105 protein-coding genes, 7 tRNA genes and 2 pseudogenes (2 of these 114 cut by a window edge) are annotated in these 115,343 nt (G+C 40.8%); 33 read left to right on the top strand and 81 right to left on the bottom strand.

The features are described 5' to 3' along the window. On the bottom strand, window positions 1-393 hold the 5' portion of the coding sequence (locus J7338_RS08695; RefSeq protein ID WP_210796708.1) for an acyl-CoA dehydrogenase. 1,884 nt of this gene lie to the left of the window's left edge; only the first 393 of its 2,277 coding nucleotides appear in the window; it begins with the start codon at window positions 391-393; its stop codon lies off the left edge, out of view. A 181-nt stretch (window positions 394-574) separates the two neighbouring features. Between J7338_RS08695 and J7338_RS08690 the strand changes: the two genes are divergently transcribed. Further along, window positions 575-2,419, top strand: coding sequence for a M2 family metallopeptidase (locus J7338_RS08690; RefSeq protein ID WP_210796707.1), 1,845 nt, complete (start codon window positions 575-577; stop codon window positions 2,417-2,419). Between the two features lie 85 nt (window positions 2,420-2,504). Here J7338_RS08690 and J7338_RS08685 read toward each other — a convergent pair whose 3' ends face one another. The 11 genes from J7338_RS08685 to J7338_RS08635 form a co-directional block, all read right to left on the bottom strand. Further along, window positions 2,505-3,299, bottom strand: coding sequence for a putative porin (locus J7338_RS08685; protein WP_210796706.1), 795 nt, complete (start codon window positions 3,297-3,299; stop codon window positions 2,505-2,507). Window positions 3,300-3,513: 214 nt separating this feature from the next. Continuing rightward, entirely contained in the window at window positions 3,514-3,888 is a 375-nt protein-coding gene (locus J7338_RS08680; RefSeq protein WP_210796705.1) for a PH domain-containing protein, read from the bottom strand. Then, window positions 3,888-4,802 (bottom strand): ABC transporter ATP-binding protein, encoded by a 915-nt coding sequence (locus J7338_RS08675; RefSeq protein ID WP_210796703.1) that lies wholly within the window; start codon window positions 4,800-4,802, stop codon window positions 3,888-3,890. The genes J7338_RS08680 and J7338_RS08675 overlap by 1 nt, the downstream gene beginning before the upstream one ends. Then, window positions 4,799-5,617: an ABC transporter permease subunit gene (locus J7338_RS08670; protein ID WP_210796701.1), complete on the bottom strand. Its 819-nt coding sequence runs from the start codon at window positions 5,615-5,617 to the stop codon at window positions 4,799-4,801. The genes J7338_RS08675 and J7338_RS08670 overlap by 4 nt, the downstream gene beginning before the upstream one ends. Before the next feature lie 123 nt (window positions 5,618-5,740). Then, window positions 5,741-6,922: a cystathionine beta-lyase gene (locus J7338_RS08665; protein ID WP_210796721.1), complete on the bottom strand. Its 1,182-nt coding sequence runs from the start codon at window positions 6,920-6,922 to the stop codon at window positions 5,741-5,743. A 45-nt stretch (window positions 6,923-6,967) separates the two neighbouring features. Then, a complete protein-coding gene (nudC, locus tag J7338_RS08660; RefSeq protein WP_210796699.1) occupies window positions 6,968-7,891 on the bottom strand; it encodes an NAD(+) diphosphatase in 924 nt (307 codons plus the stop codon). Window positions 7,892-8,023: 132 nt separating this feature from the next. Continuing rightward, on the bottom strand, window positions 8,024-8,818 hold the full coding sequence (gene nagB, locus J7338_RS08655; RefSeq protein WP_210796697.1) for a glucosamine-6-phosphate deaminase: 795 nt from the start codon (window positions 8,816-8,818) through the stop codon (window positions 8,024-8,026). Window positions 8,819-9,034: 216 nt separating this feature from the next. Beyond that, window positions 9,035-10,177, bottom strand: a complete 1,143-nt coding sequence (gene nagX, locus J7338_RS08650) for a transmembrane glucosamine N-acetyltransferase NagX (protein WP_210796695.1) — start codon at window positions 10,175-10,177, stop codon at window positions 9,035-9,037. Between the two features lie 64 nt (window positions 10,178-10,241). After that, a complete protein-coding gene (nagA, locus tag J7338_RS08645) occupies window positions 10,242-11,360 on the bottom strand; it encodes an N-acetylglucosamine-6-phosphate deacetylase (RefSeq protein ID WP_210796693.1) in 1,119 nt (372 codons plus the stop codon). Continuing rightward, the gene (gene nagK / locus J7338_RS08640) at window positions 11,360-12,274 is read right to left on the bottom strand and encodes an N-acetylglucosamine kinase (protein ID WP_210796691.1); all 915 of its coding nucleotides are present in this window, start codon (window positions 12,272-12,274) and stop codon (window positions 11,360-11,362) included. The genes nagA and nagK overlap by 1 nt, the downstream gene beginning before the upstream one ends. Window positions 12,275-12,811: 537 nt before the next feature. Then, entirely contained in the window at window positions 12,812-13,318 is a 507-nt protein-coding gene (locus tag J7338_RS08635) for a LabA-like NYN domain-containing protein (RefSeq protein ID WP_210796689.1), read from the bottom strand. 154 nt (window positions 13,319-13,472) lie between these two features. Here J7338_RS08635 and J7338_RS08630 point away from each other — a divergent pair, with 154 nt between their 5' ends. Both J7338_RS08630 and J7338_RS08625 read left to right on the top strand, forming a co-directional pair. Then, window positions 13,473-14,102 (top strand): hypothetical protein, encoded by a 630-nt coding sequence (locus tag J7338_RS08630; protein WP_210796688.1) that lies wholly within the window; start codon window positions 13,473-13,475, stop codon window positions 14,100-14,102. Next, window positions 14,099-14,845 carry a DUF3307 domain-containing protein gene (locus tag J7338_RS08625; protein WP_210796686.1) on the top strand — a complete coding sequence of 249 codons (747 nt, stop codon included), beginning with the start codon at window positions 14,099-14,101 and terminating at the stop codon, window positions 14,843-14,845. The genes J7338_RS08630 and J7338_RS08625 overlap by 4 nt, the downstream gene beginning before the upstream one ends. A gap of 56 nt (window positions 14,846-14,901) precedes the next feature. Here J7338_RS08625 and J7338_RS08620 read toward each other — a convergent pair whose 3' ends face one another. From J7338_RS08620 to J7338_RS08585, 8 genes are all read right to left on the bottom strand, one after another. After that, window positions 14,902-16,305 carry a DEAD/DEAH box helicase gene (locus J7338_RS08620; RefSeq protein ID WP_210796685.1) on the bottom strand — a complete coding sequence of 468 codons (1,404 nt, stop codon included), beginning with the start codon at window positions 16,303-16,305 and terminating at the stop codon, window positions 14,902-14,904. Between the two features lie 260 nt (window positions 16,306-16,565). Continuing rightward, window positions 16,566-19,748: an amidohydrolase family protein gene (locus tag J7338_RS08615; RefSeq protein WP_210796683.1), complete on the bottom strand. Its 3,183-nt coding sequence runs from the start codon at window positions 19,746-19,748 to the stop codon at window positions 16,566-16,568. 107 nt (window positions 19,749-19,855) lie between these two features. After that, a complete protein-coding gene (locus tag J7338_RS08610) occupies window positions 19,856-20,680 on the bottom strand; it encodes a M90 family metallopeptidase (RefSeq protein WP_210796681.1) in 825 nt (274 codons plus the stop codon). A gap of 141 nt (window positions 20,681-20,821) precedes the next feature. Next, window positions 20,822-22,069, bottom strand: coding sequence for a M23 family metallopeptidase (locus J7338_RS08605; protein ID WP_210796679.1), 1,248 nt, complete (start codon window positions 22,067-22,069; stop codon window positions 20,822-20,824). Window positions 22,070-22,272: 203 nt separating this feature from the next. Continuing rightward, complete coding sequence (locus J7338_RS08600; protein WP_210796678.1) at window positions 22,273-25,197, bottom strand: ligand-binding sensor domain-containing diguanylate cyclase; 2,925 nt, start codon at window positions 25,195-25,197, stop codon at window positions 22,273-22,275. A gap of 175 nt (window positions 25,198-25,372) precedes the next feature. Next, the gene (locus J7338_RS08595) at window positions 25,373-26,008 is read right to left on the bottom strand and encodes a CatA-like O-acetyltransferase (RefSeq protein ID WP_210796676.1); all 636 of its coding nucleotides are present in this window, start codon (window positions 26,006-26,008) and stop codon (window positions 25,373-25,375) included. A gap of 93 nt (window positions 26,009-26,101) precedes the next feature. After that, the gene (locus J7338_RS08590) at window positions 26,102-27,142 is read right to left on the bottom strand and encodes a Leu/Phe/Val dehydrogenase (protein ID WP_210796675.1); all 1,041 of its coding nucleotides are present in this window, start codon (window positions 27,140-27,142) and stop codon (window positions 26,102-26,104) included. Window positions 27,143-27,544: 402 nt separating this feature from the next. After that, on the bottom strand, window positions 27,545-29,071 hold the full coding sequence (locus J7338_RS08585; RefSeq protein ID WP_210796673.1) for a fumarate hydratase: 1,527 nt from the start codon (window positions 29,069-29,071) through the stop codon (window positions 27,545-27,547). Window positions 29,072-29,245: 174 nt separating this feature from the next. Between J7338_RS08585 and pabB the strand changes: the two genes are divergently transcribed. From pabB to J7338_RS08570, 3 genes are all read left to right on the top strand, one after another. Continuing rightward, the gene (gene pabB / locus J7338_RS08580; RefSeq protein ID WP_210796671.1) at window positions 29,246-30,592 is read left to right on the top strand and encodes an aminodeoxychorismate synthase component I; all 1,347 of its coding nucleotides are present in this window, start codon (window positions 29,246-29,248) and stop codon (window positions 30,590-30,592) included. 4 nt (window positions 30,593-30,596) lie between these two features. Next, window positions 30,597-31,181 (top strand): CoA pyrophosphatase, encoded by a 585-nt coding sequence (locus tag J7338_RS08575; RefSeq protein ID WP_210796669.1) that lies wholly within the window; start codon window positions 30,597-30,599, stop codon window positions 31,179-31,181. A 99-nt stretch (window positions 31,182-31,280) separates the two neighbouring features. Next, window positions 31,281-32,657 carry an L-serine ammonia-lyase gene (locus J7338_RS08570; protein WP_210796668.1) on the top strand — a complete coding sequence of 459 codons (1,377 nt, stop codon included), beginning with the start codon at window positions 31,281-31,283 and terminating at the stop codon, window positions 32,655-32,657. 247 nt (window positions 32,658-32,904) lie between these two features. On the opposite strand, the gene J7338_RS08565 is transcribed toward J7338_RS08570, so the two are convergent. Beyond that, window positions 32,905-33,744, bottom strand: coding sequence for an isopenicillin N synthase family dioxygenase (locus J7338_RS08565; protein WP_210796666.1), 840 nt, complete (start codon window positions 33,742-33,744; stop codon window positions 32,905-32,907). Window positions 33,745-33,911: 167 nt separating this feature from the next. On the opposite strand from J7338_RS08565, the pseudogene J7338_RS08560 reads away from it, so the two are divergent. After that, window positions 33,912-34,265 (top strand): annotated as a pseudogene (locus J7338_RS08560) (OsmC family protein); the annotation flags it as partial. A gap of 211 nt (window positions 34,266-34,476) precedes the next feature. Here the strand turns inward: J7338_RS08560 and J7338_RS08555 are convergent. Continuing rightward, on the bottom strand, window positions 34,477-35,202 hold the full coding sequence (locus tag J7338_RS08555) for an alpha/beta hydrolase (protein WP_210796664.1): 726 nt from the start codon (window positions 35,200-35,202) through the stop codon (window positions 34,477-34,479). Window positions 35,203-35,378: 176 nt separating this feature from the next. Between J7338_RS08555 and J7338_RS08550 the strand changes: the two genes are divergently transcribed. Beyond that, a complete protein-coding gene (locus tag J7338_RS08550; protein ID WP_182717963.1) occupies window positions 35,379-35,702 on the top strand; it encodes a hypothetical protein in 324 nt (107 codons plus the stop codon). Between the two features lie 30 nt (window positions 35,703-35,732). On the opposite strand, the gene J7338_RS08545 is transcribed toward J7338_RS08550, so the two are convergent. The 3 genes from J7338_RS08545 to aspS all read right to left on the bottom strand — a co-directional run bounded on the left by J7338_RS08545 (window position 35,733) and on the right by aspS (window position 38,435). Next, entirely contained in the window at window positions 35,733-36,323 is a 591-nt protein-coding gene (locus J7338_RS08545; RefSeq protein WP_210796662.1) for a pentapeptide repeat-containing protein, read from the bottom strand. Then, window positions 36,316-36,543, bottom strand: a complete 228-nt coding sequence (locus tag J7338_RS08540) for a hypothetical protein (RefSeq protein ID WP_149982948.1) — start codon at window positions 36,541-36,543, stop codon at window positions 36,316-36,318. Before J7338_RS08540 ends, J7338_RS08545 begins: the two co-directional genes overlap by 8 nt. A gap of 113 nt (window positions 36,544-36,656) precedes the next feature. After that, window positions 36,657-38,435, bottom strand: coding sequence for an aspartate--tRNA ligase (aspS, locus tag J7338_RS08535; RefSeq protein WP_210796661.1), 1,779 nt, complete (start codon window positions 38,433-38,435; stop codon window positions 36,657-36,659). 203 nt (window positions 38,436-38,638) lie between these two features. On the opposite strand from aspS, the gene J7338_RS08530 reads away from it, so the two are divergent. Then, a complete protein-coding gene (locus J7338_RS08530; protein WP_210796659.1) occupies window positions 38,639-39,487 on the top strand; it encodes a DUF72 domain-containing protein in 849 nt (282 codons plus the stop codon). Window positions 39,488-39,525: 38 nt separating this feature from the next. Next, on the top strand, window positions 39,526-40,023 hold the full coding sequence (locus J7338_RS08525; RefSeq protein WP_149982946.1) for a M48 metallopeptidase family protein: 498 nt from the start codon (window positions 39,526-39,528) through the stop codon (window positions 40,021-40,023). A gap of 48 nt (window positions 40,024-40,071) precedes the next feature. Here J7338_RS08525 and J7338_RS08520 read toward each other — a convergent pair whose 3' ends face one another. Next, entirely contained in the window at window positions 40,072-40,965 is an 894-nt protein-coding gene (locus J7338_RS08520; protein WP_145242350.1) for a LysR family transcriptional regulator, read from the bottom strand. A 122-nt stretch (window positions 40,966-41,087) separates the two neighbouring features. On the opposite strand from J7338_RS08520, the gene J7338_RS08515 reads away from it, so the two are divergent. After that, on the top strand, window positions 41,088-42,344 hold the full coding sequence (locus J7338_RS08515) for an adenylosuccinate synthase (RefSeq protein ID WP_210796657.1): 1,257 nt from the start codon (window positions 41,088-41,090) through the stop codon (window positions 42,342-42,344). 103 nt (window positions 42,345-42,447) lie between these two features. Here the strand turns inward: J7338_RS08515 and J7338_RS08510 are convergent, their stop codons facing one another. Beyond that, a complete protein-coding gene (locus tag J7338_RS08510) occupies window positions 42,448-43,131 on the bottom strand; it encodes a DUF3334 family protein (RefSeq protein WP_210796655.1) in 684 nt (227 codons plus the stop codon). Window positions 43,132-43,246: 115 nt separating this feature from the next. Between J7338_RS08510 and cmoA the strand changes: the two genes are divergently transcribed. From cmoA to J7338_RS08485, 5 genes are all read left to right on the top strand, one after another. Beyond that, complete coding sequence (cmoA, locus tag J7338_RS08505; protein WP_210796653.1) at window positions 43,247-43,972, top strand: carboxy-S-adenosyl-L-methionine synthase CmoA; 726 nt, start codon at window positions 43,247-43,249, stop codon at window positions 43,970-43,972. A gap of 20 nt (window positions 43,973-43,992) precedes the next feature. Continuing rightward, complete coding sequence (gene cmoB / locus J7338_RS08500; RefSeq protein WP_210796651.1) at window positions 43,993-44,961, top strand: tRNA 5-methoxyuridine(34)/uridine 5-oxyacetic acid(34) synthase CmoB; 969 nt, start codon at window positions 43,993-43,995, stop codon at window positions 44,959-44,961. Window positions 44,962-45,160: 199 nt separating this feature from the next. Beyond that, the gene (gene purM / locus J7338_RS08495) at window positions 45,161-46,213 is read left to right on the top strand and encodes a phosphoribosylformylglycinamidine cyclo-ligase (RefSeq protein ID WP_210796650.1); all 1,053 of its coding nucleotides are present in this window, start codon (window positions 45,161-45,163) and stop codon (window positions 46,211-46,213) included. Then, complete coding sequence (gene purN, locus J7338_RS08490; RefSeq protein WP_210796648.1) at window positions 46,213-46,860, top strand: phosphoribosylglycinamide formyltransferase; 648 nt, start codon at window positions 46,213-46,215, stop codon at window positions 46,858-46,860. Before purM ends, purN begins: the two co-directional genes overlap by 1 nt. Continuing rightward, the gene (locus J7338_RS08485; RefSeq protein ID WP_415837774.1) at window positions 46,814-47,611 is read left to right on the top strand and encodes a DUF3108 domain-containing protein; all 798 of its coding nucleotides are present in this window, start codon (window positions 46,814-46,816) and stop codon (window positions 47,609-47,611) included. The genes purN and J7338_RS08485 overlap by 47 nt, the downstream gene beginning before the upstream one ends. Window positions 47,612-47,735: 124 nt before the next feature. On the opposite strand, the gene J7338_RS08480 is transcribed toward J7338_RS08485, so the two are convergent. From J7338_RS08480 to J7338_RS20790, 4 genes and pseudogenes are all read right to left on the bottom strand, one after another. Continuing rightward, a complete protein-coding gene (locus J7338_RS08480; RefSeq protein ID WP_210796645.1) occupies window positions 47,736-48,500 on the bottom strand; it encodes a class II glutamine amidotransferase in 765 nt (254 codons plus the stop codon). Window positions 48,501-49,171: 671 nt separating this feature from the next. Beyond that, on the bottom strand, window positions 49,172-49,753 hold the full coding sequence (locus J7338_RS08475) for a hypothetical protein (protein ID WP_210796643.1): 582 nt from the start codon (window positions 49,751-49,753) through the stop codon (window positions 49,172-49,174). A gap of 133 nt (window positions 49,754-49,886) precedes the next feature. Further along, window positions 49,887-50,102: pseudogene (locus J7338_RS20795) on the bottom strand (AHH domain-containing protein); the annotation flags it as partial. Between the two features lie 93 nt (window positions 50,103-50,195). Further along, entirely contained in the window at window positions 50,196-50,363 is a 168-nt protein-coding gene (locus tag J7338_RS20790) for a hypothetical protein (protein WP_228732948.1), read from the bottom strand. A gap of 256 nt (window positions 50,364-50,619) precedes the next feature. On the opposite strand from J7338_RS20790, the gene fadE reads away from it, so the two are divergent. After that, window positions 50,620-53,076, top strand: a complete 2,457-nt coding sequence (gene fadE / locus J7338_RS08465; RefSeq protein ID WP_210796641.1) for an acyl-CoA dehydrogenase FadE — start codon at window positions 50,620-50,622, stop codon at window positions 53,074-53,076. Window positions 53,077-53,080: 4 nt separating this feature from the next. Here fadE and J7338_RS08460 read toward each other — a convergent pair whose 3' ends face one another. Then, window positions 53,081-54,196, bottom strand: a complete 1,116-nt coding sequence (locus J7338_RS08460; RefSeq protein WP_210796639.1) for a DUF6136 family protein — start codon at window positions 54,194-54,196, stop codon at window positions 53,081-53,083. Next, window positions 54,193-54,783, bottom strand: a complete 591-nt coding sequence (locus J7338_RS08455) for an ABC transporter ATP-binding protein (RefSeq protein WP_210796637.1) — start codon at window positions 54,781-54,783, stop codon at window positions 54,193-54,195. Before J7338_RS08455 ends, J7338_RS08460 begins: the two co-directional genes overlap by 4 nt. A gap of 190 nt (window positions 54,784-54,973) precedes the next feature. On the opposite strand from J7338_RS08455, the gene J7338_RS08450 reads away from it, so the two are divergent. Continuing rightward, a complete protein-coding gene (locus J7338_RS08450) occupies window positions 54,974-56,920 on the top strand; it encodes a S9 family peptidase (RefSeq protein ID WP_210796636.1) in 1,947 nt (648 codons plus the stop codon). A gap of 53 nt (window positions 56,921-56,973) precedes the next feature. Here J7338_RS08450 and J7338_RS08445 read toward each other — a convergent pair whose 3' ends face one another. The 10 genes from J7338_RS08445 to dnaQ all read right to left on the bottom strand — a co-directional run bounded on the left by J7338_RS08445 (window position 56,974) and on the right by dnaQ (window position 60,878). Continuing rightward, entirely contained in the window at window positions 56,974-57,690 is a 717-nt protein-coding gene (locus tag J7338_RS08445) for a helix-turn-helix domain-containing protein (RefSeq protein WP_210796634.1), read from the bottom strand. A 235-nt stretch (window positions 57,691-57,925) separates the two neighbouring features. Continuing rightward, window positions 57,926-58,002: transfer RNA gene (locus tag J7338_RS08440), tRNA-Asp, on the bottom strand. Between the two features lie 54 nt (window positions 58,003-58,056). Further along, window positions 58,057-58,133: transfer RNA gene (locus J7338_RS08435), tRNA-Asp, on the bottom strand. Between the two features lie 37 nt (window positions 58,134-58,170). Next, window positions 58,171-58,247: transfer RNA gene (locus J7338_RS08430), tRNA-Asp, on the bottom strand. Window positions 58,248-58,284: 37 nt separating this feature from the next. Then, a tRNA-Asp gene (locus J7338_RS08425) sits at window positions 58,285-58,361 on the bottom strand. 29 nt (window positions 58,362-58,390) lie between these two features. Continuing rightward, window positions 58,391-58,467 (bottom strand) — tRNA-Asp (locus J7338_RS08420). Between the two features lie 41 nt (window positions 58,468-58,508). Further along, window positions 58,509-58,585: transfer RNA gene (locus tag J7338_RS08415), tRNA-Asp, on the bottom strand. Window positions 58,586-58,612: 27 nt separating this feature from the next. Further along, a tRNA-Asp gene (locus J7338_RS08410) sits at window positions 58,613-58,689 on the bottom strand. A 99-nt stretch (window positions 58,690-58,788) separates the two neighbouring features. Further along, a complete protein-coding gene (locus J7338_RS08405) occupies window positions 58,789-60,165 on the bottom strand; it encodes a TIGR03503 family protein (protein ID WP_210796633.1) in 1,377 nt (458 codons plus the stop codon). Between the two features lie 8 nt (window positions 60,166-60,173). Next, a complete protein-coding gene (gene dnaQ / locus J7338_RS08400; RefSeq protein ID WP_210796631.1) occupies window positions 60,174-60,878 on the bottom strand; it encodes a DNA polymerase III subunit epsilon in 705 nt (234 codons plus the stop codon). 68 nt (window positions 60,879-60,946) lie between these two features. On the opposite strand from dnaQ, the gene rnhA reads away from it, so the two are divergent. Beyond that, window positions 60,947-61,414 (top strand): ribonuclease HI, encoded by a 468-nt coding sequence (gene rnhA / locus J7338_RS08395; RefSeq protein ID WP_210796629.1) that lies wholly within the window; start codon window positions 60,947-60,949, stop codon window positions 61,412-61,414. A gap of 85 nt (window positions 61,415-61,499) precedes the next feature. Further along, on the top strand, window positions 61,500-62,363 hold the full coding sequence (locus J7338_RS08390; protein ID WP_210796628.1) for an MBL fold metallo-hydrolase: 864 nt from the start codon (window positions 61,500-61,502) through the stop codon (window positions 62,361-62,363). Here the strand turns inward: J7338_RS08390 and J7338_RS08385 are convergent. Continuing rightward, on the bottom strand, window positions 62,334-63,092 hold the full coding sequence (locus J7338_RS08385) for a class I SAM-dependent methyltransferase (protein ID WP_210796626.1): 759 nt from the start codon (window positions 63,090-63,092) through the stop codon (window positions 62,334-62,336). The genes J7338_RS08390 and J7338_RS08385 overlap by 30 nt on opposite strands. A 52-nt stretch (window positions 63,093-63,144) precedes the next feature. Here J7338_RS08385 and gloB point away from each other — a divergent pair, with 52 nt between their 5' ends. Further along, window positions 63,145-63,930, top strand: coding sequence for a hydroxyacylglutathione hydrolase (gloB, locus tag J7338_RS08380; protein ID WP_210796624.1), 786 nt, complete (start codon window positions 63,145-63,147; stop codon window positions 63,928-63,930). 134 nt (window positions 63,931-64,064) lie between these two features. Further along, window positions 64,065-65,651, top strand: coding sequence for a lytic transglycosylase (locus tag J7338_RS08375; protein WP_210796622.1), 1,587 nt, complete (start codon window positions 64,065-64,067; stop codon window positions 65,649-65,651). Between the two features lie 46 nt (window positions 65,652-65,697). On the opposite strand, the gene J7338_RS08370 is transcribed toward J7338_RS08375, so the two are convergent. Together J7338_RS08370 and truC are read right to left on the bottom strand one after the other, a co-directional pair. Next, window positions 65,698-66,147: a flavodoxin gene (locus J7338_RS08370; protein ID WP_210796620.1), complete on the bottom strand. Its 450-nt coding sequence runs from the start codon at window positions 66,145-66,147 to the stop codon at window positions 65,698-65,700. Then, window positions 66,147-67,229, bottom strand: coding sequence for a tRNA pseudouridine(65) synthase TruC (truC, locus tag J7338_RS08365; protein ID WP_210796618.1), 1,083 nt, complete (start codon window positions 67,227-67,229; stop codon window positions 66,147-66,149). Before truC ends, J7338_RS08370 begins: the two co-directional genes overlap by 1 nt. A 104-nt stretch (window positions 67,230-67,333) precedes the next feature. Here truC and J7338_RS08360 point away from each other — a divergent pair, with 104 nt between their 5' ends. Both J7338_RS08360 and J7338_RS08355 read left to right on the top strand, forming a co-directional pair. Beyond that, a complete protein-coding gene (locus J7338_RS08360) occupies window positions 67,334-68,362 on the top strand; it encodes a DUF3549 family protein (protein ID WP_210796720.1) in 1,029 nt (342 codons plus the stop codon). Continuing rightward, on the top strand, window positions 68,363-68,662 hold the full coding sequence (locus J7338_RS08355) for a DUF3301 domain-containing protein (RefSeq protein WP_210796616.1): 300 nt from the start codon (window positions 68,363-68,365) through the stop codon (window positions 68,660-68,662). Window positions 68,663-69,329: 667 nt separating this feature from the next. Here J7338_RS08355 and J7338_RS08350 read toward each other — a convergent pair. Continuing rightward, complete coding sequence (locus J7338_RS08350; protein ID WP_210796614.1) at window positions 69,330-69,971, bottom strand: N-acetyltransferase; 642 nt, start codon at window positions 69,969-69,971, stop codon at window positions 69,330-69,332. Between the two features lie 145 nt (window positions 69,972-70,116). On the opposite strand from J7338_RS08350, the gene J7338_RS08345 reads away from it, so the two are divergent. The 3 genes from J7338_RS08345 (at window position 70,117) to J7338_RS08335 (ending at window position 71,494) form a co-directional block, all read left to right on the top strand. Continuing rightward, window positions 70,117-70,350 carry a DUF2789 domain-containing protein gene (locus J7338_RS08345; RefSeq protein WP_145241632.1) on the top strand — a complete coding sequence of 78 codons (234 nt, stop codon included), beginning with the start codon at window positions 70,117-70,119 and terminating at the stop codon, window positions 70,348-70,350. Window positions 70,351-70,439: 89 nt separating this feature from the next. After that, complete coding sequence (locus J7338_RS08340; RefSeq protein ID WP_149982925.1) at window positions 70,440-70,703, top strand: hypothetical protein; 264 nt, start codon at window positions 70,440-70,442, stop codon at window positions 70,701-70,703. A 17-nt stretch (window positions 70,704-70,720) separates the two neighbouring features. Next, entirely contained in the window at window positions 70,721-71,494 is a 774-nt protein-coding gene (locus tag J7338_RS08335) for a Zn-ribbon-containing protein (RefSeq protein ID WP_149982924.1), read from the top strand. Between the two features lie 40 nt (window positions 71,495-71,534). On the opposite strand, the gene syd is transcribed toward J7338_RS08335, so the two are convergent. Beyond that, window positions 71,535-72,074, bottom strand: coding sequence for a SecY-interacting protein (gene syd / locus J7338_RS08330; RefSeq protein WP_182731911.1), 540 nt, complete (start codon window positions 72,072-72,074; stop codon window positions 71,535-71,537). A gap of 59 nt (window positions 72,075-72,133) precedes the next feature. On the opposite strand from syd, the gene queF reads away from it, so the two are divergent. Continuing rightward, the gene (gene queF, locus J7338_RS08325; protein ID WP_210796613.1) at window positions 72,134-72,979 is read left to right on the top strand and encodes an NADPH-dependent 7-cyano-7-deazaguanine reductase QueF; all 846 of its coding nucleotides are present in this window, start codon (window positions 72,134-72,136) and stop codon (window positions 72,977-72,979) included. Between the two features lie 56 nt (window positions 72,980-73,035). Here queF and J7338_RS08320 read toward each other — a convergent pair whose 3' ends face one another. From J7338_RS08320 to J7338_RS08310, 3 genes are all read right to left on the bottom strand, one after another. Continuing rightward, on the bottom strand, window positions 73,036-73,917 hold the full coding sequence (locus tag J7338_RS08320) for a peptidylprolyl isomerase (RefSeq protein ID WP_210796611.1): 882 nt from the start codon (window positions 73,915-73,917) through the stop codon (window positions 73,036-73,038). A 308-nt stretch (window positions 73,918-74,225) separates the two neighbouring features. After that, on the bottom strand, window positions 74,226-77,912 hold the full coding sequence (tamB, locus tag J7338_RS08315; protein WP_210796610.1) for an autotransporter assembly complex protein TamB: 3,687 nt from the start codon (window positions 77,910-77,912) through the stop codon (window positions 74,226-74,228). Next, a complete protein-coding gene (locus J7338_RS08310) occupies window positions 77,912-79,597 on the bottom strand; it encodes an autotransporter assembly complex protein TamA (RefSeq protein WP_415837775.1) in 1,686 nt (561 codons plus the stop codon). The genes tamB and J7338_RS08310 overlap by 1 nt, the downstream gene beginning before the upstream one ends. A 204-nt stretch (window positions 79,598-79,801) precedes the next feature. On the opposite strand from J7338_RS08310, the gene J7338_RS08305 reads away from it, so the two are divergent. Then, window positions 79,802-80,137 (top strand): ribonuclease E inhibitor RraB, encoded by a 336-nt coding sequence (locus J7338_RS08305; RefSeq protein WP_210796608.1) that lies wholly within the window; start codon window positions 79,802-79,804, stop codon window positions 80,135-80,137. A 21-nt stretch (window positions 80,138-80,158) separates the two neighbouring features. Here the strand turns inward: J7338_RS08305 and radD are convergent, their stop codons facing one another. From radD to J7338_RS08255, 10 genes are all read right to left on the bottom strand, one after another. Continuing rightward, window positions 80,159-81,916, bottom strand: a complete 1,758-nt coding sequence (radD, locus tag J7338_RS08300) for a DNA repair helicase RadD (RefSeq protein WP_210796607.1) — start codon at window positions 81,914-81,916, stop codon at window positions 80,159-80,161. Window positions 81,917-81,997: 81 nt separating this feature from the next. Further along, on the bottom strand, window positions 81,998-82,300 hold the full coding sequence (locus J7338_RS08295; RefSeq protein WP_210796606.1) for an H-NS family nucleoid-associated regulatory protein: 303 nt from the start codon (window positions 82,298-82,300) through the stop codon (window positions 81,998-82,000). A 307-nt stretch (window positions 82,301-82,607) separates the two neighbouring features. Further along, the gene (locus J7338_RS08290; RefSeq protein ID WP_210796605.1) at window positions 82,608-83,378 is read right to left on the bottom strand and encodes a hypothetical protein; all 771 of its coding nucleotides are present in this window, start codon (window positions 83,376-83,378) and stop codon (window positions 82,608-82,610) included. 157 nt (window positions 83,379-83,535) lie between these two features. Further along, a complete protein-coding gene (locus J7338_RS08285; RefSeq protein ID WP_149982914.1) occupies window positions 83,536-84,090 on the bottom strand; it encodes a YceB family lipoprotein in 555 nt (184 codons plus the stop codon). Window positions 84,091-84,185: 95 nt separating this feature from the next. Next, window positions 84,186-86,870 (bottom strand): DUF349 domain-containing protein, encoded by a 2,685-nt coding sequence (locus tag J7338_RS08280; protein WP_210796604.1) that lies wholly within the window; start codon window positions 86,868-86,870, stop codon window positions 84,186-84,188. After that, complete coding sequence (locus J7338_RS08275; protein WP_210796603.1) at window positions 86,860-87,141, bottom strand: YeaC family protein; 282 nt, start codon at window positions 87,139-87,141, stop codon at window positions 86,860-86,862. Before J7338_RS08275 ends, J7338_RS08280 begins: the two co-directional genes overlap by 11 nt. Before the next feature lies 1 nt (window position 87,142). Continuing rightward, window positions 87,143-87,469 carry a hypothetical protein gene (locus J7338_RS08270; protein WP_210796602.1) on the bottom strand — a complete coding sequence of 109 codons (327 nt, stop codon included), beginning with the start codon at window positions 87,467-87,469 and terminating at the stop codon, window positions 87,143-87,145. Window positions 87,470-87,650: 181 nt separating this feature from the next. Then, on the bottom strand, window positions 87,651-89,156 hold the full coding sequence (locus J7338_RS08265; protein ID WP_210796601.1) for an alanine/glycine:cation symporter family protein: 1,506 nt from the start codon (window positions 89,154-89,156) through the stop codon (window positions 87,651-87,653). A gap of 359 nt (window positions 89,157-89,515) precedes the next feature. Then, window positions 89,516-90,646, bottom strand: coding sequence for a M14 family metallopeptidase (locus tag J7338_RS08260; RefSeq protein WP_210796600.1), 1,131 nt, complete (start codon window positions 90,644-90,646; stop codon window positions 89,516-89,518). 193 nt (window positions 90,647-90,839) lie between these two features. Further along, on the bottom strand, window positions 90,840-92,282 hold the full coding sequence (locus tag J7338_RS08255; RefSeq protein WP_210796599.1) for a glyceraldehyde-3-phosphate dehydrogenase: 1,443 nt from the start codon (window positions 92,280-92,282) through the stop codon (window positions 90,840-90,842). 176 nt (window positions 92,283-92,458) lie between these two features. Between J7338_RS08255 and J7338_RS08250 the strand changes: the two genes are divergently transcribed. Beyond that, window positions 92,459-93,259 carry a DUF2989 domain-containing protein gene (locus J7338_RS08250; protein WP_210796598.1) on the top strand — a complete coding sequence of 267 codons (801 nt, stop codon included), beginning with the start codon at window positions 92,459-92,461 and terminating at the stop codon, window positions 93,257-93,259. 60 nt (window positions 93,260-93,319) lie between these two features. Here the strand turns inward: J7338_RS08250 and ihfA are convergent, their stop codons facing one another. From ihfA to J7338_RS08225, 5 genes are all read right to left on the bottom strand, one after another. After that, on the bottom strand, window positions 93,320-93,613 hold the full coding sequence (ihfA, locus tag J7338_RS08245) for an integration host factor subunit alpha (protein ID WP_016707763.1): 294 nt from the start codon (window positions 93,611-93,613) through the stop codon (window positions 93,320-93,322). A 2-nt stretch (window positions 93,614-93,615) separates the two neighbouring features. After that, window positions 93,616-96,003 (bottom strand): phenylalanine--tRNA ligase subunit beta, encoded by a 2,388-nt coding sequence (gene pheT, locus J7338_RS08240; RefSeq protein ID WP_210796597.1) that lies wholly within the window; start codon window positions 96,001-96,003, stop codon window positions 93,616-93,618. Window positions 96,004-96,018: 15 nt separating this feature from the next. Beyond that, a complete protein-coding gene (gene pheS, locus J7338_RS08235; RefSeq protein WP_210796596.1) occupies window positions 96,019-96,999 on the bottom strand; it encodes a phenylalanine--tRNA ligase subunit alpha in 981 nt (326 codons plus the stop codon). 464 nt (window positions 97,000-97,463) lie between these two features. After that, window positions 97,464-98,174, bottom strand: coding sequence for a DnaA regulatory inactivator Hda (gene hda / locus J7338_RS08230; RefSeq protein WP_210796718.1), 711 nt, complete (start codon window positions 98,172-98,174; stop codon window positions 97,464-97,466). Then, on the bottom strand, window positions 98,174-99,229 hold the full coding sequence (locus tag J7338_RS08225; RefSeq protein WP_210796595.1) for a DUF2066 domain-containing protein: 1,056 nt from the start codon (window positions 99,227-99,229) through the stop codon (window positions 98,174-98,176). Before J7338_RS08225 ends, hda begins: the two co-directional genes overlap by 1 nt. Window positions 99,230-99,453: 224 nt before the next feature. Here J7338_RS08225 and J7338_RS08220 point away from each other — a divergent pair, with 224 nt between their 5' ends. Then, window positions 99,454-100,071, top strand: a complete 618-nt coding sequence (locus J7338_RS08220) for a LysE family translocator (protein WP_210796594.1) — start codon at window positions 99,454-99,456, stop codon at window positions 100,069-100,071. 92 nt (window positions 100,072-100,163) lie between these two features. On the opposite strand, the gene J7338_RS08215 is transcribed toward J7338_RS08220, so the two are convergent. The 9 genes from J7338_RS08215 to J7338_RS08180 all read right to left on the bottom strand — a co-directional run bounded on the left by J7338_RS08215 (window position 100,164) and on the right by J7338_RS08180 (window position 108,660). Then, window positions 100,164-102,065, bottom strand: a complete 1,902-nt coding sequence (locus J7338_RS08215) for an MFS transporter (protein WP_210796593.1) — start codon at window positions 102,063-102,065, stop codon at window positions 100,164-100,166. Window positions 102,066-102,234: 169 nt separating this feature from the next. Then, entirely contained in the window at window positions 102,235-102,843 is a 609-nt protein-coding gene (gene recR, locus J7338_RS08210; protein WP_149982904.1) for a recombination mediator RecR, read from the bottom strand. A gap of 8 nt (window positions 102,844-102,851) precedes the next feature. Further along, a complete protein-coding gene (locus J7338_RS08205; protein WP_149982903.1) occupies window positions 102,852-103,178 on the bottom strand; it encodes a YbaB/EbfC family nucleoid-associated protein in 327 nt (108 codons plus the stop codon). Window positions 103,179-103,233: 55 nt separating this feature from the next. After that, on the bottom strand, window positions 103,234-105,594 hold the full coding sequence (gene dnaX / locus J7338_RS08200) for a DNA polymerase III subunit gamma/tau (RefSeq protein WP_210796592.1): 2,361 nt from the start codon (window positions 105,592-105,594) through the stop codon (window positions 103,234-103,236). A 3-nt stretch (window positions 105,595-105,597) separates the two neighbouring features. Further along, window positions 105,598-106,143 carry an adenine phosphoribosyltransferase gene (apt, locus tag J7338_RS08195; protein WP_210796591.1) on the bottom strand — a complete coding sequence of 182 codons (546 nt, stop codon included), beginning with the start codon at window positions 106,141-106,143 and terminating at the stop codon, window positions 105,598-105,600. Window positions 106,144-106,270: 127 nt separating this feature from the next. After that, a complete protein-coding gene (locus J7338_RS20930) occupies window positions 106,271-106,393 on the bottom strand; it encodes a hypothetical protein (RefSeq protein WP_267459582.1) in 123 nt (40 codons plus the stop codon). Between the two features lie 73 nt (window positions 106,394-106,466). Continuing rightward, entirely contained in the window at window positions 106,467-107,216 is a 750-nt protein-coding gene (locus J7338_RS08190) for an HvfC family RiPP maturation protein (protein WP_210796590.1), read from the bottom strand. Window position 107,217: 1 nt separating this feature from the next. Next, window positions 107,218-108,072, bottom strand: coding sequence for an HvfB family MNIO-type RiPP peptide maturase (locus tag J7338_RS08185; protein ID WP_462938477.1), 855 nt, complete (start codon window positions 108,070-108,072; stop codon window positions 107,218-107,220). Between the two features lie 87 nt (window positions 108,073-108,159). Beyond that, window positions 108,160-108,660: an HvfA family oxazolone/thioamide-modified RiPP metallophore gene (locus tag J7338_RS08180; protein WP_210796589.1), complete on the bottom strand. Its 501-nt coding sequence runs from the start codon at window positions 108,658-108,660 to the stop codon at window positions 108,160-108,162. Window positions 108,661-108,874: 214 nt separating this feature from the next. On the opposite strand from J7338_RS08180, the gene J7338_RS08175 reads away from it, so the two are divergent. Both J7338_RS08175 and J7338_RS08170 read left to right on the top strand, forming a co-directional pair. Continuing rightward, window positions 108,875-109,831 (top strand): tRNA-dihydrouridine synthase, encoded by a 957-nt coding sequence (locus J7338_RS08175; RefSeq protein ID WP_210796588.1) that lies wholly within the window; start codon window positions 108,875-108,877, stop codon window positions 109,829-109,831. A 71-nt stretch (window positions 109,832-109,902) separates the two neighbouring features. After that, a complete protein-coding gene (locus J7338_RS08170; protein WP_210796587.1) occupies window positions 109,903-110,247 on the top strand; it encodes a TraR/DksA family transcriptional regulator in 345 nt (114 codons plus the stop codon). 16 nt (window positions 110,248-110,263) lie between these two features. On the opposite strand, the gene J7338_RS08165 is transcribed toward J7338_RS08170, so the two are convergent. The 6 genes from J7338_RS08165 to J7338_RS08140 all read right to left on the bottom strand — a co-directional run. Then, window positions 110,264-111,316, bottom strand: coding sequence for a hypothetical protein (locus J7338_RS08165; protein WP_210796586.1), 1,053 nt, complete (start codon window positions 111,314-111,316; stop codon window positions 110,264-110,266). 63 nt (window positions 111,317-111,379) lie between these two features. Continuing rightward, window positions 111,380-112,639: a tetratricopeptide repeat protein gene (locus J7338_RS08160; protein WP_210796585.1), complete on the bottom strand. Its 1,260-nt coding sequence runs from the start codon at window positions 112,637-112,639 to the stop codon at window positions 111,380-111,382. Window positions 112,640-112,650: 11 nt separating this feature from the next. Then, window positions 112,651-113,268 (bottom strand): energy transducer TonB, encoded by a 618-nt coding sequence (locus J7338_RS08155; protein ID WP_145241566.1) that lies wholly within the window; start codon window positions 113,266-113,268, stop codon window positions 112,651-112,653. After that, complete coding sequence (locus tag J7338_RS08150; protein ID WP_210796584.1) at window positions 113,268-113,672, bottom strand: ExbD/TolR family protein; 405 nt, start codon at window positions 113,670-113,672, stop codon at window positions 113,268-113,270. Before J7338_RS08150 ends, J7338_RS08155 begins: the two co-directional genes overlap by 1 nt. Window positions 113,673-113,686: 14 nt before the next feature. After that, a complete protein-coding gene (locus J7338_RS08145; RefSeq protein ID WP_210796583.1) occupies window positions 113,687-114,211 on the bottom strand; it encodes a MotA/TolQ/ExbB proton channel family protein in 525 nt (174 codons plus the stop codon). Continuing rightward, window positions 114,211-115,343, bottom strand: the 3' portion of a protein-coding gene (locus J7338_RS08140) for a MotA/TolQ/ExbB proton channel family protein (protein ID WP_210796582.1). The gene runs 232 nt beyond the window's last position; 1,133 of the gene's 1,365 nt are visible here — the last part of the coding sequence; the start codon falls outside the window, past its right edge — the gene reads right to left on this strand; it ends in the stop codon at window positions 114,211-114,213. Before J7338_RS08140 ends, J7338_RS08145 begins: the two co-directional genes overlap by 1 nt.

The raw sequence follows: 115,343 nt of genomic DNA, 5'->3' as shown, positions 1-115,343 counted from the left end.
GCCAAATTTCTCAGGAATGATCAGCGCAAAGAAACCTTGGCTCTTTAGGTAATCCCATACTTCGGTAGGCAAGTCTTTATCTTTTTGCACAATTTGATAATCATCAAGCATCGCCAACAGTGTTTCCACTTCATTATCTAAAAATATTCGTTCTTTTTCGCTCAATTCTGGCTTTGGGTAGCTATGAAGTACTTGCCAATCAGGATTGCCACTAAATAGTTCTCCATCCCACCACACGTCGCCCGCTTCCATCGCTTCACGCTCAGTTTGCGATAGCGGCGGTAATACCTTTTTAAACATTTTAAATGTCGGCCGGCTGACTAGGTTTAAGCGGATATCTTTTACCGCAAAAATAACTATCACCAACACTAGTAACAAGATAAATACTGACATGACAACTATCCTTATTAATTAATGAAATGCATTGGCTTAATTATGACCGATCCTTTAATAAATACAATGCCACCGTAAACTAGCATTGCCCTACACAGAGCCTCCAGCTATTGATAAACTTTCCCTAACACAGTGACGCTGCTATCATCTGACACGATAAATAACAAATAGAAGGATCAACATGACTACTCCACATTTTAAGCTCAGTTTGAGCGCAATAATGGTTGCCAGCACATTAGCATTAACTGGCTGTAACCAAGAAGCTAATAACACCACAGCGCAAACTGCCAGCCCAGCACCGACAACCGCAAAAGATGCACAAGCTTTTTTAGATGCCACAGAGCAAGAGCTCAGTGCGCTATACTTAGAATCAAGTCGTGCTGAATGGATTTACGCAAATTTTATTATTCACGATACATCGGCACTATCAGCAGAAGTAAACCGTAAGATGACTGCCGCAGTGGTTCGCCTTGCTAACGAAGCTGCACAGTTTGACTCACTCAAACTTGATTACGACGCACGCCGTAAACTCGATAAATTAAAATTGGCACTGACTTTACCTGCTCCACAAGATGCAGAAAAAACAGCAAAACTATCACAGCTTGTGGCAGAACTTGGCGGTATATACGGCAAAGGTAAATATTGTAAAGACGATGGCAGCTGTTTAAGCCTAGGTGATATGACTGCAACAATGGCCACCAGCCGTGATTACAACGAACTGCTTGATTTATGGCAGGGCTGGCGCCAGGTTTCAAAGCCAATGCGACCACTGTATGAGCAGCAAGTTGTATTAACCAATGAAGGTGCAAAAGAACTTGGTTATGCAGACTCTGGCGCAATGTGGCGTAGTAAATACGATATGCCAGCAGATGACTTTGCAACAGAGCTTGATCGTATTTGGGGGCAAGTAAAACCATTATATGATTCGCTGCATTGTCATGTTCGTGCCAAGTTAGGTGAAAAATACGGTGAAGACAAAGTACCACAAGACCAACCTATCCCAGCGCATTTATTAGGTAATATGTGGGCGCAATCGTGGGGTAACATTTACGATGTAGTCGCACCTGAAAATGCCGATCCTGGTTATGATGTAACCGCGTTACTCGCCGAGCATAACTACGATGAACTAAAAATGGTTAAAGGCGCTGAAAAATTCTTCACTTCAATGGGCTTTGCGCCTTTACCTGACACCTTTTATGAACGTTCGTTATTCACAAAACCTGCGGATCGCGATGTCCAGTGCCATGCCTCAGCGTGGAATATAGATAGTAAAGACGATTTACGCATTAAAATGTGTATTCAACGTACTGGCGAAGAGTTTTCGGTTATTCACCATGAGTTAGGTCACAACTTCTATCAACGTGCTTACAATACCCAACCGCTTTATTATCAAGAAAGTGCTAACGACGGTTTTCACGAAGCTATTGGCGATACCATTGCGCTTTCGGTAACACCTGGTTACTTAAAAGAAATTGGTTTATTAGAGCAAGTTCCTGATGAATCAAAAGACATTGGCTTACTAATGAAAATGGCGCTGGATAAAGTAGCGTTTATTCCATTTGGTTTACTTGTGGATCAATGGCGTTGGCAAGTATTTTCAGGTGCAGTAACGCCTGAAAACTACAATAAGGCATGGTGGGAATTACGTGAAAAATACCAAGGTGTAAAAGCACCTATAGCACGAAGCGAAGCTGACTTTGATCCAGGTGCAAAATATCATGTGCCAGGTAACACACCGTATACCCGTTACTTCTTAGCGCATATTTTACAGTTTGATTTCCACCGTAGTTTATGTGAAATTGCTGGTAACAAAGAAGCCATTCATCGCTGCTCAGTATATAACTCTAAAGAAGCCGGTGAAAAACTCAATGCGATGCTAGAAATGGGTTCAAGCCGCCCTTGGCAAGAAGCATTAGCCAGCATAACAGGTAAACCTGAAATGGATGCAGCAGCCCTACTTGATTACTTTGCACCACTGCAAAAATACCTTGATGAGCAAAATAAAGGCCGTCAATGTGGTTGGTAAGTAAACTAGTTAAATAGCAAAAATGCAAAAGCCCGCTCAATTGAGCGGGCTTTTTTAGTATTGCAGTACTAAATTTACAGTTTGATTAGAACTGTAAGCTTACATTTGCAAAGTAAGCGTCATAACCAGAATCATCCCAGTTATTACCGTAACCTGCTTTTAAACCAACATTTTTGTTGAAGAAATGTTGAGCACCAAACGTGTAATCATCGTTTTTGTTAAATGTAACAAACGCTGATGTTGCTTTAGTGAAGTAGTAGTTTGAACCAAGTTTCCAAGAGCTGCTACCATTATCAGTATCTGAAACAGTACCTTCAACAGTTAGGTAGTTACCTTGCTTAAGATCCATGAAGTATTTAGCGTTCACGGCGCGGTAATCAAACTCGTCATCAGATGTTACAGTGAAACCGATGTAATCTGTGCTGTTTAACTGGTGGTTGTATGCTAAATCAAATACAACACGATTTTCGCCATCTTCAACATCTTCAAATGTTGCTTTTAAAAGAAGATTAGGATTAAAGAAGTAACCTGCAGACAGTTTAATTACATCAGTGCTTGAACCAGCGTCAATGTCATTATTGCTGTACTCAGCACCCACAACGAAGTTCTCAACGAAATACTCACCACCAATAGTTGCTACATCACTAGAGTCATTATCAACGTATGAACCATATACGTTGGTTTGCTTATTGATGTACTCAAATTGATCGTAAGGACCTAAAGTCGCTTTTGGAGAGAAGTAATATTTTGAATCAACGCTCACTGTGTCGTTGCCATCGGTGTCCTTATATCCTAAATGGCTAATTGACTGATAGTTATCCGCAGCAGTCGCGGCACTAGAAAGAAGAATACTCGAAATAATAACTGCTAATTTTTTCATAAAAAGATTTCCCTATTTTACATTGTTTTATTGCTACAAGGTTTAATGTTTAACCGGTTGGTTAAGACGGGCACATCCTAACGCGAGTAAACTGAACAGAAACTTAACTAAGTACTTGTATTTAATTATAAAAATGTAATAAAAGGAAACAAAATGTAAAATAAGGTAGCGAGCAAGGATGTTAATCGCTACCGTTTTAAGCGCTCAATTATAATTAAAGCGCGAACTGGCTGATTATCCGGTACACATCATTGATATTATCACCCGATTTAAAGTCTTTACTGATCGGTGTTGGATCAGAGCCAACCCAAATTTTTAATTCAGCATCTAAATCAAAATGACCGGCACTTTCTTTACTAAACTTGGTAATTTTTGAATAAGCGATACTGATCATCTCTATTTTTGAGCCCGTGACCCCCTGCTTATCCAACAAAATTAAACGTTTGTTAGTAAAAATAAACATGTCACGTACCACTTTATAGGCTTTTTCGACTTGTTCACCTTCAATCAAGGTATTTGCCAATACTTTTTCTAAATCAGCGTCATCAACTTCACTGGCATTCCCCATTAAACCACTTAATAAACCCATTATATTTGCTCCTGTTTAAATATTTGATTTTCTAATGTATGCCCGTTTACCAATTGGCGATAACGCCAACCTTGCTGATAACAATGTTGCAGTATGGTGATATCAAATGGTGTCGCCGTTTTTTGGTACTCAATAACATATTCTTTAGCTTGACTCATATATACTTTAGACACTTCTGCTAAAGCTTGTATTTTTGCTTCAACATCCGGGTAATGCTCGCTCAGTAACAATGTAATAAATCCAGACTCTAGTTCATTATGATCACTGTGTGTTGGATGCTCTGTGAGCTTACCTTTATCAAGATGCAGTACATGTGAACATAAGCGTTCTAGTTCAGTTAAATCATGCGAGCTTAAAATGAAGGTAGCCTCACTGCTAAGATTCGCAACCACTTCGCGTACTTCGCGAGCATGAATAGGATCAAGCCCAGCGGTTGCTTCATCCAACATGACTATTTGTGGTTTCCCGATCAACGCTTGACCTATGGTGACACGTTTACGCATTCCATGTGATAAATCATCAGAACGCTGTTTAGCAACGTCAGCTAGTCCGACTAACTCAAGTACGCGGATCGCTTCTGCGTGACTTTGCTTATTTGACAGCCCTTGCAGCTGACCATAAAACGCCAGTTGATGAGCGATACTAAAGCGCGGATCAAGTTGAGCATCTTGTGGTAACGCACTGAGTTTGCCAAATAATTCACTACTGCCAGGGTTATTCCCAATAATATTGAGCGTGCCTTTAGTTGGTAAAATATAACCGCATAACAAACTAAACAAGGTAGTTTTTCCTGCGCCATTTGGCCCAACCAGTGCTACTGGCGCGCCTTGTTGTATTTCAAAACTTACCTGATCGAGGGCTAATTTATTACCATACTGCTTAGTTAAACCTGTTGCGTGAATTAATGTGCTCATAGAGAACTCCTTGCAAAGATACGCTGAGCAATCGCTAGCATCACGGTAGTTTGTATTAACGCAATGCCAATGCTATTAAATATTCCTGCGTTTTGCCCTGCCATTTGGTCAAGTTGTACACCAGGGAAAACATTATTAAGCATTGCAAACATGGGGATTTGCCAGCTTAAAATACTGACCACAATATTACCACCAGCAAAAAATAATACAGCAAGCACCACAGCTAAACGTGCTGAACGTGCAAAAGTATTTAACAACGTCATGAGTGCTATAAAAGGCAAAACAGCAATTAATAAATAAAAGAACAAAATAAAGCTACGAGTTATGCCACTGACTAATAATGCTGGATCTCTAAATACCATAACTGCAACTGAAGCTACCAAGGTAACAAGTAGTAATGCTGCTAAAATAAATACCTGCCCTAAAAAGCGGCCAAATAACATTTCATTACGGGTAGCTCTTAGAGATAAAAAGCGTAGTGTTCCTCGTTGTTTATCACCAACAAGTTGGTCACTACATAAAAACAAGCAAAAACTAGGAAAGCTATACAATGCAATTAACCAATACATAGCTAATTCAGCTTCAGGCCAATCGAGTAATTTACTCAGCCCAATAGCACCAAACACTTGTTGTGCTAAATCGGCTATTTGGGGCGAACTAATTAAGCTGACAGCTTGACCTATCGGATAACGTAAAATCAATAACCAGCAAATCGAAAATGCGGCAACAGCAAGTAAGCCGCGCTTAGTTAAAAATAATCGCACGAGTTCAAACTGGGCAATCTTTAATAATCGCAGAGGGTGGATTTGTGTCACAAATATTCCTTATTAATTTATCTACTACTTACACTAAGGGCAAACGTGTTGAATTACTAGCACAAAAAAGCCCGTATTAATACGAGCTTTGTAACAAATAATGTAGTCTTATTGATCCTCAGGCTACAAATTTTGTTGATATATATCGAGTGCTTGGCTTAAATCAGCAATCAAATCGTCCACGTCTTCAAGGCCTATATGTAAACGGATCACAGGCCCTTGCGTCCAACCCGTTACTGAGCGTAATCCCTTCATAGTTAAATTAGCCGTTACTAAACTTTCAAAGCCGCCCCACGAAAAACCCATTTTAAAATGATTTAAGCCATCCAAAAATGCATCAATCGCGCTTTGGTTCCCTTGTTTCATAACCAATGAGAACAAACCATTACTGCCATCAAAATCACGCTTAAAAAACTCATGACCCGGACAGGTTGCAAATGCTGGATGGCGAATATGGTCAACAAGCGGATGCTGCTCTAACCACTTCGCGACTTCAATCGCGGCTGTTTCATGCTGATTTAGCCTCACTGCCATGGTACGTAAACCACGTAGTGCTAAGTATGCATCATCCGCCGAGGTACACTGACCAAGTAAATAGGACTGTTCGCGTAATGTAGGCCAGTACTTTTTATTGGCAACGGCTACGCCCATCATTACGTCAGAATGACCCACAATGTATTTAGTCGCCGCCTGAATACTAATATCCACCCCGTGCTCTAATGGGCGATAATGCAAACCATTACCATAGGTGTTATCCAGTATGGTCATTACGCCTAGCTCATTGGCAACCGCAACCATTGCCGGTACATCTTGAATTTCCATAGTGATAGAACCTGGCGACTCTAAAAACAGCACTTTGGTATTTTCTTTGATCAGCGCTTTAATATCAGCTCCGATTGTTGGTGGGTAATAGGTAGTCTCAACGCCAAAGCCAGCTAAAATTTTATCGCAAAAATCACGAGTAGGTTCATAAGTAGTATCTACCATTAAGATATGATCGCCCGCTTTCAAAAAAGCCAATAACGTGCTACTAATTGCCGCTGCACCACATGGATAAAGTGCACACCCTTCACCCCCTTCAAGCTCAGTGATCGCTTCTTGTAATGCAAAATGTGTAGTAGTACCACGACGACCATAAAAAAGTGTTTTATCGCCACGTTTTTTTGCCGCTTCTTTAAGTTCTGCCACTGAATCAAAAACAACTGTCGATGCACGTTGCACTACAGGGTTAACCACCCCATGTGTATATGCTTTTTTACGTCCGGTACTTACTAACAGCGTATTTTTATCACTTTTTGTCGTCATCATTAATCCTTAAATTATTTCGTTAGAACATACTCTTCACTATGCTTAATCTTGCAAATTACACCAATAGTCGATTAAATAGCGCGAGATAGAATCGCTTCTAGGTAGCTTTAATTGCTTCCCCTCTTCGTGCCAATTGCCAAATTGAGCGAGCTCTTCACGACTAAACCACTGCGCATCATCTAGTTCGTCTTTATCAACCTGGATATCTTCCGTAACGGCTTCAGCAATAAAGCCCAACATAATTGATGATGGAAATGGCCACGGTTGCGAGGCAATATATCTAACATTTTCAACCACAATGCCCGCTTCTTCCATTACTTCACGCGCCACCGCTTGCTCAAGGCTTTCACCCGGATCAACAAAACCAGCTAATGATGAATACATGCCTGTTGTCCACACAGCCTGACGACCAAGTAAACAGCGTTCAACACCATCTGCAAATGTCCGCGTTACCACCATGATCACGGCCGGATCAGTTCGTGGGAATGTTTGGTGTTTACACCCATCATTACTACATAAACGTGAATGACCCGCTTCAATAAGATCGTTTTTGCTGCCACAACGCCCACAAAAACGATGAGTTGCATGCCAGTAACACAAACCTCGCGCTAGTGCAGCCATTGAGCCTTGTGCGATTTCCACTTGCACCCCAAAGCGACGAATATCGACAAACTCAGCATTACCAACCAGTTGCGCCAATAGTGTTTCATCTAATTGGCTTACATCAAGTGCAAAGTGGCTGGTTTTAAGCTCGTCCAAACCTAAGAATATCGCCTCAGTTAAATCTAAATCACGCACTGTTGTGAAGCTCAAAAACGTCACAGAACAACTATTACTATCAAATAAAGTCTGATTATTATTCACTAATAGCCAACGACTTAGTTCATTAATCTGAGTGGCTAGCCAAGTAGGGTCTTTACGTAGGTTAGAGGCACGATCGAGTAGCATTTGACTGTAATTAAGCATGCGTGTCCTTTTTATTATTTAGATGGCTAAAACTAACATAACACAACTGTAAAGCCTACTTATTACTCTCTGATAGATAGGCAAAAAAAAGCCCTTACGGGCTTTTTGAACACACAATAAATTCTTTATTTATTACAAACTTGATAAGCGCGTTTGTAATTTCTGATTCTCAGCTTCGATATGCTGATAAAATTCTAAATCTTCCAGTTTGCTTGCAGCCGCTTTATCAATAACGATCACTGCGTCTTTATGTAACTGAAGCGCAGATGCTGGACATTTAGCCATTAACGGGCCTTCAATCATAGCATGCACTGCATGAGCCTTATTTTCACCGGTAGCAAGTAAAACAACCTTTTTCGCTTCTAAAATAGTACCAATACCCATGGTAATTGATAGATGTGGCTGATATTCACCCTCAGCAAAAAAGCGTGCATTGTCGTCAACGGTTGCTTTAGTCAGGGTTTTTACGCGAGTACGTGAACATAGCCCTGATGAAGGCTCATTAAAGCCAATGTGCCCATTACGTCCGATACCTAATAACTGTACATCAACACCGCCTGCTGCAACTATTTTGTTTTCGTATTCTTTGCATGCTGTAATTGGGTTTAGAGCATCCCCCGACGGTACAAATGTATTATCTTTATTAATATCAATATGGCTAAACAGTTGCTCATTCATAAAGTAGCGGTAACTTTGTGGATGATCGCCCGTTAACCCTAAATATTCATCTAAATTAAACGTTGTGGCTTGTGAAAATGAAATCTCACCCGCTTTATTTTTAGTAATTAATTCTTGATATAACGCAACTGGCGTAGAGCCTGTTGCTAAACCGAGCACTGACGTTGGTTTTTTTTGTAATTGTGTTGAGAAAATATTTGCGCCATATGCTGCTACGGCTGCTGCATCATTTAAAATTACTATTTGCATATTAGTTTGCTCAGTTATTAAATTAGTTGATGAAAAAATGGCATCTAAGTCCCAATCCCATGTGCAATCGGATTGGGCCTTAGATCAAACCAAACAGGGATACACTATTTGGTCAATACCATTATGACAACGCTGTCATTATTACCATTCAATTTTATTTTGTAAAGTAAAAGTGAATAAAAATCTACTTTTTTTACTGCGCTGTACATTAGCCTGCTAAACACTGACAAATATTTTTCGCTTATACATCCAATGCAATAAAAGCATTTGTACCAGTAAAAGCGCAACCACACCTATAAGTGGTTGCCAGTCTGTATCTGCAGCTGCAATAAAGCCACCAAACACGCTATGGCTTATAAACTCCCAATTAACTAAGCTTGATGCCAAATAAATAATAATTGAGTTAGCGCCAATAATTACAAACGGATAAGCCAGTTTTTGGCCATTAAGAATATCAACCAATGCATAAAATACAGCTAATAACATAGCGCTCCAGCCGACTGTGACTAAAACAAATGAACTGGTCCATAATTCTTTATTAACTGGAAACTGTAGATCCCAAAGCCAACCTAAGCAAACACTCACAACACCTGCAACAAATAATATGCCTGCTGTTTGCCATTCGCCAATCTTACTTGCTCTGGCGATTAGTTGCCCTGCAAATACCCCGAACATAGCATTCACGATAGCTGGGAGACTCGATAACACGCCCTCGGGATCGACAGCTCTATTTTGATAACTAATACCTGGTAAAAAATGCGAATCAAACCATGCATTCCAACTCCCCTGTGCACTAAAATCACCAGCGCTTCCGCCTGGTACAGGAATAAAACACATCAAGAGCCAATACCCCAGCAAGAGAGCGATTGCTGTAAATACTTGTGCGCGAATACTGGTATGCCACACTAACATTGCGCAGAAAAACCATGCAATCGCTATTCGACCAAGTACACTCGCATAACGTATTTCATCAAATGCAAGCGGGATCCCTGTACCCCAACCATGGTTATACATCACCCCCAACCCGCACAATAGCAATAACCTCTTTAACGCTTTAGCATAAAAAATTTTTCGCTCATGCCATGGCAGATGATCGATGCGTTTTGGTGCTAAGCCCATCGCCACACCTGATAAAAAGATAAATAACGGAAAAATCAAATCGTAAAAAGTAAAGCCATGCCAAGCACTGTGTACGGTATGTGCTGCAAAGACTTTCCAGCCAGTCCAACCAGTTAAGACAAATAAAGCGGCAAAGATAGATTGCCCCCCTAAAATCCAAAACATATCCATACCACGTAATGCATCAAGTGATGCAAGACGTCTTTTAGTCGGTTTTTCAACTGTGCTTGTTGTTGTCATATTTTTTACTCTTAAAACAAAAAAGCCCCGCGATACAACGGCGGGTTTTTTTCCAGGGGAAACGTTACACTGCATTACCTGCAATATAAGTGGCTTTTACAAACTGGTATTCATCGAGCACCACAAAGTCTGCATCAAAGCCATCAAGTAAACGTCCCTTTTTCTTGAGCTCTAAATATTCTGCTGGATACAATGCAGCCATGCGTAAACTTTCACTGAGGCTTACATCCAATGTATTAATGGTATTACGCACTGCACTGGCCATGTCTAATACACTGCCTGCTAATTCGCCTGTACTTGAATTTAATCTATCCCCAGTACGAATTACTTTGCGCCCGTCAAAAAAATCAAACTCCATATCATCGGTCCCCACTGGCGGCATTGCGTCAGTGACTAACATAATTTTGCCGCGCTGTTTGGTGCGAATAGCTAATTGTGCAGACAATGGATGTACATGGTGCCCATCAACAATTAAGCCACACCAGCTGTTATCATGCCAAAGCGCCGCGCCAACTACACCGGGTTCACGTGATGTAAACGGCGACATCGCATTATATAAATGTGTAAACCCATCGGCGCCAGCATTGAGTGCCGCTATTGTCGTTGCATAATCAGCATTAGTGTGACCAAGTGATACTTTTACACCACACGCCACTAAGCGCTCAATATCTGCAATACTGACATTTTCTGGCGCTAAGGTAACCATTTTGATACCTAAATCTTGACGCGCATAAATGGCAAACTCTTGTTCGCTAATTGGGCGAATAAACTGCTCGCTGTGTGTGCCTTTTTTTGGAAAAGATAAATGCGGACCTTCAAAGTGAATACCTAATACACCCGCGACCCCTTCGCGTATTGATTTTGCTGCTGCATCAGCAGCGGCTTGCATTGTTTCAACTTTATCGGAGATAAGTGTTGGCATCAATGCCGTTGTACCAAATTGAGCATGCGCTTTTACGATACAATCTAGGCATTGTGTGCTTTGCTCGGCATTAAAAAATGCCCCGCCACCACCATTTACTTGTACATCAATAAAGCCTGGCACAACTAAACCATCTAGCTCAATAACACTGCCAGTAGTGGTTGTTTCTAGATGAAAAACACCATTTTCAACGCTGAATAATGCATTATCTATAAATTTTTCAGCCGTGAACAAACGTGTCGCGCGATAGAAGGTTTTCATTACAGTGCTACCTTTTGGTCTTGCTCTAATACTGATTGCTGCGCAAAATAAATTGCGCCCATTTCAGGCGGTTGCTTTGGTACTTCAACAAGTTTTGCAATTACTGGATCAAGCCATTGATTTAAAGGCTCAGCCAGGCCACCGATCATAGATAAACGCGGTGGGTTATTTTCTAATAAACGATGTGCTAACTGGCTCACGTATTGCGCTCCGTCTTTTACAATTGCTAAAGCAATTTGATCGCCTTGGTGTGCTGCGTCAAATACATAGCGAGCAAGCTTTGCATAAATACTTGACGGTTGTCCGGCCATTTGCTCTGCAATGCCCATTGCTGTGGTGACATTAAAATGCTCTTTAACCACTGGCGTCATTATCGTGTGAGGCCCTAAGCTATCTAGCTCCATTAACACCGCTTTAATTGCCTCTAAACCCATCCATGCGCCACTGCCTTTATCGCCAAGTGCAAAACCATGCCCCCCGTAATTCACCGACAGCCCTTTTACATATGAAAAACCACATGAGCCAGTGCCGGTGATTATCACAGCACCATCACCGCCTTCATGAGCTCCGATACACGCCGTATGTAAGTCAGTAGTTAAAAACAGTTGTTTGAAGGGGTGTTCCCACTCAGTTATTTTTTCATATAGGTTTGGTAAGTTAACACCCGCCAACCCTAAACCGGCATACACTTGATGAATAGACTCTAATGGCAAACCTGCATCGCGCATTGCCAATTGTGTAGATACCATTATTGACTCTAATGTGCGCTCCAACCCATGTAATGGATTCGCAGGGCCACCTAAACCAGTTCCTAATACCCCGTATTGCTCAGAGTATATAGTTGCACGACACTTAGTTCCGCCACCGTCGATACCAATATACAATTGGTCCTCATTCGCACTCTTAGCCATCATTTAACGACCTCTAACCTTCGTTTTATATTTGTATTAATCGCATGTTTTTTATTATCTTAATGCGATTCACCCGCAACCTATGTTGAATTAATGTTACACAAAAAATGACAGCGTTGTCATTAAGTTTTTATAAAAATTTTCACATATCTCTAATTAACTGAATTAAATAAATAATTAATATCAATTGAATTAGTGTCAACTATTTTTAACCTAACAATAAGGTTTTAAAACGATATTATTACCTAAAAAAACAACAAAATAGTGATTTATAATACTATTTTCATAACTAAAATGACCAAAAAATATAAATAAAAATGCGAAATATGCATCCAGCTTACCACTTCAATTACAGCAATTGTTTGTCGCGTCACCCCACGACTTCAGCTCATTGCTGCTACGTCATTTCATTAGGCTGAAACCGTAATGCACGGATCGTATTAGTAATCGCCAACTTTGCCATTCTAACCTCGATATAGTTAACATTAAATGCTATAAAAGTGCGCTTGCATCATGCTAAATATTTTTAATGCATGACTTTTAAAGTAACAGGGAATCATCAATACAAAAAAACTGTGCCGCACTTTGTTTTAATACATCAGCCGTCAGTCTATCAGCACCATAGACGTCACACGGTACATTATAATGATGCTGTAAATGACCCAGTAATAAGGCAAAATCACCATCGCCGGAGAGTAAAATAACTTTGTCGAGGTTTTTACCTTGTTCTAGCATGTCGATGGTGATACCAACATCCCAATCGCCTTTTGCACTGCCATCTTTACGCTGAATAAATGGTTTTAGTTTTACCTCAAAACCAATCGCACGAAGAATATTTTGAAATTGAGATTGCTTTTCGTCCCCACGATAAATTGCATATGCAATCGCGCAGTCAATATCATAGTCATGACTGATTTTTGCCCAAAAGGCATTGTAATCAAAGTTTTTTCGATAGCTCTCTCGGCAGGTGTAATAAATATTTTGGACATCGACAAAAATCCCCACTCTCGGCTTTTTCTCCGTTGTACTATGTATTTCTTGACTCATGCGTTATCTCTTTTAAATTAATCACACTACTGTAGCATACCCTGACTAATTTGAAGCCCTTGCATTTAGCTTACAAGTAACCTAAATTAGTTACATTATAGCATGTAACCAAAATTGGTTACTTTTCTTTATGTAACTTAAATCAAGGACATTTATGATTGCGGTGATCAGCGGTGATGTGATCAAATCACAACATATTCCAAAGCACGACTACGATGCAATGCTCTACCAGCTTGACCAAAGTCTGCGAGCTATTACTCAGCGCCATCTAGGACAAAGTATTATTTATCGAGGCGATGCGTTTCAGGTGCAAATAAATCAACCAGCCCAAGTATGCCGTGTCGCAGTGCTGCTTTACTTACACCTTAAAGCCACCGGCTATGAAATTCGTCAAAGCCTTGCCATTGGTGAAATAGATAATGCTAGAGCCGATATTAAAACAGCAACAGGCTCTGCTTTTACATTATCGGGGCACGGTCTTGACGAAATCCATAACCAACGCTTTACTCTGAGCAGTATTGCTGAACTCAAAAACGATGGCTTAGCCCTTAACCTAGCTTTTATTGACGTGCTCCTGAGCAAAATGACACACAAACAAGCGAATGCCTTATATGTCTATTTAACCGCAGAAAACAATCAACATAGTGAACTTGCTAAACAATTAAAAACCAGTCGTGAGAATGTGACCAAGTTACTTAATCTTGCACATTATCAGTTGATCGAGCGTTTTTTAGACTATGCAGAGCAGGCCATTGCTAATGCCGTGATAGGAGTAAAAAAATGAGTTTTATGTTGTTATTAGTTGCATTATTTATCGGTCATATTTTAGCTGATTTTTATTGGCAGCCAATGAGTTGGGTTAATAACCGTAATACACGTCACTTTCGTGCTAAAAAACTGTACTTGCATGTGCTAGTGCACGGCCTAACTACAGCAGCTATTGTCAGCTGGTGGGAGTTTAGTTTTGGCTGGCAAGAGCTCTCGCGTATCGGTATTGCCACAGCTATTGTTATCGTGACCCACTACTTAATTGATTTAGCAAAATCATATTCAAATAAAGGGGTTGTGCCATTTATTATTGATCAGCTTGCTCATCTAGTCGTGATAGTACTACTCACAGTATGGTTGAGCGACAACAGTGAATTTATAACCAGTATTTGGCAATGGCTGATAACCCCCACTACGTTATGGGTGCTATGTGGCTATTTACTGGTATTGAGTCCCAGTGCTGTGTTCATTCGTATGATGTTAGAGCGGCTCACCATTGGGTTTAGCTCCACAGGAAGTTTACCCGCAGCGGGGCAAAGTATTGGCATGCTTGAGCGAGTATTAATGCTTACATTTATTTTGCTGGATCAGTTGGCTGGCGTTGGTTTTTTATTAGCAGCAAAATCAGTGTTTCGCTTTGGCGACTTACGTGCCAGTAAAGATAAAAAGCTCACCGAATATGTCATGCTCGGTACACTTTTAAGTGTCACCATCACCTTATTTATTGGCTTAGCAGTTAATTATCTCAAAGCATTATAGAAGTAAAATGTATAAAAAACGCGCCAGCTTAGGCGCGTTTTTTATCAAAAATATTATTACGTGTTACTCGCGCCATCATTACCAGAGCGACGACGTTGACCGCTGCCACCAACAGATTGACGCTTAGCCCATGGGTTTTGTGTTTGCTCACCAGCGGCTTTAGCAGCAGGTTTTTTACCTGAACCACCACGGCGTGGACCGGTGCCATTACCGCCGTTATTATTTGGCTTTTTGCTATCAGACTTAGGTTTAGAAAAAGGCTGACCCGCTTTTTTAGGCTTTTTAGGTTTGATAGGTCGTGCATCAAGCTCTCTTTCAGGCACTCCTTTTGTTGGCTCAAAACCAGCTTCTTTTGCACGTGGGATCAATTCACCGATAAAACGTTCAATACCGTATAAGTCATCAGCATCTTCCGGTGTTACAAATGAAATTGCGTCGCCAGATGCCCCCGCACGGCCGGTACGACCAATACGATGCACATAATCTTCATACACATTAGGCAAATCATAGTTAACGACATGTGGCAGTTCAACAATGTCTAAACCACGGGCAACAATATCCGTTGCCACAAGTACGCGTACTTCGCCACTTTTAAAGCCTTCAAGCGCTTTAACACGCGCGCCTTGAGATTTATTACCATGAATTGCAGCGCCAACAATATCATCGCGCTCTAACTGCTTTACTAAACGGTTTGCACCATGTTTAGTGCGGCTAAATACCAACACTTGTTGCCAATCATTAGTACGAATTAAATGACTTAACAAGGCGGTTTTACGTGCTTTATCTACCGCATAAACGCATTGGGTAACACTTTTTGCCGTGGTATTTTTTGCAGCGACTGAAATTTCGACCGGATCATTAATAAGCCCTTTCGCAAGCGCTCTAATATCGTCTGAGAACGTCGCTGAAAACATCAAGTTTTGACGTTTAGCCGGTAACTTGCTGATAATACGTTTAATGTCATGAATAAAGCCCATATCAAGCATACGGTCAGCTTCATCAAGCACCAGCACTTCAAGGTTATCGAACTTCAAGGCATTTTGGTTATGCAAATCCATTAAACGCCCCGGAGTGGCAACTAAAATATCTACGCCTTTGCGTAAACGCATCATTTGCGGATTAATTTTAACACCGCCGTACACAACAAAAGAACTGATATTAGAATGCTTAGCATACTCTTCAACGTTCTCGCTTACTTGAAGTGCCAGCTCACGGGTTGGGGTTAAAATTAACGCACGAACTTGGTTAACTTTAGCTTTTTGGCCTGTTGATAAACGCTCAATTAACGGTAAAGTGAAGCCCGCTGTTTTACCTGTGCCTGTTTGCGCTGCTGCCATAACATCACGACCTGCAATGATCGCAGGAATAGCTTGAGCCTGAATTGGTGTTGGCGTTTCATAGCCCTTTTCTAAAACCGCATTAACTAAAGACTGTGATAAACCTAACCCATCAAAACTCATATTTTCTCTCAATAATTTTAAGGCCCAATCGGCCAATGGCGCATTATACCGATCGTACGCAATAATGCATGGTATATTCACGTTTGAAATAATGTCAGCCAAATTTAACTGGTCAATATCATTAATTGAGCGTTCACGATAGAGCCCTATCAATTAAAAGGTAGAGCTATTGCCATATGATCGTTTTTTGCAGTCCACCGACCAATTTCTGAATTGATCGGTGTTGGCAATTAAGCGGCTTTTGATTTATGCGCTAATAATTACTTATCCTCAAAGTACAGTTTGTCGCGTGCTTTTTTGCCAACTTCATTCATAGTTGCGGCATCAAATAACCGACCGTTGATCATTGTGTAATCAACTTTATCTGTATCACGAATATTAGTCAGTGGATTACCATCGATCACCATTAAGTCAGCCAGTTTACCGACTTCTAATGAGCCAATGTTTTTATCAAGACCGATGTACTTTGCCGGATCAAGCGTCGCCGCACGAATAGCTTCTAGTGGACTCATACCACCTTGGACAAACATCCATATCTCCCAATGCGCAGCAAGTCCTTCTCGCTGACCATGCGCACCTAAATTCACTAACACCCCTAAATCTTGTAGCTCTTTTGCAACGCGGGCATTATTAAAGTGATTATAGTGGTGATCGGGTGCTTTAACACGGCGCATTGAACGCGGTAGTAATTGGTTTTTCGGCACGAATTTACTTAAGCGCGGGTGATTCCACACATCTGTTTTATCGTACCAATAGTTTTCACCCCAAATACCGCCATACGCAACTCCTAAGGTTGGCGTATAGCCCACATCACTTTGTGACCAAAGCTGCTTAATATCGTCGTAAATATTTGCCACTGGTATTGAATGCTCAATCCCAGTGTGGCCATCAACCACCATAGTTAAATTATGTTGCAATAATGAGCCTCCTTCTGGCACCACCATCATCTCAAGCTCACGACCTGCTTCAATAACTTGTTGACGTTGCTCACGACGTGGTTGGTTATATGACTTAACACTAAATGCGCCAACTTTCTTTAAACGCTCTAGGTGAAATTTTGCATCCTCTAATGAATCAATATGCGACGTATAACCTGGCATATTGGCGCCATATAAAATAGTACCCGTAGAGAAAATACGCGGGCCTACAATAATCCCCGCTTTTTGCAGTTCGCTGGCTGTAAAAATCTCTGTTGTATCGTTTGATGGATCGTGAATAGTGGTTACCCCCAGCGATAAACCCGCTAAGTTCTTCCAGTTTTGCTCAGGAATGATCTCATCGCTGGCTTGTGAACCATGCGCATGCGCATCTACAATCCCTGGCATAATTGTTTTGCCAGATACATCAATTACCTGTGCGCCTTTGGGAATGCTCACCTCAGCTGCATTACCAACGGCTTTAATATGTTTACCATCGGTTAGTAGTATGCCATTTTCAATAACTTGCTCACCTTGCATAGTAATAATACGTGCGCCCGTTAAAGCTATCATGCCTTTTGGTTCAGCCATTTTGCTACTAAAGCCAATGTTATCGCCACTTTTTACTTTAAAGTCAGCGTCATCCGCTTTATTGATATCAAATAAACCTGCCAAACTTGCATGATAAAGCTCTGGGCCTAGCGTCCAATACAGTTTATCGCTACTGGCGCTCCAGCTGATATTCTCACCGGCACGAACAGATAATAGTTCAATCGGGAACTGGCTGTCTTTTGGGCCAATATTGATAGTCTTACCACTTTGCACTAATGGCGTAACAAACACTTTAAAACGTTCAGCAAAAGCGAGGTACTTGCCATCAGGCGATACTCTAAACTCAGTAGCATGCTCTGACTCATAAAGCTTAGTGATTTTTTTAGAATCAAGTTCAACCACACTCAGCGTTGGCTTAGGCCATGGGCTCATCACAAAAACTTGATCATTTGCTGCTGCGAATTGTGGCTGATAACCACTTTTAGAAATTAACTCAGCTTTCCCGCCTTTGCTACTCACTGCATAAATACCCGGATGCAGTGACCAATCAGGGTTTAAAATGCTGCCTCCTGAGGCTTTACGGTACACCACCGTTTTGCCATCAGGGCTGAATGTTGGTTCAACATATTTACCTGGCTCTGTGGTAATATCATCACCGCGACCACTGCGTGCAGAGACAACTCGAACAGCACCTTGTTGATTATCGTCCCAGGTTACATAAACAATTTTTTTACCATCACGGGAAAACTGCGGGAACAACTCAAAGTGGTCATCTTGTTTAGTTAAACGCTTTATTTTTCCTGACTCTAAATCACGTTTATAAATATGTCCTAGCGCTTCAAAAATTGCTGTTTCAGCATCCGGTGAAATCTGTACATTACGCAACATTTTTACAGCAAATTCATCGCTATCAATGTTTTGTGTAAAACGCACTGCTTGTTGAATTTTTTTACTGGTTTTTACTTCAAATGGCACGGTTTCTACATCGCCATCTTGCACATCAAGTTTATGAATAGTACCGCCGGCCCAAAATACCAGTTGGTTATTATCTGGTGTCCATGCAATGGTTGGATACACACCATGAATAGCCCAAGTCTCTTGCATATCACGTTCAAGCTTACCGTATAACTTAGTGTGCTTACCGCTGGTTAAGTCATATAAGTAGAGGCTAGTTTGAAAATCATCTCGTTTAATATACGCAAGCTTCTTACCGTCTGGCGACGGGGTTGGTCTGATCGCGCCACCCATACCATCAATAATCGTTTCTATCTCACCCGTTTCGCGATCGTAACGCTTGATTTTATAAATGCCAGCAACCGAATCTTTTGAATAATGAAAGGTTTTACCCGGCGTTGCATCATGTGAAAAATAAACATATCGGCCATCAGGTGAAAACATCGGCTCACCTAAATCTTTTTGATCATTCTCACGTTTAGTGAGTTGTACACCTTTGCCACCCGCTTTATGATAAAGCCATACTTCACCTGCACCTAATGAACGGCTCGCTGTAAAATGCTTACGAGCAACAATATAGTCGCCGTCGGGACTCCATGCAGGGCTGTTCAATAAGCGAAACGTTTCATCGGTTACCGCGGTTTGATTCTCACCGTTTAAATCCATCAACCAGATATTATCGCCGCCACCTTGATCAGAGGTAAACGCAATATGTTTACCATCAGGACTAAAACGCGGTTGCATTTGCCAAGCAATATCAGAAGTAAGTTGCACCGCCGTGCCACCAGCCATCGGCATAGAATAAATATCGCCCAGCAAATCAAACACAATGGTTTTGCCATCAGGACTGACATCGATATTCATCCAAGTGCCTTGAGAGACACTAATATTAACATCAACAAATTGCCCTTGTGGCGCATCCACTTGCCATTTTTTGTCATCATTATCTTCTGCCTGAGCCTGGCCATATAGCGCCAGTGACACAGCTACAGCCATTGCTGTATGAAGCATTTTTTTCATTCCATTCTCGCCTGTTCTTGTTGTTTATTATTACTTATTAATATTGATTGCAACAAAATCAGCAACAAGTTACCAGCGATATCTGATAAAGCGTAGTTATTTGACGGTTAATGCCATTTTATCGGGTCAAACTGATAATAACCGACCAACAAACTATATATTTCAGGGTCGTAATGGCGCAGCTCTGCGGGTTTTTCAATAAAGGTTTCTGTGAGTACAGCAAAAAATTCGGCTTCATTAGTCGCACCATAACTATGAATAACATGGGGCATATTATACGCAACATGAGTTTTTAGCTGGTTATAAGCACGGCTAAAAATACGCCCCCATTGTTGATAATCCGTTTGCTTTGCTAACAACGGCGTACCTGTGGTTTTACCTGTTTCTTGATCGAGTTGGTGAGCAAATTCATGAAACACTAAATTATGTCCGTCACTGGGTAAGCGGTTCCCTTCAAGCACATCATGCCAACTCAGCACTAAAGTGCCACCAGGCCATGATTCCCCTTGACGTACTGTATTGTGATAACTTACCAACCCAGCGCCGTCACGGGACATTTGCGGTGCATAATATGCACTTGGGTAAAGCAAAATTTCTTTCACATTTTGGTATAAAGGCCATGGTTTATTGAGTACTAAAACGCATGCATCAGCAGCAACGATTAGTTTCATCGCATCATTGAGCTTTAAACCATCACAGCCAATAAAACGTTTTTCATTTAAAAACCAGACAATATGACGCTCTAACTTTTCCCGATCAGCATCCGTCATTTTTTGGTAGATAGGCATACAGCGTATTAGCAACGCTTTTTGTTTGTCGTCTAAACGGAATTCTTGGTATTTTTTCTGCCATAGGTAACTCTGAATCATAGGCCATCGCCAATAAACAACCACAAACGCAATCAGCGCAAATATTAATAATCCATTTACCATTACGAGGTCCTATCAACAGGTGTAGCTTATTAATATGTCCTGTGAGGGTAAAATTCAATCATCTAGCCTAGCAACAGCTAAAAAAACCGCCCATAACTATGTTAAAGGCGGTCAACTATATTATTACGTAAATCAATTATATTAACGATATAAACGGTCCCATGCACAAGTACGATAGCCATTTCGCTCAAAGTAGAAACGATTACAATTGGCATCGTAGTTGCTATTTCCGACATCGATACGATGACCACTGATATACTGGTTGTGCAGTGACACCTGCTGGCCGTTATATAACAAAGTGAAATGTACATGTGGGCCAGATGATTGACCTCCTTCACATAACGCTTGATTATAGTTATTAGCATAACGGCCAAGCCATGCGCCAGGTTGCACATAATCGCCACTGCTATATTGTAGATTAGACATATGATAATAGTTGGTTGAATAACCACTGGAGTGTGTTACGCGGATATTACATGAGGAAAAGCGCGTGACAGTACCGCCATGCGCCGCTTGTACGTAGGGTGTATTTGCGCCCCAACCACCAGAGCCATTATTAAAATCAAGGGATGAATATGGATAACCAGAGCCAGTATTAGAGTGAGCCCCACCGCTGTACCAATAATAACCTGATGACCATGGTAAGTTCATTGAAAAACTAGCCGCAACCAACTGCTGATTGCTATTTTGCGCTGAGTTTTTTGATGAACGTTGTAGTTGCATACTACTTTCAGGGAATAAACTATCAAAAGTGGCTAAAAAACTAGTTAAATCGCCATTCGCGTGATTAACATTATCCTGATCCACTGCCAATTTATTACGGCTTTTAAACACACTAACCAGGGCAGCAGTTGCAGCAGTACTACTATAGGTACTAGGTGAGTTAGTAATAGCCGTGCTGGTGTATTTTGATGTTTTTGCCGTCACTTGGCTGTGGCTATCTTGCCACTGCTTGTAAGCATAAAACCGCTGGCTTAATTTTGTTACGACATCTTCTACTTGCGCGTCAAAACCCTGCTCATCAGATAAACCTGCTAACGGGTTAGTGATGTCAGCATCAGGGTTTGAAAGTAAACCACTTTGCTGTTCTATCAAGGCTAAAATAATTTTCGGGTTAATACTGGTAAAGCCTGCCCAATGCAAAAGAAGCTCTTTTTTATCTTCCAGTGCAGGGGCGTGTAGAGCAAAGAAGTTATCCCAATCCTCATTCAATAAGACATTATTAAATACAAATTGAGTATCATCAACAGTCAGTAAAGAGTTTAATTTTAGTGATTCAATAGACTGTGCTGTAAATGAAAAGTTATCGTTATTATGGCCTTCTGCAAATACCGCAGGTGACACGCCTAAAATACCTGCGAGCGTGAGGTTAATTATGTTATTTTTCATCTTTTGTTCCTTGTATCAATATCAAAAAGATCCCCAACTGGGAACAAAAGGTATAGCACCAAAGTTAAATAAATGTTAATTTCGTATTCTTATGTTTATATAAATATATTTTATGTAGCTGATATGGCATAGCCTGTAGCGGGTTTTTCTGGAGAAAAACAAAATGAACAAAATACATACAATTAATAATTGCGAAAAATATGTTAAAGATCCAAGTGGTCACCACTAAGCGCATCTGAAAATGTTACTTCGACCCTATTTCGGCCATTATTTTTTGCTTTATATAATGCCTGATCTGCTTGCGCTAGTAATCTATCATAATCATTGGCGCTTAATGAGTCCGCGATACCAAAGCTAACTGTTACAGTTAATCCACTAGCAATATTTGAGAAATCATAGTTTGCAATTTTCCCCCGTAGCTCTTCACATAATTGCGCGGCTTGTTGTGCGGTTTTGTTAGGGAATAGTAATGTAAACTCTTCGCCTCCCCAGCGAGCAACTTGACTATCATCACTCTCATTGAGCTCTCCTAGTATATGAGCAACTACGCAAATTACTCGGTCGCCAACAATATGTGACCACCCGTCATTAATGCGCTTAAAATGATCAATATCCATAATCGCAATAGCCAGAGGTGAATCATGTTGCTTAAAGTCGGCAAAATTATCCGCGAGCCAACAATCAAAGGCACGACGATTTGGCAAATCAGTTAGTTGATCATGGGTTGCTTGATGAGAAAAGGCATCTGTTTGTAGTTGCAGATCATTAGTTTGTTGCTCAACCCGCTTGATCAGCTCGGTTTCTATTTTTTTATAATGATAAAGTCGGTATCTATAAAGCCCGTAAACCAATGCTAATAAACCGATAAAAACCATGATTTTAAAAGTAGTTTTTTGCCAGAAATATGACTGGATCACAAACGTTAAGGTTTTATCATTATCTTGCCATTGCCCATTAGGGTAGCCAGAACGTACTTTGAACGTGTACTTGCCCGCTGGTAAGTTAGTATATTCTGTAATACTGAGTTGATTACGGTTAACCCATACATTGTTATAGCCTGTCAATTGGGTCTGGTAATTCAGCCGATGGGGCATAATAAAACTTAAGCCCGCATAATGAAAAGAAAGCCGTGAAACCCCCAACGGTAAAATAATTTCTTCACCTTGCTGCACCAAGGGTGTCATTTTGCCATCTACATACATGGCCTCAATAATTGTCGGTAATGTCTTCTTTGTAGCTTGTTTTAAACGTTCGGGGACGATAGTACTTGCTCCTTGCGCTGTGGCAATCCAAATACTGCCATCTTTGTGCAGCACCGCAGCAGGATTAGACCCGCCATTAGCCTGGGCGCTAAGCATGCCGTCTCCTTCATCATATAGCTGATACTGGATTGGCAACGCATTATTTTGTGCTAACTGGGCGAGCCGCTGTTTGACTTGCTGTTGATTAACTTGGATCACACCACGATTACTCGATAACCAAAATGAATCTCCCTGTGCCACTATTTGAAATAACTTATCAACTGGCAAGCCTTGTTCACGCCCAAGAATACTCATCTCTCCGGTTGGGATATGACACCGGACAAGACCACGATCTGTCGCCATCCAGATATATTCAGATTCAGCATAAAAACCAAAAGCATATTCAGCATCAAAATGGGCTGGAAATACTTTAGCCGTAAACTTTTCTAAACTTGGGCTAAAAAATGCGACCCCAACGCCGGTTCCAATCCATACATTGCCATAATTGTCTTCGCTAAGGGCTATAATAAAATCACCAGGTAAACCATCTACACTTGAAAACTGCTTCAGTGATCCATCCACATCTATTCGTGTCAACCCTGCTGCGGTTCCTACCCATAAGCGCCCTGCACTATCAAATAATAACGCCCTGACCTCATTGCTGGCTAAGCCATTTTTACGATCTAGAACAGGATAAGCTTGACCATTGATAATTCTCATCAAACCTGAGGTATAAGTCCCGAGCCAAATATGTCCTTGCGCATCCTCAGCTAAACTTAAAACCGATAACGGATCATTCCCATAAGCAGCAGGGAATGTGTTTACTTTATTATCTTCAATGCGGTTTAAACCTAGGCTGCCGCCTACCCATAAGCTACCATCTGAATGAGACAACACGGTACGAACATAGTCCCCTGTTAAACCGCGTTTTGTGGTCCAAGTTGAAAAAGCAGCTTCACGCAATCGGTACAAACCACCATTTGTGCCAACCCAAATACTATTTTCACGATCTTGTAATAACGATAAAATCCGATTGGCTGGTAAACCAGCGTCAGCATCAAGTTGTTCAAGTCCTAACGAGCTTAATCGAAACACCCCTTTATTAATCGTACCAAACCAAAGATCATCATGATCATCTTGTAAAATACTTGAGATAGCCTCATCTTTAAGCTGAGCATGAATACTGACAAAACGGTTGTTTACCTGCTTCCATGCGCCTTGTTCACTGCCTACAATGAGTTCACCTTGGCGGGTCAAATATAAGGTGTATATTGGACTTTGTGGTAAACCAGAATCAGGAGTAATTAATCGCGCTGTTTTATTATTAATTTGATACAAGCCATTGCTGGTTGCAACCCAGATCATACCTGCTTTGTCTTCTATTAGGCGATAAGCACTGAGGTTTTCTAAAATCGCCGTGTCCGGTGCACTATCAAACTCGCGGTATACAACGCCTTGGCCCTCAAGAGCTAACCAAGTTTCATCGGAAGGTGTTTTTAATACGTGATTTACCATCGCAGTCGCATTGGGCTTAGCTTGCCATTGCCCATGATATAGATGACTGATCCCACCACGATCACCCACTATATATAAGCCACCATCAGCTTGTGGGGCTAAACTACGCAAACCTGAATCTGGTAAACCAGTTATTTCCGTGCGTGTAAATAATTTAAACTCACGGCCATTAAATCGAGCTAACCCTTCCCATGTGGCAATCCATACATAGCCGTCATTGGTTTGCACCACACTATTGATACTATTATGAGGCAAACCAGAACGCGTATTCCAAGTTTCAGCAAAATAGTCATTCAACGGTAAGCGAGTTGGCTCAGCAGCAAAGCTGCTAAAAACAACAAAAATGAAAAAGCAAAGACCTAAACGAATCATTAAACTAAACGCCTTTGTAATTATGGCGAGCTAACAACTTAGCATTAACATAAATCAAATAGATAATGATTTACTCGTAGTTAACTATCATTATATTTCCCTGCACAGGATTTATACTAACATAGTCTTAGTTTTATTTTCATTAACTAAATAATACACTTTGTTTACGCCTAAACTAAACAGAAAAATCATCGATACTGCGTTGCAGTTGTTCAATAAACTTAGCTACATGTAAACCATCCATTAATGCATGATGCACATCTATGGAGATCGGTATTTTCCCTGTTCTAGCATTAAACTGCCCAAACACTAATTTAGGAATACCGAAATGGTTACCTTGTGTATGCGCATGAGCAAAGCTTGTAAAATTCAACCAAGGTAAAACCGAAATATGGAACAAATCAGCTTGACCTTCGGTTTGCGCAAAAGCAGTTGAGAATAATGGCTGTTGCTTTGCAGCTAAGCTAACTTTATTTGCATGCACTTGAAAGTCGTTAAACGTAGCTTGTTGTGAAAAATAGCTAAACCGAAAGGTATCATCATCAGCAAGCTCTACAACACTGGCACGTTGAGCAGCTAGTTGCCAAGGTACACCGTCAATGATCCTCAGCAACATTGGTTGATAAGCATTGCTTGCCTGCAATGTCACATAAATATAGGCATGAAAAAAAGAGCATTGCTGTGATTTACAATACTGATACAACGCCCCCATATCTAATTGTGCACATATATTAAAATAAGGTTGTGTAAACTCTTTAAACAGTGAGAAATGTTGTTCGCGTGGCCATGTGGCTAAATCGATGGGCGTCATATCTTTAGAAAACTATACAAGTCAGGATGACCGTATCGTGAGGGATTTACTGAAAAATGTAAAGGCGTGCAATTGCACGCCTAAACGCGCTTATTATAAACCGTTTTTGATGATCTCTTGTGCGAGTTCGTCTGCGATCAAATGCGTTGATTTTTGCTCTTTCTCACTGCGCGAGAAAATTTCAGTTAAGGTTTTGAAAATCCCCTCAACATGTTTATTTGATGCCTCAGCACTGTAACCTTCTGGCGCTGTTTCATAATAAACATTAATAATACCACCTGCGTTAATCACATAATCTGGTGCGTATAAAATACCTTTTTCACGAATTATCTCACCGTGGCGAGACTCGGCTAATTGGTTATTTGCACAACCCGCAATAATTGTCGCTTTAATGCGTGGAATAGTTGCATCATTTACTGTTGCGCCAAGTGCACACGGTGCATATACATCGACATCAAGGTCGTATATTTCATCAATGCTCACAGCAGTTGCTGCAAAATCATTCACTACACGGTCAATCGCCACTTGGTTGATATCAGTTACAAACAAGGTCGCACCCGCTTCGTGTAAGTGTTTACATAAGCCATATGCAACAGCGCCTAAGCCTTGTACTGCCACTTTTATGCCACTCAAGTCTTGATGACCGCGTTGATGTTGTAAAGCCGCTTTAATTCCTAAAAATGTGCCATAGGCAGTAAATGGTGATGGGTTACCACTTTTACCTTCAAGGCCTAATACATAGTTAGTTTCTTTATTCATGATAGCCACATCATCACAGGTGATGTTTACATCTTCAGCTGAATAATAGCTGCCATTTAAACGCTCTAATTGACGACCAAAGGCACGGAATAACTGTTCAGACTTAATTTCTTTGGCATTACCAATGATCACTGATTTACCACCACCAAATGGTAGGCGTGCTACCGCATTTTTGTAGGTCATACCCTTTGATAAACGAAGCGCATCTACAACAGCGTCGTCATCACTTGCGTAGTCCCACATTCTGCAACCACCAACAGCAGGGCCTAAATTAGTATTATGAACGGCAATAATTGCACGAAGGCCTGATTCTTTATCTGCACAAAAAACCACTTGTTCGTGGTTATCAAAATCAACTCGATTAAACACAGCCACTTTATCTTACTCCGAAATTTGTAACCCGTGAGAGGGTATGCACGCTGAAATTGCCGAGACTTTATCACTTCAAATTGCACCTTACCACTATATGAGATGATAAAACTAATCAAAATAACTAAACATCATAAACAAATGAAATAAAGCAAATAACCTGTAATTTTAATTCATTAAAATCAAAATATACGGAATATAAATGCAGAACAATTGAAAAATTACCACCGCAGCTTTACGTGAACGTAAAAGACAAGCTTGCTGTAAAGTAAATATTACAACCAGGATAACGATAATATATGTTTAAATAGAATGGATTATGTGAGGTTTTGGGAAATCATTGAAACTGGTCAGATCTGACTGGCGGTATTTAACATTTGCTAAATACCGCACAAAATCAGCGACGTGTTATTTTAACTTAGCGTCTAACTCTGCAATTTTAGCTTTCCAAATCGCAGGGCCTTGCGTATGCGCATTTGCGCCTTCGCTATCAACAGCAACAGTAACAGGCATATCTTCTACTTCAAACTCGTAGATAGCTTCCATACCTAAGTCTTCAAACGCCACTACACGCGCTTTCTTGATAGCTTTAGATACTAAGTATGCTGCACCACCCACTGCCATCAAATACACTGACTTATTGTTTTTGATCGATTCTACAGTGGCTGGACCACGCTCGGCTTTACCAATCATACCAATGATGCCTGTTTTCTCTAACATCATGTCGGTAAATTTATCCATACGGGTAGCCGTTGTAGGGCCTGCTGGTCCTACCGCTTCATCACGTACCGCGTCAACTGGGCCAACGTAGTAGATAAATTTATTCTCAAAATCAACGCCCTCTGGTAAACCTTCGCCTGAGTTGATCATATCTTGTAAACGTTTATGCGCTGCATCACGACCAGTTAATATAGTACCTGACAGTAACACTGTTTCGCCCATTTTCCATTCACGGGTATCTTCTTTAGTTAGCGTATTTAAGTCGACACGACGCGTGCCTTCACCAACTTCAAATGTGACTTCTGGCCAATCTTCAAGTTTTGGCGCTTTTAAATTCGCAGGGCCTGAGCCATCAAGGGTAAAGTGAACATGACGAGTTGCCGCACAATTTGGGATCATTACCACAGGTTTTGACGCTGCGTGAGTCGGCGCGGTTTTGATTTTCACATCAACCACCGTGGTTAAACCGCCAAGGCCTTGTGCACCAATGCCCAGTTTGTTTGCACGTTCAAAAATATCTAAACGTAATTTTTCTTCAGTGGTTTCGGCGCCACGTTCCATAAGCTCATGAATATCAACAGGATCCATTAATGATTCTTTTGCAAGCACCGCTGCTTTTTCAGCAGTACCACCAATACCTATACCCAGCATGCCCGGTGGACACCAACCAGCCCCCATAGTCGGTAAGGTTTTTTCAACCCATGCAGCTACGTCATCAGATGGATTTAGCATCACCATCTTAGTTTTGTTTTCTGAGCCGCCGCCTTTAGCTGCCACCATTACTTCAACTTCACCGCCTGCCACTAAATCAATGTGAACCACAGATGGCGTGTTGTCTTTGGTATTTTTACGGGTGCCAGCAGGATCGGCAACAATCGATGCACGTAAAGGGTTATCTGGGTTCAAGTAAGCACGACGCGTCCCTTCGTCAACCATTTGTTGTACAGTTAAATCTGTTTTATCCCATTTCACATCCATCCCTACTTTTACAAAGCAGGTGATAATACCGGTGTCTTGGCATAGTGGACGCTTGCCTTCAGCAGACATACGCGAGTTAATTAAAATTTGCGCAATGGCATCTTTCGCCGCTTTACTTTGCTCTTTGTTATAGGCTTTTTCGAGTGCTTGTACAAAATCAAGTGGGTGATAAAACGAAATATATTGCAGAGCATCTTCAATGCTATCAATAAAGTCTTGCTGACGAATTGTACTCATAGGGGTTCCTTAAGTTACCTTTACGTATTTATACACGTAACATAAATCAAACCGGTGACGGTGGTTTGCAAAGCCATAGGCAGCCTTTGTTATTCACTAAACGCTGCCAAAAAATTTTAACTTATGATACCCTCCCAGCCCGTTTCGAGCCAGTTTTTCAGGGTAAAAAAATAGATGATAAAACAACATAAAACCTGTATTCAATTAGACATTTCGCTCAACTGCGTAGAGGTTTTCGCCTATTTTGCTAATTTACCTTATGCTGTACTACTCGATTCCGCCAATAGCGAGCATGTAAATAGCCGTTATGATCTCATTGCGATAGCGCCTAGCCTGCGCCTTGAGGTTAAAAATAATCGCACCTATATTGATGACAAACTCATAACACAAGACTGCTTTAGCATTATCCAAAACGAGCTTGCCAAGCTTGATAATAGCAAAGCACAGCACGACTTGCCGTTTAGCGGTGGTTGGCTGGGTTATTTTGGTTACGATTTAGGTCGCGTAATTGAACACTTGCCAGAGCAAGCTATTGATGATATTGCCATGCCACAAATGGCAATTGGCTTATATCCAGACGCATTAATTTACGACAAACAACTCGGCCATTGGTTTTATATAGCGCAACCAAATATAAATAGGCAGGCCCTGTATCTTGACCCGTTAACAAGTCAAACGCCGGTTTACCCTGAGTTTGAAATAACGCGTGACTGGTCATCAAATATGAGCCTTGCTCAATACAGCGATAAATTTGCTAAAATCCAAGCTTACCTAAAAAGTGGTGATTGCTACCAAATTAACTTAGCACAACGCTTTACGGCGCAATATCTAGGCTCTCCATGGCAAGCTTACTGTACTTTGCGCGATGCCAACAAAGCGCCTTTTTCCAGTTTTATCAATCATCCTGATGGCGCTATTGTGTCTATTTCCCCAGAGCGATTTATCGCCATCAAACAAGGTCATATTGAAACTAAGCCCATCAAAGGCACCTTGCCGCGCTGCGCAAATGAACAAGAAGATGCCGCACAAGCCTCTCGCTTACAAAATTCAGCGAAAGATCGTGCCGAGAATGTAATGATTGTTGATTTACTGCGTAATGATTTAGGTAAAGTTGCAAAACCAGGTAGCGTACAAGTACCTTCGTTATTTGCAATCGAAAGCTTTCCAGCGGTGCATCATTTAGTCAGCACCGTAACAGCACAGTTAGCCGATGGTAAAACCGCAGTTGACCAGCTTAAAGCCGCCTTCCCTGGAGGTTCAATTACTGGCGCACCAAAAATACGTGCTATGGCAATTATTGAAGAATTAGAACCGCATCGTCGCAGTATTTACTGTGGCTCGGTTGGTTACTTAAGTGCTTGTGGCAATATGGATACCAGCATTACCATTCGCACCCTAGTCTGTCATAATCAGCATATTTATTGTTGGGCTGGCGGCGGGATTGTAGCTGACTCACAAGTTGATTTGGAATACCAAGAAACTTACGATAAAGTAAATAAAATTCTCCCCTTATTGAAGTGATAGTGTGAATACTCAGCAACTTTTAGCCCGTTTTCAGTTAAGTGCACCGATTAAACAAACCGAGCTAAGAAGTAGTAAATTGAGCGCATCGAAACGTGCAAGTGCGGTTATATTGCCGCTCATTGATATTGACCACCATGCACACATATTATTGTGTAAACGCCCTATTCACTTAAAGCATCACCCAGGGGAAATTTGCTTACCCGGTGGTAAGCATGAGCGAAACGATAAAACACTTCGTGATACCGCTTTGCGAGAGCTCAAAGAAGAGCTTAATATTTCTCTTCAACAAGTCACGATTAGCGGGAAACTCGCTAACTATTCGACTTTAACAGGCTTCACTATCACTCCTTATGTCGGGTTGCTTGCTCCGAATACTCACTGGCAAGCTGATCAAAATGAAGTATCAGCAAGTTTTTTAATCCCCGTAAGTAAGCTCATGGACGAAAATAATTGGCACCCCCTAGTATTTCAACGTTATAACAGAGTTATTACTTTACAAGGTTTTTCAACTCCTTACGGACTACTTTGGGGAGCCACTGCTAGCATTATAAAAAACTTTACAAAACAGCTCGCCATACCAGTTTAAATCTCTGTCGCAAATGGTTACAAGGGTACAATTACGCGTTATTATGTGCGACCGTTCAAAGACAGCAATCGTGCTGAGTAAAAGTAGAGTAAAGTTATTATGATCAGTGCATTCGATATGTTTAGTATTGGCATTGGCCCGTCATCATCACACACTGTCGGCCCAATGCGCGCATCGCGTTTATTCGTTAACGAACTACAACAACAAAACTTATTAACCGATGTTACCAGCGTTAAAGTTGAGCTATATGGTTCATTAGGCCAAACCGGCATTGGCCATGGGTCAGGAAAAGCCGTTATTTTAGGGCTTGCGGGCTACGATCCAGAAACCATTGATGCCGATTTAGTTGACGACATTCTCGCTAAAATTGAAAATGAACAAGTTATCTATTTAAATCAAGTCCATAAAGCGAAGTTCCCAAAACAAGGAGCGATCGTATTTCATCGTCGTAAAACCTTACCGAAACACTCAAATGCAATGGAGATCATTGCATACAAAGGTGACGAAAAACTCCACAGTAAAGTGTATTACTCAATTGGTGGCGGCTTTATTGTTACCGATGAAGAATTTGAAAAAGAAAAACAAGCAGCATTAGATATTCGCGAAGAAAACCCTGCCCCCTATCCTTTTGGCAGTGCCAAAGAATTACTTGAGATGTGTAAAGAGTCAGGTTTTAGCGTATCAAGCTTGATGATGAAAAACGAAAAAACGCTGCGCACTGAAGATGAAATCAAAGATGAATTATTCAATATTTGGCAAGTAATGAAAGCCTGTATTGAACGCGGCATGCGCACCGAAGGCATTTTGCCGGGTGGTTTAAAAGTAAAACGCCGTGCCCCTAGTTTGTATTTAAAGCTCAATATTGAAGTAAGTAACGATCCACTGCGAGCGATGGACTGGGTAGACTTATTTGCCCTTGCCGTTAACGAAGAAAACGCCGCCGGTGGCCGTGTAGTGACAGCACCAACTAATGGCGCTGCGGGTATTTTACCAGCAGTATTAATGTACTATCATACCTTTATTAAAGAAGTAGACCGCGATATTGCAACTCGCTATTTACTCACCGCCGCTGCAATTGGCATCTTATACAAAAAGAATGCATCAATTTCAGGCGCTGAAGTCGGTTGCCAAGGTGAAGTCGGTGTTGCCTGCTCTATGGCTGCTGGTGCGCTGACAGAAATTGTTGGTGGCAGCGTATTACATGTTGAAAATGCGGCCGAAATTGGCATGGAACATAACTTAGGCTTAACCTGCGATCCGGTCGGTGGCTTAGTACAAGTACCCTGCATCGAACGGAATGCAATGGGCGCTATCAAAGCGATTAACGCATCACGGTTAGCTATTCGTGGCAGTGGCGAGCAAAAAGTATCACTGGATAAAGTGATAAAAACCATGCTCGATACCGGTAATGATATGAAGACCAAATACAAAGAAACCGCTCGCGGCGGCTTAGCTGTAAATATAATTGAGTGCTAGGTTCTATACTCAGTAAAAAATCGTAATACTGTATCACCATTCATTTAAGCTTGTTTTGATTGAATTGGTGATACCAGCAAACCAATATAACCTGAACTCCGAATAATAACTCTCTTAACCAGAGTTCAGGTTACATCGCTCTTTTTGCTAGTATTTACAGCATCTGACAGTTACTTTATTAGTGTCTATCAACTGTTTCTATTCATTTCAAAAGAAAACTGAAAAAACTCTCATTGCTTGCGCTATATTATTTAACACCTAACTCACGTAGACGTTCTTGTAAATAACTGTCCGCAGTATAACGCGCTGATAACACCACATCTGGACGCGGGTGCAAAAATAATGGCAACGAAATACGTGATTTAGTTGACGCTTTACCTGTTGGGTTAATAACACGGTGAATAGTCGATGGAAAATAACCACCTGATGCTTCTTGCAGCATATCACCAATATTAATAATTAAACTACCAAAGTCACATGGCACATCTAACCAACCGCCATCTGTTTTTTGTACTTGCAAGCCTGGCTCATTTGAAGCAGGTAATACCGTTAATAAATTAATATCACCATGTGCAGCAGCACGAATAGCGCCAGGTTCTTCATCACCTGTCATCGGCGGGTAATGTAATATACGTAATAATGTTTGCTCTGAATCAGCAATCATATCTTTTAAATCAATTGAAAACTTAGCACGCACATCCGCTGGTGCTTCAGCTTGCACCCAGCTTAACAATGTCGCAGCAAATTCATTGGCTAAACGATAATATTCGCGAATATCTGCCTCTAACTGCGCTGGTACACGGCCTTTAGGATAAACATGAAAGTATTCTTTAATATCTTTAACTGTAAAGCCTTTTGCAACTTCTGATACCGAAGGCGGAAAGTAGCCATCTTGAGTGTCTTTAGAGAATAAGAATTCATGTTTTTGTTCAGAATTAAAAAAATCCTGCCAATTTTTATAAATTGATTCAACAAGAGACTGTGGAATTGGGTGGTTTTTTAATACACCAAAGCCCGTATTTCTAAGAGACTCAACAAATTGAGCGGCCGCATCGCTCGCTTTATAATCAACGGTAGGTAATTGCATGTTCGTATCCAATGAATTAAGTTGTTAAAAGCCTTTGCTAATCATAGCAGTTGCTCCATTGTAGCGCTTCGCGAGCATAATAAAACGGGCAAAAAAACATAAGGACTTATGTCCTCTTTAGCTGGATGAACGTTTATTACTTGATGCAAATCAAAATGTTGCTATTGTGGATAAAACGTTATGTGGATTTTGATAAAAGCCGCTACAGTGCCAAACTTAGCAGCGGCAATGTATTAGTTAAAGAGAAAGATCATGTCTTTACTCAGCATGTAAGTCGTAAAAACTTGCCACTTGAACACGTAAAGGTAGAACTGAACCACACCCGTGATTATCACGCCGATTGCGATAACTGCGAGCAAACCGACAAACTCGAAGCCATCACTCGTAAAATCCCCCTGGTGGGCGATTTAAGTGACGCTCAGCGCCAGCGCCTATTAGAAATTGCCGACAAATGCCCTGCGCACAAAATCCTGCATAATACCAATCGTGTTAAGTTACTGACCATTTATAGCGACAGATAAATACAGTGATAACAAGGCGTAAATTTTGACATGTAGTTGTTCTACTTGAAAAAATTATAACGCAGTTAGCGCTTTATTTAGCTCGCTAGAATGGTTAAATATTTAAGTCGATTGGTATAACAACCCACTGATTGTAAGTGAGCTGGTAAAATAACTATCAAGCGCGTATAGAGTGGCAACTTAATATGTTTACGCGCTAAGTTTTATTATTTTAGTTTACAACAAACGCTTTGATTTCTTTACTCATCCGATCTACTAACCACTTAGGTCCGCCATCATACATATCATTATGCCGTGAGTTCTCTATCGAAATCTGCGTAACCGGATACTGTGCTAATTCATCTTCATTGAGTAATACCTGATTATCCGCAGGGTAATCACTGCCACGAAGCGTTAAAACCCGAATGTTTTTATTGCGAGGTAACAACATACGTCGATGATCAAGCGTAATAATTTGACTCACTTGCTTAGGATAAATCGCCGCGTAAAGCGCGGCTATATCACCGCCATTAGAATGACCAAATAACGTTAACCGCGTAAAATCATACTCTGGGTAGCGAGAGCTCAACTCGGTCACTAAAAATTTTAGAGTGACCACACCACGATGCCAGTTTTCCATACGAGTGGCCATATAAGGTGGCGTGCGGTTGAGCGCAGCATCGCTGTCTAATTCATGGGCTACAGCAATGGTTAAATAGCCCTTAGCTGTAAATATATCAGCCGCAAACTGATAGTCAGTATGCGCAATACCGTATCCGGCACTAATAAATACCACAGGGCATTTTGTTTGTTGGCTACAATGCTCGTTTGAAATACTTATCGGGATCGCGCGGTCACGCGCTTTATCAACAATCATTTCGCTGTTTGTTGCGGAACTGGCGACGGTACTGACTATGAGAAAAAAGAAGCTCACAAGGTACTTAAAAGGTAGTGGCATTAATTTGCTCGACTTATTTTATTTAAATTATAAAGTACTTTAAGCCTTTGAATATTAATTGCAATAAAATTAGGTACCTGGTACAGCAGAAGAGTTTTAAAGAAAAAAATAATTATTATAAATTTATGCGATAATAGCCGCATTGTCCTAACGTCTATTTAGAAAAGAACCTATCCATGAAATCATACAACAGCATCGAACAGCGTATCGATATTTTACAAAGCAGAATTGAAGCGTATCAAGATGAAATCAAAACGCTAGAAACAGAGCCAAAAAATAATAACGAGCGTATTATTTTCAAATTTATCGAAACAGGCAGCACCGGCAAGACTAAAGATTTTGTGCGTGAATTAGGCATTAAATCACCACGCGATAGTTTGTATTCATCAGGTGATGTATCAAAACTCATCAAAGATGGCGCCAGTGATATTTCCCCTGCATTACTTGAAATTGCCCGCGCACTTGCCAGCGCACGAAATAAAAATGGCCCTGCCTGCTAATTAAGCATTAGATTAGCCGTGTCATAACGGCTAATCCACCAGCTCGATATCTAGTCCGCTAAGTAAGTTTAACGCTGCAAAGCGCTCAAACTTAGCCTGACTGACATTATTATTTTTAATATCAATATTAAAATGCATCGCACCGACAAAGTTTACTTTACTCAAGTTTGTTTGCTGAAACAGGCTATCTCTAAAATCAGTGTTACTAAAATCACTGGTAGCTAAATTAGCCTGTCTAAAATCAACATCCTTGGCAAAACAGTCAGTCATGATCAAGCCTTTTAACTGTAACTCATAAAACGAGCTATGACTAAGTTGGCAATTTTTAAAACTCACCGATGAAGTAAGTGCTAATTGTGGCCAATTTACCTGCGCCCATTGAATACTGTTGAGCTTACAATCAACAAAGCTGACTTCTTCTAACGAACTATAACCCCAACTTAAATCGCTTAAATTACAGTTAATAAATTCGCACTCAATAAAACGACAATTACTAAATTGACTATGACTAAAATCACATTCAATAAACTGACACTGTTCAAATTCAATGTCACTAAAGTGCTGCGCGCTGGCAACACATTTTGAAAATTGCTGATCGAAATAATCGAACTCTTTAAACACTCGAATGCTTAACCTCTAAATCGTTTTTCAAAGCAAGAACTGCGATATAGATCAACCCAAAAATAGGAATAATCGCTAATAGCCCACCAATTACAGCAACAATAACCGGTGTTGTTGTTTTTCTTTTACCAAGGCGATAACTTATCCACGTAAAAAATGGGATGCATACAATAAATATCAAAGCCAAGAACTCACCAAGCAAAGTTGCACTAATACTCATTTACTATCCTTAATATATTTTTATTAAACCATTTTGATTACACCATAAAAAAACCCTTAAGCCTACACTTAAGGGTTTTAAATCAATAGTAAGATTAAGTGCTAATTAATCACTTATTCTACTGATTTTTCAGCTTTTTCAACAACACTAATAGCAAGCTCTGTAAGCGAATCTGCATTTGCTTTACTTGGTGCGTTAGTTAACAAACACGACGCTTGGGTTGTTTTAGGGAAAGCAATCACGTCACGAATGTTATCAGTACCACACAGCAGCATTGCTAAACGGTCTAAACCAAACGCTAAACCAGCATGTGGTGGCGTACCGTATTTTAACGCTTCAAGTAAGAAACCAAACTTGTCTTGCTGCTCTTGTGCATCAATACCTAGGATTCTAAACGCTGCTTCTTGCATATCTGTATTATGAATACGTACCGAACCACCGCCTACTTCGTAGCCATTTAGTACCATATCGTATGCATCTGAAATAGCCGCTGCTGGGTTTGCTTCAAGTTCGCTTGCATTTACATCTTTTGGTGCTGTAAATGGGTGATGAACAGCATGCAATGTACCTTCGTCGTCTTCTTCAAACATTGGGAAGTCAACAACCCAAAGTGGAGCCCAGCTATTTAGATTAGTGATCTCTAAATCAAGGCCAATCTTAATACGTAGCGCGCCCATTGCTTCGTTTACTGTGTTGCGTTTATCAGCACCGAATAAAATGATGTCGCCAGTTTGTGCGTTAGTGCGTGCAAGAAGTTCGTTGATCACGTCTTCATTTAAGAACTTAGCGATTGGCGATTGCACGCCTTCAGCGCCTGCACCGCGGTCATTTACTTTCATCCACGCAAGCCCTTTCGCGCCGTAAATGCCGATGAATTTAGTGTAGTCATCTAGTTGCTTACGCGAAAGTGATGCACCGCCTGGTACAGTTAATACAGCAACACGGCCTTTTTCATCATTGGCAGGACCTGAAAAAACTTTAAACTCGACGTCTTTTACTAAATCGGCAACGTCAATTAATGTCATTGGGTTACGTAAATCTGGCTTATCAGAACCATATAGGCTCATTGCCTCAGCGTAAGGCATGATTGGGAACTCGCCTAAATCCACGTCTAGCAATTGCTGCCACATTTCGCGGATCATTTTTTCTGTGATACCACGTACCTGAGCAGAGCTCATGAACGAGGTCTCTATATCGATTTGAGTAAACTCAGGCTGACGGTCAGCACGTAAATCTTCATCACGGAAACATTTAACAATTTGGTAGTAACGGTCAAAACCCGACATCATCAACAATTGCTTGAACAACTGCGGAGACTGCGGTAATGCGTAAAAACTGCCTTTGTGAACACGGCTCGGTACTAAGTAATCGCGCGCTCCTTCTGGGGTAGCTTTTGTAAGTACTGGCGTTTCGATATCTAAGAAATTATTGTCATCTAAGAAACGACGCACAAAGCTGCTAGCTTTAGCGCGTAGTTTAATACGGTCACTCATTTCTAAACGACGAAGGTCTAAGTAACGGTATTTTAAGCGACGCTCTTCAGAGTTTACCTGATTAAAATCAAGTGGTAACGGCTCTGAACGGTTGATGATAGTAAGGCCTGTGCCTAAAATTTCAACTTCACCAGTTGCCATATCTTTGTTGATTTGGCTGTCAGGACGTGCGCGAACTACACCTTTTAATTGTACGCAAAATTCTTGACGTAATGTATTCGCGGTATCCATTAAGTCTTCAACTTCAGGATCAAATACAACTTGTACTAAACCTTCTCTATCGCGTAAATCGACAAAGATAAGTCCACCAAGGTCACGTCGTTTGTTGATCCAACCACATAGTTCAACTTCTTGATCTACGTGAGTTTTATTTAGCTGTCCGCAGTATATAGAGCGCATAGTTTTCCTGTCAGTGTAAAGACGAATAGCCGCTTCCCCTAAGAATTGCTGTTTTTGAGGGAGAATAAGCCACTATTTATAAATCATTTTAGGGAGAGCATTATACCCAAGTTACTTGAAAATGCGAGCTCGGCAGCAGCTACTATGCTTTCAATTTATAGATTTGATATACTAGCTAAAACACACAATCAGTTAACCGTTTTATGTTGTATTTAGGGTGTCCGCAGTGGTCAAGTACCGCGTGGAAAGGCAATTTATTATCAAGTCACTGCAAAAATGCCGATATGTTGCACGAATACGCACAGGTGTTTAATTCAGTCGAAGGCAATACCAGCTTTTATGCCGATCCTAGTGTTGAATCATTAAATCGCTGGCGTGATGCTGTCGGCAATGACTTTAAATTTACTTTTAAATTCCATCGACGCTTTAGTCATGAATTACAGCTTACTCATATCGATGACGAACTCACTGCATGGTTTAATTTATTCGAGCCAATATTGTCTCATGTTGGGCAGATCATGTTGCAGCTACCAAGTAGTTTTAGCCCCAAGCAACTGCCGTTATTAGCACAGTTTATTGCCAAGCTACCGACAGGTTTAAACTACGGCGTTGAAGTTCGCCACCCCGAATTTTTTAAGAAAGGCGCAGCCGAAATTGCCTTTAATCAGCTATTAATAGCAAACAATGTCAACCGTATCTCAATGGACACCCGCGCATTATTTGCAGTTAAGCCAAACACTGAAGCACTCATCGATGCCCAACAAAAAAAGCCCCATTTACCCGTGCATGCCATTGCAACAGGCAATCAACCTATGGCCCGCTTTGTGATTGCCGATTTAGATCATGACTATAAAAGCTATTACCAACCGTGGCTTAAAAAAGTAAAACAATGGCTTGATGAGGGTAAGCACCCGTATGTATTTTTTCATACTGCAGATAACCGCCAAGCACCATTATTAGCACGCGAGTTTTGCCAAGATTTAAATTACCAGCACCCCGTGCTAAGCCCTTTCACTGGTGAAAAAGAAGCCAGTCAAGCCAGCCTTTTTTGACTCGCGTTGAAAATTAATTAACTACAAAGAAGTATTGAATGAGTGATTTTAAACGCTATTTTAGCGGCTATCCAGAGCAAATTGTAACGCAAGTAATGCAGCTTATTGAAAATGATAAACACGGCGCGTATTTAACTAAAAAATACCCAAGCTCCCATAATATTACCAGTGACAAGTCGTTATACGCATACGCCACTGAGCTTAAAAAGCGCTATTTAAAAAATGCGCCACCGTTTGGCCGCGCCGCGTTTAAAAAACAAGGCGATATGGTCACTAACGCGCTAGGTACTCATACGTATCGTATGCAAGGTAAAACCCGCAAGCACGATTTAGCCATCAACAGTGATTTACTGCGTGCACCAGAGGAATTACTCAAAGCTTTAGTAGTACACGAGCTCGCCCACTTTAAGGAAAAAGACCACAACAAAAGCTTTTACGCCCTGTGCTGCCACATGGAGCCAAGCTACCATCAACTCGAATTAGATTTACGGATTTTTTGTGTACTAGTAGCTGAAGGTAAAAACCCTTACACATAAAAATAACTGAATCACAAAGTACATAGCCGTACAGTTAACATATAAATACTATGCAAGATGAGTTCGGGAGATTTCTTCATTGACCCAATGTAGTAATTGCTTTATCGCTTTTGAAAGTACCTGATTTTGCCTCACTATATAACCTAAACTGGTAGTTGGAAATTGCGGTAATGCGGTCACTGTGGTGGTTAGATTTGCTTTACTGCGCAGGGAAAACTCTGGCACGATGGCAACGCCAAACCCCGCTTCAGCCCAATCAATTTGTGCATCGACACTGCCCACTTCCATAACCCGATAATTTGGCAAATTTAAAGATGGCAAGGCACTATCGAGCAAGTCTCGGGTTCGCGTATCATGGCCGAGTAAAATTAATGTTGGTGGCTCAGTCAGTGTAACATTGTTATCGTTTTTGGCCTGCTGCCATAACTTTAAATGATTTCCTAATGCACACCATTTTATCTGCTGTAATTGCGTGAAATGCAGCGGCTCACTTTCTTTTTGGGCAATCACAAACCCTAAATCAGCTTCAGCACTTTTAACCAATGCTGACGCTTGCGAAGACGTTGTATTGAGCAAAGTAAAGTCAATGCCAGGAAACTGGCGCTTAAAAAGCTGAAAAGGCTCAATCAACAATAAACGAGAAATTATATCACTGGCGGCAATTGTCAGTGTGCCTTGGCTGAGATCATTAATCGCATTTAAGTCAGATTGGCAAACCTGTAATTCCCATAAGGTTTTTTGTCCAGACTCTAATAGCCGTAAACCTGCTTGGGTCAAACTAAAAGGATTACGTTCTATCAGTTTAACCCGTGTCGTTTTTTCTAACTGCTTAATATGCAAGCTAACATTTGGCTGTGTCATATGCAGCGCATTGGCTGTTTTACCAAAGTGCTTTAACTCAGCCAATGTGACAAAGGTTTTTAACCAGTGAATATCTAGCATCTTTATGACCTTAATGGTGTGAAATCGATATGAAATTCTTATCAAGATAATAATTATAATTAATTTCTCTTATTTTAATAGAGCGCATACCATATTCGTTCAATCAATTTGGAGATTAAACTATGCCGTCAATTGTTGTTGTAGGTGCAAACTGGGGTGATGAAGGCAAAGGCCGTATCGTCGATTTTCTAGCTGAGAACGCATCTGCGAGCATTCGCTTTCAAGGTGGTAACAACGCCGGACATACCGTTGTGAATGACTTTGGTACGTTTAAACTACATCAATTACCAAGCGGTATTTTTAATCCTGATTGTATTGCAGTACTAGGCCCAGGCATGGTGATAAGCCCTGCGGCATTAAGCGAAGAAATAGCCGAAGTTAACGCCGCCGGTGTTGATGTAAAATTATGTATTTCTGATCGTGCAACGTTATGCTTACCATTACACGCCCTTGAAGATACCCTCGAAGAAGTGCGCTTAGGCGATGCCGCTTACGGCTCTACTCGTCAAGGAATTGCACCTGCATACGGCGACCGAGTAATGAAAAAAGGCATTTTAGTTGGCTGGTTAAATCAGCCAGACGTTTTATTAGAGCGTATTCAATTTATGCTGGATTGGAAAATGCCACAGCTAAAAGCCCTTTACCCAAGCTGTGATTTTTCACAAACAGCTGAACAAATGACTGAGTGGTTATTAGCAGTCAGCGCTCCTTGGCGTGAATTTATTTGTAATGTAACAGAGCCTTTAAAAGCACTGCAAAAGCAAGATGCCAACTTATTGTTTGAAGCGCAACTAGGCGCAGGCCGCGATTTAGTTTACGGCGAATACCCGTATACTACATCATCAAACGTGACTGCTGCCTATGCAGGAATTGGCAGCGGGCTGCCAGCTTTGCGCCCTGAGCGTGTTATCGCTGTGGCTAAATCATTTAGCTCATCTGTTGGTACAGGTACACTTGTTACCGCCATGGCAGAGCAAGACAATTTTCGTGAAAGCGCGAACGAATATGGCGCAGTGACTGGCCGCCCACGTGATATGGGTTATTTTGATGCAGTTGCCACCCGTAACGGTGTTGAATTACAAGCAGCCACTGAAATCGCTTTAACCAAAATTGATTGCCTTTCTGGCATGAAAGATTTAAAAATCTGCGTTGGTTATGCAGGCGATCACAGCGAAAACCCTATTTGGCCACAAACAGCGGCTTTAACGCCAATCTATGAAAGCATGCCAGCGTGGGATGAAGATATTACCGGTTGCCGTACCTTCGACAGTCTGCCTGCTGCAGCGCAGCATTATGTAGAACGCATCGAAGCACTGATGGGCGTACCTGTAAGTATGGTGTCAGTGGGCCCTGAACGTGATCAAATGATTATCCGCTAAATTTATAGCATAGCGTTTTTTAATCATTCAATTGAGCACGAAAACATGGGTTTCACTACGAAACCCAATATGCCGTTTTAACTCGCAGCTCGATCAGAGTTGTTTATAGCCCAAGATCTGCCATAAAGTCATCATCTAAATCACTTGTTTTAGCATCTGCAGCTTTTTGTTTTTCTGCTTTATGCTTTGCTTCGTTTTCGATGATGTCATCTGGGTCAATAGCTTCAGCAATATCAAAATCATGTAATTTAATAAATTCAGTTTTATCCATCGCTAATTCTAAATAAAAGATATTTTGTTTACTGGTGGTAAATGTCACGCGCCGTGCTTGAGGTCTATCCATTGTTGTATCGACCGAAATCTGCACTTGCTTGTTGATGGCCATCATCTTAGGTTGATTTTGGGTGATTGAAGTATGTAACTGCTCGCGTACCTTTGAAGTAAAATCACCAACGATTTGGTTCATCAATTCACCGAGTACGTTTGATACATCGTCAGATAAATGACTATGAGCAATCTCATCCTCAGGCATCCCCATGTTGCGCATATAATCATGATAAATTTCCATCGCCGCTTGCGATGTGAAATTAGTAATTACCAGTCCTGTAAATCCGCCATCAAATAATACAAAACAACCGATATCAGGGCGCATACAGGTTCGGGTTATTTTTTGTACCATCGCTGAGTAGCTAATACTATTACCACTTGCAGATGACAATACACTTGTTACAGAATGACATAGAGTTGCCAATATATCTTCCGTGCTGATCACTTTACTTTTGCTCATAAACTTCTCTTTTTCTACTTGTTATTCATTATTCTAGCCAAGCTACTGAAATTATCACTGACTATCCAGCATAAAATGCTAAAATAACCCTATTATTTTTCAAGAGACTGTTTGTGTGAACATAAAAGACAGCATTTATGCCACTGAGCAAGCGGTTAAAGACTTTAGCTTTGACCAACATGTAGTAGAAGTTTTCCCAGATATGATCCAGCGCTCAGTTCCGGGTTATGCAACCATTGTTAGTACAATGGGTAAATTGGCCGGTGAATATGCGCAAAGCAATTCAAACCTTTATGATTTGGGCTGTTCCCTAGGCGCAGTAACATTAAGCATGCGCCGTAATATCTGCACTGATAATTGCCATATTATTGCCGTTGATAATTCACAAGCCATGGTTGAGCGCTGTAAATTACATTTACACGGCTTTCGCTCAGAAGTGCCTGTTACGGTGACGCTTGGTGATATTAATGAGCTAAACATTGAAAACGCGTCAGTGGTGGCCATGAACTTTACTTTGCAGTTTATTCCACCCGCACAGCGTCAAGCCGTGCTTGAAAAAATATACGCTAATTTAAAACCCGGTGGTGTATTGCTGTTAAGCGAAAAAATCAAAGGCGAGAACGATCAATGCGATAACTTGCTGATTGACTTGCACCACGATTTTAAACGCCACAATGGTTATTCTGAATTAGAAATTAGCCAAAAACGTACTGCCATTGAGAATGTAATGCGCCCAGATACTTTAAATGCTCACCTTTCTCGACTTACCGATATTGGCTTTAGCCAAACCCAAGTGTGGTATCAATGTTTTAATTTTTGCTCACTAGTAGCAATCAAGTAACAAATATAAAGAGTAATTCAATGTCTCAATGGTTTAACCAATTTTACGCCGCAATCGCACAAAGTCCGCTAAGTCACTGGCTGGAAACGCTACCTAGCCAATTAAAACACTGGCAATTAGAGGCCAGTCACGGTGATTTACCAAAATGGCAAAAAGTATTAAAAAACTTGCCTAAAGTGGCGAGCAAACATGTCAATATTATCGACAAAGTTGAAATTGGTGCCCCTGGCGAAATGACCGACGGCGAGCAAAAGCAAACCATTCACTTATTAAAACGAATGATGCCATGGCGTAAAGGCCCTTTTAGCCTACACGGTATTGAAATTGATACTGAATGGCGCAGCGATTGGAAGTGGGATCGTTTATTACCCCATATTGAGCCGCTAAAAGGCCGCATGGTTTTAGACATCGGCTGTGGCTCTGGCTATCACTTATGGCGGATGCGCGGTGAAGGCGCTGAGTTTGTGGTTGGCATTGATCCGTCTGATTTATTTTTATGCCAGTTTCAAGCCATCAAACACTTTAACCCAGATGAAAACGTGCATTTATTACCGCTAGGTGTTGAAGCCCTGCCTGAGTTAAAAGCCTTTGATACGGTGTTTTCGATGGGTGTGCTTTATCATCGTCGTTCCCCTATCGACTTTTTAGCACAATTAAAAGCGCAGCTTCGCCCAGGTGGTGAATTAGTGCTTGAAACCTTAGTCATTGAAGGCGATGAAAACACAGTACTCGTGCCAACTGACCGCTATGCGAAGATGCGTAACGTGTGGTTTATTCCAAGCACTGCAGCGCTAAAACTCTGGATGGAGCGTGTTGGCTTTAAAGATGTTCAAATGAAAGATTGTGCTATTACAACGCTTGACGAACAACGTAAATCAGATTGGATGGAAAACGAGTCACTCATCGACTTTTTAGATCCAAACGATACGAGTAAAACAATTGAAGGTTACCCAGCGCCGTTGCGTGCAATTTTGACTGCAAAGGCTTAATACCAAAGGAACTAGGTTTTAGGTGCTCGGAACGACCTAGCACCTGTTACCTAAATCTATCATGTCATTATACGGACAAGTGTCCTTGTCAATAATGGTAAACTCATATTTGAACTAGCCGCGCCCTTGCAATTGTTGTAAAATACGCGCGTTTCTAAGCATACACATGCAAAACCATGCACTTTTTTGAGGAAATCCTGTGAGCGAACAAAAACAGTCTCTAAGTTATAAAGACGCGGGCGTAGATATCGATGCCGGTAACGCACTTGTTGAGCGTATTAAAGGCGTAGTTAAAAAAACCCGTCGTCCTGAAGTTATGGGCGGAATTGGTGGCTTTGGCGCACTTTGCGAAATCCCAGCAGGTTATAAGCAACCAGTACTCGTTGCAGGCACTGATGGTGTTGGTACTAAGCTACGCTTAGCTATCGACCTTAAAAAACACGATACAGTAGGTATCGATTTAGTTGCAATGTGTGTTAATGACCTTATCGTTCAAGGTGCTGAGCCATTATTTTTCCTAGATTATTATGCAACAGGCAAACTTGATGTTGATACTGCCGCAGACGTAGTAACAGGTATTGGTAAAGGCTGTGAAATTTCTGGTTGTGCGTTAATTGGTGGCGAAACTGCTGAAATGCCAGGAATGTACGAAGGCGAAGATTACGATATGGCTGGTTTTTGTACTGGCGTAGTTGAAAAAGCAAATATTATCGATGGTACAAAAGTAGCTGCTGGTGATCAACTAATCGCACTTGCATCTAGCGGCCCACATTCAAATGGTTTTTCTTTAATTCGTAAAGTACTTGAAGTATCAAATGCTGATACAAGTGCTGAATTTGAAGGTAAAACATTAGGCGATACGTTACTTGAACCAACGCGTATTTACGTAAAACCTTTACTTGAGCTATTCAAGCAAGTAGATGTACATGCTCTTTCGCATATTACTGGTGGCGGCTTTTGGGAAAACATCCCACGCGTATTACCAGAGTCTGCAAAAGCAGTAGTGAAAGGTGATAGTTGGCAGTGGCCTGGTATTTTCAACTGGTTACAAGAAAACGGTAACATCACCACCCACGAAATGTACCGTACATTTAACTGTGGTGTAGGCATGGTATTAGTTGTACCTGCTGACAAACTTGAGCAAAGCTTAAGCATCTTAAAAGATCTTGGCGAAAATGCTTGGCACCTTGGTGAAATCCATGATGCTAAAGCAGGCGAAGAGCAAGTTGAAATCTTAGGCGGCCGTGACTAATGGCCCCAGCTCGTCTAGTAGTCTTAATTTCAGGTAGTGGCTCTAATTTACAAGCCATCATTGATGCCTGTAATAGTGGCGAGATCAACGCAAACATAGCAGCTGTTATTAGTAATAAAGCAGATGCTTATGGCCTTGAGCGAGCAAAACAAGCGGGCATTGCAACAGCAGTGCTCAGCCATAAAGATTTTGACTCGCGCGAAGCCTACGATGCACAATTAATGAACGTCATTGATTCTTTTGTGCCAAATCTAGTTGTATTAGCTGGGTTTATGCGTATTCTTACTCCTAACTTAGTGCAAAAATTTAAAGGAAAAATGTTGAACATTCATCCTTCTTTGTTGCCTAAGTACCAGGGGCTGAATACCCACCAAAGAGCAATTGATGCAAAAGATGACATTCATGGCGTAAGTGTGCACTTTGTTACAGAAGAATTAGATGGCGGTCCTGTCATTCTTCAAGCCAAAGTACCGGTGTTAGCAAATGATACTGCCGACACATTAGCAAAACGCGTGCATGCGCAAGAGCATATAATTTATCCTTTGGTGGTTAAGTGGTTCAGCGAACAACGACTTACTATGGAAGCAGATTATGCAGTTCTTGACAAAAAACAACTTCCTGCACACGGCGCGCACTACCCAGAATAAAAAACTAAGTGCCTTGCTATTATGTGTAGGCACTTTATTACTTCCTACTAGTTTAATTGCTGGTGAGCTTACTCAATTTGAAGCTAACTATGATATTTTGCGCAAAGGCGAGAATCATGGTCAAGGCGTCCGCTCATTAAAAAAACTAACAGATAACAGTTATCAAGTTAGCTACCACAGTGATATTGAATGGATGATATTCTCAGATTCACGCGAAGAAACATCAAACTTTACTTTTAGCGACAAAATAGTCACACCTCTAAGTTATAGCATGATCCGTACAGGCACTGGCCCTGATAGAAAGTATACACTGCAATTTGACCACACAAAAAAACTGGTAAACAGTAGCGAGAGTAAATACCCTGTCGAGTGTGAATGGTCTGATCAATTGCAAGACTCAATTTCATATCAAGTACAAGTGCGCGAAGAATTAAAGATGGGAAAAACCACTTTTTCGTACCAGCTAGTTGATAAAAAAGGCAACTGCCGTGAATACGACTTTGAGGTAGTTGGCAAAGAAACTATTTCATTACCAATCGGTAATATCGAAGCAATTAAAGTAAAACGTTTATATGATAACGATAAACGCCAAGCGCTTGCATGGTTCGCCCCTGAGATGGACTACATGCTCGTCAGAATGTGGAAAGGCGAAAAAGGTGTGGAACAATTTGAAGTACAACTTAAGTCATTCACAGTAACCAACCCTGTCGCTATTCCAGAAGCCGTAAAAAGCGAAATAGCACCAGAGTAAATTAGAGACAAAACGAAAAGCTCAAGTATGAAGTTTATAACTTGGGCTTTTCAGCTTGTGACTTATTAATAAATCAATACGTTAAAACTGCCCGTTGGGTTTTGTTATACTCTACCCACCAAAACTAAATTAACTCACCCATTTTAAACAGCGCAAATTCACCTGGTTCCATTTTTTGCCAACGTTCGTCATTGGTCAATGGTCTAGTCGCAATAACAGTGACCACATCATTTGGTGTGGTTTCTTGTTGAAAATCCACCACCATATCCGCATCAATCAAAGTTGCTTTACCAAACGGCGCACGGCGGGTGATCCAATGTAAGTTATTTGTACAATACGCTAATACATACACGCCATCGGTCAGTAGCATATTAAACACCCCTTTTTCCCGCAGCGTATGAGAAAGCTTTGCCGCATAACGAAATACCGACGCCATATTAGCTGGGCGTTTTGGGTATTTTTCACGAATTTTATCGAGTAACCAACAAAACGCCAGTTCACTATCTGTGTTACCAACAGGTCGATAGTATTCAGGCTTTAAATCATGATAATTAGATAACTGGCCATTATGTGCGTAGGTCAGTTCCCTGCCCCACAGCTCACGAGTAAACGGATGCGTATTTTCAAGGCACACTCGGCCACGGTTACCTTGGCGAATATGGCTAATCACCGAGACACTTTTAATAGGATATGCCTTAACTAACTTGGCAATCTCAGATTGGCAGCTCGGCTCAGGATCCTTAAAAGTACGACACCCTTTGCCTTCATAAAAGGTTATGCCCCAGCCATCTTTATGTGGGCCTGTGTTACCACCACGTTCTAACAGACCTGAAAAACTAAAACAAATATCCGTAGGCACATTCGCCGACATGCCAAGCAACTCACACATAAAATAAATTAACCTTTAATATTAGATAGTTAAGCGGATAAAAATAATCTATAATTTGGCTTAGTCACCGTTATGGTTTCACATTGGCTTTTGTGGCTGCTATATAATTTATTTTTACAACTTTGATGCGGTTATTGTTAAACAACCTTATCGCAAAGGCAAGTTCCTATAGATTATGTTTGTCCATATATTTACTTGAGCTATCACCATACAACTGATGAAAATAAGAATAATAGGTATTAAATTGATAAAGCTGCCTAAAAGTTGGTTTCAGTGCAAAAACAGAGCATAGAACCTAAGTTCCATAGTGGCCTCTTAAATCAACTTAATAAGACAAAACAAAGTCAGCCAATAATAATTAAATTAGAAAAGAGCTTACCAATTACACCAAATAGACAAGGCATTTAGATGAAAATTTTAAAGTGCCAGCTCAAGTTCCTTTTTTATTTTTTACAATAATAGGTGCGTTATTAGGAAGCGCTATTTTGAGTATCACTTCATTCCATAGACATTACTCCATTAATTGCTCGTTTAACTATAAACATATTTGGGGATATTTTTGTAAAAAAGTTAGAGAACTTATCTCAAGATTTATTGAATTCTGGAAATCAAACCAATTGACATAAATTTATGCTTATTCATTAAAGCCCGCTAAATGCGAGCAAATTTATTTAAATAGCATTTACTTCCGTAAATTTTAGCCCTTTTAAATTATGGCTTTTAGTCAAGTCGTATAGGCCACCTTCTTGATCTGTACAAAAGGTAAATATTCCAGCCCCTTTCACTTTAAACAATCCACCATGTTTTATAACACCCTTACTTAAAGTGAGCTTTTTAAAGCGCCTAACCCTATTTACACGACCATTCTTCATGTTTAATTCTGTGTGCTCTTGGTTAATTGCGTCTTGCTGCTCTAAAATATTTAACGCGAACCATTCATCACCATTTAGATTTAGTGGTAAAAATTCACAGCATTCTTCAAGTGTGGCTTCAAATATATCTTTTAAGGATGCAGGAATTGCAAACGCCATTGCTCCCCAGCCTGCAACATCGGGTTTGTTAGTAGGGGTTTCACCCTCAACTATTAACCAATCAACATCTACAGCGCGCCAGTCATTACCCTTTGGGTTGCCATCGAAAGTATAAATATCATTGTTTGTTAACTGCATTGACTGCTCAAACATTGTTTCTTGTAACAGTAAATATTCTCCAGCATCAATGTCAACAGCATAAACTTTATTAAAATCATTCATTTAATTACCTTGGTATCATATTTGATAATTCTTCATGTAGTGGGAAGTCACCATTTTGTAATTCGTCGCCAATATCCCTAAGTAATTCAATTATACCTGTGCGCCCTAAACCCTCACCAATAGTATCGGTAAGTCAAACTTCTACGTTTAAGAAGTATTCGTTTGTGTGGGTTTTTGTATGTGCCTCAGCTTTAGGCATTGTATCCATCGGAGTATGTTTAGCAAATCTTGGCAGAAACACGCCATTTGCTTCATGGTCAATATCGATTCCAAACCCTGCGAGTCGTAACCTTGCTTTTGATGCTCGGGGGTCATCCCAAGCAACAATATGGTGGGCAGCCACATTTTCTCCGCGCTGGCGGCTATCATATTATCGCTAAGTTTTTTACTGTGCCTTTTATTATGCTCCCAACGAACGTGCCTACTTAAAATTAGGTCGTCTTTACTTAGGAGGCCTTTTTTTATAACGAGCAGAATCAATGATTTCTCCTCGGTAATAAATTGCATATTGAGCTGCTTGATTTTTTGCAATGGCGGGATTGCCCGTCACTGTGAGAAGAGCTTGCTCTAACTCTTGAACGGTGACGTACTCTTGCTCATTAGAAGCCATTCTAAATTTATTCCTTCAAATTATAAAATGCCATTAAATAGCGCCATTTTAGGAACGTAAATACAATTAATGAATACATTCAAGGCATCGAACATTTTCTTAAAAACCATACAGACTAATCATTACTTTAGCAGTATGCTGTGAGGTGAAGTGTGTAAATTGCAGCCTCTGATATTTTCACTAAGCTACTTGATAATTATTCGCTCTAGCGCTACTCTAACTAAAGGTGGTCTGACCTCTATTAAGGATTGAATACATGACACTCATATTTACACTTGGTTTAATCGTGCTGCTCAGCATCGCGAGTTACCACAGAGCGAGCTGGAATACTGCCCTTGGCGTTTCCATCGCAACACTTGTTATTGGTACCTTTGCAGGTGCTTTTGGCGCAATTAGCTGGTTGGTCTTCTTGATCATCGCAGTGCCACTCTCTGTTACTGGCATTCGTCAGCAATATATTATTAAACCTATTTTTGCCATGTTTAAAAAAGTTACTCCAACTATGTCTGAAACTGAAAAATCAGCCATTGATGCGGGTACAACATGGTGGGAAGCCGATCTTTTTTGCGGCCGTCCTGATTGGAACAAATTACATCAATACCCAATGCCTAAATTGACAATCGAAGAGCAAGCCTTTATCGATGGTCCAGTTGAGGTGGTATGTAGTATGTTGGACGACTGGGAAGCAACTCATGAGTTGACCGATTTACCACAAGATGTTTGGCAATACCTAAAAGATAATAAATTCTTTGCCATGATCATTAAAAAAGAATATGGCGGCCTGCAATTTTCTGCCTTTGCACAATCGTGTGTACTGCAAAAGTTAACCAGTAAATCTACCCTGCTTTCATCAATTGTAGGCGTTCCTAATTCATTAGGTCCGGGCGAATTGTTACAGCACTATGGTACTAAAGAACAAAAAGATCATTACTTACCACGCCTTGCTAGTGGTCAAGAGATCCCATGCTTTGCCTTAACTTCACCAGAAGCAGGCTCTGATGCCAGCGCCATTCCAGATTATGGTGTAGTGTGTAAAGGTATGTGGGAAGGTGAAGAAGTAATTGGTCTAAGCCTAACGTGGAATAAGCGTTACATCACACTTGCCCCTGTGGCAACTGTACTGGGTCTGGCGTTTAAAATGCAAGATCCTGACGGCTTACTAGGAGACACCAAAGAGCTTGGTATTACCTGTGCGTTGATCCCAACAGATATGCCAGGTGTTGAAATTGGTCGTCGTCACTTCCCGCTAAACGTGCCATTTCAAAATGGCCCGACTCGCGGTAAAGATATTTTCGTGCCGCTTGATTACATTATTGGTGGCCCTGAAATGGCCGGCCAAGGCTGGCGTATGCTGGTTGAATGCTTATCAGTTGGTCGTGCGATCACGTTACCGTCAAACTCAGTTGGTGGGATTAAAACCATCGCCCTTGCCAGTGGTTCGTACAGCCGTATTCGTCGTCAGTTCCGTTTACCAATTGGTCAAATGGAAGGGATTGAAGAATCACTTGCTAAGCTTGCAGGATACGCTTACAGCTCAGATGCAGCGGTAAGTATGTCAACCGGTGCCGTTGATTTAGGTGAAAAACCGTCGGTGGTATCGGCGATAATTAAATACCACTTAACCGAGCAAATGCGAGATTCTACTATCCATGCGATGGATATTCATGGTGGTAAAGGCATCATGCTTGGGCCAAATAACTATTTAGGTCGTGGCTATCAAGGTGCACCAATTGCCATTACAGTTGAAGGTGCAAATATCTTGACCCGTAATATGATTATTTACGGTCAAGGTGCCATTCGATGCCATCCATTTGTACTGACTGAATTGGGTGCCTGCGCAATTGAAGATCGAGAAGAAGCGCTAGCAGTATTCGATAAAGCCTTAATGGGTCATATCGGCTTTACTATCTCAAACTTAGTCCGCACTAAGTGGATGAGTTTTACCGGTGCTCGCTTTGCAAGTACACCATTTAAAGATGAAACAGCCGAGTTTTACCGCACCGCTGCGCGCTTTAGTGCATCACTTGCATTGATGTCTGACATCAGCATGGCGGTATTTGGTGGTTCATTAAAGCGTAAAGAACGTATTTCAGCCCGTTTAGGTGATTTACTAAGTTACCTTTATTTAGTATCTGCAACGCTGAAACGTTATAACGACGAAGGCCGTAAAAAAGAAGATTTAGCACTGGTACAATGGAGCTGTCAAGATCACCTTTACCACTGCCAACGTGCACTTGCTGATTTAATTAACAATATGCCATCAGCGCCGCTTCGTGCAGCACTTAAGTTGATGTTGTTCCCGTTCGGTCGTCCAGTTCGTAAACCGACTGACAAGCTTGAACATAAACTAGCGCAAATTCTACAAGTACCTAGCGAAACACGTAACCGTTTAGCAAGCTACGTATACTTAACTAATGAGCCACTTAACTTGGTTGGTAGTCAAGAGCAAACGCTTAAAGACGTGCTAGCTGTTGAACCTTTATTTGATAAGGTATGCCGTGAAAAAGGCGTTAAACTGCCTTTCTTCCAGCTTGATAAAGTTGCTCAGATGGGACTTGAAGCGGGTATTTTAACGCAAGCCGAGGCTGATCAGCTGGCAAGCGTCGAAAAAGCCCGTTTAGCTGTGATTAACGTTGACGACTTTGACCCTGCAGATTTATTAGCAGGCAAAGCCGCACGTAATAACACGGCGAAAAAGGCGAATGCTGCTTAACTTGTTAGGTTAACGCAACCAACAGTCCGCCTGTTGTGATTGTCCAAACCAGCGCATAATGCGCTGGTTTTTTTTGCGCTATATATAACTGTAAAACACACCAGCCAATACTCAGGCATATTAATAGCCACTCTATTTTAGCTACAAACCACAAATAGCTGATCAAGGTTATCAAAAAGAACAAGCAACTTGGTATAAATTGACTGATAAAAAACACCCGCTGTTGATAATTTGCATGAAAAAACAACTGGTACTTATCATGTAACTTGCCGCAATCAAATTGCAGTGAGCTGGTAAACAACACCATAAAAGCGGCCGCTATCACGTTAAATATAGCCGCTAAATCAGCACGCTCATGCAGTAACGTAGTGATTGCCATAAACACACACAACAATAATGCTACTCGCCATACTAATACCCAGCTATGTTGAATAAAAAAGCTCAGCCAAAAAGTAGATAATGCATTGACCGGTAACTGGTCGCTCAGCGAAAATGCTGGCAACACCATGCTCAGCGCAAATAATATAATAAAGCCGCAGTGATAAGCTAACGGCGCTATATTAATTGGTAACAAGGCTAAAATGGCAGTACATATTAAGCCATATATTAATGTTCTTGGCTTGTACAAACACAGCACGCCTAAGCCAAGCTGCAGTAACATAAACAGCACAAAATGCGGTGCTCGTAGCCACTGTGAATAGTTTAAATCCAGCGCAATTACAACACTTGCTAGCAACCAGCCATTGCTTAAAAGTAATAGTTTTATATCCATTAACTTAAGCCAGTTTGACCTTACAATAGTGCGTTGAAAGAGCCGCTGCTGACTATTTTGAATGGCTGATTTCATTGCACTGAGCATCACGCTTTGCAGTAGTAGATACAGCCACGCCATTTGGGCACCATATTGCGGCGCATCACTGCTGTCGATAATTTTGCCCAGTCCTAAAAATAACAGCAAAATCATACCAAGCATGGCAGAGCCAAGTACCACTAAAAATAATAAACCAAAGTTTTTTAGTTGCAGTAGTAATTGTGTCAGCTCAATTTTATAGGCCTGATAACGATACTGCATAAATGAGCGATATTGTACAATCTCAAGCTTAATACCTAGCTTGCTCATAAGGGGACACACTCAAAGCCATGCTCGATAAACGGCGCTGGTTCATGGCAAGTAATAATAATTTGCCCGTTTGGTTTATCTGCTAAGTAAAAGTCAAGTAAATAGAGAAGATATTGGATACTTGCCTGATCAAGTGCCGCACTGGGTTCATCTAGTAATAAATACGGCGCACCGCGCATTAACGCTAAAATTAATTGGCACTTTTTTTGATTACCGGATGACAATGCATCAAAACGAGTATTTAAAAATTCAGTAAAGTTAAAACCGCTAATGAGCTCAGCTGGCCAATTGCAGCCTAAACTGCTAACCGTTAAATTAATAATTTGTTTCGCAGTTAAAAACTCAGGCAGCGCGATGCGTTCACTGGCAATTGCTACCTGTTTATAAGGCTCAGACAACACCTTGCCTGCAAATAATATCTGTCCACTTTGTGGTTGCTCAAGTCCAGCAAGCATCATTAGCAGTGTGGTTTTACCTTGACCGTTCGGCGCTTCAATACATACTCTCGGCGCTGTAAAGCTGATGCGATAATCTTTATATAGGATGTTTTGGGCAAATTGCTTATGTAAACCACTAACTTCAATCATCACTTTCCTTTTATATGAGAGAGCCTTTAAATAAGTGAGTATTATAACGCGGGTTGTATTTTTGACGACCCAGGCTTTGTAACACTTTGTTGCAGTTAAAATTAACTAAAAACTTGCGTTTAAATAATGTTCGGGCAACACTAAAATCGGTAAAAATATGATTAAATAACAATAAACCAAGGAATGTACTATGAACAAAAAATTGAAATTTGCCGCACTCGCCTGTGCAATCAGCCTTGCCTTAAGCGGTTGTAGCCAATCAACCAGCACAACAGCCGCTGAAATAGAGTCACAGCAAACTCAGCAGCAAGTTAAAACTTACAGTGCAACAACCTTCTTTAACACGACCGCGATTATGGGCAGTAGTTTTTCACCCAATGGCGCTAAAGTATTGGTAAGCTCTGATGAAAGCGGAATTTATAGCTTATACGAAGTAGATGCAAAAACAGGCGCTAAAACCCGTTTAACAAATTTTCAGGATAGCACCTACCCTGTCCGTTATTTTCCAAATGATGAACGCGTATTATTTACCAAAGACTCTGGTGGTAATGAACGTTTTCATGTCTACGTGCGTGAACTTGACGGATCTGTAAAAGATTTAACTCCAGGGGAAGAAACCCGTGCAAGCTTTGCAGGGTTTACTGAAGACGGCAGTCAGTTTTTTATTACCAGTAACCAGCGCGATGCTAAATTTATGGACTTATATCGCGTTGATAGTAAAACCTATAAAATTGAGCCTGTTTATCAAAACACCCTAGGTTTAGATATGGGGGCAATCAGCCCTGATGGTCGTTATATTGCGCTATCTAAAAGTAACACCAATAAAGACAGCGACACGTTTATTCTTGATACCTATAAGAAAACCCTCAAGCCGCAATTAATTTCAAAACACGATACACCAGCACAATATACGCCTGAGACCTTCTCTGTAGACAGCAAATATTTATACTACTCAACAGACGCTAAAGGAGAGTTTTCAGAGGTGTGGCAATATGAGCTCGCCACAGGCAAGCACAGTCCAGCACTCAAAGATGACTGGGATGTTAGTTTTATTTATTTTTCTAAATCGGGGCGCTATCAAGTCAGTGGTGTTAATGCTGATGCCAGTACCAAAGTAACAGTGATAGACACACAAACAGGCAAAGAAATTGCGATGCCGCAATTACCAGCAGGCAACTTACGTGGCGTTAATTTCTCTGCAGATGAAAAGAGCATGGCGTTTTACCTAAACTCAGACACGTCACCAAGTAACTTATTTGTATGGCAAGTAGGCAGTAATAAAGCACAGCGATTAACGAATACATTAAGTAAAGAAATTGACCAAAATGATTTAGTTGAAAGTACTATCGTACGTTTTAAAAGTTTTGACGGTTTAGAAATACCCAGCGTGCTTTATAAACCAAAACAAGCCAATAGTAACAATAAAGTGCCTGCACTTATTTGGGTGCATGGCGGACCAGGTGGGCAAAGTCGCACCGGTTATAGCGCGATGCAGCAACATTTAGTTAATCACGGCTATGCAATTTTTGCAGTAAATAACCGTGGCAGTTCAGGCTATGGTAAAACCTTTTTTCATTTAGATGATAAAAAACACGGCACTGACGACTTACAAGATATCGTTTACGGCAAAAAGCACTTACAAACTTTAGACTGGGTTGATGCGGATAAAATCGGCATTATAGGTGGCAGTTACGGTGGCTTTATGACTGCAGCAGCGCTGGCGTTTGAGCCAGAAGAGTTCAAAGTTGGCATTAATATTTTTGGCGTCACCAACTGGGTAAGAACACTTAACTCCATCCCGCCTTGGTGGGAAAGCTTTAAAAAAGCCTTGTATGATGAAATGGGCGACCCTGCGACTGATGGCGAGCGTCATCGTGCAATCTCACCATTATTCCACGCAAAGAACATCACCAAGCCTTTAATGGTTATTCAAGGTGCTAACGATCCACGCGTACTACAAGTCGAAAGCGATGAACTAGTTGCCGCTGTAAAAGCCAATGGTGTGCCAGTAGAGTATGTATTATTTGACGATGAAGGCCATGGTTTTAGCAAAAAAGAAAATCGTATTAGCGCCTCTAACGCGTATCTAAACTTTTTAGATACTTACTTAAAGGAGTTATTTGGCCCACAAGGTTAATTGTAAGCCAATTTATATTAAAGCCTGCTACGTTTTCTTGTACGCAGGCTTTTTTATTGCCTAGTTAATCGTGGTTCAAGCAAAGCTAAGGCTAAGCCAAACACAGCAGTAAAAATGCCTAAAAACTCAAACCAACTATTGCCTGCATGTGGCATAGTCCGCGAAAGCTCATTTGCAGTATAAACACGTTTACCTCCCTCAACCTCTTCAACAAATGATTCACCGACATACTCATCCATTAACTTAAAACTTGGTACCCTTCTGGCCAGCATTTCCCGATTTTTCTCATCTCTTTTTTCTCGATTCGACTCAATAATATAATTGCTCCAATGAGTAAAAACATTCAGAGGTTCACCTGTTTTGATCACACCTTGTGATTTATATTCGTAAAAGCGCTCATTGAACACATAGTTTTTATGTCCTGCATAAAACAATGCACAACCAATAGATATTAAAAACATTGCGAGATAAATAACCTTACGCTGTGTGGCTGAGCTCTTTACTGCTTTACTTTTATACCACAGCTCTACATCGGGTATTTGCATCAGTCTAACTTTATCGTGACTCGATACTAGTGGCTTCATAAACTCATCAATTGAAAGATCTAATGCTATCAATAAAGCTCTAAATATTTCATTGGAGGGAATTGATTTATCGTTTTCAAGCTTGGATAAATAACTCTGCTCTATACCCGCTTGCTGGGCAAATTCAGGTTGGCTCAATTTTTTATTATTTCTTAGCTGCTTTAATTGCTGACCTAATGTACTCATCTTAATGCTTCCTTTTTTAAAGTGAGATTAGATTCTTGGTAATTCATGCAGAGATAAGAAGCTGAATATTAAAGAATAGCCAAGAATATTAGCAGGTTAGTATAGAAGAGTCGAGCTGATAGCTGATAGCTGATAGCTGATAGCTGATAGCTGATAGCTGATAGCTGATAAAAAATTATGTTTGGATTTATTAATAAGGAAATTATTTATTGCTTGTTATTGAGGAAATAACAAGTGGCGGAGTGGACGGGACTCGAACCCGCGACCCCCGGCGTGACAGGCCGGTATTCTAACCAACTGAACTACCACTCCGCAGTGGTATGTGCATGGGGTAATGCACTTACTAATTTTATTCATGATATCAAGTGGCGGAGTGGACGGGACTCGAACCCGCGACCCCCGGCGTGACAGGCCGGTATTCTAACCAACTGAACTACCACTCCGCAGAGATATCATACTACTTGTTATTACTTAATTTGTTGGCGGAGTGGACGGGACTCGAACCCGCGACCCCCGGCGTGACAGGCCGGTATTCTAACCAACTGAACTACCACTCCAGCATACAAATTTTGTAATATAACAGTGTTTAAATAGTGGCGGAGTGGACGGGACTCGAACCCGCGACCCCCGGCGTGACAGGCCGGTATTCTAACCAACTGAACTACCACTCCAGCGCGTATTTAAACTGTTATTTTCTTATTGGCGGAGTGGACGGGACTCGAACCCGCGACCCCCGGCGTGACAGGCCGGTATTCTAACCAACTGAACTACCACTCCATAATAAGAATATGTTTTACAACCATATGTTGTGTAAGCGTTGGCGGAGTGGACGGGACTCGAACCCGCGACCCCCGGCGTGACAGGCCGGTATTCTAACCAACTGAACTACCACTCCAGCACGTACTTACAAATTGTCGAAAATTGGCGGAGTGGACGGGACTCGAACCCGCGACCCCCGGCGTGACAGGCCGGTATTCTAACCAACTGAACTACCACTCCGTATTTTCGTTTGCTGCTTAGGTCTCCCTTTGCAGCGGCGTGAATAATACGAATCAGCCCCTACTTCGTCAAGGGCTTTTTTGTTTTTTTACAGGTTTTTTAGTCATCTGACATCGAAAGGTTTAAAATTTCACCTGATTTGTCATTTTTTGAGCCATTTTTACCAACTTCATTTTTTTCGTTATTCGATGATTCATCTTCAGATGGTGTTTTTTTCTTTAAAAAAGGAATGCTTATTTTTGGTATGACCGATTTTTTCTGCACAAATACCCGAATTGCTAACCAACCCAATAATAAAACGAATAAATTACCGCCAATAATTAAACTTATTAATGTCATTGTTGCCATTAATTCGGCTTCCTTTGCAACTCTCTCTATTTCTTGCTGCTCGGCTTCAGTAATAACAGGCTCTGATAATTCAGGCACTACTTCAATTGGCCGTTCTATTTCAAATTTATAGGTCGGTAAAGTCGCCATAAATTCACGCCCATTAACATTTGTGCCAAAAACAGACAGTTCAACACTGTATCGTCCCCAGTCATAATTTTTAATCGTCAGCTGACGGGTTAAACTGTTTTTAGCATCAAGCATAAACATTTGTTCTTCATTATTGGGGTAATAAATTTTACCTTGGAACAATACCGTCTCGGGTTGCACTATTTTATTATCAAGGGTGATAGTTAAATGATGTTCTTGCAAGTCATCTTCGCCTAAGGCGATTTCATAACTAAAGGGGGGCTCTTTAACTTCGATAAGATCTTGCACAACAGTACGCTTTAATAATGGGGTTTCAATATATAGCTCCGGTCGCCACTGCCCAGCGGGGAAAACTAATTTAAATTCTCCGGTAAAAACACCGTCTTTGGGACGCTCATCGAAACCACGGCCATCATCTTTAAATTCAGCAACATTCTGAGTGCCTGCGCCAAAGTTTGCAAAGTCACTGTTGTTGGTGCTAATAAAATCAACATTTAAACTGACCACATCCCGAAACAGCCCGACTTTAATTGGCTCACTATCATTGAGTATTTTCCCAGTAATTTTAACTGTTTCACCACGAAACAGTAACGGAGGTAATGGTTCGGCTTGCAGCTCTACTTCACCTAATACCACAATTCGGCTTTTTGGCAAAATACTACCAACGACTTGCCAAGGCCCTGGCATTGGCTGCTTAATCGTAATGAGATCATAGCTTAGCTCATCAAACCATTGTAGGTTGTCATCTTCTCTCGCTGAGGTTGCATAGTATTTACTACCATCAGGTTTGACTAAAACGACCGCAGGTGTACCCGGCTTACGAAAAAACAATAAGGTGATTTCGTCAACTTTATAATCGATACGAAAACGATTTTCCAATAACGGGATCTCATTTTGCTGCCCATCACGCTGCAGTAAAGTTATTTTATCTTCACTTGTTGCATTGCTGGTATTTGGTAACATCATCACCAAATACACAGCTAACAGTATGCTTCTCATGCTTTGCCTTATTCGGCACGCCATAAACATTGGCTACCGACTATATTTAATCGTTCTTCATGAGCCAGTTGCTCATCACTACTGGCATGCAGTACTAGCAGCGGTGCGCGGTTTGGATTTAAACGGCGCAGCTCTTTTTGCTGCTGTTCACTGCCTTGATTTTTATTTTGATTAAGGTTGAGCTTTACTTGCCCACCGGTCATCGCTAAATAAACATCGGCTAATATCTCCGAATCCAGTAGCGCGCCGTGTAAGGTACGCTTAGCGTTATCTACATCATAACGCCGACACAACGCATCAAGGTTGTTCTTCTGACCAGGATGCAAGTCACGCGCCATTTTGAGCGTGTCGAGAACTTGGCAGTAATCATGGGTTTTTTGGTAACCTTGATTTAGTAACGCAAATTCATTATCCATATGCCCGACATCGAACGGTGCATTATGAATTACCAGCTCTGCTCCTTTAATATAGTCGAGAAATTCTTGAGCGATTTGATGAAATAGCGGTTTATCACGTAAAAATTCGTTCGTGATACCATGAACATCAATGGCCTCTTCTTCACTTTTACGTTGCGGATTAATATAAACGTGAAAGTTATTGCCTGTTAAACGGCGATTAACTAATTCCACACAGCCGATTTCAATAATACGATGCCCTTGTTTAGGGTCGATGCCGGTGGTTTCTGTATCTAAAACTATTTGTCTTCGTGCCATATCGAATTTAGCCTGACTCTGGTATCTTTCTATAATCACTTTATTGTACATAAGATCAAGGGAAAACAGTGCAAAAAACCGTAGAGATTTACACCGATGGCTCATGTTTAGGTAATCCGGGCCCCGGCGGTTATGGTATTTTTATGTTTTATAATGACCACGAAAAAAAATTAAGCCAAGGCTATACCCTCACCACCAATAACCGAATGGAAATGCTCGCAGCCATTGTTGCTCTTGAGAGTTTAAACCGCCCATGTGAGATAAACCTCACCACCGACAGCCAATACGTGAAACAAGGTATTGAATCATGGCTTGCTAACTGGAAGAAGCGAGGCTGGAAAACAGCTGCTAAAAAACCAGTTAAAAATGTCGATTTATGGCAGCGTCTTGATGCATCCTGCGCCCGTCATAATGTGACTTGGAAGTGGGTAAAAGGTCATAGCGGCAATAAATACAATGAAATTGTTGATGATTTGGCGCGTGATGCCGCTGGCAGTAAAGATTTATTAGTCGATGAGGGTTACAACCCTGAATAATATTAGTAGATAATTCATCGTAAACCATTTAATAACTTAGTTATATGATATAAGATTTGGATATATTAAATAATGGAGTTGTTAAATGGCTATCTCGATCAAGTCTTTTTTTCATCCGCAAAGTGCTACCTTTACTTATTTAGTGTCTTGCCAAACTACTAAATCTGCCATGCTGATCGATGTCCCTGCTGACTTTGATGCAACTAGCGGTACGTTAAGTTTTCAAACCGCCGACGAGATCATTGCCCATATAAACGATAACCAACTTATTCTTGAGTGGGTTTTAGAAAGTCACGCCCATGCAGATCACATTACTGCCGCCAGTTATATAAAACAGCAACTTGCCCCTAGAAATCCTTGTAAGCTCGCTACAGGCAGCAAAATCACACAGGTGCAGCAATACTTTAGCCGCTTATATAATATTGATATGCCCTGCGACGGTAGCCCATTTGAACAACTCTTTAACGATAATGACAACTTTATGCTTGGCGAGTATAACGTTACGGTAATTGCAACACCTGGGCATACCCCTGATAGCGTCTGTTATTTAGTGGCGGGTAATTTATTTGTTGGCGACACCTTCTTTATGCCCGATAGCGGCACCGCTCGTTGTGACTTTCCAGGCGGCAGTGCCAAGCAATTGTATCATTCTTTACAACAGATACTCGCATTACCGGATCAAACCATCTTGTGGATGTGCCATGACTATCAACCAAATGGCCGCGAGCTAGCTAATAAAACCACTGTTTGGCAGCAGCGAAATAGTAATATCCACCTGCAAAATACTGAGCAAGATTATATTCAAACTCGGCAAACACGCGACGCCACCCTTAATGCCCCTGCTCTGCTGCACCCAGCAATACAAATGAATATTCGTGCAGGGCAATTACCGCAAGCACAGCAAAACAATCAACGTTATTTAACGCTCCCGCTCACAGTGTTGTTTTGAAGTTTGCCGTAAACCTGCTCCTTTTACTGGAGCAAACTGTGGACGGGCATGCCATTTAGGCTTTATAGGAGTTAAAGGCGCAACGCGTTTACGAGCGATCAACATATACACACTGCCCATAGGTTTTAAATATTGCCTGGTAAAACGTCGCCATGACGCAAACCGCGATAAACGATTGCCTCGTGCTAATGACGAATAAATAAAACGTTCATCGCTAACTATCTCAAAACCTAATAGGTTAAGCCAATCTTTTACTCGTGCGGGAGTGAAAAAGCGCCCCGTCCATGGCAGCTTTTGACCGCTAAAGGGTAACAACTGCGCCAATCCACATAAACTAAATGGGTTAAATCCGGTGATCACCATGTAACCACCAGGGATCAAAGTTCGATGCGCTTCACGTAATATATGATGCGGATCAGAATGATATTCTAAGCAATGGCTTAAAATACACGCATCAACGCTGTGCTCGTAAAAGGGTAATTCGTCTATATCAGCTACAACACCAGTAAATGGCCCAGATTCAGCCACGCATACTTGGTGTTTAATAGTGCTTTTACTGGTATTAAGTTCGCCACTCAAATTTCCCAGTTTTAACATGTGATAGCCAAACATACGCGGTAACCACTTGACCATTTTACGTTCTATATCACTACGTAAATAGTCACCATGAGGAAACTCTTGCCACGACAGTGGTTTGGGGCCTTCTTGAAAACTAAGGGCTGGTTTCATACGCTGAGCTCGTTATACTGTTTGATATCGTCACTTTATAGAGCAATGTTACATGGTGCAAGTCAAAGCAATTAAAGCCTTTTCTGATAATTACATTTGGTGCCTTAGCGAGCCTACTAGTTCGCGGGCATGGGTAGTTGACCCTGGTCAAGCTGAACCGGTCTTAACTTATTTAAACCAAATGAGTTTAACCTTAGCAGGTATTTTAGTTACCCATCACCATTATGACCATACTGATGGTGTAGCCGCTTTGTGTGAAAAATTTGTGGGTATTGATGTATATGGTCCACACAATAGTCCATTTAAAGGAGTCACAAAGCCACTAATGGACACTGATAAAATAACCGTACTTGGTACGGAATTTACCATCATAACAACACCTGGACATACCTTAGATCATATTTGTTACACTAATCCTGTGCTTGCTTTTACTGGTGATACTTTATTTAGTGGTGGCTGTGGGCGTTTATTTGAAGGAACTGCTGAGCAGATGCAACATTCTTTTGATAAATTAAAAAAATTACCACCTGAGTGTGAAATTTATTGTACCCATGAATACACGCAGGCAAATTTAGCTTTTGCGTTGGCGGTAGAACCTAGCAACCGCGATTTAATCGAGTACGCACAGTGGGTAGATATTCAGCGTCAAAATAATCAAATTACCTTACCAAGTACACTCGCATTAGAGCTAAAAATAAACCCATTTATGCGAACTAATTTAGCAAAAATAGTGACGCATATCCCAAAAAAACATCAGCAGGATGAAAAAAAATCCCAACAAAATATTGAACATTGCCAAAGGTTTGCGAGTCTTAGAGCGTGGAAAGACCACTTCTAAAATGTGACTGTATAACAATCAATAACTTATGAGTTTAAGTGTTGATTTTTCACTTTTTAAATAGTCATAAAGTGGCAATGTTAGCTCATTACGGGTAGTATTCGCCGAGTTTTTTACCTGATATATTGGTATTTATGAATAAATCCCCCCTCCTTTTAACCTTAACTTTAGTGCTAAGTGGTTGTCAAACCTTGACATCAACACAACCTGATGACGCTATCGTCAATCAAGCAGAGCAGCCACAACTTAATGGCGCTAGCCCATACGATATCAGTGAAGCATTGATGCTTAATACGCAATACAATCAAGTGAATGATGACGATGAAGCGCCACCTGTTTTTGATGATGTATGGGAGCGAATTCGTTACCAATTATCAATAGAAGTACCACAAAATCGCCCTGTGGTAGCTGAGCGTAATTATTATGCAAAGCACCAAGCGTATTTAGATCGCATTTCAAAACGTGCTGAACCTTACCTGCATTTTATTGTAGAAGAAATTGAAAAACGTAATATGCCAATCGAAATTGCATTGCTGCCGATTGTAGAAAGTGCCTTTGATCCGTTTGGTTATTCAAACCGCAGTGCATCGGGTATTTGGCAATTTATGCCGCAAACTGGTGAGCGTTTTGATTTAAAGCAAAACTGGTGGTACGACGGTCGCCGTGACATTGTGCAATCCACGCGCGCTGCACTCGATTACTTATCTTATTTACACAAAACCTTAGAGGGTGATTGGCTTAACGCGATTGCAGCTTATAACTCAGGTGAAGGTCGTTTATTACGCGCCATAAAAAAGAATCGCAAAAAACATTTGCCTACTGATTTTTGGTCGCTTGATTTACCAAGCGAAACCACCGCTTATGTACCAAGATTACTTGCACTGTCTGATTTATTAAAACGTGCTGATGAATTTGGTCTAAAATGGAACCTAATCATCAATGCACAAGTTGTTGAAGTGGTTGATATTGGTTCGCAAATTGATCTAGCACTAGCGGCTCAAATGGCCGATATTAGCCTAACAGAGCTTTATCGCTTAAACCCAGGCTTTAATCGCTGGGCAACGGATCCTAATGGTCCTCATCTTTTATTATTACCAACAGATAAAATTGAGCAGTTTCAACAATTATTAGCTAAAACAGCGATAAAAGATCGCCTGCGTTGGCAACAATATATTGTCGCAAGCGGTGACAGTTTATCGGTGATTGCGAAAAAATTTGCCACCAGCACTAGCGCTATCAAATCACTCAATAAACTAAAGTCAAATACCATTCGTATTGGTCAACAGTTATTAGTGCCGTTAAGTGACGGTGCAATTAATAGCGAACATTTACCTGAACAAGTACTTCTGGCAGCGAATAAAAACAGCCAAAAGAAACTGTCTCATACAGTTAAAAGTGGCGACACTTTATGGGATATAAGCAGAGAGTACGATGTAACCATTAATGAACTCGCTAGCTGGAATAAACTTAAAAAGAATAGTGTGTTACGTTTAGGACAAAAGTTAACGGTTTATCAGAGCGCTAAGGCTCCTCAGGCGGCGTTAGTCAGTACCAATCGAACAATCACCTATAAAGTTCGCCGAGGCGACTCTCTGGCTCGCATCGCAGCTAAGTTTAATTTAACAGTAAACGATATTATTAAATGGAATGACTTATCAGGACAAAAGTATTTACAACCTGGGCAAAAGTTAAAGCTTAAAGTTAATGTAAAAAGTAGCTAAGATAGAACAGACAATAAAAAAGAGCATTTTCGCTCTTTTTTATTGTCTACAGAGGTAACTTAGCTAACCACTCTTTGAGCCATGACTCAGTTACTTGCCAAGGCTCAAAATCTTCACCGGCATCAATTTCTAAACGATGGCCGATAGGTTGTGCTTGTAAGTCACGAAATAACTCATCAAAACTGCGCCCTGCGCCACAAAACGTATCACCATAACTTCGGTCACCCATAGCGATAATACCGTATGGCTTAGTAGTTAACATAGGAAACGTGCTATTCAACTCGTTAAAAAAACCTGCAAGGTTATCAGGAATATCACCTTGCCCTGTAGTCGAGGTGATCACTAAAATATGTGTGGCTTGCTGAATATCAGCAATGGCTGGTTGATCAACTAAATTTACGCTGTGCCCTGCTTGTTCTATTGCGTCAATAACATTGTCACTTAAACGCTCGGCGCCGCCATACACACTGCCTACAAATATGCTAATCGTTGTCATTAATAATCCTTCTCTTGATGTGGCCAGCCAAGCTGTTGACAAATAGTGAGCATTGCTTCACCTAGCGGCGCTTTAATATTGATCTGTTGTTGAGTATAAGGGTGCACAAAATTAAGTTCAGTTGCAAATAACATTAACCGACGTAATGAAAAATGTTCTCTAAAAAATTGATTATGCTGATTATCACCATGATTAACATCACCAATAATAGGCAGTGATAAATGCTTTAAGTGACGGCGAATTTGATGCTTACGACCGGTTTTAGGAAAGCACTCCACCAGCGAATAGCGCACAGTTGGGTATTTATCAATTGGTATCGGTAACGTTGCTTGCTGCAAGCAGTTAAACTGAGTTTGTGCCTCTTGTGGGGCTTTATTTTGATCTGCAAACTTATCAGCAATTTTATCCAGCTGTTCTTTTAGTGGCTTATCTAAAAATACCGACTCCGGCGCAAAACCACGCACTAACGCGAGATAACGTTTAGAGATTTGATTATCAATAAATAACTGATTGATGTCCCGTGCAGCTTCAGAGCTCAGTGCAAATAGCAACACACCTGATGTTGGCCTATCTAAACGATGCACAGGGAAAACATGTTGGCCGATTTGGTCACGTAACATTTGCATCGCAAATTGTGTTTCGTGTTTATCTAAAAATGATCGGTGAACTAATAAACCAGAAGGCTTATTAATCGCGATATAATTTTCATCACGGTACAAAATTTCAAGCTCGCCAAACTCAACGGGGGCTGGACGCTCATTCACTATTACTTCTCTTCCTAATAACTTATCAAGCTGAGCTAATAATTGCGTCACAACTGCACCACCATTTTTTTGCGCTAACATGAGTTCCGCCATTGGCGCGATGGCAAAATTACTCGGTAACGGCTGTTGTTGAGTGACTAACATTTGCATTTTTTCAATAAATACAAATTGTAACCACTGCTCAAACGCCATAGTATCGTGACAAAATGGCACTGTTGAGTTTAACGCTTGCGGATCAATTGGAGTATTTTGCCAAAGTTGATGCTGCTTTAACAAGCCTTCGAGTTGCGTTAAGTAGGTTTGGATCTGTTGGTACATAACCACCCTTATTGATTATCATTGCTTGATTATACCCTGTTCCCACATGGCCTGCTATGGCGTATAATTTAATGAATTTTGCAGTAAAAAATCAGTGGATCATTATGACCGAGCAGATCGCAACCTTAGGGCAATTACTTGATGGCGCAGGCACAAATTGGCGCGCTTTTGATATTGGCAGACATATTACCAAACTAGATAAAAAGCAATTTTTAGCCATTGAGCAAGCACAGATCCCCTATCCTTTCCCGCTTGCAGGCCATGCATGGTTAGCTATTCAGTTTTGGGATAGCAAAGCCAGTAGCGAGCCCTACGTGTGGTTTTTAAAGTTTCCAGTTGATGAGCAAAGCAAGCTTATATGCGCCAGTCGCGATCACTTTGCCAATATGGTGATAGAAGCACTTGGCAATGATTTGACCGGCGAGCAAGCCGACGGGAAACTTGATAATAATCCGTATGTGTTTACACCTAACGCAAATAAACTAGCTGCATTTAATGCGCAGTTAAAAGTGTTATTAAAACAACCTGCCTCACAATATTATGAGTACACCCAACTGTATTTTAGTGGCAAACTAGGGTTTGATAATTGGCAGAGTGTGGCAGTACAGGGTATTGCTGATTTTGCATTACGCTTAGATAGCGATAAAAATCTAGCGTCATTACAACAAGCGTGGGAGCAACTGCCTGCCGAAGTGTTACAACCGCTCAGCGCAATGCTTGAACATGTTGAAATACCGCCGGTATTTAGTCAGCAATTGTTAAGCTACGCCCAGCAAGCCATTGCACAAAAAGATACCTTAGCACTGTGTTGTGCCCTACGTGCAATGTCAAAAGCACAAGCGCAAACACTTACGGCACAATTAGTGGATACTATTTTTGATTCAGAAATTGCCACAGAATCGGATGTTTTACTGACCATTGCAGGACGTTGTTTTAACTTGCTCACTGATCCAGAGCGGTTACATATTTTTATGGATAATTGCGCCCATCATCAGCAAATTGAAGAACTTTTCCCAAGTATTTTTGCTGACCTAGTTGCAATACCGAGTATTCGACCACACTTATTAGGTTTACTTCGTAAAGAAAATCGTAGCGAAACCCTCGCGCGAGCAATTGGAAGGTTATTCTCGTAAATGGCAAGTTTGTGGACATTCATTATCATTGGTAGTGTCATTTATTTGTTTTGGCTTAATCGTAAAATTGCTGAAGCAGCCAACGCACATGCAAAACGTCAAAGCGACCAGCTGCAAGTGCAATTAATGAGTGTCGCCTGCACTAAACGCCGCTTTGGCCTTTTAAAAAGCGGCAAACCAGGTATCAAAAGCGAGTTTATTTTTGAATTTTCCAGTGATGGTGAAAGCGTTTATCAAGGGGTGTTATTTATGGAAAATGAAATGCTGAAAAGCGTTTTAGTGCCGCCACATAAGATTTAGTAGCGAGTTATACAGTTATCAGAATAGTTTAAGGTTTAACAGTTTTACATAAAAACTAAGGCGTAACATATAGTTACGCCCCAATCTGACTTCATCCATAATAAGGCATCCATACCTACGCCGAAGCACCCAATTTTTATCTTTCCCCTGAACGGGTATATATCCAAATACACCCTCACATTGCATCTATGCAATATCCTACACATCCTAGTGTTATCCTCTTTGCCTACCTAGCCATCCTGCGTTTCCAAATGCTCCTATTACTTCCTGTAATATAATCCTTTGGGCTATCCTTATCATTAGCTCCGCTAATGTGCCGCATCCTAGCGGTGTCCTTGTTCGTCCTTGCATCCGTGTTAACTTGTCCATTTGCTTCTTGCTAAGCATCTTGCTTAATTGCCATAATCCGCTTCCTTGGCAGCAGCTCATTCATTGAGTCTGTGTCGTCTTGACAAAGTAAAGTTTAAAGCAAAGTAGATTCAGCGGTAGTCATAAATAATAATAATTTTCATGTAATAAATTTGCAAAAATAATTTTTTTACTATAAAACAGTTTGTTACGATGAAACTTATCATGATTATAGTGGTATAAAAGGCTTAATCGCACGATAATGTGAGACATTTCTTACAGTGATATTTCCATTATGGCGCTTTATCTTAAATCAATGCTATTGAGCTGATTTAAACAGTAGTTCACCTTGTACATTGTTAAAAGTCAGTTGTTGTAAGTGCACAAAACCTTCACTGGCAAAAAACGCGGTATGTTTATCTTGGGTTACAAATACAGCCATACCCGATGCAGCTGGATTACCGCTAACTAAATCATTCAAACCACGCAGTAGATGACGGCCGAGGCCTTCACAATGAAAATGAGGATCAACTGCAATAAAGGCTAAAAAATAGTAGTTTCCTTGTGCTGCGAGCGCATTACGGATAGTTTGCTCTTTTTCAATTAATTGATTTGTTTGCAAATAGCCAGCACTAAGCATTAACTTTAAACGCCAGTGCCAATAGCGCTGTGCTTGCAGCTGACTTGATGATTCGAATACACACGCAACCGCTTTTAAACGATCATTTTTATATAAACCAATCAGCGGCTGTTTTTCTTGCCAAAAAGTACTGAGCTCTTCACGGATCAGAGCACGTAATTTTTTTTCATAGACTGCTTTATTCGCCTCACTATAATTGAGCATTGGTTGCAATAGCGGATCATCATGATAAGCTTGATAGATTAAGCTCGCAGCAATACTGATGTCTTCTGCAGCGATATATTGAACTCGAAATGTCTCATTTTCAGTCTCAACTGTCATAGCTAGTCCTTTTTATTATTTTGATTTTTTGTACATCAACAACTATAGGTATATTCCTATCTGCGTTAAAAGGCAAATTCAGCGGGTGTTAAACTCTAACAACCGATCATAAAGTTCTATAACTGTTACCATCAAGGAGCATGACATGGATACCACTAAACACGATATCAATACATTATTCAAACAACTCGGCTTACCAAGCTCAGAGGCTGAAATTGACACTTTCATTGCTGCTCATTCATTACCTGCCACAACATTATTACAAGACGCCCCTTTTTGGGATCAAGCACAACAACATTTTATTGCTGAATCATTAGCAGAAGATGGTGATTGGAGTGAAGTGATTGACGAACTGGATGTACGTTTACGTCAGCAGTAAAAGTATTTGGCTACGGCCAACCACCTGTTATTATACCCGGCGCAGCACATCTTAGTGCTATGCCTTACTTTAAAGAGTTTAAAAATCGAATGAATGCTGTTGTTTTTGATGCAATTAAAGCCCTTCTTGATGAAGGCAAAATTCCTACTGTAGCTTTAACTAAAAGTAAACTGACACAACCTATTCCATTGCCTGTTATTATTGCTGCTGTTAGCCAATATAAAAATAACCCTGATTCTATCCATAATTTAGCAAAACAACCTCAGCAAAAAAGTGAGACTGTAGATAACTCTAGTCAACTTGATCGCATCGAAGCAAAACTAGACCGCTTACTAGCACTACTTGAAAAATAATAAATTAGAGATCCATCATGTTTGTTGTTGATTTAACGTTTGATTGTTACCAAGATACGACCCTTGAAAATGCCGAACAAGCGATAAACCGCTTAGTTAATGCACTGCGCTTTAATGGTCAAATAATGGGAGAAGAATTCCCAACAGTATTAAAAGATGGCTACTTTGTAACGCGTGTTATGTGTCCCACTGATGATGCAATGCACCCGCTCAACAACAGTCCATTTGTAAAGCACAGCATTGATAAATTACATAGCGCTGGATTGCTGGCACCAAAAGTAAAAGTGATCGGCCAAGATATTCACTCTAATGGTGCAGATGAGTGTCATGAGCCGTCGAGTTATATTTTATATACAACCTATGTGCATACATGTAGTCCGCTGTATTGCGGTGATGACTTTTTACCCGTTCCGTTGTTTAAAATACCCGCTATTGCCAATGGTGATTATAAAACTTTAATAAAATGGCAAGAAGACTGGCAAGCTTGCGACCAAATTCAAATTAATGGTGCAACGCGTTGTGAATTTCCTGCATTAGATGAAATATCAAACATTGATAGCGATCTTTCTCGTCGCGGTAAAGATATTGCCAAACGTGTTAGCTTTTTAACTAAAAAGCCAGTTTATTATTATTTGTATCGGGTTGGTGGCAAAGACAAAGCATCTGAGCTTGAACGTAAATGCCCAGGCTGTAATAACGAGTGGAAGTTACCTGAATCATGGTTTGGCTTATTTGATTTTAGATGTGAACCATGTGGTTTAGTGTCTAATATATCGTGGGATTTTCAGTAATAAAAACAAAAGGGAACTGCAGTTCCCTTTTTTAGCATTGTTATATTTCAAGTGCTGCAATAAACTCTCCAAGATTAGCCGCTAAGGTATGATGCGGTTTCTTTCCGACATACTCCAAACATACTTCACCTGAAGAAATTAATACTGATACTAATAAATCGTCTTGATCCGTTAAGCCTATAAATACCGTTGGCTCTTGCTTAAGCTTACGCTTCATCAATACATGCCCGGTTATATTTTGCTGCAGTAAATCAAAGTCATCTTCATTCCAAGCTTGCAGTAACTCCACGCTATGTTGGTTTATTTTGGCAGTAATTGCTCCTGCGAAAAACGCGCCATAATACTCATTCAGTGCTTGTGGAAATTCAACCTCAAGGGCTGCTGCTAAATCAGTTAAAGAGCCTGTAGGACTGCGACGCGTCGCCTGCCATTGGATCATACCATTTGCATCCGCACTGCCAACCTCACAAGGGCTTGACCAATCACTGTCGTGCTCAATACATGGTAATGAATCTGTCTGCTCTAACTGGCGCTGGGCAAATCGTTGATGAAGTTGTTCTAATTCTGTAGCAATACTCATACTGTGAAACTCATAAGCTTTAGGTATAATGGCGCTATTGTAACTATAAAAGACGTAACATGACAGATTACAGCAATTCACCTGAACTAAAAGGCAGCGTACTTGGCCAGTCAACCGAGTATGTAGATACCTACACACCGAGCTTATTGTTTCCGATCGCACGTAAACTTAACCGCGATGATTTAAACATTGATGAAAGTGCCTTGCCCTTTAAAGGTCAAGATCTTTGGACTGGCTATGAGCTGTCGTGGTTAAACGCAAAAGGTAAACCTGTGGTTGCCGTGGCCACCTTTGAATTTCCTTGTCAAAGTAGCCATATCATTGAATCAAAGTCTTTTAAGTTATATTTAAATAGCTTTAATCAAAGCCGTTTTGATTCAATTGATGACGTACAGGCTATTCTAACTGCGGATCTATCGACAGCAGTAGCAACGCCCGTCAATGTTACTTTGTACAGCCCGAGTGATTATAACTGTTTACCCTGTACGCCGTTGCCTGGTGAGTGCATTGACGACTTAGACATTGAAATTGATAACTACCATTTACATGCTAACTCTTTACAAGCGGTCGCGACAAATACAGTGACTGAAACACTGCACAGTCACTTATTAAAATCTAATTGCTTGATCACCTCACAACCTGACTGGGCGAGTATTATTATTCGCTATACCGGTGAGCAAGTATGTAAAGAGTCTTTATTGCGGTATTTGATTTCTTTTCGTACTCATAATGAGTTTCATGAGCAATGTGTTGAGCGTATTTATTGTGACTTAATCACGCAATTGAAGATTACCAAGCTTGAAGTTTATGCCCGTTACACCCGCCGTGGTGGCCTTGATATCAACCCATATCGATCAACAGATCACGATACAATACCATTTAACGTGAAAATAAACCGCCAATAATAGCCATTTTATTGTATAGAACCCCGAGCCCGCTCGGGGTTAATTTTCAACTCGCGCTAACTTTCTAGCTCATTAACTCTTTTAGTTGGTATTGGCATACCGCAGACATCAACATAATTAGGCGTTTCTACAAACCATGCTTCACTGCGATTCTGACGCGCTTTAATCAACATTTTAAAACCATTAGAATCTGTTTTTAGCACCTTAAATTGACTGCGGTCCTCTTTACTTATATCAGCTAAAACTTGCAGATCCGTTATTGGATTAAACTTCTCTCCTGCTGTTTCTGTGCGTGAGAGCAGATTAAAATGAGCCATGCCTTCTAGCACCCGGCCAAATACGGTAATATTTCTATCTAAGTAACGAGGTCCATGACCTAATGTGACATAAAATTCAGTGCCACCGCTGTTAATATCATTATCCCTTGCCATCGCAAATATACCGTTACAATGTACTTGCCAAGTTTGGGTTTGCGCTTCATTTTGTGCCACGGCAAAGCCATTTAAAAACCCCGTGATTGCAGCGTAACCATCTTCTCTATCCAGTTCGGTAATTTTAAGTGCCGTTTTAGTCGCTAAATAAAACTCAGCAGGTACTGCTTTACTTGCAGTGTTAATTACTTTTTTACCACTGGCATCACCGCCTTGGGCTACAAAACCTTCCACAAAACGGTAAACACTCAAACCTTTATAAAAGCCTGCACGAGCAAGTTTTTTTATATTCTGTATGTGTTTTGGTGCAAGTAATGGATTAAGTTCAATATACGCCGCGCCCGAAGGTAGAGTAATTTTAATGATATTATCAGCATCTACCATTCGCCATTCTGATGCGCTTACATTACTCATTACATCACTGACTGTTGGTTGTTCAGCCGTGTTTGCCACGCTTGTTTGACTCAAGATTAACGCAACCGCAGCTAAGCATGATTTTTTCAACATATTCCACAACTTTTTTTATTATTAGTGGTGCTACATTATTGGGTTAAGGTTTTTTTATCAAGCCAAAATTGTTGATACTGAATCGACGCACTGCGCGGCAATAAGAGATTGAAAAGCTCAATAATTCGACGATTTTTTAAATTAGCTTGCGCAATGGTGATAGCAGACTTACTTAATATCAGTGCGAGTAACTCAGCAGGATAAGAATGACTTTCGGCGCTTAGCTAACACTTAATTACGTGTTAACTAAGCCACTAAAAGAACAAAATAAATAAGCTAAAATATAGGCTCTCAATGCATTATGGGCATTAATCTAAATCGAATTTATAAAGAATATCAACATTTTGATACAGGCCACTGGTGATCTCAATGTATAACTGCGACAGTAACTGATAGCGTACAGCCACTTCACTAAGGGAGTCAAAAATCCCCACACTGTATTTCACTTGAATACCTGGCGCAACGTAACCCGAAATCTCAACTTTGGTCTCTTCGCCGCTCCCCTTAGAGCTCAAACTCACATCAGATAAACCAAACGTTTCACCAACTTTAGAAACCATTCCTGCGCTGCGGCTCACCCCTTGTGATAGCAACAACTGAGTTAACATCGCATCGGTTGAGCTATCGCCTTCACCTAATGGTTGACCATTTAACAAGTAAGCGAGTGATTGTGCTTGATCCATTGCTGGTTCAGAGAACACTTTGAATACAGGCTGATCGATATTGCCTGTTAAAGTGATCCCAGCAATAACATCATTAGCTGTATTGGCTGGATTACGGATCGCTTTAATATTTAAGTACGGCTTATCAATTGGGCCACTAAAACCAATTTGCCCGGTGCGAATTATCAAATCTTGACCAAATGAACGATAAGTACCTTGTCGTAAATTCAATTCACCAGTGGTGATCATTGGCGTTTGTTGATCCATTTTAATCGCTAAATCACCTTCAATTTTTGACTCCAAACCAAAAGATTTTATACGAACATCGTTTTCAACAATTAGCTTTAAGTTTATATCGTAATCAAAAGGCACAGCTTGCGTTTGCTTAGTCTGCTTATCAATAATAATCTCATCATCACTGACTCGCACAGCGCCTTCTGGTAACTCTTCGATTTCTATTCGACCATACGGAACAACCACTTGCCCTGCTAGTTTAAAAGCATTATCAACTAAACTTATTTTTAAGTCTGGGGAGATCTTAAAAATCACTCCTTGCTGCGCACGTACATAAAACTGCTCACCAAGTACCGCTAAGTTAACGCCCAGCTGAGTCCCTTGCCAATCAATATCACCTGTCAGTGCTAAGTCACCGCCCTCAGCATCTTTTAACTGACCCTCTAAGGTGGCTTTGGTTTTATCAAATGCGATACTAATATTTGAATCCACAATCGCGACTGGAAGTTGCTCGCCTTGTAAATTCACGTCGGCAATCTCAAGTTCACCATTTAACAATGGCGCACTGAGCGTGCCAGCTAACGCAATTTGCCCGCTAATACTGCCTTTTAATTGCTCTAGAGTACCCATAAAAGGCTGTAAATCGGTTAATAAAATCTTATCAATCATAACTTGACCACGAAGCAATTGCTGACCAGTTAAATCTTCAGCATTGAGGTCAGTACTGATATCACCAATCACACTAGAGCTTAGACGTGCTTGCAATTGTGCATTTTGTTGATCTGCGGTGGCGTTAAGCGAAAACGTTTCTATTGGTAAACGATAGCGCTTATCTTCATTTATAAGCGTAGCCGCCAAATCATGTGAGCTAATTGCTGCTGTTAAAGTTTGTAATTGAGCGTTTTGCCAATTCGCATTTAGTTGGCCGTTCAAGCCCCCTTCGGTAATAATATTCTCAGGTAATAAATGTTTTATTTCGGCTAGATCAAAATTATCCAGTTGCGCTTTAAACTGACCTTGTTGGTTAGTTTGGCTAAGCTGCTCAACGCAAAGTTTGCTATTGTCACTTTTCCAGCAATGTTGCTGCACCGAAAAATCGCCATTGTCGATATTAAATTCAATTGCAACCGCCGGTTGTGTGCTAGCACGAATAACATTATCAGTAAGTAATACATCACTGACACGGCCTTGCCATACTTGATTAATAAATTTACCAGCAACTTCAAATTCAGCTTCGCCATCAGCGGCATCTAAATTAAGTTGCAGTTGATGATCAGCTTTATCACCTGCAGCTGCTATAGTAAAACTGTTGATATGACGACCAGATACGCTCGCATCGGTGAGTTTTAAACTCACATTGGTTTGCCAATCAGCGGCATAATTAAAGTCTGTTTTGAGCGCTAAATGTTCAATCGCAATATCAGCAAAGCTTAACTGACTGATGCCAACATCTAAATTAACTATCGGCTCCAACCGTTGCCCAGTTATCGCAAGCTTACCTTCACCAACGCCAGTAAATTCGAGTTCATTTTGCTGCACTTTATTTAAATATAGCAGCCCTTTAATATTCCACTGCTTAGTGATATCACCAGATAATGTAAGTTTATTTTCACCACTGGCAAGCTCAAACTTATCAATACTTGCATAAAGGGAGTTATTTAAATCAAAGTCTGAGGCAAAGCTAAATGGGATATCGTTCAGCGTACCAGCTAGCTGAGTATTGGTCATTTTCAATTGCCATTGCTGCTGATCAGCACTGAAAACACCGTTAAATTGCCCTGAAAGATCACTTGTTAGCGCATCTGTTAGGTACTGGGCTTTCAAATGAGTTAATTGCCCTGAAAACTCACTATGAATACCTTCATCCCAACGCGCAGACGCTGTAATAGTGGCTTTACTCTCGTTCGCTAACAATGACAAGTCATCGACGTGGATCTGGGTTAGGCCACCTTTAAGAGAGGATTTTAACTGTACCTTAGGGTATGCCGCCAACTGACTTTGTGCTATTAGCTGTAACTTATAATCATCAGCATTACCTTTGCCGGTTAACTGCACATCACTAATCTCTAAAGCGTTGTTATCTACTTCAAGCTGCCACTGAGTAATATTTGCATTGACTGAAAAAGGAAAGTTTATCGTTTTTAAATCTGCGTTTATTTTTGCACTTAGCGGATATTGCCCTTGGGTGACTACATCTAGTTGCAAATCGTGTAAATCACCATCCACAGCCAAACTGAGCTGATGCTCTGGATTGTTAAGAGTTATTTTTGCCGTAACCGGCGTATCATCAACTAAGGAGGCTTTTAATTGGCTACTCAAATGCCATTGCAAATAGTCAGCACTGAATGAAGGTAATATCAGTTGGTTTTTTGCAATTGAGAAAGCACCTTTAATATCTGTAATTTCATGACTTTGCTCACCCTGTACAATCGTTACTTTCGATACCAATAATTGCTCAAGTGTTGCTGCAAGCGGCGAGCTAAAATGGATGTCAGGTAACGCCGCAAGTGCAGTTAGTGGTTCGCTAGGAGGTGATTGAGTCTCTTTGAGCAGCACATCAACTTGAGCAATTGAGAGTGATTTTAACGTCACAAGGGATTGCTCAGCCGAGGCTGACAGCGCAAATTTTTTTACTGTGACATCAGCGCTGGAATGAGCAAGCTTAAACGATGCAATTGCGATACGTTTAATCGAAATTGCTATCGGTAAACTGATTTCATCAGTACTACTGGCAACTGGCTGCTCTGGAACAGTTGCTTCATCATCAGCTAAATTTTGTGAAGTATCGGGCAATACCAGTGCCATGCTCTGCGCACTTATATTTTCAATGCAAATACCTTCACATCCCCACCAATATAGATCGAGTTTTAAGTTTTTAGCATTAAAATCTAAGCCACCTTGTTGAAACCGCACATCAAATGAATCGTTATATAAAAAACGGCCATTGTTAATATCTATGTGTAAGCCATCGACTAGTTTGTTTGCGGTATAGGCAATCAATTGATTACCCGGTGCTGTAAATAATAAACAAAATACCAGCACGAATACCGAGGCAAGAAAGACTGTGAGTGCGGTGAGGATTTTTTTCATTCTTGACATTAAATTTCAGGCCCTATGGTAATACTTAATCGTGTACTATTACTTTCTTTAGTGAGTCCCCACGCGTGATCAATTCTCACAGGGCCTACTGGTGTTAAATAACGAATACCAAACCCAGCCCCCACTTCTACACGGTCAGTAAAGTCATTGGTCGCTGTACCGCTGTCTACAAATAAGGCTGCTCGCCAACTTTCTGCAAACTGGTAATTATATTCAACAGTACCTGTAATTAGATATTTACCACCAATCAAACGACCGGCTTCATCTTCAGGTGATATTGATTGATATGCAAAACCACGTACGCTTTGATCACCACCAGCATAAAAACGCAGTGAAAATGGTACGTTATCAATATCATCAACCAACATTGCACCAATATTTGCTTTTAAAAAAATCAGATGTCGGTCAAGGTATGTTTGCAACCAAGCATTTTGTATCTGCATTCTGACGATATTAGTAGTTGAAAACATGTCCTTTAAGCCAAACTCTGCCGACACCAACCATTGATATCCTGATGATGGTGTAGTGCCGCCCTCGGTAACTTTTTTAGCGTAACTGATCCCTGGCATTAACATTTTAGAGCTTTGCTCTGCATCGCCAATGCGGTATGTTTCTCGGTCTCGACGTAAAAAAGCGGTGCGAACCCAGTTATCATCAGTCAACCATTGACGTTGTAGTTGCCCTGTAAGGATTTTACTGTATACGTCGTTAGTTAACTCATCTTCCAACTTGTAACCGACAGAAAAACGCCATAAGTCATCATTTGGGTCATCAACAGGGACTGTGTAACCAAGTGAAATATCTTGCTGACGCTGTGATACATTTAAGTTACTTTCAAGGTAGTGACCATTTTCCGTAAGCCAAGGTTTTGACCATTTAAAACGCACTTTTGGGCCCAGATCTGTACTGTAGCCACCGCCTATTTCATAACTATTGGCAGGTTTGTGTAGCACGTCAACTTTAATAGGCACTTGCTTATTTGCACGATTAGAAATATCAGCGTAAACACGTACGCTGGCAAAATAAGGAGTGGTTGAAAGCGCTAAGTTATACTCAGACACCAAAGTTGCTTTATAAGCTTCACCTTGCTTAAATTTTGCAATAGAACGAATGTATTTTTCAGCTCGGGTTTCTTCACCTAAAACTAATTCACCAAATTGGTAACGAACACCGGTGTCGATCGTTAAGATCACTTCAGCACTGTTATTCTTTAATGAAATTGCGAGTTGGTGTGTTAGCCATTTAATATCAAAATATCCTAACTCAAGCAGTTGCCCTTCAATTTTTTTACGCGCCGCATCATAATTACTGTGATTTAAAATATCCCCTTGATTTAAATTAATAGTGTTGATGCTATGCTTAAGTAGAGGGTCATCTTTACCATCACCTTGAACAGTAATACGTACGTCTGCAATTCGTGTTACAGGTCCGCGCTCAATCGTGGCCACTAAGGTTTGTGTTTCATTATTATAATTTAACTTAATGGTCGGTTTATAATAACCAAGTGCTTTTAAACTACTCGCCACTTGTTTTTTTGCATGACTTAGCAAAGTACTGGTTACATTGTCACCTTCTAATTGTTTTAAGTACAGCGCAACGTTTTTTTCAAGATCGCCCTTAATACCATGAATTTCATAACTAGTTACCACTTGCGCAGCTGAAAATGCATGAAACGAAAACAACAAAAATAAACCAACCGTAAAGCGAGTTAATATCCAACTAGGCAAGTAATTTCCTTACTTAAAAACAATCTACCGATAATGATTGAAATAGTACCATATAGAAGTCATTTCACGCAGTAACTCAAATGTGAAAATTAGTACGCTTATCGGCATTAATTTGGTTACAATAGCGCATACTAATTTGAAATAATTTTATTGAGTTTTTAAATGCACTTTCCTGATGATGACAATGGCCAACTTTTAAATGAAATCGCCGCTGCGGGTATAGATTTGGCCCAGATGCACAAAATTGATTTCTATATTTTATTTGAACAAAAAGTAGATGCCGAAAAGTTTGCCACCGCGATAGCCGAAGATGAACTCTCCCCTGCCACCGAATTTGTGCAATGCACAGACACGGGGATTTGGGAAGTGGTAACTCAGGTCGAGATGGTGCCAGATCACACTTTACTTGGCCAAACAGAGCAATATTTAGAAAGTATTGCAAATGGCTATAACGGTTATGGTGATGGCTGGGGATTGATGGATGGCGACGACGCCTAAATCTAGAATCAGTTAAGCTTATTAATAGCTTAGCTGATTTGCCTTTCTGAAGTTACCTTGATAATCAAATAGTTTATCGGCAACCTTCCAGCCATATTTTTTACTCTTTCTAGCAATCACAAAATCCGGTGCAACAAGCTGCATCTGTCCAGCAATAACTTGTCCAGCTGACTTATATTCTGTGGGTGATTGAGCATTAGCAGTACGCTGAGCAAATTGTTTATTAAACACATAACGGGCGCCAGACTTTGAGAAATCATAAATTTCATCGCAACTAGCACCATCTTCATCATAATAAGTAACTTTAATAATATGTTCGTTATTTTCAAGGCTAACAACACTTAAACCACTGCAACGTAATACCAATGCATCTTTTAAATTTAATGCAGCACGTAGTTTATCATCAGGATCAGCCATTACCTCATGGCAAAACTGGCACTGACGTGCGGCAATATCATTTTGCGCACCACACGCTTCACATTCTTTAAAGCGAAAACGGTAATCACATTGCTCTTTTGAGCCATCATCGTCTTCGAGTAAACCTTGGCAGCGGCGGCCAAAATGCTCAATCACTTTACCTTGTGTATCGGTTTTTCCCCAAAATATATTGGCAAAACCACAACCTGGGCAAAGTACTTGCACAGGCTCGTTATCACTATCGCCTTTTTTACTTCCTACTTCGGGGTAAAATAAGTCAAAGCCATTACCTGCATAATCAATTACCAAACACTCGGTTTTCCCTTCGCTTAAACGCAGGCCTCGACCAACAATTTGTTGGTATAAACTAACCGACTCTGTCGGGCGTAAAATAGCAATAAAATCAACATGAGGCGCATCAAACCCGGTGGTGAGCACCGATACATTGACTAAATACTTTAGTCGGCGCTGCTTAAATTCCATAATAATACGGTCACGTTCAGCGTTAGGAGTATCCCCGGTGATCAAAGCCGTTTGTTGTTCAGGCAAATAACCATAGACTTCTTTTGCATGCAGGACGGTCGCTGCAAAAATCATGATCCCTTGGCGTTGCTCGCTGTACTGAATAACTTGCTGCATAATTGCTTTGGTTGCTCTGCTATGCTTTTCTAGTAACTGGTTCATATCATCGGCTGTATAGCGTCCGAATGAATCACTTTGTAAAGAAGAAAAATCATAATGACTGATCGCCGCATCCACTTCCTTTGGTGCAGTCAAATAATGATGCTTGATCATATAACGCAGGGGTAGTTCAAAAATACATTCTCGAAATGGGCTCGCTTTATCGCCTCGAACAAAACCATGATAATGACGATAATAAACCCAGCCCATTCCCATACGATAAGGCGTAGCGGTAAGTCCAAGTACTTTTAACTGCGGATTATATGCTTTTAGCGCAACGATCACTTTTTGGTACTGGCTATCTTGCTCACCACTGACACGGTGACATTCATCTATGATCACTAACGAATAATGTTCGTTAAGTTGCTCAAGATTGCGTGACAGCGATTGGATACTGGCAAACGTTACTTGATGTAGCAATGACTTTTGTTTTAAACCCGCAGAAAAAATACTCGCCTGAAGACCAAAGCTTTTATATTTTTCAGCATTTTGCTCAACAAGCTCTTTAACATGGGCAAGTACTAAAATTTTCTTTCTGGCAATTCGCGCTAACTCAGCAATCACCAAGCTTTTACCTGCACCCGTAGGTAATACAATTAAAGCAGGATCTGAGGTTTTACGAAAATGAGCGACAGTGCGATCAACCGCTTCTTGTTGATAGGGTCGTAGTACATACGTCATAGTGGCAACTTCGAAGGGGTCACAAATAATGGGGTAATAACTATTTTGTAAATAAAGAGGGGGTATACACCCCCTACAGTATTAAGCTAAGTGGTCGGTAAGTTCAACACCTTGGAATGCTTTAGGACGCTTACCACGGCCAGTCCATTCAACAATTTTGCCTTCGAATTCGATACGGTATTTTGGCATTACTTTCGTGCGCTTATCATTATTAGCGTCTTGTAGATCATTTAATGTGAGGCCTTTGGCTTTTAATAAATCAAGCACCTCTTGTTTAGCTTGTTGTTGCTCAGTATATGTTTCAATTGCGTCAGCTAATAAAGCTTGGGCTTTCTCTAAGTCGGCAAAACTCGCTGTTTTAATAAACGCTTTAACTTCTTTCATTTTTTTACTCACTAAGTTGTAAAGTTATAAATTAGGTATGATTCAACTAAATTATAAGCCTATTCTTTAAAATAGGCCAAGCTGATTAAGCAGTTTTTAAGGATTTTATTTAAACTAAGATTAATCAATAAGGTTAGTATAGTCATTTATTAAAGTTAAGTGGTTTATTATTCACTTTATCAGCGCTGAAAATATACTTAACATGCTTAATTAACATTAATAGTATGCCATCCTTTTATTAAAAAACGAACATTCACTTTAATATTTTCGCAATTACATAAAATCATTTGACCACTTTATAATACAACTACATCGACGTTATTAGCGTTTTAAATCGCCCCGCCAAACCAATATCATTAATATTTTTTTCAAGACCAATAATATAGGATTGCTTTTCGTCAGCCCAAGATAAACTCGTGTACACATTATCGCTATTGTCTTGAAGTACATAAAGGATCCCAGGGTTGCTATTTACATAATAATTCACCGCGTCCGCATCAATATATACGCCACTACTTTGACTAAAACTAAATATTTCTATAATCACAATACCAAACGTATCATTTTTAACAACCTGAGTTAACTGATCCCAACCGCTACCTGCAATAAAGTTTCCGCCAACGGTTTTACTCATCACCGTAAATTTTTGTTGCAACAATATATTATCTAAAGCGACTGTGTCGCCTGCAAATTGCTCAGACAAATTAGTTTGGTCTGCGATTGATTGCGCAGCCATGATTTCAGGTTTCAAGCTGTGCAGAAATACTTCATGGCCATTTTTGTGCTCTGCAATCACTTTTTCAATATCTTTGATCTGAGATGTGTCCACTAGCGCAAAACCATTGGTTTTTGTCTCTAAAGCAAGCCGTAAATACCCTGTATCTTGAGCTGTATTAATTTTATCATGTTCGCGCAATTCAATTGGCGTTTCTGTAAAAGAAAACACCTGAGCGCCCTGCTGTTGCGCTGAATGTTCTACAAGAAAAGGATTAGAGTTTAAATCGGGCTCATTAGCAAAAGCTACAACCGAAAATACGGCTGTCATCGTTGCACTAAATATCACGTTACATTTTTTCATAATAGGCTATTTATCCCTAAAGAAGGCAATTAAGGCAGATAAACTAACAATTAGTATAGTTGATTAAATACACAGTTTGTACCTGTATAACAAATAACCATATAGATACAAAAAAGCCCTGTACTTACAGGGCTTCAACTCTCTGAATAATACTAATTTAAATACTAGGCACTAATTTAATTGCGCCTTGCTCTACTTTCATATCCAAAGGTAACTTACTTAATAGCGCAACCTTAGGATCATTCATATTCAATCTATAGACTGGGTTTACAGCTAAAAATCCGTTAATAACTTTCATTGCTTCATCATCAAGCACCGCTAGGTTTCCCTTAAAACCGCCTGCGTCGATAGTTGAATCAAGCAATTTTACATTCCGTAGAAATACCGCTTTTTTCTCACTATCATAAAATGGCGCACCTTCTATTTGCAGCTTCAGACGCACTGGGTATTTAAGTGCGAAAGCATTTATAACAGCACTCGAATCTGCACCTAATACGATTACATCACGATTATCAGGGCCGACATTCACGCTCAAATCATTCACATTAAACTGTACAGGTAACCCCATCAAGCTGACTTTTTCACTAAGTTTTGGTAATTGCTGGTTAAGTGCTGTTTCAATTTCACTGCTAGTAAATGAATAAACAGATACGCCGTTCGTGGTGTTACAAGCAGAGAGTAATAAACAGCTAATTAATAAAATATACTTCATTGTTTTTCCTTTACTATAATATTATCGTCAAAAACCAAATAAAAACAAAAGCCGCACAACGGCGGCTTTATTTAATCTGCAGCGCCCTAGATTATTTAAATGCTAAATAGCGCTTTTAAACGTCCTAGTGTGTCAACATCAACTGAACCTTGACCCAGAGCCAATAACTGTTTTAAGTAATAATGTAGATCAGCTTGTTCACCGCGATGCTTATCGTCAAGCATTGCAACCTGCTCAGCCATACGCGGTGCCCCCTCAGCACTTGCAACATTAGCTAGGATTTCCATTCTTAACATCAGTTGCGTAATGGTTAAATGCGTATCAGCACCCCCTTGCCACTGTGTAGGGATTGCTTGCTGGTTTTCAAGCGCACTAAATAAAGCGCTAAAATCAGCCTGTGCTGCTTGTTCTGCCAGCACTGCTAATTTACCATCAATGTTAGCTAATAGCTTTTGCATGCGGTTATTTAGTTCTTTGCTCCCTTCAAGCGCAATTAGCTTAGTGCGTAAATCAAGTAGTTGTGCTTTTTGATTGACCGCTGGTAATGCGTCTTCAAGTTCACTCAACTGTGCCGCGATAACTGCGTTGTCGGCGGCTTGTTGCTGTTTATGCTGAGCGAACTCTTCACTGCGTTTAGCAAATGTCACATCGTTGCATTGGCGGAATTTTTGCCATAATGCATTTTCCGCTTTTACACCCGCAAAGCCTATTCCCTGCCACTGCTGTTGCAGCTCTTTGAGCTGCTGACAAGCATCAGCTAAGTCTTCACTTGCTGATAATTGCTGTGCTTGTTCAACGAGTGCATTTTTTGCTGCCGCGTTGCTTTTATGAAACGCATTCAATGCATTGAATACTTGCTGTTGCTGCGCTTTATATTGTGTTTGCAAAGCTCGGTATACTTTTGGCTCTACATTACCCGCATTACGCCAGACTTTATTGATACGATTGTATTGGCTTTCAAACTCTTTCCAATCAAACTCATCGCTCGTCGTATCAGTATCAGCCAATAATTTCATCTGAGTGATAATTGCTTCGCGTTCACGTTTCGTTGTTTCGCGCTGTTGTTCTAGTTGCGCAAAATGTTCACGACATGGTGCAAATAATAGCTCTATCTTGTCATCAAACTCTTTACCTTGCGCCTGCTCTTGCTCGGTATCTAAACGTCCAAGCTCATTCCAACGACGCCGCAATGTTTTCACTTCGTTTGCACGCGCCTTGGCATCTGTGCAAGGTTGATTGAGCAAACTGGTAATTTCAGTTAGTAGCTCTTCACGCTTAGGGGCAGACGCATACTTTTGCCAATCACGGGCATTTTCTAACTGCTGCTCAAGATCTGCTTTGATTTTTTCAAGACTTTGCTGACTAACTGGAGTTAACGTTTCATACAGCTCAATAAAGCCTTTAAACACCCCAAATGCAACATTAAAACGGCCTTGTTCAATAAGGCGATGAACATCGCGTCCTTTGCGAGCTGCTTGTTGTTGATTTTTCGTTAATTTATCACTAATAGGTGCAACAGCTTTATTCCAGCGTTGTTGTTGCTCATTTAATTGTGCTTTAAAAGGCCCTTGTAACGGCTTAGGTAACTGAGCTAGAGATGCATTCGCCGCTTTATACGTCTGCTTAAATTGGCGATTAGCCTCATTATAATTTGCTTGGTCAATATCGTCAGTGTTGATACTGCTCAATTCTTTTAATGAAGTTTTAAAAACCCTGATCGCTTCACTAAGCTCTGGTAATTTAGCTACTTGCTTAAACAAACTTGTTAATCTGCCAGTCACTTGGTTTTTTTGCCCGCCGTCTTGCAGTTCGCTTTGTGTCAGTGTTTCCTGTGCTTGCGCAACTTTAGCTTCCAACCAATCTTGTTGTATTTGCTCTGGTGTTTCTAAACCAACTTGTAGCGCATTTTCAATTTCATCACTTAACGCTTCTAAATTTGCCAACGCCAATAATTGTCGTTGCTGCTGAGCTAACCGTTGTTGTTGTTGCTCATGCACAGCTTGTAATTGACTAACTAACTCATTTAATTTTTCGGTTAATACGGTGTATTTATTTGCAACCGTCTCGCGTTGTTCTGGATTTAGCCAAGTTAGATCAAGTGCCTGCCACTGCTGGGTTAACTCACTATATTGTTGAGTAACAAGCGCATAGTCTTGTTTTTCACGTAATGCATTAAGTTTTGCCAAAATAACACGAGTATCATTTTGTACTTTTAATGGCATTTCAATTGCTAAACGCTCATTTTCTATATGCGTCTCAAGGGCTACTTTTGCTTCATCATGTGCATGCTTTACTAAGCTTTTCACTAATTGATGAGTGATCACTTGCTCAACAAGGTGCACTTGTAGTTCGCTTGAACCTCCTTTGAACGCCTTTTCAACTAACTTAGGATTAGCCAAACGTTTTAATAGCTTCGCTCGTACTTGCAGTTCTTTTTCTGCAAATGCAAGTTTTTCAAGCGTTTTTACCGGAGCAAAACGCTCTATGTATTCGTTTTTAATTTGGCTAGATAAGTTACTTTCATCACTCAGTACGGCATTTGATATATGCTGTTCAGCTAATTCTTTTAAACTTTGATCTTGTTTATACGCCTGCCACCACAGCACTAAATTATTTACTTTATTGAGTGCTTTTTTACGGATCTCAGCTGAACTATCTTCCAGAGCTAATGCATTTAAAATCGTCACATCACGCTCTACATCTAGCTTTTCAATTGCCTCTAAACGTACTTGTTGCTTTGGGTGCTTCCACTTCGGGGTAAAAAGGTGTTTAAAGATCATGTTCACTAAACCTTGCTATTTCGTTGTCTGCGGTAAATTCTTTTTGCAATTGTGCTTTGGTTTTTTGCACCATTTCACCATTAGAACCGATGGTGAATTGCTCATTTGTTTGCGCTACTTTTGCTTGGTAAAGCATGACTAATTGCACTGTCTGCTGCTTTTGCTCGTCACTGAGTACCGTGCCATCAGGCCACTTACCTGTTGCAGCACCATACTGGAGCCGTTCGAATAATTCTGGGGTAATTGTTTTTACGAGATTCTCGATGTTCATGTCATTTTTTCTTTTTTAGAGTCACTAAAATAACGCGGTTTATTAAATACCAAATACAACCGATTGCAATGGCTGCGGAGCATGCGTACCACGATGGAGTTTCAGGTTCTGGGTGTAAAAAGTATAAACTAAAGAACCCACCTAAAAATATCAGTAGAGCAAAAAAAGAGTGATTCATAAACATTTGTTGTTTTTGAATGCGTTTTTCACGTGCTAGCTGGTGACGTTGTTCGTCATCAAGCTTCGCTACATTATTCTCACAGTGAGGGCACTGTTGGTGTTTATCGGATATCGACTTATTACAACTAGGACAACGAACAATTGCCATATCTTTCTCCATACTTCGCATAAAAATCTACGCATAAAAAAGGCGCCCTGCGGCGCCCTTTATTGTACGTGTTTTATTTGTCGTTGTCTTTTTTCAATTGCAGCCAATAGCTAAGATTTGAAAAACGACGATTAACTAATTTTTTCAACAACCAAAATATGTCTGATTACGCCACTCTATCCTATTTCTGGGAGTTTGTTGCTTGTTTTGCGAAACGCTTCTCCCAAAAGGTAGCATTTTTGATCCCCAACTTAACAGGGTCAAATGTGATAGCCCCACCTTTTTTCTTCTGTTCTTCGTAATCACGCAAACATAATAACGCAGGCCTAGCGACAAAGAATATTGATAAAATGCCCAAAATATTGATCCAAGCCATTAAGCCCACACCAATGTCACCAATACTCCAAATATAACCAGAACTGTTTACCATACCATACGACACCATAAACATAATCACGAATTTCACAATAACAAGCGGAATAGAGCCTTTAAAATAGCGATTTAAATAAGCAATATTGGTTTCAGCAATATAGTAATAAGCTAGTATTGTTGTAAAGGCAAAAAAGAACAATGCAATACCTACAAATGCTTCTCCAAAGCTACCAAATACGCTAAATAAAGCCATTTGAGTAAAAGCCGCTGAGCCAACTTCAGTTGCAGCATCAACGTTTTGTACAATAAATTGCCCTGCAGGTAATTCACCCACTACATTATATTGCTGGGTAATTAAAATCATTAATGCTGTCGCAGTACAAACAAAAATAGTATCAACATAAACAGAAAAAGCCTGCACTAAGCCTTGTTGGGCAGGGTGATCAACTTCGGCAGCTGCAGCTGCATGCGGTCCAGTACCTTGACCCGCTTCGTTAGAATAAATACCGCGTTTCACACCCCAACCAATAGCAGCGCCAAAGCCGGCCTGCGCCGTAAAGGCATCGGTTATGATTAAAGAGAAAATACCAGGTACTTTATCGATATTTAAAAATACCACGATTAAAGCTAATACTATGTAGCCTAACGCCATAAATGGCACCACAATTTGAGTAAAGTTAGCAATACGCTTTATACCACCGAAGATAATAAACGCCAATACAATAAGAATAATTGCCAAAGCAACCAATTTAAAACTACCGACTTCACCAAAACTCGTTGATACCATAGTGCCATTACCAAACACTTGGGTAAACGCGTTGCCAACAGCATTGGCTTGCACGCCCGGCAGAAATACACCACATGCAACAATTGCCGACACTGCAAATAAAATAGCCAGCCACTTTTGTTCTAAACAGCGATCAAAATAATACGCTGGGCCGCCGCGATATTGGCCATCTTCTTCTGTTTTATAAATTTGACCTAATGTAGATTCGGCGTACGCTGTACTTGCCCCTAGAAAAGCCACTATCCACATCCAAAAAATAGCACCAGGGCCACCAAAGCCAATTGCTGCCGCCACACCGGCTATATTACCAACCCCTACTCGTCCAGATAACGACACTGCTAAAGCTTGAAAAGATGAGATCCCTTTATCTGAGGTATTAGGACTAAACAGCAATTTGCACATTTCTTTAAAATGTCTAACTTGAGCAAATCGGGTTAAAACAGAATAGAACAAGCCTGCGCCTAGGCATAAATAGATGAGTGCATTACTCCAAACAACATCATTAACAGCGCTTACAAAAGCTTCCATGGATATCCCTCTATAGTTATATTTATTATTTTCTAGTTACGATACTCTGCTGTAGCTACTCAGAATGCGTGACATATGGCTATGGGGAAATAAGATAACAACATTACTACCTCCCCTGCAACTTTTTGAATATTAACTTAAATCACCTAGCTTTGTTAACACTTAATTTTCAAAACAACTGATTGCAAAATCAGGCTACTGTAAATCGACTTAGTAAAATTTAATTAAACCTATATCGTTTGTGTAGGTAGCTTAAAGATACGATGCGAACAGAGCTTGAAAAAAATTAAGGTAAAACATCAACTGCGATTAAAAAACGAAGGGCATCGATATAAATGATGCCCTTCGTAACTAACACGTTATCTTAATTTATCTACTACGTTAACAATCGCAGCCAAGGTGTCTTGACCAAATTGATATGAACGGCGATCTGACCAGCCATAATCAGGATCTGGTAAACCATCGTTATCTTTAAATGGCATTTCAACCGTGTAGGCAAGCGCTTTGAATTCTTCTGCAACAGCAGATGATCCTACCGTTAGATTGGCTTGACCAGGCTCATCTTTTGGATAACCGTGCACATCTTGAAACTCAGGTGTCACTATGTGCAATGCCGCTTTAAAACTGTCTTCTAAGTCTTTTAAGCGCACATCATAGCTTGGGATACCTTCACTACCAGCTACAAAGTTATATGGAATCGCTTCATCTCCGTGAATATCAAGGTGCATATCAACACCGGTCTCACGCATTTTATTTAACACTAAATATACTTCAGGGCTATTTTCCATGCTAGGAGTTTGCCATTCACGGTTTAAGTTAACCCCTTTTGCGTTAGTACGTAAATGCCCGCGTGCACTACCGTCAGGATTCATATTTGGTACTATGTAAAATACCGCTTTTGATAACAATGCTGCGGCATGTGGGTCTTCATCGTCTAATAACTTATGTAGTACACCTTCAGCAAACCATTCGGCCATCGTTTCGCCTGGATGTTGACGGGCTGTGATCCAAATCGTTTTCTTGTTTTCATCACTTTCGCCACCAATGCGCAGTACGCTCATATCACGGCCATCAAGTGTTTCACCTAATGTTTCAAGCTGACACGCCTCTTGGCTTTGTGCCCACGTGATGAGATCTAAGTGACGTTCGTAGCTGTATGGTGCAAAGTAAGCAAAATAAACACTGCCGCATTCTGGTTCAATTTCAAATGATAACGTGCCATCGACATAGTTTGAAGGAACACGAAACCAGGTTTGGCGATCATACGATGCAACGGCTTGATAACCTTCCCAACCGTCAGGGTAAGCTGAGTTTTCAAGGTTATTGATATGTAATTTATGGCTTTGAAAAGGCGTTGTTTCTAAACGGAAATGGAACCACTGGAAAAAATCAGATAAATGATCTTTATTGATCTCAAGTTGGATATTAAGTGGATCGGCCGCTGCTATGACCTTGATATTGCCACTGTCAAAATTACTGGTGATTTTCATTCTATTAAACCTATATATGAAAAATTAATCGCTAAGCAATCGCTGTAAGTTCGAAATTAAATAACGTCCCAATGTGATGGACGCATTGTTATTAAAATGTAGCCTACCACATGCCTTAGGTTTTGAAAAAACATTCATAACTAAAAAGCCAGCGAATGCTGGCTTTTTGTAAATATTTTTAAGCTATTGCCTATTAACGCGGTAAGCTTGGGAATGAAACCTCAGCCATATCGCGCATACAACGCACAACTTGGCAGCTGTAACCAAACTCATTATCATACCAAACATAAAGTACAACACGGTTGTCATCAACGATAGTGGCGGTTGAATCAACCACCCCCGCATAACGACTGCCGACTAAGTCAGTAGACACAATCTCAGTAGACGCTGTGTAATCAATTTGGTCGCGTAACTCTGAATGCAGAGCCGCATGGCGTAAGAACGAGTTTAACTCTTCAACCGTGGTGCTGGTCGCAAGGTTTAAGTTCAAAATAGCCAAAGACACATTCGGTGTAGGTACGCGAATTGCATTACCCGTTAGTTTACCTTCAAGCTCTGGTAATGCTTTTGATACCGCCTTAGCTGCGCCAGTTTCAGTAATAACCATATTAAGTGCTGCAGCACGACCACGGCGATCGGCTTTATGATAGTTATCAATCAAGTTTTGATCATTAGTGTACGAGTGAACGGTTTCAACGTGACCATTGTTAATACCAAACTTATCATTAAGTGCTTTTAATGTTGGTGTGATTGCGTTGGTGGTACAGCTTGCTGCACAAACAATTTTATCTTCCGGTTTGATATCGTGATTATTAACACCGTATACGATGTTTTTGATATTGCCTTTCGCCGGTGCTGTTAATAATACTTTTGCAGCGCCTTTTGATTTTAAATGTAAGCCAAGGCCTGCTTCGTCTTTCCAGATCCCCGTATTGTCAACAATCAATGCGTTTTCAATACCATATGCTGTGTAGTCAATTTCATCTGGAGAGTTAGCATAGATAACTTGAATGTAACTACCATTGGCTTTAATTGCATTACGTTCTTTATCAATGGTGATTGAACCATTGAAAGGACCATGAATTGAATCACGACGTAATAGACTTGCACGCTTTTCAAGGTCGCCGTCTTTACCACCACGAACAACGATTGCACGTAAACGTAAATCCGCATAAGGACCTGATTTTTCAATTAGCAAACGCGCTAATAAACGACCGATACGACCAAAACCATATAACACCACATCGCGTGGCTCTTTGGCTTGTGAGTTTACAATTTCAGCTAACTCGTCGTTTAAATACGCTTCGATAGAACGACCATTTGCAGCATCGTTAAATAAATAACCATACGCCAGTTTACCGATATCGATACGTGCAGAGTTTAAATCCATTTTGCTAATAGCTTCTAAAAACGGAAAGCTTTCGCGTAAACGCAATTTAGTGCCTTCAAACTGTGCCACGGTTTTGTGAGATTTGATGATATCAATTGTACTGGCATTGACGAGCGGACGGCCATATACCGCAATTTCAATACCGCGATTACGATAAAGCTTACCAATGATAGGCTGCATGCTTTCTGCGTAATCTTGGCGTTCTTGCCAACTATTTGTGTATTCTAACTCGTGAGATGAGGTCATTTTATTTACCTAATTAAACAATTTTTGAACGGATAGCCATAAGGCGTATTGAATTTTGAGAGCAACACACCTCAATGAGCCTCACTATTCTAATTTAAACTAACTTTATTCTCCACTGTTAGAGATCAATTCCTTGCGCTAGAATAATAAGGTGATTATAAAGGTGAGGTTAAGGGATGTTATTAAGAACTAGTTTTTTACTGAGTTTGTTGGCATTAACTGGATGTGAAGAGCCATTGACACTTGCAAAGGTGTGTAAAGAAACCCCTGGTTTATGTAATGATTTAAATACGGATAGTCACTGCAAAGCACAGCGTGCTGATGTGATCATGGCGCGTTATAATGAATACAAACAACCGACAGATGATAACAAATATTTATTATTAAAAGATTTTGAAAAATACGATAAATGCGTATCGCTGGCGGCAAAAATTGAGCATATAAAATTAAAAGACAAAACCACCTCCCGTGTTGAAGCGCATTTAACCAGTATCAAGGAAATGACGCGGTTATTTCAAGATACCAAAAATACTAATCACCCTGGTTTGTTGTATTATCACTGGTCACGCAATAATGACCAATCAGCTCTAACTAAATTACTTGCGCTTGAAAACGATCCTAGTGTCACTGAGGATGCTGAAATCCAGTTTTTCTTAGCAAGTTATTTCATTAAGTTTGATGAAGAGAAAACCATTGACTTACTTTATAAAACCTTAGAATTAAACAAAGCTGACCAAACTCCAAACCCCGAAATTTACACCACCTTGGTAAGTTTATTTTATAAGCATGAAAAATATAAGCATGCCTATACTTTTGCAAAAATTGCACAGTTTTCTGGGATAACCAATGTTGAAATTTTTCCAATTGAACAACAATTAGCCGCAGCAGGAAAAAGCCTCGATAGTTTAGATACGTTAGCACAGCAAACCTACGACAGTATTCAAGCTGGGCAGTTTGTTTCACCTCGGGATTTTTAATCGCATATACACTTAGTCTCTATAGAAAAGAAAAAGGCAGCTGACGCTGCCTTTTTTAATTTATTTGCTCGTACCAACTTCAACACGAGTTTTGAGCTTTTGACCAGGTCGAAAGGTGACGACGCGTCGTGCCGAGATAGGGATATCTTCCCCTGTTTTCGGGTTACGGCCAGGCCTTTCTTTCTTGTCACGAAGATCAAAGTTACCAAATCCAGAGAGCTTAACCTGCTCGCCTTTTTCAAGCGCTGAGCGGATTTCTTCAAAAAACGCTTCAACTAAATCTTTGGCATCCTTTTTATTGATCCCCAATTTTTCAAATAGGTGTTCAGCTATGTCGGCTTTAGTAAGCGCCATATCTAGTCCCTCAACGATGCATTAAACTGTTCGGCCAGTGCGGCCACCACGTTATCAACTACTAGATTGATATCTTTCTCTTCGAGTGTTCTATCAACCGCTTGCAGTGTTAGAGCAATCGCCAAACTCTTATAATTTGGCTCAATACCTTTGCCCTTATACACATCGAATAAGTTTAGGTCAACCAATTGATTTCCGCCAACTTTTTCTATCACTGATAAAATGTCGCCAGATTTCACCTGTTCTTCCACTAAAATAGCGATGTCGCGGCGGTTTGAAGGGAATTTCGACACCCCGGCTGCCTCTGGTAAATTTCTTTTTTCAATGGCAGACATTTCAATTTCAAATACATAAGTCGCATTATTGATATCTAACGATTTTTGTACTTGAGGATGAATAGCACCAAAGAAACCAACCTTTTTACCTTCAACATAAATCACTGCAGATTGACCTGGATGTAAGCCATCTGATTGCTCTGCTTTGATTTCAAAACGCGTTATATCATTAGTTAATGAAAGTAATGCTTCAACGTCACCCTTTAGGTCATAAAAATCAACAGTGCGCTTTTCTTCAACCCAATGTTCACCATGTGCCAGACCGGTAATAACCCCACCAATAACTGCAACTTGGTTTACGCCATTCTCTGCGTTTTCATCACGTAGAAATTTAAGGCCATGCTCAAATAAACGAATACGTGGCTGCTGACGGTTTTGGTTATACATGACAGAAGCAAGTAAACCTGGCATAAGGCTCACACGCATTGCCGACATTTCAATCGAAATTGGATGTGGCAAAATAAGCGCATCGCTGTCTGGATGTAAAATAGCTTGCGCTTTAGGATCAACAAAGCTGTAAGTGATCGCTTCTTGATAACCACGAGTCACTAAGGTATTGCGAAATTTACTCACTGCAATATTGGCTTCATTATGGCTGGTCATTTTTAATTTAGCAGTCGGTGCTACGTTTGGAATACTGTTGTAACCATATACGCGAGCAACTTCTTCAATTAAATCTTCTTCGATACGAATATCAAAACGGTAGCTTGGTACATCAGCACTCCACACACCATCGACAATTTTCACATCAAGCCCTAGACGGGTTAAAATGTCGGTTACTTTCGCATCTTCAATATGATGACCAATAACACGGTCTAAACGCGCACGACGAAGGCGTACTTCAGTAACCTTAGGAAGCTTATCTTTTGCAACAGCTGCAACTACAGGGCCTGCTTGACCGCCTACAATCTCAAGTAACAAGGCAGTTGCACGTTCCATTGCATCATGTTGCAGCGCAAAATCAACACCGCGTTCATAACGATGCGATGCATCTGTGTGTAAACCATAGCTACGTGCTTGACCTGCAATCGCAACTGGATTAAAAAACGCACTTTCTAATAGAATATCCGTTGTTTGCTCGGTAACGCCTGATTGCTCACCGCCAAAGATACCGGCAATTGCCAGCGCTTTGTTATGGTCGGCTATTACTAAGGTAGATTCATTTAACTTAGCAGTATTACCATCTAGTAATACCAGCTCTTCATCAGCATGGGCACTACGTACTTTGATACCGCCTTCAATCGCATTTAAATCAAATGCATGCATTGGGTGGCCAAGTTCAAGTAACACATAGTTAGTTACATCAACCACAGGATCAATTGCGCGTACGCCACTGCGGCGAAGCTTCTCAACCATCCAAAGTGGCGTTTCAGCGTCTAGGTTAATACCTTTGATCACACGACCTAAATAACGTGGGCAGGCTTCATCGTTTACTAGTTCAATTGATACTTTATCATCAATAGTTGCTGCAACCGCTGGTATTTCTAGGGCTTTAACATCAATACTGTTAAGTACGCCCACTTCACGAGCGATGCCTTTAATACCTAAACAGTCACCACGATTCGGGGTTAAATCAACATCAATGATGTTGTCATCAAGGCTTAAGTATTCACGTAAGTCGGTGCCCACGGGTGCATCAAGTGGCAACTCCATAATACCGTCACCTTCTTCGCTAATACCCAGCTCCACGAAAGCACACAACATGCCGTGTGAAGGTTGACCACGTAGTTTGGCTTTTTTAATTTTAAAATCGCCCGGTAATACAGCGCCTACCATTGCTACCGCAACCTTGATACCCAAGCGACAATTTGGTGCACCACATACAATATCTAATAGCTCATCGCCACCGACATTGATTTTAGTTACACGTAGTTTATCTGCATCAGGATGCTGACCACATTCAACTACTTCACCGACAACAACGCCAGAGAACTCTGCAGCAGCTGGCTCTACGCCATCTACCTCAAGGCCGGCCATCGATAACTGTTCCGAAAGAGCCTGCGTGTCAATTGCAGGATTAACCCACTCTCTTAACCACTTTTCACTAAATTTCATGTTATTTCTTCACTCTTAACGGAACTGATTAAGGAATTTCAAATCGTTTTCGAAAAACGCACGTAAGTCATTTACACCATAACGCAGCATAGTTAAACGCTCTACACCCATACCAAAGGCAAAACCAGTGTATTTTTTTGGATCAATTCCCACTGATTTAAGCACGTTAGGGTGCACCATTCCGCAACCTAATACTTCTAACCATTTTCCGTCTTTACCCATTACATCAACTTCCGCTGAAGGCTCTGTAAATGGGAAAAATGAAGGACGAAAACGAATTTCCATATCTTCTTCAAAAAAGTTACGCAAGAAATCGTGCAAAATACCTTTAAGCTCAGTAAAGCTTACATCAGTATCAACCATCAACCCTTCAACCTGATGGAACATCGGCGTATGTGTTTGGTCGTAATCGTTACGGTATACACGCCCTGGAGAAATAATACGCAGCGGCGGTTGCTCAGCTTCCATGGTGCGAATTTGCACACCACTGGTTTGCGTACGCAACACCAGTTTTGGATTAAAGTAAAAGGTATCGTGATCAGCACGTGCTGGGTGATGCTCAGGAATATTTAGCGCGTCAAAGTTATGAAAATCATCTTCTACTTCTGGGCCTGATTTAACCGCAAAACCTAATTCGCCAAAAAAGCTCTCAATCCGTTCAATGGTGCGCGTCACTGGGTGTAAACCACCAGTTGGCATAACACGACCAGGCAATGTTACATCGATTGTTTCTGCGGCTAATTTTTCTTCAAGGGCTTTGCTTGCAAGCAACTCACGCTTATCATTAATCGCAGCTTGTACATCTTGCTTAGCTTGATTAATTACTTGGCCTGCTTCTTTGCGTTCTTCAGGAGCAATTTTACCAAGGGTTTTTAATAGATTCGTAATTTCGCCTTTTTTACCAAGGTAGTTAACCCTGATATCTTCAAGCTGCGCGATTTCACCGGCACTGGCGACCGCCTCAAGTGCTTGCGCTAATATATTTTCTAAGTTCATTCGATACCTGATCTGTCACAGAAGGTGATTTAAGTAATAGCTAATGATAACTGAAAGCAATGGCTAGATTCCAGACCTTATACCAATCTTATTGAATTCTTTCCCATTCTGGTTAAGTAAAATGGGAAGTTAAACGATTTTGTAGAGAAAACTAGGGTCTGTTGATCTTTCAAGGTTAAATTTGCAGCAGTCTGTTTGGTATTTAGGCAAGGCAGAGCCTATGTGGTGTGGTTATTCCCCATAAATAGGCGATAACGCAGCATCAATGCCAAACAGGCGCTGCCCGAAGGGTTCTGCCTAGGGGCAATTAACTCTTTGTTACTTACATGGATGTAAGTAAGGGGCGTGAGCAGGACGCTGAAGCTTTGCTCGGCTTTTACTTAGCCCACTAGGTTACAAACCTCGCGCCGCGATTAAATTGCCCCTAGTTTGAACAAATATTAATCCGCAAAGGCCAACAGACCCTAGAGTTTTAGACTGGATTTTATGAAAGGAATGGTCAATTTACGTTGTGCAGCCATCGATGCATGGTCAAGTTTATCAAGCACATCAAGTAGCGCACGCATATCACGACTCAAACGCGTTAATAAAAATCGCGCACATTCATCACTGAGCTCTAAACCGCGCATATTGGCACGCTTAACTAAGGCTTCGGCTTTGTCATCATCACTCATGGAACGAATTTGAAAAGTCGTGCCCCATTTTAATCGTGACTCAAGATCCGGCAGGCTAATATTTAGCATGTCTGGTAACAGATCCGCTGTCACTACCAAGCACTTACCCGGTTCGTTAAAACGATTAAAAAAATTAAATAACGCTTTTTCCCACGCATCGTTACCTGCCACTAAGTGCACGTCATCAATACACAGCACATCAAGCGTATCTAAGCCATCGAGTACTATAGGGCCAAAATCAATCACTTCGCGCATAGATAGCAGCATAGTTGATAAACCATGCTCTTGAGCATGAATACAGGTTGCATACAGTAAATGTGATTTACCTGAATCCCCTAAGCCACACAAATAAGTATATTGAAAAGTGGTTGCTAAACTTTTAAAGGCATTTTTTAAATGACTCACTTCCAGTGAATTTTCACCACCAAAATAAGAGGCAAACGTTTCATCATCCGGTAACGTTACCGGCAATGCCATTTGCACCGGTTCTATTGCCGGCATTACAAACCAACCCATTGATATTCTAAATCGCCTTGCGCTGTCACAGGGTAAAACGCACGAGGGTCAACAAAGGGTTGAAAAGCGCGGTCGAGCTCTAAGGCTTTTTGTAAATCATGCATACTGCCAGTATGATTTATCGCAAAACTAACCATATCAGCGGTACGAGAACGAATTGTCACTTGGGTAACCACGCTTAAGCTCTGTAGCTGACGTTTAGCAAGCTCTATATCGACAAAGGTAGTGGTGCCTTTTAATTTAAATATCGCTTGGGCAAGCTGCGTTGTAGAATTTGGATCAACCGCATATTCATTGGCCAAGCCTGCTGCTAAACTATCAATCATTAAGGCTATGGCTTGTTGTTTATCACCGCTGACTCTGTTTGCTTCAAACAGCTCATCGTTAGTAAAACGCCAATCCAACAGCCAAATTTCACTGTCTAGCTGTTTATATAAACGCGCGGTAATACTGCGCTCTGCACTATAGCGGCTTGATGCCTGCTCGACTGGCGTAGAGAAATTTCCCCATACCTCAGGTATTCCCACTAATGCACGGTCTTGTAAATCAAGTAATGGCACCACAACAGGCAAACCACGTCGCGCTGCGGTGCTATAAATTAGTTGCTCTAACTGCGGATAGCTTTCTTGGGTCACCAGTTCGCGACGCCAGTTGTCTTCAATGGCAAGCCAAATAGCTACCAGCGGACGACGCGTCCCCCACAATGGTAAATTAAGTTCTTTGACGAGTGCGTTGATTTTGTTTGCTTCAAATTTAACCACGAGATTAAGCTGACCATTGGCTTTTTCATCGTATTCAAATTTGAGCATGTAATCTGATATATCTTTACTGCGTCGCTGAGCCGTTGGATTTTTGTCTGCATTTGGATCGCCACTGACCTTAACCAGTACATTAAGCAACGCTTCGCGGCTGGCGCTGAGTCGAGCATCGCGCGATTTGTCAGATACTTTTAATACGTCCTGATATAGATCAGTAACTTCAACCGCAGTTGCAGTGAAACTTAGGAAAATGGAAGTAATAGCTATAAGTAATCTAGACACAGGGCATTAGTTCTTGGTTTTAAACTGATTGGATCCTAATTCAAAGCACTCAACAAAGCAAAAATATATTTGTTAAAACTCACTTACAGATCAGAGATAAACCGGAGCTTTATCGCGAGTGCTCACAATCTCATGATCGCGCTTAACTACCCCAAATTGGTTTCTAACGATTTCACAAACCATTACTATTGCGCATTCTATTACAGCAACTAACGGATGCTTACATGCTCGACTTCGCAGTGCTGGGGGTATTTATACCCACCTTCTTTTTTGTCTCTATTACACCTGGGATGTGTATGACTTTAGCCATGACCTTAGGAATGAGTATTGGCGTGCGCAGAACTATGTGGATGATGATTGGCGAGTTACTTGGCGTTGCTATTGTGGCTGTTGCAGCTGTCGCAGGGGTGGCAAGTATCATGCTCAACTATCCGACACTATTTAGCGTATTAAAATGGCTCGGTGCAGGTTATTTAGTCTACATTGGCATTTCAATGTGGCGAGCAAAAGCAACCATCAAATTAGGCGCAGACAGCAAATTAAAAGTATCTCGCCAAGCGCTATTCTCACAAGGGTTTATCACCGCGATTGCCAACCCTAAAGGCTGGGCGTTTATGATTTCTCTGCTACCGCCGTTTATAAATATTGACTACACGATTGCGCCACAATTGAGTATGTTAGTCGCCATCATTATGCTCAGCGAGTTCACTTGCATGATGCTCTATGCCACTGGCGGTAAAAGTTTACGGCTGTTTTTAAACCAAGGTGACAATATCAAGTGGATGAACCGCATCGCTGGCAGTTTGATGGTCGCGGTTGGTATGTGGTTAGCAGTTAGTTAGCGGCCAACTAAGCACAAGACTCACGCGCAATATTCACGACTGAATATTGCGCGCCAAATTTATATCTCTGTTATATCAGCGTTTAATCGCTATTAAACAGCACCTTTTTCATACTGCTCTTTTAAGGCAACCACTCGCTCACGCAATTCATCTGCAGTGACTGCATTGGCAGCAATAGGCTCGCCAACAGTCACAGCGACCAGCGACCATTTCAGTCGTGGAAGTCGCCATTTTGCTTTACGACTAAACATGCTGCCCCATAACCCGCCTAGATGAACAGGTATAACGGCTACCGGTGAACGCTGTATAATACGTTCAATACCACGGCGGAAAATATCAATCGAACCATCGCCTGTTAGCCTCCCTTCAGGGAAAATACCCACTAACTCACCGTTATCTAATGCTTTAGCAACCTCATCAAATGCTTCTTGAAACGCCTGCGGATTAGATTTTTCACTGTCAATTGGGATGGCTTTAGCCATTTTAAATAGCCAATGCAACGCGGGAGAATAATAAATGGGGGCAAATACCATAAATCGAATAGGCCTTGGTGATGCCGCTAAAATAAACATCCAATCAACAAAGCTGACGTGATTACTCACCAATACAGCTGCGCCTTCACTCGGAATATTATGCTCCCCTTTGGTACGTACTCGATACATGCAAATGGTCAATAAATAAATAACGAAGCGTAAGAAGAACTCTGGCACCTTGGTATAAATATACACAGAGATCAGTAAATTTAATCCTGCCAGTAACAAGAATAACTGTGGGATCGTCCATGCAAATATGGATAGCATTATAATACTTAACACCGCACTGGCGACCATAAACAACGCATTTAACACATTATTAGCGGCGATGATGCGTGAGCGGCTTGATTCGACGGTGCGTTGTTGGATCAAAGCGTACAATGGCACAGTATAAAAACCAGAGGCAATGCCAATGCCGGCCATCCAGATAAAATGCCAATACATGTCACCAGTATGCAGTATTTGTGCAAGTGTAAATAATTCTTCGCTTGGTAGCTGGTAAAAGCTCATTGCAGGCTCTTGGCTCAGTAAGTACAAAAATAATGTGATCAACAACGCGCCAAATGGCACAATTCCTAATTCTATCCGCGAGCGAGATAGCTTTTCACACAACAGCGAGCCTATTGCGATACTCAATGAAAACACCACCAAAGCGCTGGTGACGACCAGCTCATCGCCAACCATGACATATTTCACATAATTTGGTAGCGCCGTTAAAATAATCGCCCCTATAAACCAAAACCAGCTGATACCAAGTACCGACTTTCCGACCGACTCAGTTTGTGAATTAAGTACCCTAAATAGGCTTTTGGTGGAGGAGAAAATATTAAAAGTAAACACTAAATTAGGATCATTCGCGGCGCTGATTGGAATAGAGCGACTACTCAAATAACCAATAATCGCCAGGCTTATAATTGCCACACAGATGACCGTTGGCCCCACTGTTTGGGTAATGTAATACGTGCCAAACGTTGTGCCAATCAATATAGCCACAAATGTCGCAGATTCAACAAGGCCATTGGCTTTGGTTAATTCATCTGCTGCCACGTGCTGCGGTAAAATTGAATATTTTAGCGGGCCAAAAAAGGTACTTTGTAACCCAGTTAAGAATACAGTGGTTAACATCAACCAAACAGATTGCGTTGAAATGGCCACAGCGCCTACTAGCATAATCGGAATTTCAGCAAGTTTTACGGTGCGGATTAATTTTGACTTTTCCTTTTTTTCAGCAATTTGTCCCGCCATCCCTGAAAATAAAAAGAACGGTAGAATAAATAAGCCTGCCGCTAAGTTAGCATAAAAAGCGCCATCGGCAACATTTGCCGTTTGAAAAATCAATAACAGTAGCACCGCTTGTTTATAAATATTATCATTTAACGCAGAGAAAAACTGGGTGACAAAAAGCGGTAGAAAGCGCTTACTCTTTAGTAAAGCACGCTGATGTTTTTTATTATCTTGCATTGTGATCCTTACAAATTAACCAAACTGGTGAAAAAAAGACTCCAGCTACTAAAATAGATTACCCAGTTATTAGATAAATTACGATCAAACTTTTACCGCTAAGGTATAAAAACAAAAAACCTGCATAACAAACGTTAATGCAGGTTTTAAATTAATGCGCTTCTAAGAGCTAATTTTGACTCACCACTCGTCGGCCACTAAATGCATGCATTAATGTCATGCCATCGAGCAAATCAAGTTCGCCACCGACCGGAATACCATGGGCTATCCGCGATGCATCAACTTTATAACGGTGACAAAGCTGGGCAATATAATGCGCTGTAGTTTCCCCCTCAACGGTAGGGTTGGTCGCTAATATAACCTCGTTTATCCCACCTTGTTGCAACTTACTTTCAAGAATATCAAGGCCAATTTCATTTGGACCAATACCATCGATAGGTGATAAATGTCCCATCAATACAAAGTACAAACCTTTATACTGGCCAGTTTGTTCAATCGCCAACACATCGGTAGGTGATTCAACCACACATAAAATTCCGCTATCTTGGCGTTTGGGGCTTAAACAGATTTCACACTGCGGCTGCTCTGCAAAAGTACGACACGATTGACAGTGTCCTATTGCAGTCATCGCCTTGATAAGTGCATTACCAAGCTGAGTGCCCCCTTTACGGTCGCGCTCAAGCAGATGAAACGCGATGCGCTGCGCTGACTTTGGGCCTATGCCCGGCTGACAGCGTAGTGCCTCGATCAGCTGGTTTAAACTCTCTGAAAGTTGCATGTTTTATCTTAAAACGGCATTTTCATACCTGGTGGTAATTGCATACCGCCAGTTACTTTACCCATGCGCTCTTGTGTTTCTTCTGCTACACGGCGTACTGCGTCATTACACGCAGCGGCAAGTAAGTCTTCAATAAGATCTTTTTCGTCTTCCATTAAACTTTCATCAAGTTCAACACGGCGAACATTATGGTTTCCAAGCATGGTTACTTTAACTAAACCAGCACCTGCTTCACCAACCACTTCTAAGTGAGCAATTTCGTCTTGGGCTTTTTGCATGCGCTCTTGCATTTGCTGCGCTTGCTTCATCATGTTACCCATTCCACCTTTAAACATAACTTTCTCTCTTTCTATTTCTAATTGCCATGAAGATAAGGGCTATTGCAGTGAATTACAATGCCTGAATACTGTTTTCATCGATAATTGCAGAAAATAGCTGCTGTAACTGTACGATATTTTCATCACCGTTGATCACATCAATTGCTTGCTGATGGCGCCCTGCATCAATCTTTTGCTGAATTAAGTAAGGCGAATCTATCACCCCAGGGGCAAAATTGATTGTCAGCTCAACATTATGCCCGTAAATACTGGCCAGCGCTGCACTAAGCTTTTGCCTTAACATCGGGGTATCGAGATGTTTTTGCGATTCATCCACTTCTAAGTTCAGCTGTTGTTGTTGCTTTGAATAAATTGAATGCAAAGCAAATTGACGCATCCGCCCGCCAAGTCCCATCCGCTTAATTAAGTATGCCCACTCATCTTGTTGATGTGCAAAACGAATATCGCTGATCGGGCTTTGAAAATCATCCGGTATTTGAATATTTATTTCAGGCTCAGGTGCAGCAACTACTTTTTGTGGATTAATTTGCTCTAGCAATTCCGGTGCTAAATTCTCAGTAATAGTCTGATGTTTTTCTTTAAAGTCAGGTTTCACACGCTTATTTTGGGCACTATTCGGCGTGTAACCATCAGTCTCAGGCTGACTACTTGCCCCCGTTATCTGGGGCTGTGACTTTTTTACCGCAGTACCGCGCTCAACCGCAGCTGGTTTATTCGTTGATGGCGCCACCGATGTTTTACCACCTGAGAGCGTACCTGCACCGGAAATATTTCTATCTCGTAAAATACGTGCAATTGCGGACTGCGCTTGTGCTTCTTTTTGGCTAATATCTGTGCTATCTGAATAGTCAGTAAATGAGCTGCTATTTGGCGCTGGAGCGGTTTGCTCTGCGCTATATTGATGCTCAGGCAAAGATTGTTCTGGCGCATGCTCAAAGCCACTATGAAAGCCCTGCTCCACTGCGTTATTCATTACCTCATCATATTGAGATACTAATTGTTGCTCAAGCTCTGCATCTGGATCATTACCATGCGCAGCTTCGTGCATAATTCCCGAATTTGCATCTGCGGTGGTAACAAGAGGCTGCGTATCAAGATGTGCTGTTTGCTCACTGGTTACAGAGCGCTCAGTTGTTGCAACGACTTGTTCAGGGGCACTCTCGGTCGCTTGTACCAGTGCAGCTTGTTGGGGCAATGATACTTGGTTATCAACAGGCTGCGGTGTTGCAGGCTTATTCTTATTGAGAATATCTCTCAATGCTGCTGAACGAGACCGGTTGTTATCGGCCGCTGGTGCTTGCGCTGCAGTACTTGCAAGCATTTGGCTATCAACTGGTTGAAATGCCAATAAACGCAGCATAACCATTTCGAAACCTAAACGAGGCTCTGGCGCCCATTGTAAATCTTTTTTGCCATTAAGCAGTAATTGATAATAAATTTGGATTTGTTGTGAATCGCAGCTCTTTGCTACTTCATTAATAAACTCGCGATTATATTCATCTAACTTGGCGGCATCGGGCACTAATTGGGTTAATTGTGCTAAATGTGTAAGGCCAATTAGATCATCTAACAAAGCAATATAATTTGGGTTTTGGGTGGCAACTTGCTCGATTTGCGCCATCAATGCATGGCCGTCTTGGGCTAATAATGCAACCAGCAAGTGCTGGCTATAATGGTTGTCCATCAACCCTAGCATTGCTTGCACCGCTTGATGCTTAATATCACCATTGGTTTGAGCAATCGCTTGATCAGTTAAACTCAATGCATCACGCATACTGCCATCAGCCGCTTTGGCGATAATTGGCAGGGCTTGAGTTTCAAAACTTAATTTTTCTTCGCCTAACACATATTCAAGTTGTTGAAGTATTTCAAGTTGCGATAACGCATTAAGATTAAACTGCAAACAACGCGATAAAATGGTGACAGGCAGTTTCTGTGGATCCGTCGTCGCTAATAAAAACTTAACGTGCTCAGGCGGCTCTTCCAAGGTTTTTAATAATGCATTAAAACTATGCTTTGAAAGCATGTGTACTTCATCGATCAGGTACACTTTGTAGCGACCGCGAGTTGGCGCGTACTGCACGTTATCCAATATCTCACGGGTATCTTCAACTTTAGTGCGCGATGCGGCATCTATCTCAAGTAAGTCAATATAACGACCAGTTTCGATATCGACACAACTACTACACTTTCCGCAAGGCTCAGCTGAAATGCCTTCATCACAATTTAAGCTTTTTGCAAAAATACGTGCGATGGTGGTTTTACCCACCCCGCGAGTCCCAGTGAACAAATAAGCGTGATGCAGTCTGTTTTGTGTTAAAGCATTAATAAGCGCTTGTTTCACATGGGACTGACCGACCAATTCATGAAAGGTCTGTGGACGCCATTTTCTCGCTAGGACTTGATAACTCATTAATTATTCGCCTTCGAATTCAACCAATTTTAGGATGTTAATCCCCATTTTTGTAATGCGTTGCTCGCCTCCTAGTTCTGGTAGAGAGACGACAAATGCTGCATCTGTCGCATCACCACCCAGCTTATTGACTAATTTAGCGGTCGCTTCAATCGTACCGCCGGTTGCCAATAAGTCATCAACTAAAAGTACTTTGTCACCTGGAACAATGGCATCTGTATGCAGCTCTAATACATCTTCACCATATTCTAGTTGATAATCTTGCGAGATCACTGCACGTGGCAGTTTACCCGGTTTACGCACTGGAATAAAAGGAATACCTAGTGCATATGAAAGTGGTGCAGCAAAGATAAAACCACGAGATTCAGTACCTATAATCTTGGTAAAGCCTTGATCTTTATAAGCTGAAATAAATGCATTAATTGTTGCTTGAAATGCAGCGGGATTAGCCATTAGCGTAGTTACATCACGGAACATAATCCCTGCTTTAGGGTAATCAGCAATAGTAGCAATGCTATCTTTAATGATAGATGGAGTTACTTGAGTCATAATTTAAACTGTTTTATCTGTAATATTACAAAGCAGATAAGTATAACATTACAAAAATCAGTTGTCGGCAGGAAGTTTAGAAAAAGATAAGGCTGCAAATGCAGCCCCTAAATTTGCATAATGCAAATTAAGATACTGTAGTGATCCAGCCTAGGATTGCATTTAAACAGCCAATTCCTGTAAACACAGCTAAGAACGCAAAAAAATACATTGCATTAAACGGATCTTTAAAATCTTTATCTTCTGACATAGGCACTACCTTTTATTAAGCGAGACGAATTAAGGCGCACATAATAGACGATGTAAAGTAATCAATAAAGACTTTAAGGGTGATTTTTTGTCACGATAATTCCACGTTCCACCATTGCACATAATGTTGCTGTAGCACCTTGCACAAGCTGCTCTGTAGTAAATTGCGGCGCTTGTAAAGCAACTTTCTTCACCAACGAAGCAAATTTGATACTCGGTGTTGTATCTATAATCGCCAGTAATAATGCTGTCATTGCATTGGTAGCAAGAAATTGTACTTCGTCGTCTGTATCGCGATATACCACAAAATAGTGAGGCTGTTCACTAGGCTGCTGTGGTTGAAAATCAGCACTGATATGCTGTACAGCAAACTGATAACTTAAATTTCGCGCGCAACTACTCATATAAAGTGGCACCTCAGTCACCTCATCAGTAATAGCGCACTCTGTTGAATCAGTGTGCGCTATTGATACATCCAGCTCAATCCATTCATAATGGGCAAGTTCCAACATAAATACAGGATCGCTTGGTTGCAAAACGTAATCATGACTTAAATAATAAATAAACTCGCCCGCAATATCCAAAAAAAAGGGAGATTGGCAATCGTGCTCTGCAAAAAACCGACGTACTAATTTTACCCAGTCATCATCGCAGTAAAGTGTTTTCAGCACCGGAAACCCTGAAGAAATAAAGCCATTGATATTATTGAAAAATAAATCACGGTAGATCGCCATACGACGGTCTTCGATATCACCTGGCTTTGGTTGCGCTTCGGGTGCGCGAATATGCGCCATAAATACTTGTTGAGTTTCAATAAAATTCATATCAGGCACTTTCTTTACGCTGTATTATTGCGTGTTTGGCTTGTAGTTGATGAATTATATCCAGCTCTTTTGTTAGCTCAGCGATAGCTGGAATATTAAAATCACGCTCCAATAAAGTCGCAAACACTCCATGATGTTGATAAGCGTGATCAAGTAATTGCCAAACAGGGTCAATCACGTCAGCACCGTGAGTATCAACAAGTAAATCATCCGCTTCGTTGTAATGCCCTGCTACATGGCCATACGCTATGCGTTGTGATGGCAAGCTAGCTAAAAAATGTTCTGCATCATAACCATGATTTATCGAATTCACATAGATATTATTTACATCGAGTAATAACTTACAATCAGCTTGCTGTAATATTTCAGTGGTAAATTCTAACTCGCTCATTTGCTGACCAGGCGCGGCATAATAAGACACATTTTCGATAGCGATTTGCTGCTCGAGAATATCTTGTACCTTTTTTATCCGCTCAACAACATGGGCAATCGCAGCTTCAGTAAATGGGATCGGCATCAGATCATACATATGGCCGCTGCCAGAACAATAACTAAGGTGCTCACTAAAAAGCTTAACGTTATGTGCTTTAAAAAATACTTTTAATGCTTTAACAAATTCAATATCTAACGGTTCAGGTGAGCCGATGGACAATGACAAGCCATGACAGACAAAGTTACTTGTATCGGTCAGTGACTTAAACTGCTTAGCAAAGCGACCGCCAAGCTTTAACCAGTTCTCAGGAGCCACTTCCATAAAATCAATTTGCTTTGGTATCTGCGTCAGTAATTCATCGAGCATTTCTCTGCGCAGCCCAAGCCCTACCATGCCAAATTCACTGTTACTAGGTACAGTCATATCCACTCCTTCATTTAAAAGGGCCACAACGCGGCCCTTTTATAAACAAACTACTTAACCAAATTTCAGGTTACTTAACTTATCTAATTAATGGCTACCGCATTTACCTTCTGTTTTTGCCTTAGCATCACCGCCGCACTTGCCTTCTTTGTTAGCTTTATCATGTTTAGCATCGCCGCCACATTTGCCTTCGCCACACTTGCCTTCTTTTTTAGCTTTATCGTATTTAGCATCACCGCCACATTTGCCTTCGCCACACTTGCCTTCTTTTTTAGCTTTATCGTGTTTAGCATCGCCACCACATTTGCCTTCGCCGCACTTGCCTTCTTTTTTAGCTTTGGCATCTTTAGCATCACCGCCACACTTGCCTTCACCGCATTTACCTTCTTTTTTAGCTTTGGCGTCTTTAGCATCACCACCACATTTGCCTTCGCCACATTTACCTTCTGTAGCGTCGACTTGGTAGCCTGTTACCATTTGCTGAAATTCAAATGGGTTCGCTTGAACATCTGCAGAAATAAAACTTGTGCTACCTACAACTACTGCGCCTAATGTTAACGCAATTGAATTTTTTTTAAGTGTATTCATTTTATGACTCTCTCTAAACATGTAAGGGGTGTACTAAGTAGACCTTGCTAAAAAAATAATATTTCACTTAATCGCAACTTTTTATTTGTTATTTACAATAACGCTACAAAAGAGTGAACAACTGAAGTTAACTATGGGAGTAAAATTGGCATTTATCAATGTTATATTTACAGGTAAACTACGCCTCCTTTTCTAAAGTCAAAGTGCCCCTATCATGAAATTAGTTTTAGCGCCCATGGAAGGGGTTGTCGATTTTAAAATGCGCCAACTACTCACCGAAATTGGTGGTTTTGATTTATGCGTCACTGAATTTGTACGTGTTATTGATGCCTGCTTGCCTGATAAAGTATTTCATCGCTATTGCCCAGAGCTAAATAATAACGGTTTAACTCGCTCTGGCACTCCTGTACGTATCCAATTACTTGGCCAAGTAGCACACGCATTAGCTGAAAACGCGGTCAAAGTAATAGAGCTTGGCTCTCACGGCGTTGATCTTAATTTTGGGTGCCCTGCTAAAACTGTCAATAAAAGTAAAGGTGGCGCCGTGCTACTAAAAGATCCTGAGCACATGTATGCAATCATTAAAGCAGTTCGTGACGCCGTGCCAAGCGAGCATCAAGTAAGCGCTAAAATTCGTTTAGGTTTTGATGATGACAGTAACAGTCAAGAAATTGTTGATGCCGTTGTTAGTGCCGGCGCCAATAGCATTGCTATTCATGCCCGTACAAAGCGAGACGGTTATAACCCACCCGCTTACTGGGAAAAAATTCCACCACTGATCAAAGATAAAAACATCGCCGTGGTCGCAAATGGTGAGATTTGGCAAATAGAAGATGCACTACTTTGCCAACAACGTAGTGGTTGCACAGACTTAATGCTTGGTCGTGGTGCACTGTCGCACCCTGATTTAGCACGAAAAATTAAAGCACATTTTAATGATGAACACTATGTTGGCTTAAAGTGGGAGCATATTCTCTATCATCTGATCCATTCAGCCATACATCATGATCCAGCGAAAGATGAAAAATATTTTGCTTCTCGTACTAAGCAGTGGCTGGGCTATTTAAAACGTCAATATTTTCAAGCTGATACTTTGTTCGATGAGATCAGACGTTTGAAGGTAAAAGAAGATGTGGCCGATGTTTTGAAAAAATACGCTATTGCACCTTAATTTGACGCACATCATAGTCGACTTTTTTAAATTACTGAATACTACAGCATTGCTCAACGAGGATAATGACAATGATCAATGCTCAACTTCACCTTCAAAAACTTAATACAGAGTTAGAGCAAGTAAGGCAGTGCTTACTTACGACACTATCAAACTCAAGTAACCAATTGCATCACTCACTAGCTGAAACCTTGCACAAAAATAACCCTGAACAATGGTTAGAGCTTACACAAAAGCAACTTGGTACTGAATATAAAGATATCATAGTACGCTTAGAACAACTTGAAGCGGCAGTCTGTCAAATCGATATCGGCCAATATGGTTATTGTTGTGACTGTGAAGAAAAAATTGACTCGCAACGGCTAAATGCCGATCCAACAGCGCAGCGCTGTAGCAACTGCGAGCCAAGGTCATAGAAATCAGCAAGCGAGCTTACTGAGTCGTTAAGAGTGTTGCGAACGCAAAACTTTGTGCCGGATAAAAAATGATATCAGCCACTAAATAATCGACTTGTTGTGGCGTCATTTTTAATCGTTTAAGTAAATTAACTTTTGCTTGTTGCACAGTCCAAGCATGGTAATGGATACCAAGATCGGTTTCCATCATAGCTAACCAAAAAGTACGTTCTTCATTACTTATATCTGTTACTGCTTGCCCTGCTGAACTTGTTAAGCTCAAGTAATTTTGCGCCCAATCAAAGCCAACTTGCTTATCTTTAGACAGTGCAAAACGCTGCTCAAGGACTGAGTGCTGATGATCAACTGCAAAACGCATAGAGTATGCCCCTTGCTGCATTTCCTTCAACTGAGATTGCACTGCAACTAGCCAATTTATTGGTGCTTTAGTAGTGCCTGAGAAGTAATTTAACTTACTTTGATACCAAGACCCACCATTTGATAAGCCATGTAAACCAACACTTCCACGGGGTGTATAGAGCGCTAAATACTCATTAAACTCGTTGAGAGTGTGTTTAAGGTTTGCTGGAAGATCAACGCGAGTAAGATTCTTAGTTACCTGCGTTTGTAACGCATTAAGCTCAATTGAATTGAGTCTAAGTTTACTCTCTTTAGCAAGCACCAACTGCTGCTGAGTAAAACTGAGCCAATTGTTTATGTTTGCAGTAATGTCGTGTTGTTGGTTATAGGCAAGCATATTATCAAGCACAGGAATATACACCGGCCATGTAAAATAGCGCTCCGGAAAACGCTCTGCAATAATAAGATAATCCAATGAACTCTGCGCGACAGGTGTTAACTCTAAGGTTTGCATGGCTTGATATATGCTGTGACGCTCTTTCAAATATGCATCACTAAATGGAAACTGTTGCTCGTTAACTTGTTTAATTTCACCTGTTGGTCTTAAAAATTGATTTAGTGTTTGCAATGCTTGCTGAGCTTGCTCTTTACTTTGATACTGATTATTCGTATCACCACATGCGCTCAAGAAAAGCGCTGAGAAGCATATCCATATTAGGTGTTTCATCATGAGTTAAATCCAATAAAAAAAGCCCCATAGGGGCTTTTTATAAATTGCTATAGCGAATTAAAGTTAAATCTTAACACCGTTGCGAGCGGCTTTATCTTTAATAAATACAGACCAACCTTTTGCAAACTTACGCGTGCGCGGGTCATCCATTGCTTTAGTTATTGCAGTATAAGCTTGCTTATACTTTTCTTGATAGTAATAAGCTTCCGCTAAATCTGAATAAATGGTTCCTTTCTTATCAGAACCTAATTCAAGCGCCTTGTTCAAACGAACAACGGCTGCACTATAATTTTGCGATTGCAATAATAATGAACCTGCTTTGCGATAAAGCTCAGCATCATCATCAAATTTAGCCGCTTCTTCATAGTACTTAGCTGCTTTTTCAATATCTTGAGAACGATGATAGTGACTGGCTACTGCGCTGACATTTTGTTTAGTGCGCTTTACTTTCTTTTCATCCATTGCCTTTTCTAAAACTGTTGCAGCTTTATAAGGAATTTGATTCAAAGAATAGAAGTTAGACAAAACTTTATAATCTACTTCAGTTTCAAACGCACCATTTTTGTAAGCTACTTCCATCGTTGCAAGACCAGTTTTATAGTCTTCCGTCTGAAGGTAGTATTTGCCTAAGCTTACCCATGCTTTTTTATCATCTGGCCAGATACGAACAATTTCTTCACCAACTTTAACCATATTTTTATAGTCTTTAAGTTCAAAGTAAGAACCTAATTTTAATTGGTAAGGGCCTTTGTTAGGCTCTTTTTGAAGCTTAATTGCTTTATCTGCTGGAGTAAAAACATCGCGGAATTTACCTAACTGATAGTTAGCTTGGGCTATACGAGTATAAACCGTTGCATCTTCCTCACCAGTAAAGTCCATCCATGCAACATAAGCATCTTTGGCTTTTTCATACTGCTCAGTAGCAGCATACATATCGCCTAATGTTTTTAAACTTTGTTCTTGATCGGCAAAGTTTAACACATCAGGGGCAACAGCTAATTTTAAGTAACCAATCGCAGTTTTGTACTGCTCTTTCTGGCCATACATGCTACCTAAATAGCGATTAACTGTTGCTTTATCGAAATCATCAGACGCATCGATTTCTTTCAGTAAAGCAATTGCTTCGTCTAGCTTTTCTTCGTTATACAAGTCAAACGCTTTGATAACTTTTTTACCAGTGCGCTCACCCATGATCCTAGTTTTTGCTTTCTTCCGCGCTTCAATTTTCGCTGGATCTGGCGCTGCTAGAACCGGTGCAGTAAATACTGCACCCGAGAAAGACATAAGTACCGCAAGTGCTGTTACTTTAGATAAATTTCTCATTACTTGCCTCCTTAATTGCCTTGGTTAATTTTAAAGTCTAGCTGAACTTGCAAGCCAACTTGCTTTTGTGGCTTACCGTCAATAATTTTAGGACGGTATTTCCACTTGCTCAATGCACGTTTAGCTTCTCTATCGAAGATACGTTTAGGGTCTGCGTCAATAACTTCAACATCAGTAACCCCACCCAATTCATCGATTGAGAAAGAAAGTTGTACCCAACCTTCTTTACCATCACGTGCTGCTTGTGTTGGATATTTTGGTTCAATACGAACGATAGGTGTCGCATCACCATCTCGTCCGAATGCCCCTGGACCACTTAGACCACCTGCCGAACTTCCCACATTAATGCTTGGCATGTTAAATGACATCGCACCTGGATTTGGGTTGTTATTTTCCGGCTGTGGCGGCTGCGGTTTAGGCGGCTGCTTTGGCGGTGGAGGCGGCGGAGGCGGTACTCGCTTCCGTTCCTGCACCTTAGATTCAGGCGGATTCGTCATAATTTCGACTATGATCTGCTCTTTTTGTTCCGTATTACGGTCAGCCCCACCAGAGATGAGGAAAGCCATGAAGTAGAACAAGCCGAAAGTAACTGCCCCACCTGCAATCAGTGAAAACAGAAAACGAATCATTACTGATCTCCAGCTATTGAAATTCTCAGGTTATCACCCGTCGCTTTGATCTGGTCCATAACTTTAACCACTACGCCGTGTTTTGCTTCTTTATCAGCTTGCAAAATTACAACTTCAGTAGGTTGTTCTGCTAATAAGCTTTCAATTTTTGCTGAAACACGTTCAACATCAACTTGTTGCTTATCAATCCAGATCTCGCCGTTGTTACGAATTGCAATAAAAATGTTAGCATTTTTTTGCTTCGTAGCTTGGGCCGCTTTTGGTTTATTGACCTCGATACCAGCCTCTTTAACGAACGATGTAGTTACGATAAAGAAAATAAGCATGATAAATACGATGTCAAGCATCGGTGTCATATCTACCGCTGCTTCTTCTTCTTCACGAAAACGTTGTTTACGTGCCATATTTAATTCTCTCTCTAGTGATGAGGCATGCTATCTACAAGTTTGGCTTTCACCATTCTCGCTCTTGCCTCAAGGCGTGAGCTAAAGAAAACTCCAGATAGTGCCGCAACCATTCCAGCCATTGTTGGGATTGTTGCCATTGAAATACCTGATGCCATTAAACGTGCATTACCTGTACCTTGGCTGGCCATGGTTTCGAAAACCGCGATCATGCCTGTTACTGTACCAAGTAAGCCGATTAAAGGACAAACAGCTACTAATGTTTTAATCAACAACATACGCTGATCTAATTTTTCAGACGCTTCAGAAATCCATGCTTCACGGATTCTGTGTGCGTACCAAGACGTAGTGTCTTGGCGGGCATCCCACTTAGCTACAATTCCCTTCGATATACGAGGAAACTCAGCAAGTAAGAACCAATAGCGCTCAATCATTAAAACCCACATAAGAAAGAGTGCTATCGCGACCACGTATAAAACCTGGCCGCCTGTGCCAACAAAATCCCTGATAGATTCCCAGATCTCCATCAGGACTAGCATTAGGCTTTCTCCTTCTCCGCGTGAGTAGCAATAATACCTGCGCTTTGCTCATCAAGGATATGTAATACCGACTTACTACGACCCGCAACAACAGCGTGAAGAAGAATAAGTGGTAATGCAGCAATTAGACCTAGCGCAGTAGTTACAAGTGCTAGAGAGATGTTACCTGCCATGATCTTCGGATCACCTGTACCGAACAATGTGATTGTTTGGAACGTTAAGATCATACCGATTACCGTACCTAGTAGACCAAGTAGCGGCGCGATTGCAGCAAGAATTTTAATGATGTTGATACCAGCTTCGATGCGTGGCGTTTCACGAAGAATCGCTTCATCTAATTTAAGCTCAAGGTTTTCAACGTCTTGATTCTTGTTGTCATGGTACACTTTAAGAATACGACCCAGTGGGTTATTTGTATTCGGTGTAGCAACATTTTTAAGCTGACTCTTAATCTTACTCGTAGTAAGTGTAAGGTCAACAAAACGAATTGCTGTGATCAACATACCTAAACCTAATAACGCAGTGATGATATAACCAACTACGCCACCTTGATGGAAGTATTCTTCAAGCGTCGCTTTTTGTGTATTGATACGTAAGATAGCACCACGTGTTGGATCCACATATACACCAGCATAATTATCAGCAGACGTATTTTCTAAGTCACTGATACCAGCAAGAATATAACCATCAGGTTGTTTACCTAGCGGCTGAATCGATTTAGTTTCAGGCGAATAGATTAAGTAGCCATCGTCTGTTACTAAGTTGAAGTTACCGATACGGGTTACTTTCTTAACTGTTGCGTTACCGTCAAGACCCGCAACTTCAGTTTCAAAAGTAGAAACTTTAGCTGACTCAGTCATTTCAGTTTGTAGCGCAATCCAAAGCTCTTCGAGTTCACGAACTGTTGGTAATTCTTTAGCAGCAGCTAATGAACGTAAGATTTCAGCACGGCCTGGCTTTTCAGCAGAAACAAGTGATGCTTCGATTGAACCAATTGCGTCAGCTGCTGCACGACGTACAACACCAAACATTTCACCCAACGTACCTTGTGCGCTTTGAAGAGCAGCCTCTTTCTCAGCTAAAGTATTTTCGTTTTGTGCATATTCTTTAGTTAAACGATCGCCACGCGCTT

The sequence above is a fragment of the Pseudoalteromonas ostreae genome (genome assembly GCF_018069805.1).
GTDB lineage: Bacteria > Pseudomonadota > Gammaproteobacteria > Enterobacterales > Alteromonadaceae > Pseudoalteromonas > Pseudoalteromonas ostreae.
The sequence above is the reverse complement of the archived record's forward strand: the minus strand, read 5'-3'. Positions and strand labels throughout refer to the sequence as shown.

Coding starts and splice junctions, on each gene's coding strand:
- J7338_RS08190 (WP_210796590.1), bottom strand. CDS start 107,216: ATGAATTTTATTGAAACTCAACAAGTATTTATGGCGCATATTCGCGCA.
- J7338_RS08530 (WP_210796659.1), top strand. CDS start 38,639: ATGTTGTATTTAGGGTGTCCGCAGTGGTCAAGTACCGCGTGGAAAGGC.
- J7338_RS08625 (WP_210796686.1), top strand. CDS start 14,099: ATGAGTTTTATGTTGTTATTAGTTGCATTATTTATCGGTCATATTTTA.
- J7338_RS08360 (WP_210796720.1), top strand. CDS start 67,334: ATGACCGAGCAGATCGCAACCTTAGGGCAATTACTTGATGGCGCAGGC.
- J7338_RS08685 (WP_210796706.1), bottom strand. CDS start 3,299: ATGAAAAAATTAGCAGTTATTATTTCGAGTATTCTTCTTTCTAGTGCC.
- J7338_RS08220 (WP_210796594.1), top strand. CDS start 99,454: ATGCTCGACTTCGCAGTGCTGGGGGTATTTATACCCACCTTCTTTTTT.
- nagX (WP_210796695.1), bottom strand. CDS start 10,177: ATGACAACAACAAGCACAGTTGAAAAACCGACTAAAAGACGTCTTGCA.
- J7338_RS08510 (WP_210796655.1), bottom strand. CDS start 43,131: ATGAGCAAAAGTAAAGTGATCAGCACGGAAGATATATTGGCAACTCTA.
- syd (WP_182731911.1), bottom strand. CDS start 72,074: ATGAGTATTGCTACAGAATTAGAACAACTTCATCAACGATTTGCCCAG.
- J7338_RS08280 (WP_210796604.1), bottom strand. CDS start 86,870: ATGATCTTTAAACACCTTTTTACCCCGAAGTGGAAGCACCCAAAGCAA.
- J7338_RS08555 (WP_210796664.1), bottom strand. CDS start 35,202: ATGCCACTACCTTTTAAGTACCTTGTGAGCTTCTTTTTTCTCATAGTC.
- radD (WP_210796607.1), bottom strand. CDS start 81,916: ATGACGTATGTACTACGACCCTATCAACAAGAAGCGGTTGATCGCACT.
- J7338_RS08525 (WP_149982946.1), top strand. CDS start 39,526: ATGAGTGATTTTAAACGCTATTTTAGCGGCTATCCAGAGCAAATTGTA.
- truC (WP_210796618.1), bottom strand. CDS start 67,229: ATGTACCAACAGATCCAAACCTACTTAACGCAACTCGAAGGCTTGTTA.
- J7338_RS08250 (WP_210796598.1), top strand. CDS start 92,459: ATGTTATTAAGAACTAGTTTTTTACTGAGTTTGTTGGCATTAACTGGA.
- J7338_RS08270 (WP_210796602.1), bottom strand. CDS start 87,469: ATGGCAATTGTTCGTTGTCCTAGTTGTAATAAGTCGATATCCGATAAA.
- J7338_RS08680 (WP_210796705.1), bottom strand. CDS start 3,888: ATGGGTTTATTAAGTGGTTTAATGGGGAATGCCAGTGAAGTTGATGAC.
- apt (WP_210796591.1), bottom strand. CDS start 106,143: ATGACTCAAGTAACTCCATCTATCATTAAAGATAGCATTGCTACTATT.
- J7338_RS08370 (WP_210796620.1), bottom strand. CDS start 66,147: ATGACAACGATTAGCATATTTGTAGGCAGTGTGTATGGCGGCGCCGAG.
- recR (WP_149982904.1), bottom strand. CDS start 102,843: ATGCAACTTTCAGAGAGTTTAAACCAGCTGATCGAGGCACTACGCTGT.
- J7338_RS08265 (WP_210796601.1), bottom strand. CDS start 89,156: ATGGAAGCTTTTGTAAGCGCTGTTAATGATGTTGTTTGGAGTAATGCA.
- J7338_RS08390 (WP_210796628.1), top strand. CDS start 61,500: ATGGCTATCTCGATCAAGTCTTTTTTTCATCCGCAAAGTGCTACCTTT.
- J7338_RS08215 (WP_210796593.1), bottom strand. CDS start 102,065: ATGCAAGATAATAAAAAACATCAGCGTGCTTTACTAAAGAGTAAGCGC.
- J7338_RS08320 (WP_210796611.1), bottom strand. CDS start 73,917: ATGTTGAAAAAATCATGCTTAGCTGCGGTTGCGTTAATCTTGAGTCAA.
- J7338_RS08615 (WP_210796683.1), bottom strand. CDS start 19,748: ATGAAAAAAATGCTTCATACAGCAATGGCTGTAGCTGTGTCACTGGCG.
- J7338_RS08550 (WP_182717963.1), top strand. CDS start 35,379: ATGAAATCATACAACAGCATCGAACAGCGTATCGATATTTTACAAAGC.
- J7338_RS08305 (WP_210796608.1), top strand. CDS start 79,802: ATGCACTTTCCTGATGATGACAATGGCCAACTTTTAAATGAAATCGCC.
- J7338_RS08690 (WP_210796707.1), top strand. CDS start 575: ATGACTACTCCACATTTTAAGCTCAGTTTGAGCGCAATAATGGTTGCC.
- nudC (WP_210796699.1), bottom strand. CDS start 7,891: ATGCTTAATTACAGTCAAATGCTACTCGATCGTGCCTCTAACCTACGT.
- J7338_RS08515 (WP_210796657.1), top strand. CDS start 41,088: ATGCCGTCAATTGTTGTTGTAGGTGCAAACTGGGGTGATGAAGGCAAA.
- gloB (WP_210796624.1), top strand. CDS start 63,145: ATGGTGCAAGTCAAAGCAATTAAAGCCTTTTCTGATAATTACATTTGG.
- J7338_RS08605 (WP_210796679.1), bottom strand. CDS start 22,069: ATGAAAAATAACATAATTAACCTCACGCTCGCAGGTATTTTAGGCGTG.
- hda (WP_210796718.1), bottom strand. CDS start 98,174: ATGCCGGCAATAGAACCGGTGCAAATGGCATTGCCGGTAACGTTACCG.
- nagA (WP_210796693.1), bottom strand. CDS start 11,360: ATGAAAACCTTCTATCGCGCGACACGTTTGTTCACGGCTGAAAAATTT.
- J7338_RS08145 (WP_210796583.1), bottom strand. CDS start 114,211: ATGCTAGTCCTGATGGAGATCTGGGAATCTATCAGGGATTTTGTTGGC.
- J7338_RS08355 (WP_210796616.1), top strand. CDS start 68,363: ATGGCAAGTTTGTGGACATTCATTATCATTGGTAGTGTCATTTATTTG.
- J7338_RS08565 (WP_210796666.1), bottom strand. CDS start 33,744: ATGCAATTACCTACCGTTGATTATAAAGCGAGCGATGCGGCCGCTCAA.
- J7338_RS08460 (WP_210796639.1), bottom strand. CDS start 54,196: ATGAGCAAGCTAGGTATTAAGCTTGAGATTGTACAATATCGCTCATTT.
- J7338_RS08570 (WP_210796668.1), top strand. CDS start 31,281: ATGATCAGTGCATTCGATATGTTTAGTATTGGCATTGGCCCGTCATCA.
- pheT (WP_210796597.1), bottom strand. CDS start 96,003: ATGAAATTTAGTGAAAAGTGGTTAAGAGAGTGGGTTAATCCTGCAATT.
- J7338_RS08285 (WP_149982914.1), bottom strand. CDS start 84,090: ATGAAGTATATTTTATTAATTAGCTGTTTATTACTCTCTGCTTGTAAC.
- J7338_RS08165 (WP_210796586.1), bottom strand. CDS start 111,316: ATGATGAAACACCTAATATGGATATGCTTCTCAGCGCTTTTCTTGAGC.
- J7338_RS08275 (WP_210796603.1), bottom strand. CDS start 87,141: ATGAACATCGAGAATCTCGTAAAAACAATTACCCCAGAATTATTCGAA.
- J7338_RS08340 (WP_149982925.1), top strand. CDS start 70,440: ATGAATGCTGTTGTTTTTGATGCAATTAAAGCCCTTCTTGATGAAGGC.
- J7338_RS08475 (WP_210796643.1), bottom strand. CDS start 49,753: ATGAATGATTTTAATAAAGTTTATGCTGTTGACATTGATGCTGGAGAA.
- aspS (WP_210796661.1), bottom strand. CDS start 38,435: ATGCGCTCTATATACTGCGGACAGCTAAATAAAACTCACGTAGATCAA.
- J7338_RS08175 (WP_210796588.1), top strand. CDS start 108,875: ATGAAATTAGTTTTAGCGCCCATGGAAGGGGTTGTCGATTTTAAAATG.
- J7338_RS08585 (WP_210796673.1), bottom strand. CDS start 29,071: ATGAGTACAATTCGTCAGCAAGACTTTATTGATAGCATTGAAGATGCT.
- nagK (WP_210796691.1), bottom strand. CDS start 12,274: ATGATGGCTAAGAGTGCGAATGAGGACCAATTGTATATTGGTATCGAC.
- J7338_RS08345 (WP_145241632.1), top strand. CDS start 70,117: ATGGATACCACTAAACACGATATCAATACATTATTCAAACAACTCGGC.
- J7338_RS08180 (WP_210796589.1), bottom strand. CDS start 108,660: ATGAATACACTTAAAAAAAATTCAATTGCGTTAACATTAGGCGCAGTA.
- J7338_RS08520 (WP_145242350.1), bottom strand. CDS start 40,965: ATGCTAGATATTCACTGGTTAAAAACCTTTGTCACATTGGCTGAGTTA.
- J7338_RS08455 (WP_210796637.1), bottom strand. CDS start 54,783: ATGATTGAAGTTAGTGGTTTACATAAGCAATTTGCCCAAAACATCCTA.
- purN (WP_210796648.1), top strand. CDS start 46,213: ATGGCCCCAGCTCGTCTAGTAGTCTTAATTTCAGGTAGTGGCTCTAAT.
- J7338_RS08595 (WP_210796676.1), bottom strand. CDS start 26,008: ATGACGCCCATCGATTTAGCCACATGGCCACGCGAACAACATTTCTCA.
- J7338_RS08665 (WP_210796721.1), bottom strand. CDS start 6,922: ATGACGACAAAAAGTGATAAAAATACGCTGTTAGTAAGTACCGGACGT.
- J7338_RS08295 (WP_210796606.1), bottom strand. CDS start 82,300: ATGAAAGAAGTTAAAGCGTTTATTAAAACAGCGAGTTTTGCCGACTTA.
- J7338_RS08335 (WP_149982924.1), top strand. CDS start 70,721: ATGTTTGTTGTTGATTTAACGTTTGATTGTTACCAAGATACGACCCTT.
- nagB (WP_210796697.1), bottom strand. CDS start 8,818: ATGCAAATAGTAATTTTAAATGATGCAGCAGCCGTAGCAGCATATGGC.
- J7338_RS08150 (WP_210796584.1), bottom strand. CDS start 113,672: ATGGCACGTAAACAACGTTTTCGTGAAGAAGAAGAAGCAGCGGTAGAT.
- J7338_RS08375 (WP_210796622.1), top strand. CDS start 64,065: ATGAATAAATCCCCCCTCCTTTTAACCTTAACTTTAGTGCTAAGTGGT.
- ihfA (WP_016707763.1), bottom strand. CDS start 93,613: ATGGCGCTTACTAAAGCCGACATAGCTGAACACCTATTTGAAAAATTG.
- J7338_RS20790 (WP_228732948.1), bottom strand. CDS start 50,363: ATGGCTTCTAATGAGCAAGAGTACGTCACCGTTCAAGAGTTAGAGCAA.
- pheS (WP_210796596.1), bottom strand. CDS start 96,999: ATGAACTTAGAAAATATATTAGCGCAAGCACTTGAGGCGGTCGCCAGT.
- J7338_RS08350 (WP_210796614.1), bottom strand. CDS start 69,971: ATGACAGTTGAGACTGAAAATGAGACATTTCGAGTTCAATATATCGCT.
- J7338_RS08205 (WP_149982903.1), bottom strand. CDS start 103,178: ATGTTTAAAGGTGGAATGGGTAACATGATGAAGCAAGCGCAGCAAATG.
- J7338_RS08160 (WP_210796585.1), bottom strand. CDS start 112,639: ATGAGAAATTTATCTAAAGTAACAGCACTTGCGGTACTTATGTCTTTC.
- queF (WP_210796613.1), top strand. CDS start 72,134: ATGACAGATTACAGCAATTCACCTGAACTAAAAGGCAGCGTACTTGGC.
- J7338_RS08610 (WP_210796681.1), bottom strand. CDS start 20,680: ATGGTAAATGGATTATTAATATTTGCGCTGATTGCGTTTGTGGTTGTT.
- pabB (WP_210796671.1), top strand. CDS start 29,246: ATGATAAAACAACATAAAACCTGTATTCAATTAGACATTTCGCTCAAC.
- J7338_RS08185 (WP_462938477.1), bottom strand. CDS start 108,072: ATGACTGTACCTAGTAACAGTGAATTTGGCATGGTAGGGCTTGGGCTG.
- J7338_RS08260 (WP_210796600.1), bottom strand. CDS start 90,646: ATGAAAATCACCAGTAATTTTGACAGTGGCAATATCAAGGTCATAGCA.
- J7338_RS08450 (WP_210796636.1), top strand. CDS start 54,974: ATGAACAAAAAATTGAAATTTGCCGCACTCGCCTGTGCAATCAGCCTT.
- fadE (WP_210796641.1), top strand. CDS start 50,620: ATGACACTCATATTTACACTTGGTTTAATCGTGCTGCTCAGCATCGCG.
- J7338_RS08170 (WP_210796587.1), top strand. CDS start 109,903: ATGATCAATGCTCAACTTCACCTTCAAAAACTTAATACAGAGTTAGAG.
- J7338_RS08445 (WP_210796634.1), bottom strand. CDS start 57,690: ATGAGTACATTAGGTCAGCAATTAAAGCAGCTAAGAAATAATAAAAAA.
- J7338_RS08290 (WP_210796605.1), bottom strand. CDS start 83,378: ATGAAAAAATGTAACGTGATATTTAGTGCAACGATGACAGCCGTATTT.
- J7338_RS08620 (WP_210796685.1), bottom strand. CDS start 16,305: ATGAGTTTTGATGGGTTAGGTTTATCACAGTCTTTAGTTAATGCGGTT.
- dnaQ (WP_210796631.1), bottom strand. CDS start 60,878: ATGGCACGAAGACAAATAGTTTTAGATACAGAAACCACCGGCATCGAC.
- tamB (WP_210796610.1), bottom strand. CDS start 77,912: ATGTCAAGAATGAAAAAAATCCTCACCGCACTCACAGTCTTTCTTGCC.
- J7338_RS08155 (WP_145241566.1), bottom strand. CDS start 113,268: ATGATTCGTTTTCTGTTTTCACTGATTGCAGGTGGGGCAGTTACTTTC.
- J7338_RS08600 (WP_210796678.1), bottom strand. CDS start 25,197: ATGATTCGTTTAGGTCTTTGCTTTTTCATTTTTGTTGTTTTTAGCAGC.
- J7338_RS20930 (WP_267459582.1), bottom strand. CDS start 106,393: ATGTCAGAAGATAAAGATTTTAAAGATCCGTTTAATGCAATGTATTTT.
- J7338_RS08635 (WP_210796689.1), bottom strand. CDS start 13,318: ATGAGTCAAGAAATACATAGTACAACGGAGAAAAAGCCGAGAGTGGGG.
- J7338_RS08540 (WP_149982948.1), bottom strand. CDS start 36,543: ATGAGTATTAGTGCAACTTTGCTTGGTGAGTTCTTGGCTTTGATATTT.
- J7338_RS08630 (WP_210796688.1), top strand. CDS start 13,473: ATGATTGCGGTGATCAGCGGTGATGTGATCAAATCACAACATATTCCA.
- J7338_RS08675 (WP_210796703.1), bottom strand. CDS start 4,802: ATGAGCACATTAATTCACGCAACAGGTTTAACTAAGCAGTATGGTAAT.
- cmoB (WP_210796651.1), top strand. CDS start 43,993: ATGTCTCAATGGTTTAACCAATTTTACGCCGCAATCGCACAAAGTCCG.
- dnaX (WP_210796592.1), bottom strand. CDS start 105,594: ATGAGTTATCAAGTCCTAGCGAGAAAATGGCGTCCACAGACCTTTCAT.
- J7338_RS08385 (WP_210796626.1), bottom strand. CDS start 63,092: ATGAAACCAGCCCTTAGTTTTCAAGAAGGCCCCAAACCACTGTCGTGG.
- J7338_RS08480 (WP_210796645.1), bottom strand. CDS start 48,500: ATGTGTGAGTTGCTTGGCATGTCGGCGAATGTGCCTACGGATATTTGT.
- J7338_RS08255 (WP_210796599.1), bottom strand. CDS start 92,282: ATGACCTCATCTCACGAGTTAGAATACACAAATAGTTGGCAAGAACGC.
- J7338_RS08405 (WP_210796633.1), bottom strand. CDS start 60,165: ATGAGAAGCATACTGTTAGCTGTGTATTTGGTGATGATGTTACCAAAT.